We start from the raw sequence: 115343 nt of genomic DNA, 5'->3' as shown, positions 1-115343 counted from the left end.
GAGCGGCTGACGTCGAGGGCGTCGGGTCCGGGGTAGGTGGCGGCGTCGCGGTTGACGAGCGAGGTGCTGATCATGATGCCGTCGCCCGCGTGCATCGTGTGCCCGGCGATCTCGATGTCCTCCGTGGCGACCCGCACGAGGCCGTCGGCGATGGAGAGGAAGCGCAGCAGCTCCTCCACCGCGGCCGGCATGAGGCCGGGGTCGGTGCGCAGGGCGGCGAGCTGCTCGGGGTGTTCGAGGAGCGTGTAGACGCCGAGCGAGATCATGTTGGACGTGGTCTCGTGGCCGGCGATGAGCAGCAGCAGCGCCATCATGACGAGTTCGTCGCGGTCGACCTGGCCGTCGCCGAGGCGGTCCGCGATGAGCTCGTCCAGCAGCCCCTCGCCGGGCTCGGCCTCCTTGCGGGCGACGAGACGGTGGAGGTAGTCGCGCAGGTCGTCGCGCGCGGCGACGGCCTCCGCGGAGGTCGGTGCGCTCAGCAGCCGCCGCGAGCACCCCTCGAAGTAGTCGTGGTCGGCGTAGGGGACGCCCAGCAGGCTGCAGATCACCATGGACGGCACGGGCAGGGAGTACGCGGAGACGAGTTCGGCGCTGTTGCCCTTGGCGAGCATGGTGTCGATGAGGCCGTCGACGATCAGCTGGATGCGGGGCCGGAGGGCGTTGGCGTGCTTGACGGTGAAGCGCGGGATCAGCATGCGGCGCTGGCGGGCGTGTTCGGGGTCGTCCACGCCGAGCAGGGGGACCACCACGGAGGCCTGGTCCTCGGCGCGCGGGGCGAAGACGGGAAAGGCCGGATTCCGGCGGTCGGACGAGACGCGGGGGTCCGTGAGCAGGGAGCGGGCCTCGGTGTGGCCCGTCACGAGCCACACCACGCGTCCGTCGTACAGCGTGACGTGCGTCAGCGGGCCGCGGGCGGCCAGGTCCTGGTAGCCCGCGGGCGGCTGGTAGGGGCAGGTGCGGTCGCTGGGGAAGGAGGGAGCCGAGGTACTGGTGGACTGGGTCCCGGTGTCGGTCATATGTGTCCTTCCAGGCGTTCGGACTGTTGTCCTCTACATCCGGTTCACCCAGTCCAAGCCCGTTTCACCCTGCGGGCTACGAGCATTCCGGCCATATTCCGCACAACGCACGACACCCGCCGCAACCGGTCCGCGGCCGCCCCTTTGCCGCGCCCCCTTCCTCCCCCGGCTCACCCCTCGCGGAACACGTCCAGCAGGCGAGTGAAGCTGTCACCCCCGTAACCGCGCTCCATGCCGCGCCGGAAGACCTCCAGGACCGCGGCGGGCAGGGTGGTGCCGACCCCCGAGCCCTCGGCCGTGTGGAGGACGTGGTCGACGCTCGCGACGCCCATGGCGAGCTTGTCGACGTCGCCCTCGTGGTTGCCGGCGTCGATGCGCGGCGCGTAGAACGCGAGGAAGTTCGGCAGCGAGGCCATGGTGGACTGCGCGTACGGCAGGAACTCCTGCGCCGTGATGCCGTTCGCCGCGGTGACGGCGGTGGCGTGGAGGTAACTGAGCATCGCGGTCCAGAACATGTCCATCTGGATCTGGTAGTAGAGCGCGGCCAGACCGGGGTCGGTGCCGCGGTAGTCGGCGCCGGTGAGCACCTTCAGCGCGGCCTCGTGGGCCTCGAAGACCTCCTTGGGGCCGCTGTAGAAGGTGGACGACTCGGGGGAGCCGATCCCGGAGGGCGGCGTCTGCACCCCACCGGTGAGGTGCTCGGCCCCGTGCCCGGCGGCCCAGGCGGCGGCCTCGCGCGCCCGCTCCGGGGTGTCCGAGCTCAGGTTCACCAGGACCCGGCCGCGCAGGGCGCCCGCGGCGGGCTCCAGGATCGCGTACACCGCGTCGTAGTCGGTCAGGCTCAGGATCACCAGCTCGTTCGCGGCCAGCGCCTCCTCGGCGGTCTCCGCGCGGTGCGCGCCCCGCGCGACGAGGGCGGCGGCCCTGGCCGCGGTGCGGTTCCAGACCGTCACCTCGTAGCCGGCGTCGAGGTACGCCCCCGCCATGGCCTGCCCCATGGGGCCGAGGCCGATGACGGTCACTGCTGCCTTGTTCGCGGAAACCATGAATCCACACCCCTCTAGAACGAACGCTCTATCTAGCGATGACCACAACGTAGCACGCTTCTAGAACGAACGCTCTACCTATATTCTCGGGAAGGTGAAGACGACCTCGGAGCAGCACGACGGACCGGCCGCGGGCCCGGGCGGAAGCCTCGGCACGCGCGAGCGGATCGTCCGCGCCACCGCACGACTGATGCAGCGTCAGGGTTACGAGGGGACGGGGATCAAGCAGATCTCCAAGGAGGCGGAGGCGACGCTCGGGTCGGTCTACCACTTCTTCCCGAGCGGCAAGCAGGAGCTGGCCACCGAGGCGATCCGGCACGGCGACCGGGAGTTCGCCGAGATGCTGGGCCGGGCGCTGGAGGGCCGGCCGGACCCGGCCGAGGCGGTGCTCGCCGTCGCGCAGGACGTCGCCGCCGAACTCCGCGCTTCCGACTGGCTGGACGGCTGTCCCGTCACGGCCACGTCCCTGGGGACCGCCGCCCACGCCCCCGACATCCAGCGGGCGGCGGCGGAGGCGTTCGAGCGCTGGCGGGGCCTCGTGCGCGACAAGCTCCTCGCCTGCGGCTTCGGCGCGCAGGACGCCCGGGAGCTCGCGCACACGGTGATCAACACGCTGGAGGGCGCCGAGCTCACGGCCCAGGTCGCCCGGGACGAGGAGCCCCTGCTGATCGCGGGGCGCCATCTGGCGCGCCTGATCGACTCCTACCGCTGAGCCCGGCGCGGGGCGGGCCCGGCGGCACGCTCCGTCAGCGGCCCGCCTCCCCGGGCGCGTTCAGCACGGTGCCCGCGAGCGCGCGCCGGGCACCCTCGACGATCTCCTTGCCGGTGGGCGCCGCCGCGGGGTCGATGAGCCACTGCGTCAGCAGCCCTATGAACAGGGCGTGGTAGAAGGCGCCCACCGTACGGGTCGCCTCCGGACCGACCTCGCTGTCGTCGACGCCCTCGAAGAGCGCCACCATGCCCTCGCGCCCACCGGGCTGCACCGCGGCGAACTTCTCCCTGAGCTCGGGGTTCTTCACCAGCTGGCCGATGATCTCCAGCTGCGCCGACCAGAACGCGCGGTCGTTCGCGAAGCCCGCGGTCACCCGGTCCAGCGTGGCGGCGAGGCGCTCCTCGCGCGGAGCGTCCGGATCCACGGCGGAGGCGATGACGGGCGCCGCCCCGTCGGCCCAGTCCACGGTCAGCTGGATGAACGCCTCCATCATCAGCGCTTCCTTCGAACCGTAGTGGTAGCCGATGGAGGCGAGGTTGGCCCCCGAGGCGGCCACGATGTCGCGCGCCGTGGTGCGCGTCCAGCCCTTGTCGAGCAGGCAGCGCTTGGCGCCTTCGAGCAGATCTTCGCGATGTCCCATGACGGCAGCGTAGCCCGCAGCCATACGCATGTCCTAGACGGGCGTCTCATACACACGTCCCACAAAAATGCACCACGTTCGCCCTCGCGACCGCCCTCGCGACCGCCCTACATCACCTTTCATACGAGCGTTCTATACGGTCGTCATAGACAAGCGTTTAAGACGTACGTATAGTCCTGCTCATGACGACCCCTCCGGCGACTCCGCCCGCCACCCGCAACCTCGCAGGACGCAAGGAATGGACGGCCTTCGTCGTCCTCCTGCTGCCCCTCCTCCTGGTCTCGATGGACGTCTCCGTCCTCTTCTTCGCCATGCCGGCCATCAGCCGGGACCTGGAGCCGACCGGCACCCAGCAGCTGTGGATCTTCGACAGCTACGCCTTCGCCCTCGCCGGACTGCTGATCACGATGGGGTCGCTGGGTGACCGGATCGGCCGCCGCAAGCTGCTGCTGGCCGGGGCGCTCGCCTTCGGCGCCGCGTCGGTCGCCGCCGCGTACGCGCAGAGCGCGGAGATGCTGATAGCCGCGCGCGCCGTGCTGGGGCTGGGCGGGGCCACCCTGATGCCCTCGACCATGGCGCTGGTGCGCAACCTGTTCCACGACGAGCGGCAGCGCAGCAAGGCCGTCGGCATCTGGTCCGGGGCGATGGCGGGCGGCATCGCGCTCGGCTCGGTCCTCGGCGGGCTGCTGCTGGACCACTTCTGGTGGGGCTCGGCGTTCCTCGTCAACGTGCCCGCGATGGTGCTGCTGCTGGTGCTCGTGCCGCTGCTCGTCCCGGAGTTCAAGGACCCCGCCCCGGGCCGCTTCGACTTCCTGAGCGTGCCGCTGTCCACGGGTTCCGTCGTCCCGGTCATCTACGGGATCAAGGAGATCGCGGCCGGCGGGTTCTCGCTCGCCCCCGCCTCGTGCGTGGCCGCGGGCCTGCTCCTCGGCGTGGCGTTCGTCCGGCGCCAGCGCAGCCGCGGCGACGCGATGATCAGCCGTGAGCTGTTCCGGCACCGCGTCTTCGGGGCGGGCGTCGGCATCAACACCCTCGCCACGTTCGGCATGATGGGCTCCGCCTACTTCAGCACGCAGTACCTGCAGTCCGTGCTCGGCAAGGGCCCGCTGGAGGCGGCGCTGTGGGGTGCGATCCCCTCGGTCGCGGTCGGCTGCGCAGCGCCGCTCGCCGCCGCGGCCGGGCAGAAGTTCCCCAAGGCCCGCGTCATGGCCACCGGTTTCGTCGTCGCGGCCGCCGGCTACGGGCTGCTCACCTGCGCCGGCACCCGCTCCCTGGCCCTGACGCTGACCGGGTCGGCGGTCATCGCGTGCGGCATCGTCGCGGTCATGGCCCTGGTCTCCGACATGGCGCTCGGCGCCACCCCGCCCGAGAAGGCCGGCACCGCGGCCTCCGTGCTGGAGACCGGCCAGGAGCTCGGCGGTGCGCTGGGCATGGCGCTGTTCGGCAGCGTGGGCGTCGCCGTCTACCGCCGCGACATGACCGGTGAGCTCCCCGCCGGCCTGCCGCACGGGGCGCTGGACGCGGCCCGCGAGACGCTCGGCGGCGCGGCGGCGGTCGCGGCGCAGCTGCCGGGCCGGGCGGGCGAGTACGTCCTCACCGCGTCCCGTGAGGCCTTCACGCACGGCATGAACGTCGCTGCGGTCGGCGGGGCGGTCGCGCTGCTGCTGTCCGCGCTGGTCACGGTGACGGCGCTGCGGCGGCGATGACGGCAGCCTTCTTGCCGCCGCAGCGGCGAGCAGCCGGGGCGGCGGAGACCGGCGGTGCCGAACGGCCTCAGGGAGGCACGGCACCGCCGGCCGGCGTCGTCGTGGTCATTCGCCGTCGCGGCGGAAAGAACCTGCGGGGAGTGCCCCTATGCGTTGCCCGTTCGCTGTTCCACGTACATGGACAGGCCGTCCAGGAGGCGGGCCAGACCGAAGTCGAAGGCCGCGTCGAGACCGGCGGCATCGGGCCCCTCCGCCAGGCCGGCCGCCATGCCGCGCACGTAGCCGGTGACCGCCGCCACGGTGCCGGCCACTGCGGCGGGCTCCAGGCCCCGGCGGAGCGCCGGGGCCATGGCCCATTCCATGAGGCCGGCGGCGGCCGCGGGAAGCCCGGCCGCGGGCAGCCAGGGGTGGCGCCGGCAGAGGGCCCACTGGTGCCGGGCCGCCGCCTCCAGGCGGCCGCGCCACCCGGCCGGGGCGCGGCCGGAGAGGCCGCGCTCGGCGAAGGCGGCGTCCGCCATCAGAGCGACGAGGTCGCTCTTGCCCGGCACGTACCGGTACAACGCCATCGGGGGCACGCCGAGTTCGGCGGCGAGGGCACGCATGGACAGGGCCGCCGCCCCGTGGACGTCCGCCAGCGCGACGGCGGTCCGCACGATGTGGTCACGGGTGAGCGTCCGCAGCGCACCGTTCGGGCGGTGGGGCGGCGGCCCCGTGGCGGCCCCGACGACGGTGCCGACACCCGGCACGGCCCGCACGAGGCCCTCCGCGCGGAGCACCGACAGCACCTTGCCGGCCGTGGCCGTCGCGATGCCCCACTCCTGTGAGATCTGCCGGACGGAGGGGACCTTCTCGCCCGTACGGATCTCTCCGGAGGCGATGCGGGCGCGGAGTTCGGCGGCGATCCGTAGGTACGGGGCGGGCGCCGGAGCCGCGGGCTGTTCCAGTACACCCATAGCCGGAAGGTTAGGAGAGCCACCGGGCGCGGCGGAAGCGCATGAGGCCCGGCACGAGGCCCCGCATGAGGCCCGGCACAAGGCCCCGCATGAGGCCCCGCATGAGGCCCGGACACCCCTGGACAGGGCAGCCGGGCCTCGGTCGCGTCAGTCCGTCAGGTTCACCGCGCGCGCCGACGTCGCGCCGATCTCCTCGGAGATCTCCGCCAGCACGGGCGGGGTGACCGACTCGTCGACCGTGAGGGCGACGAGCGCCTCGCCGCCCTCCGTGGCGCGGGAGACCTGCATGCCGGCGATGTTGATGCCGGCCTCGCCGAGGATGCGGCCCAGGGTGCCGACGACGCCGGGGCGGTCGGCGTAGCGGAAGAACGCCATGTGGTCGGCGAGCGCGAGGTCCACGTCGTGGTCGCCCACCGCGACGATCTTCTGCTGGTTCTTCGGGCCGGCCAGCGTGCCCGAGATGGAGACCTCGTCGCCCCCGGCGAGCGTGCCGCGCACGGTGACCACATTGCGGTGCTCGGTCGACTCGGAGCTCGTGGTCAGCCGCACCTCGACGCCGCGCTCCTGCGCGAACAGCGGGGCGTTGACGTAGGAGACCGTCTCGTCGACGACGTCCTCGAAGACGCCCTTGAGGGCGGACAGCTCCAGGACCTTGACGTCGTACTGGGTGAGCTCGCCGTAGACCTCGACGTCGAGCCGGACGGCGACCTCGCCGGCCAGGGCCGTGAAGATCCGGCCGAGCTTCTCGGCCAGCGGCAGGGCCGGCTTGACGTCCTCGGCGATGACGCCGCCCTGGACGTTGACCGCGTCCGGCACGAGCTCGCCGGCGAGGGCGAGCCGCACGGAGCGGGCGACGGCGATGCCGGCCTTCTCCTGGGCCTCGCCCGTGGAGGCGCCGAGGTGGGGGGTGGCCACCACGTTGTCGAACTCGAAGAGCGGCGAGTCGGTGCAGGGCTCGGACGCGTACACGTCCAGGCCGGCGCCCGCGACACGCCCCTCCTTGAGGGCCGAGGCCAGCGCCGTCTCGTCCACGATGCCGCCGCGCGCGGCGTTGACGATGCGGACGCCGGGCTTGACCTTGTGGAGGGCCTCGTCGCCGATGAGGCCGAGCGTCTCGGGCGTCTTGGGCAGGTGCACGGTGATGAAGTCCGCGACCTCCAGCAGCTCGTCGAGCGTGAGGAGCTTGACGCCCATCTGGGCGGCGCGCGCGGGCTGGACGTACGGGTCGTAGGCGACGACCTTCATCCCGAAGGCGGACATCCGCTGGGCGACGAGCACGCCGATCCGGCCGAGGCCGACGACGCCGAGGGTCTTCTCGGAGAGCTCGACGCCGGTGTACTTGGAGCGCTTCCACTCGCCGTTCTTCAGCGCGGAGTTGGCCTGCGGGATGTTGCGCGCGGTGGCGATGAGCAGGCCGCAGGCGAGCTCGGCGGCGGTGACGATGTTGGAGGTCGGGGCGTTGACGACCATCACGCCGGCCTTGGTGGCGGCGGAGACGTCCACATTGTCCAGGCCGACGCCGGCGCGGGCGACGACGCGCAGCTTCCCGGCGGCGGCGATGGCCTCGGCGTCGACCTTGGTGGCGCTGCGGACCAGGACGGCGTCGACGTCGGCGATGGCGGGCAGGAGCTCCGCGCGGTCGGCGCCGTTGCAGTGGCGGATCTCGAAGTCGGGGCCGAGGGCGTCGACGGTGGCCGGGGAGAGCTCCTCGGCGATCAGGACGACGGGCTTGCGGGGCGAAGCAGTGCTCACGGGTTCCTCACTGGTCCTTGGCGGACGGCCGTCCCGACGGCCGAAGGCGGTGAAGGGGGCAGGCAGCCGCGTGGAAGACGCACGACGCTGTGAGCCTGGTACGCGCTTGTTGGTGTGCAGTGTATCGGCGCTCGTCGCGGGCTCGCGCGAGCTTGGCCCGCAATCGCCGGGACGGGGGACGAACCGCCCGTGCCGGGCGGGCCGGTTGCCCGGCCCGCCCGGCAGTCAGGGCGATGGAGTCGTTTACTCCTTGTCGTCCACCCAGCTCATCAGCTTGCGCAGCTTCTTGCCCGTGGTCTCCAGCAGGTGGTCCTCGTCGGCCTTCTTGTACTCGTTGTACTTGGGCAGGCCGGCCTGGTACTCCTTCATCCAGTTGTTGGCGAAGGTGCCGTCCTGGATCTCGCCGAGGACCTTCTTCATCTCGGCCTTGGTGCCCTCGTTGACGATGCGCGGGCCGGTGACGTAGTCGCCCCACTCGGCGGTCTCGGAGACCGACCAGCGCATCTTCTCCAGGCCGCCCTCGTACATCAGGTCGACGATGAGCTTGAGCTCGTGGAGGCACTCGAAGTACGCGATCTCCGGCTGGTAGCCGGCCTCGACCAGCGTCTCGAAGCCGGCCTTCACCAGCGCCGAGGCGCCGCCGCACAGGACGGCCTGCTCGCCGAAGAGGTCGGTCTCGGTCTCCTCGGTGAAGGTGGTCTTGATGACGCCGGCGCGGGTGCCGCCGATGGCCTTGGCGTAGGAGAGCGCGAGCGGGAAGGCGTTGCCGGAGGCGTCCTGCTCGACGGCCGCGATGCACGGGACGCCGCGGCCCTCCTCGTACTGGCGGCGCACGAGGTGGCCCGGGCCCTTGGGGGCGACCATGCAGACGTCGACGCCGGCCGGGGGCTTGATGAAGCCGAAGCGGATGTTGAAGCCGTGGCCGAAGAAGAGGGCGTCGCCGTCCTTGAGGTGGTCCTTGACGGACTCCTCGTAGACCTTGGCCTGGATCGGGTCCGGGACGAGGATCATGATGACGTCGGCCTCGGCCGCCGCCTCGGCGGGGGTGACGACGCGCAGGCCCTGCTCCTCGGCCTTCTGCTTGGACTTGGAGCCCTCGTGCAGGCCCACGCGGACGTCGACGCCCGAGTCGCGCAGGGACAGCGCGTGGGCGTGGCCCTGGCTGCCGTAGCCGAGGACCGCGACCTTGCGGCCCTGGATGATGGACAGGTCGGCGTCGTTGTCGTAGAAGAGCTCGGCAGCCACGTTGGGTTATCTCCTTGTTTCCGGTTGTCCGGTGGTGCGTCCCACCGTATGACGGGCGGGCGGGGGAAAGATTTCAGGTCTCGGTATACGGATGAACTGATTCCGGCCGGATCCTGCCGGTCTGGCCGATCGGGACGGAAAGGGCGGCCGGGCGGCCGGTCAGACGGCCGGTCAGGCCGAGCGGTCCAGCGCGCGCAGGCTGCGGTCCGTGATGGACCGGGCGCCGCGCCCTATGGCGATCGTCCCGGACTGCACCAGCTCCTTGATGCCGAACGGCTCCAGCATCTTGAGCATGGCGCCGAGCTTGTCGCTGCCGCCGGTGGCCTCGATGGTGACGGCCTCCGGGGAGACGTCGACGGTCTTGGCGCGGAACAGCTGGACGATCTCGACGATCTGGGAGCGGGTCTCGTTGTCGGCGCGGACCTTCACCAGGACGAGCTCGCGGTGGATCGCCTGGCTGTCCTCCAGCTCGACGATCTTCAGCACGTTGACGAGCTTGTTCAGCTGCTTGGTGACCTGCTCCAGCGGCAGCGACTCGACGTTGACGACGATGGTGATGCGGGAGATGTCGGGGTGTTCGGTGACGCCGACGGCGAGGGAGTCGATGTTGAAGCCGCGGCGAGCGAACAGGGCGGCGATCCGGGTGAGGATGCCGGGGGTGTTCTCCACCAGGACGGAGAGGGTGTGCTTGGTCATCTGCTCGTTCTCTCTCTTCTCGCGGTCCCTCAGTCGTCCTCGCTGTCGCCGAAGTCCGGGCGGACTCCGCGCGCGGCGAGGATCTCGTCGTTGGAGGTGCCGGCGGCGACCATCGGCCAGACCATGGCGTCCTGGTGGACGATGAAGTCGACCACGACCGGCCGGTCGTTGATGGCGTTGGCCTGCTGGATGACGGCGTCCAGGTCCTCCGGGCGCTCGCAGCGCAGGCCGACGCAGCCCATGGCCTCGGAGAGCTTGACGAAGTCCGGGACGCGGGTGCCGGCGAAGGGCTTGGTGCCGGACCCCGCGGCGGAGCCGCTGTCCAACTCTGCCGGGCCCGAGTGGAGCACGGTGTTGGAGTAGCGCTGGTTGTAGAACAGGGTCTGCCACTGGCGGACCATGCCCAGGGCGCCGTTGTTGATGATGGCGATCTTGACGGGGATGTTGTTCAGGGCGCAGGTGACCAGTTCCTGATTGGTCATCTGGAAGCAGCCGTCGCCGTCGATGGCCCAGACGGTGCGGTCGGGCAGGCCGGCCTTGGCGCCCATCGCGGCGGGCACCGCGTAGCCCATCGTCCCGGCGCCGCCGGAGTTGAGCCAGGTGGCGGGCTGCTCGTAGCCGATGAAGTGCGCGGCCCACATCTGGTGCTGGCCGACGCCGGCGGCGTAGATCGTGTCCTTCGGGGCGAGCTGCCCGATGCGCTGGATGACCTGCTGGGGGGCGAGGCTGCCGTCGGCGGGCTGGTCGAAGCCGAGCGGGTAGGTGTCGCGCCAGCGGTCGAGGTCCTGCCACCAGGCGGCGTAGCGCTCGCGGGCGGCGTCGCCGCTGCGGCCCTCGGCGAGCTCGGACTGGAGGGCGACGATCAGGTCGGCGATGACCTCGCGGGCGTCGCCGACGATCGGCACGTCGGCCACGCGGTTCTTGCCGATCTCGGCGGGGTCGATGTCGGCGTGGACGACCTTGGCGTACGGGGCGAAGGAGTCCAGCTTGCCGGTGACGCGGTCGTCGAAGCGGGCGCCGAGGGCGATGATCAGGTCGGACTTCTGCAGGGCGGTGACGGCGGCGACCGAGCCGTGCATGCCGGGCATGCCCAGGTGCTGGGGGTGGCTGTCGGGGAAGGCGCCCAGGGCCATCAGGGTGGTGGTGACGGGGGCGCCGGTCAGCTCGGCGAGGACCTTCAGCTCGGCGGTGGCGCGGGCCTTGAGGACGCCGCCGCCGACGTAGAGCACGGGGCGGGCGGCCTGGCTGATCAGCTTGGCGGCCTCGCGGATCTGCTTGGAGTGCGGCTTGGTCACCGGGCGGTAGCCGGGCAGGTCGGTGTGCGGCGGCCAGCTGAAGGTGGTCTGCGCCTGCAGGGCGTCCTTGGCGATGTCCACGAGGACCGGGCCGGGGCGGCCGGTGGAGGCGACGTGGAAGGCCTCGGCGATGGTGCGGGGGATCTCGGCGGGGTCGGTGACCAGCCAGTTGTGCTTGGTGATCGGCATGGTGATGCCGCAGATGTCCGCCTCCTGGAAGGCGTCCGTGCCGATCGACTTGGAGGCGACCTGGCCGGTGATGGCGACCAGCGGGACGGAGTCCATGTGGGCGTCGGCGATGGGGGTGACGAGGTTGGTGGCGCCGGGGCCGGAGGTGGCCATGCAGACCCCGACCTTGCCGGTGGCCTGGGCGTATCCGGTCGCGGCGTGGCCCGCGCCCTGCTCGTGGCGGACCAGGACGTGGCGGACCTTCGAGGAGTCCATCATCGGGTCGTAGGCGGGGAGGATCGCCCCGCCCGGGATCCCGAACACGATCTCGGCCCCGACCTCCTCCAGCGAGCGGATGAGGGACTGCGCGCCCGTGACGTGCTCGACGGTGGCGGGCTGCTGCGCCGCGCTACGGGCCCGCGGCTGCGGATGGTGGGCTCCGGTGGCCTGCTCGGTCATCGACATTCTCTTCTCGAAGGATTCGACGGGGTGCGATGCGAAGGGTTCGACGGGGGTGCGATGGGGATTCGACGGGGATCCGTCCGGCTTCGATCTGCTTCGATCGACGGTTCGACGGGTGGAGCGGAGGATGGTTTGGGTAGGTCTGTCACGTTCTAGTGCAACAAAAAACCCCTCGTGCCGTGAGGCAAGCGAGGGGAGCGCGCCGGTGTGGTCAGCAGGGCTTGGGTGAGGGCCTGCTTCAGCCGACGCGCTGTCCAAGTACGAGAATTCGGGTGCGCATGGGACCGACCCTCCACCCGCCACCAGCGAAGTGTCAAGTGGGTGGGACAGGCGTCTCATTATTTGAGCGCAATGGAGCATGGGCCAGCGATCCGGCGCCCCCCGCGGACCCCGATCGCGTACCGGACGGTACTGCCCCTGCGGGCAGGGCGCCGCCTCCGACCCACGCATTCGCGCCATCCACGGACGCGCTCGGTACGGGATAGGCCCCGAGGTCGAGCGCGTGCCGCAGCCGGTGCTCGTCGAGCGGGCCCGCGAAGGCGGCGCCCAGTGCGTGGGTGCAGCCCATGGCGCGCAGGGCGAGCGCCTGCTCGGGGACGTCGACGCCGTCGGCCACGGACTGCATGCCCAGGTCGGTGGCGATCCTCAGCAGCCCGGCGGTGATCTTGTGCAGCCGGGCGGACTCCACGACCCCGTCGACCAGCCCCCGGTCGAGCTTGAGGGTGTCGATGGGCAGCCGGCGCAGGGCGCTGATCGCGGCGTAGCCGCTGCCGAAGCCGTCGAGGGCGATCCGCACGCCCATCCGGCGGAGGGCGGCGAGCCGCCGCTCCAGCTCGTCGAGCGGCACCCGGGGGTCGCTCCCGGACAGCTCCAGGACGAGCGCCCCGGAGGGCAGCCCGTGCCGGATCAGGAGCCCCTCCAGGTTCTTGGCGGGCAGTGACCGGTCCATCAGCCGGGCGGCGGACAGCCGGACGTACACCGGGACGGCGTGGCCCGCGCGGCAGCGCTGGGCGGCCTGCTCGACGGCCTTCTCCACCGTCCAGCGGCCGAGCTCGGCGATGCGGGCGGCCTCGTCCCCCCGGTCGTTCTCGGCCACGCGGAGATACTCCGCAGGAGTGAACAGTATTCCCTGGGCGGAGCGCCAGCGGGGCTGTGCGGCGACCGCGGTGACCACACCCGTGCCCAGGTCCACGACGGGCTGGTGGAGCAGGGCGAACTCGCCCTCGTGCAGGGCGGTGCGCAGCCGGGTGGCGAGCTCGGCGCGGCGGACCACGTCGGCCTGCATCTGCGGTGCGTAGAGCTCGACGCGGCCCTTGCCGGCCTGCTTGGCGCGGTACATCGCGAGGTCGGCGTTGCGCATCAGCTCGCCGGGGGTGATGCCGGGCTCGGCGAAGGCCACGCCGATGCTGGCGGCGACGCGGACCTCGGTGCCTCCTTCCACGCGGTAGGGCTGGGAGAGGGTGACCCGCAGCCGGTCGGCGATCTCGTGGATGCGGTACTCGCGGGCGGCGGGGTCGCGGGTGCCGTCACCGATGATGAGCGCCGCGAACTCGTCGCCTCCGAAGCGGGCCGTGGAGTCCCCCGCGCGGACGGAGTCCTGGAGGCGACGGGCCGCCTGGACGAGCAGCTCGTCGCCGGCTTGGTGGCCGACGCTGTCGTTCACCGCCTTGAAGCCGTCGAGGTCGATGAAGAGCACGGCGGTGCCCGCGTCGGTCGCTCTGCGGCCGGTGAGGGCCTGCTGGACGCGCTTGGTGAACAGGGCGCGGTTGGGCAGGTCGGTGAGCGGGTCGTGCTCGGCGGTGTGCTGGAGCTGGGCCTGGAGGCGGACGCGCTCGGTGACGTCGCGGCTGTTGAAGATCAGGCCGCCGTGGTGGCGGTTGACGGTGGACTCCACGTTGAGCCACTCGCCGCCGCCCGAGCGGAAGCGGCACTCGATGCGGGTCGTGGGCTCCTCGGCGGGTGGTGCGGCGAGGAAGCGGCGCACCTCGTGGACGACTCTGCCGAGGTCCTCCGGGTGGATGAGCGAGGCCAGTTCGGAGCCGACGAGGTCCTCGGCCTCGCGGCCGTAGACCCCGGCGGCGGCCGGGCTGACGTAGCGCAGTATGCCCGTGGGTGCGGCGATCATGATGACGTCGCTGGAGCCCTGGACGAGGGAGCGGAAGTGGTTCTCCTTCTGGGCCAGTTCCTGGGTGAGGGAGATGTTGTCCAGCAGCATGATGCCCTGGCGGATGACCAGGGCCAGGACGACCGCGCAGCCGGTGAACAGGACGACTTTGTCGACCTGGTGGCCGTCCAGGACGTTGTAGAGGATGCCCAGGGTGCACACGGCCGCGGCCAGGTACGGCGTCAGGGCCGCGAGCGAGCCGGCGATGGGGCGGCTGGGGTGGTGCGGGTGCCGGGCCGAGCGGGCCGGGGCGTCGTCGCCCTCCTCGCGGGCGACCCAGGGGGCGTACGCCATGAGCATGTAGCCCGCGAACCAGCCGGCGTCGAGGATCTGGCCCGAGCGGTAGTGCGAGCGCAGCAGCGGTGAGGTGAACAGGGCGTCGCACAGGACCGTCAGGGCGAGGGCCGCGATGGCGGTGTTGATGGCCGAGCGGTTGGCCGTCGAGCGCCGGAAGTGCAGCGCCAGCACCATGGACACCAGGGCGATGTCCAGCAGCGGATAGGCCAGGGAGAGCGCGGCGTGGGCGACGCTCTCGCCCTCGAAGTGGGCGGTGTGCGCGAGCGCCAGGCTCCAGGAGAGCGTGAGCAGCGAGCCGCCGGTGAGCCAGGCGTCGAGGGCCAGGCACACCCAGCCGGCCCGGGTGACGGGACGGCGGGCGAGGACCAGGAGGCCGATGATGGCCGGCGGCGCGAAGAGCAGGAAGCAGAAGTCGGCGATGGACGGCGTCGGCACGCGGGCGTCGAGGACGACCTCGTACCAGCCCCAGACAACGTTGCCGAGGCCTGCCATGGCGGAGGACGCCGCGAAGAGGAACCACGCGAGGCGGAACCGCGTGCGGTGCGTGCGCCCGTACCAGAAGCAGGAGACGGCGGCGAGCACGGCGGCCCCGCCGAGGCCGAAGTCGCCCATGGCGGAGGCGAGCTCGCTCGATCCCCAGCCGAAGGCCGCGCCCGTGGCGTAGCCGCCGCAGACGAGGGCCAGCAGGAGCTGGGAGACCGGGCCCGTGCCGCCGGACGGGCGGGGCAGGGCCGCTCCTGGGGCGCTCACCGCGCCGCCGTCCGCAGCAGCGGGAGCCATGGGAGCCGCAGGAGCGGGGTCGCCACGCAGTGCGGGCGTGGTGCACGGTGCAGGGCACGGTGCGGTCGTGGTCGGTGCGTGAGCCGCGTCGGGTTGATCGTCCATTGGCCGTGCATCGCCCGTCGCCCCCCTCGAGTTCCGGTCCTCGCTGCGGCCGTTCCCGTGCACGCCGCAGCCCCCGTCCGGACGATACACCAGACTCGTCACTCAGGGACATAGCTCATATACATAGCGTAATCAGCCACGGGGTTATGGACACTGAGTGCAGTCGAACGGTACCTCTACGTGGTAACTAGCGGGCGGCGACTACGACATTTTGCAGTGGCGCGTCCAGTGCGAATCTGGCCAGCTGATCACGGAGCAGCCGCGCGGCGCGCGGCATGAAGGCCGAGGAGGGTCCACCCACATGGGGGGTGATGAGCACCCCCGGAGCGCTCCACAGCGGGTGGCCCGGCGGCAGCGGTTCGGGGTCCGTGACGTCCAGGGCGGCACGCAGCCGACCTGCGTCCAGTTCGGCCAGGAGGGCCTTGGTGTCGACGACGGGGCCGCGCGCGACGTTCACCAGCAGCGCGCCGTCCTTCATCCTGGCCAGGAAACCGGCGTTGACGAGTCCGCGGGTCTCCTCGGTCAGCGGCGTGGCGAGCACCACGACGTCGGCGCCGGGGAGCAAGCCGGGCAGGGCGGTGATCGGGTGCACGGGACCGCGCGCGCTGTCCCGCGCGGAGCGCGCGACGCGTGTGACCCGCGCGCACTCGAAGGGCGCGAGCCGGTCCTCGATGGCGCTGCCGATCGAACCGTAACCCACAATGAGCACCGACTTGTCGGCCAGCGCCGGGCGGAATCCCTGCCGCCACTCCCCCGCGTCCTGCGCGCGCACGAAGCCGGGGATGTCGCGCAGCGAGGCGAGCGTGAGGGCCAGGGCCAGTTCGGCGGTGCTCGCGTCGTGCAGCCCGCGGGCGTTGCACAGCACGGCGCCCTTCGGCAGGTGCTCCACGGCGGGCAGCAGGTGGTCCACGCCCGCGGTGAGCGCCTGCACGACCCGTACGCGCGTCATGGCGGCCAGCGGGCGCAGGCACGGCTCGGGGTCGGTGACGTACGGGACCGCGTAGAAGTCGCAGCGGGCGGGGTCGGTCGGGTACTCCGGGCCCCCGTCCCAGAAGGCGTAGTCGAGGCTCTCCGGCAGCCCCTCGATCCGCTCGGGCGGGAAGGGCAGCCAGACCAGAGGACGGACGGAACCGCTGTCACCTGCGCTGTCATCTGCATTCATGCCTGGAGGCTATGCGATCGGCCCCGAACGGCAGAGGTTAGCTTTGGGGGCGAGGAACGGGAGGGGTACGGCCGGTGGAGCGCAGGAATATCGGTGCGACGGCGCTCGAAGCGGGCGCGATCGGCCTGGGGTGCATGCCCATGCACTGGGGATACACCGCCTCCCAGCAGAGCGGGGAGACCGCGCTGCGCACGGTGCACGCGGCGCTCGACGCAGGAACGACTCTGCTGGACACCGCCGACATGTACGGACCGTTCACCAACGAGTTGCTGGTGGGGCGGGTGCTGCGGGAGAGGCGCTCCGAGGCGTTCGTGTCGACCAAGTGCGGGCTGCTGGTGGGCGACAGCCACGTCGTCGCCAACGGCCGTCCGGGGTACGTGAAGCGCGCGTGCGACGCCTCCCTGCGGCGGCTGCAGACCGATGTGATCGACGTGTACCAGCTGCACCGGCCGGACCCCGAGGTGCCGGTGGAGGAGACCTGGGGGGCGATGGCGGAGCTGGTCTCCGCGGGCAAGGTGCGGGCGCTCGGCTGGTGCGCGATCGGCGCCCGGGTGCGCCGCAGGTCGCGCGCCGGGCTGTACGACGCGACGATACGGCAGCTCGAACGGGTGCAGCAGGTGTTCCCGGTGAGCTGCGTGCAGGCGGAGTTGTCGGTGTGGTCCAGGGAAGCGCTCGACGCCCTGGTGCCCTGGTGCGCCTCCCGGGGGGTCGGCCTGCTGGCCGCCATGCCGCTGGGGAACGGTTTCCTCAGCGGCACGCTGACGCCCGGGCAGGGCTTCGAGCCGCAGGACCTGCGGGCGCGCCACCCGCGCTTCACCGCCGAGATGATGGCCGCCAACCAGCCGATCGTGGCGGGGCTGCGGCGGGTCGCGCTGCGCCACGACGCGACGGCCGCGCAGGTCGCGCTGGCGTGGGTGCTGGCCCAGGGCCGGCACGTCATACCCGTGCCGGGCACGAAGAAGCCGGTGTGGGCCGTGCAGAACGCCGCGGCGGCCCGACTGCGGCTCTCCGCCGAGGACTTCGCGGAGATAGCCGCGCTGCCCCGGGCGATGGGGTCCTGGGACTGACGCGCGCCGATCCGGAGGGCTCCTGCGCACGTACGGGCCGCACCCGCCGGGCATTCCGCCGGGCTCTCGCCGCGGTGGCCGCTCGCCGTTGCGGCGGGCGGTTTCCGCCCGGGCCCGGGCACCCGGTCGACGGCCGTCGTGGCCGGCGCCTTCCCGCCGCCGCGACGGCGAGTGGCCCGGGCGCGGCCGGCCGGCCGCGCCCGCCCACGCCACCGAACCGGCGGAGAACCGTCCGCGCCCTGTGACACAGTTCCCGTTGAACACCACGCGCCCCGGCGAGAGGATCCGCACCGTGCGACGACGTCCCCGTGCCCGTACCGGCGCCGCCGCGCTGGCCGCCGCCGCACTCCTGGCGCTCGCCGGCTGTTCGAGCGAGGACGGTTTCCCGGGTGAGGGTCCGCGGCAGGGCGCGTCGGCCAAGTCGCCCGGCACGGGGGCCTCTTCGAGCGCGCCGCCGGCCTCCCCGGCGCCGGCCACCGGCTCGGTCAAGGTCGTCCGGACGCTCACCACGAAGCTCGGCACGCCGTGGGGCGTCGCCGCGCTGCCCGGCGGTGACCTCCTGGCCGGCTCCCGCGACACGGGGAAGATCGTCCGGGTGGCGGCCAAGGACGGCGCGCAGACCGAGGTCGGCGAGGTGCCCGGCGTCGTCAAGGGCGGCGAGGGCGGCCTGCTGGGCCTCGCGGTCTCGCCGGACTTCGCCACCGACCGCCTGGTGTACGCGTACTTCACGACCGACTCGGACAACCGCATCGCCCGCCTGCGCTACGACGAGGGCAAGCCGGCGGGGCAGCGGCTGGGGGCGCCCGACACGGTGCTCCGCGGCATCCCCAAGGGCACGGTCCACGACGGCGGGCGCATCGCCTTCGGCCCGGACCGCATGCTCTACGCCGGCACGGGCGAGGCCGGGCAGCGCGACCCCGCCCAGGACCGGAAGTCGCTCGGCGGGAAGATCCTGCGCATGACGCCGGACGGCCGCCCCGCGTACGGCAACCCCGAGGGGGACTCGGTGGTCTACTCCTCCGGCCACCGCAACGTGCAGGGCCTGGCGTGGGACGCGGCCGGGCGCCTGTGGGCGTCGGAGTTCGGCCAGGACACCTGGGACGAGCTCAACCTGATCCGGCCGGGCGGCAACTACGGCTGGCCCGCCGTCGAGGGAAAGGCGGGCCGGTCCGGCTACACCGACCCCGTCGAGCAGTGGAAGACCTCCGACGCCTCCCCCAGCGGCCTCGCGTACGCCAAGGGGTCGCTGTGGATGGCGGGGCTGCGCGGCGAGCGCCTGTGGCGGATCCCGCTGGACGGCACGAAGCCGGTGGCCGCCCCGCAGGCGTTCCTGCAGGGCGAGTACGGGCGGCTGCGCACGGTGCTCGCCACGGACGACGGCGGCCTCTGGGTGACGACGAGCAACACCGACGGGCGCGGGAAGCCGGGCGCGGAGGACGACCGCATCCTGCGCCTGGAAGTGAGCTGACGCGCTCCGCCCCCGATTCCCGTGGACCGTACATCCGTCCGCCTATGCTGGACGGACGGAACGGCGACGGGAGTCGGGATGTTCAACGTGTTCGAGGAAGTGTTCGCACCGGGCCGGAAGCACGCGCACGACGAGGAGAAGCGCCTCGAACTCACCCGTGAGGACACCGGGGACGCCGATCCCGCCCGCGGCCCGGTCGACCTCGACTCGGGCCGCGTGGTCATACGCCTGCCGCAGCAAGGCTCCGCTCAGGACTGACCCCGGAGGCCTCCGGCTCCGCCGCCACGGGCTCGGGCGGCTCCACCGGCTCGGGCGGCTCGATGCTGATCCGGGGCAGGCGGCGGTCCAGCCAGGCGGGCAGCCACCAGTTGGCGCCGCCGAGCATGTGCATCAGGGCCGGCACCAGCAGCGTGCGCAGCACGAAGGCGTCGAGGGCGACGGCCGTGGCGAGGCCGATGCCGAACATCGAGATGACGCGGTCGCCGCTGAGCACGAAGGCCAGGAAGACCGAGATCATGATCACCGCCGCGGAGTTGATGACGCGGCTGGTCTCGGCGAGCCCGACCCGCACCGCGCGCCGGTTGTCGCGCGTGGCCAGCCACTCCTCGTACATCCGGCTGACCAGGAAGACCTGGTAGTCCATGGACAGCCCGAAGAGGACGGAGACCATGACGACGGGCAGGAAGGGTTCTATCGGGCCCGCGCCGCCGAGGCCGAGGAGTTCGCTGCCCCGGCCCCACTGGAAGATCGCGACGACGACGCCGAAGGACGACGCGACGGCGGCGATGTTCATGACCGCGGCCTTGAGGGGGATGCCGATGCTGCGGAAGGCCAGCAGGAGCAGCACGCAGCCCAGGCCGACGACGGTGCCGACGAAGAGCGGCAGCTTGCCGAGGATGATCCCGGCGAAGTCGTCGTAGCTGGCGGTCATGCCGCCCACGTGGACGTCCACACCGGTGCCGGCGGTCGCCTTCGGCAGCACGGTGCCGCGCAGCCGGTCCACCAGGTCGCTGGTGTCGCGCGACTGCGGGGACGTGGTGGGGACGACGCTGATGACGCCCGTGTCGCCGCTGGCGTTCACCTCGGCGGGCGAGGCGGCGGCGACGCCCTCGGTGTGCCGCAGGGCCTCCGGGAGCTTGGTGAAGGCGAGCCGGTCGGCGGCGCTGTCCAGGTCGGCCACGAGCGTCAGGGGACCGTTGACGCCGGGGCCGAAGCCGCGGCCGAGCATGTCGTACGCCTGCCGCGTCGTGGACGAGGCCGGGCCGGTGCCCTGGTCGGAGGTGCCGAGGTGGAGGGAGAGCGTGGGCAGCGCGAGCACGAGCATGACGGCGGCCGCCAGGGTGCCCAGCAGCTTGGGGTGGCGCTCGACGAAGGCGGACCAGCGGGCGGCCGCGCCGGTGGGCGGCTCGCCGGGGCGGGGGCCGCCGGCGGCGAGGCGGCGGCGCTCGCGGCGGCCGAGGGCGCGGTGGCCGATGACGCCGAGGAGCGCGGGCAGCAGGGTGACGGACGCGGCGACGGTGAGGACGACGGTGAGCGAGGCCGCGATGGCGACGCCGTTGAGGAAGCTCAGCCGCAGGATGAGCATGCCGAGCAGCGCGACGCACACGGTGCCGCCCGCGAAGACGACGGCGCGGCCGGTGGTGGCCACGGCCCGTTCGGCCGCGACGGCCACGGGCAGGCCGGCCCGCAGGCCCTTGCGGTGCCGGGTGACGATGAACAGGGCGTAGTCGATGCCCACGCCGAGGCCGATGAGGGTGCCGAGCATGGGCGCGAAGTCGGCGACGTTCATGACGTGGCCGAGCAGCTGGGTGCCCATGGAGGCGGTGCCGACGCCCACGAGGGCGGTGGCGATCGGCAGCAGGCTCGCGGCGAGCGAGCCGAAGACGACGAAGAGCACGACGGCGGCCACGGCGATGCCGATGATCTCGCTGAGGTGCCCGCCCTTGCTCTCCGCGCCGGCGATGCCCGTGCCGCCGAGGGCGACCTGGAGGTTGCCGTCCGCCGCGGGCCGCGCGGTGTCGACGACCTGCTTGGCGAGGTCCTTGCCGGGGGTGCCGCCGGTGAAGGTGAGGGAGGCGTACGCGGTGTGCCCGTCGCCGCTGATCCGGGCGGCGCCGTCGGCGCCGCTGTACGGGCCGCTGACGGCCTCGACGCCGGGGAGGGCGGCCACCTCGTGCAGGACCTCGGTCATGCGCTGCTCGACGGCGGCGGCGCGCACGGTGCCGCGGTCGGTGTGCCAGACGATGGTGTCGTCGCCGCCCTGGCCGGGGAAGCCGGCGTCGAGCAGGGCGCTCGCGCGGGCGGCCTCGGTGCCGGGCACGGCGTAGTCGTTCGAGTACGCCGGGCCGCTGAGCAGGGCGGCGGCCGCGGTGCCCGCGAGGGCGACGAGCCACAGCACGATGACGGCGGAGCGGCGGCGCAGGCACCACCGGGCGAGTGAGGTCATACGGGCTGCTTCCCGGGTATCGCGTCGAGCTCGCCGGGATGCTGACCCGTGCTGTTCCGAGCGCTGGAGCTGGTGGGCTCGGGGCCCCGGGATGCACCGGGTGCAGACGGTGCGGAGGGGCCCCTTGCCGACCCACTGTGACAGCCGGAAAAGATCCTTTGTCCGCTTTGTGGCCCACCCCACACGGGGGCGCACGGGGCCGCTCAGCCCAGGGACTGCCAGCTGTGGGCGACGTCCACGACGATGCGGTTGCGCTCCTGGAAGACGCGGAAGGGCAGGCGCGCGCGGACGCCGACGCCGACGAGGGTCTCGCCCTCGAAGCTGCTGGCGAAGCGGGTGTCCTGGAACGTCCTGAAGCCGGTGAGGTCGACACCGGTCAGCGGCTGCCCGGCGCGGCCGGGGTAGCGCGCGTCGCCGGTGTTCGGGTCGTAGCTGGGGGCGGACACGCGGACGGCCAGGACCGCTCCGCCGCCGACCGGGATCACATCGCCCGAGCCGTCCTGGCGCAGCTGGTCCACGTACTCCACGCGGTAGCCGATGCGGTGGTCGCCGATGCCCTGGACGTCGAGGACCAGGCGGTCGAAGCACTCGTGCTTGCCGGCCCTGATGTCCAGGAGCGGCTTGTACGCCGTGGTCGTGGCCGTTTTGGCCAGGCTCCCCCAGCCCGCCTCGCACTTCGCCGCGGCGGCCGGCGGCGCCCCGTCCGTCGCCGCGCCGGCCGGGACCGTCGTCACCAGCAGGCCGGCGCCCGCCAGGGTCACCGCCGCCAGCGCTCTGCTCAGCCGTCTCATGTGCCAACCCCCATGCCTCGGTGGCGGGCACACGGTGGGCCCGCCCGCATGCGGGATCATGCCGGACGGGGGCCGCGAAGGCCATAGAGGGCAAGGAACCAGCCATTCCCTGCCCAATTCCGGACAGACAATGGCCGCCCCTCCGAAAAGGGGCGGCCATGAATCGTCAGGCACGAAGCGGAAGGTCAGCCCTCGACGCCGAGGCGCTCCAGGATGAGCTCCCGGACCCGGGCCGCGTCGGCCTGGCCGCGCGTGGCCTTCATGACCGCGCCGACCAGGGCGCCCGCCGCGGCGACCTTGCCGCCGCGGATCTTGTCCGCGATGGCCGCGTTGGCCGCGATGGCCTCGTCCACGGCGGCACCCAGGGCGCTGTCGTCGGAGACGACCTTCAGGCCGCGCTTCTCGACGACCTCGTCCGGGCCGCCCTCGCCCGCGAGCACGCCCTCGATGACCTGGCGGGCCAGCTTGTCGTTGAGCGAGCCCTCGGCGACGAGCGCCGCCACCCGGGCGACCTGCGCCGGGGTGATCGGCAGCGCCGCGAGGTCCGTGCCGGACTCGTTGGCGCTGCGGGCCAGCTCGCCCATCCACCACTTGCGGGCGGCGGCGGAGTCGGCACCGGCCTCGACGGTGGCGGTGATCAGGTCGACCGCGCCCGCGTTGAGGATCGACTGCATGTCGTGCTCGGTGACGCCCCACTCCTCGCGGAGCCGGTTGCGGCGCACGCGCGGCAGCTCGGGCAGGGTCCCCCGCAGCTCCTCGACCCACTCGCGGGAGGGGGCCACCGGCACCAGGTCCGGCTCGGGGAAGTAGCGGTAGTCCTCGGCCTCTTCCTTGATGCGGCCGGACGTCGTCGACCCGTCCTCCTCGTGGAAGTGGCGGGTCTCCTGCACGATCGTGCCGCCGGCCGAGAGGACGGAGGCGTGCCGCTGGACCTCGAAGCGCACCGCGCGCTCGACGGAGCGCAGCGAGTTGACGTTCTTGGTCTCGGAGCGGGTGCCGAACTTCTCGGTGCCGTTCGGGCGCAGCGACAGGTTCACGTCGCAGCGCATCTGGCCCATCTCCATCCGGGCCTCGGAGACGCCCAGCGCCTTGATGAGCTCGCGGAGCTCGGCGACGTACGCCTTGGCGACCTCGGGGGCCCGCTCGCCCGCGCCCTCGATCGGCTTGGTGACGATCTCGATGAGCGGGATGCCGGCGCGGTTGTAGTCCAGCAGGGAGTGCTGGGCGCCGTGGATGCGGCCGGTGGCGCCGCCCACGTGCGTGGACTTGCCGGTGTCCTCCTCCATGTGGGCGCGCTCGATCTCCACGCGGAAGACCTCGCCGTCCTCCAGCTGCACGTCGAGGTAGCCGTTGAAGGCGATCGGCTCGTCGTACTGGGAGGTCTGGAAGTTCTTCGGCATGTCCGGATAGAAGTAGTTCTTCCGGGCGAAGCGGCACCACTCGGCGATCTCGCAGTTCAGCGCGAGACCGATCTTGATGGCGGACTCGACGCCGATGGCGTTGACCACGGGCAGGGCGCCGGGCATGCCGAGGCAGACCGGGCAGGTCTGGGTGTTGGGGTCCGCGCCCAGCTCCGTGGAGCAGCCGCAGAACATCTTCGTCTTGGTGCCGAGCTCGACATGGACCTCCAGGCCCATGACGGGGTCGTAGGAAGCCAGCGCGTCCTCGTACGACACCAGTTCAGTGACGGTCACGGAAAACTAACCTCTCAGGTCCTGGCTCAGTCCGCGAGGACGTCGTCGCTGTTCATCCGGCGCAGCTCGCGCACCAGCAGCGCGACGCCGGTGGCGATGGCGGCGGCGGAGACGATGGCGTCGACCAGCTGGAGCGTGTCCTGCTCGCCGCGCGCCTTCTTCGCCTGCTTGATCACGCTGACCGCGCCGAAGAGCGTGGTGCCGATCGACAGGTACGTGCCGGGCTTGGACTTCTTGAAGCCCTTGGCCTTCTTCAGGGCGCTCGGCTTGCTCACTTCCGTACTCACTGGGCCTCCTCGTTCGCTTCTCCGCCCACGCGGCGCAGAGGTGCGGCTTTCGCGGTCGTCCGCGGCCCGGTGGCCGCGTGTGCGTCGCTCACAGTGCCGGCGCCTCCTCGAGCAGGTGGTGGCCCCAGCGGGCGGTGAACGCGGCCTCGACCGCGGCACCGACCTTGTAGAGCCGGTCGTCCTTCAGGGCGGGAGCGATGATCTGCAGACCGACCGGCAGGTTGTCCTCGGGCGCGAGACCGCACGGCAGCGACATGGCCGCGTTGCCCGCCAGGTTGGTCGGGATGGTGCACAGGTCCGCGAGGTACATCGCCATCGGGTCGTCGGCGCGCTCGCCGATCGCGAAGGCGGTGGTCGGGGTGGTCGGCGAGACGATCACGTCGACCTGCTCGAACGCCTTCTCGAAGTCGCGCGTGATGAGCGTGCGGACCTTCTGCGCCGAGCCGTAGTAGGCGTCGTAGTAGCCCGAGCTCAGGGCGTACGTGCCGAGCATGACGCGGCGCTTGACCTCGGGGCCGAAGCCGGCCTCGCGGGTGAGGGCGGTGACGTCCTCGGCCGAGCGGGTGCCGTCGTCGCCGGTCCGCAGGCCGTAGCGCAGGCCGTCGAAGCGGGCCAGGTTCGAGGAGCACTCGGACGGCGCGATCAGGTAGTACGCGGCCAGGGCCAGGTCGAAGGACGGGCAGTCCAGCTCGACGATCTCGGCGCCCAGCTCCTTCAGCAGCTCCACCGACTCGTCGAAGCGCTGCAGGACGCCGGCCTGGTAGCCCTCGCCGCGGAACTGCTTGACGACGCCGACGCGCATGCCGGCGACGGAGCCGTTGCGGGCCGCCTCGACGACCGGCGGGACAGGGGCGTCGATGGACGTGGAGTCCATCGGGTCGTGGCCGGCGATGACCTCGTGCAGCAGGGCCGCGTCCAGGACCGTGCGGGCGCAGGGGCCGCCCTGGTCGAGGGAGGAGGAGAACGCCACCATGCCGTAGCGCGAGACCGCGCCGTAGGTGGGCTTGACGCCGACCGTGCCGGTGACGGCGGCGGGCTGGCGGATCGAGCCGCCGGTGTCCGTGCCGATCGCGAGCGGGGCCTCGTACGCGGCGAGGGCCGCGCTGGAGCCGCCGCCGGAGCCGCCGGGGATCTTGGTGAGGTCCCAGGGGTTGCCGGTCGGGCCGTAGGCGCTGTTCTCCGTGGAGGAGCCCATCGCGAACTCGTCCATGTTGGTCTTGCCGAGGATGACGACGTCCGCGTCCTTCAGGCGCTTGGTGAGCGTCGCGTCGTACGGCGGGATCCAGCCCTCGAGGATCTTCGAGCCGACGGTGGTCGGGATCCCCTTGGTGGTGAAGATGTCCTTCAGCGCGAGGGGGACGCCGGCCAGCGGGCCGAGCTTCTCGCCGCGCTCGCGCTTGGCGTCGACCTCGCGGGCCTGGGCGAGGGCGCCCTCGCGGTCCACGTGGAGGAAGGCGTGCACCTTCTCGTCCACGGCCTCGATGCGGGCCAGGTGGGCCTCGGTGACCTGGACGGCGGTGAGCTCGCCGGAGGCGATCTTCTCCGCGATCTCGGCGGCGGTGAGCTTGATGATGTCCGTCATAGCGGTTTAGTCCTCCCCCAGGATCTGCGGCACCTTGAAACGCTGCTGCTCCTGGGCGGGGGCGCCGGAGAGCGCCTCCTGCGGGGTCAGCGACGGACGGACCTCGTCCGGGCGCATGACGTTGGTCAGCGGCAGCGGGTGGGACGTCGGGGGGACGTCCTGCTCGGCGACCTCGGAGACGCGGGCGACCGCGCCGATGATGTCGTCGAGCTGGCCGGCGAAGTGCTCGAGCTCTTCGTCCTTGAGCTCCAGACGTGCCAGCCGGGCGAGGTGGGCTACCTCCTCGCGCGTGATGCCAGGCATGCGGCGATCCTCAGGGTTTGTGACGGATTCTGGGCGTGTTGTGCGCCCAATCCTATGGCTCCGGGAGCCGTGCCTGCTAAACGCTTTCCGCGTGGCTGCGACCCGGGGCGCTCCGGCACCGCCGGGCCCCGGACGGGGGCTCACCGCGGTGACGGCGGGAGCGGGCGTCCGGGGCGTCCGGGCGGCCCACGGGCGGAGGGGTCCGGCACCGCCGGGATCGCCGTGGCGGCGGGACGTGCCCGGCGCTGCTGCCTGCCCTACGGGCTGGGTCGTCCGGCACCGCCGGATTCCCCGGTGGGGGTTGATCACCGTCGCGGCGGAGGAGAGTGCGGGCGCCCTGCCCAGCCCGTACGGGCTCGGCCGGGGGGTTCTTCCGCCGCGGCGGCGCGCAAGCCCCGCCGGGTGACCGGCGGTGCCGGGCGCCTGCTTCCGCCGCGGCGGTGGGCCGCCCCCCCCCGGGGGCCCCGCGGGGGCGGGGCGGCCGGCAGGGCGCCGTGGCCCCGGCCGCCCCCCCGGGGGGGGCGGGGCGCGGGCTGCGGCGGGGGGGGTGGCCCGCCCCCACCGGGGGACCCGGCGGTGCCGGGCCGGCCGTCAGTCCTACGTGACCGCGTCCTCCTCCGCGGGGGCGGACGCCGCCGCGGCCACGCGGTCGGCCTCCCGGTGCCAGCCGGACTCATTGCGGAGGCGGAGCCAGGCCGTCGTCTCGTCCGGCGGCATGGCCGCGGCGACGAGCCAGCCCTGGACCGCGTCGCAGCCCAGGTCCCGCAGCCGCTCCCAGGTCTCGTCGTCCTCGACGCCCTCGGCGACGACGAGCAGGCCCAGGGAGTGCGCGAGGTCGAGCGTGCAGCGGACGATCTCCGCGTCCTCGTTGTCGATGGCGAGCCGGGCCACGAACGACCGGTCGATCTTCAGTTCGCTCACCGGGAGCCGGCGGAGGTGGACCAGCGACGAATAGCCCGTGCCGAAGTCGTCCAGGGACATCTTCACGCCGTGCCCGGTGAGCCCCGCGAGCGTGTCCGCCGCCCGCTGCGGGTCCTCCAGCAGGACGTGCTCGGTTATCTCCAGCTGCAGCGCCCCCGCAGGGACCCCGTGCCGGGCGAGCCGCGCCGCGACCGAGCCCGCGAACCCGGGAGTGTGAACGTCGCGCGGCGAGACGTTGACGGCGACGGGCACTTCCAGGCCCATGGCCCGCCACTTGGCGACCTGCCCGAGGGCCGTCTCCAGCACGTACTCGGTCAGCCTGGGCATCAGCCCCGACGACTCGGCGATCGCGATGAACTCGTCCGGGGAGACCCTGCCCCGCTCGGGGTGGACCCAGCGCACCAGCGCCTCCAGGCCCTCGACGTGCCCGTCGAAGCCGACCTTGGGCTGGTAGTGCAGTTCGACGTCGCCCGCGTCGAGCGCGCGCCGCAGGTCGCCGAGGAGCCCGAGCCGGTCGGGGGTGTTGCCGTCGCGCCGGGCCTCGTAGACCTCGACGCCGCTGCGGTCGCGCTTGGCCTGGTACATGGCGACGTCGGCGCGGCGCAGCAGCCCCTCGGCGTCGAGGGCGTGGTCGGGGTAGACGGCGACGCCGGCGCTGGCCTCCAGGACGAGGGTGAGCCCGTCGAGGTCGAGGGGGGAGCCGAGCGCGGCCACCAGTGAACGGGCCACGCGCTGGGCGCCGGTGAGGGAGTCCGCGGTGGGCAGCAGCACCGCGAACTCGTCGCCGCCGAGGCGCGCCGCCTCCGCGTCCCGCGGCAGGGCGAGGCGCAGCCGCTCCGCTATCTGCAGCAGCAGCCGGTCCCCGGCGAGGTGGCCGAGGGTGTCGTTGACGGAGCGGAAGCGGTCGAGGTCGATGAGGACGAGCGCGGAACGGGTGCCGGCGCGCTCGGCCTCGTCGAGGGCGCTCCAGGTGCGCTCCAGGAGCCACTGGCGGTTGGGCAGTCCGGTGAGCGGGTCGCGCAGTTGCTCCTCGGCGCGGGCGCGGGCGATCCACAGGGTGGAGTCGAGGGCGATGAGGGGGACGGCGAACAGCGGCAGCAGCAGCGGCGCGTGGTCGGCGACGACGGCGATCAGCGGGGCGATGCCGAGGAGGGCGCCGCCGACGAGGGCCTGCCGGACGAGGGCGGTGCGGGCGATGGTGCTGAGGCCGGCGCGGGGCGCCATGGAGTACCAGAGCAGGGCGCGGGTGACGGCGAGGTAGAGGAAGGCGGCGAGGGCCACTTTGGGGATGGCGGTGAGCGGCCACTCGTCGGGCATCCAGGGGTTCTCGACGGTGGAGACGACGCCGCACACGGCGAGGGCGAGGCCGGCGGCGCCGATGCCGAGGATGTCAACGGCACCGTGGAGTAAGGCCTGGCGCCAGCGGTGGCGGCGGGCGGTGGCGACGAGCAGGACGACGGCGATGCTGATGAGGACGGCGGGCAGCCAGCCGTAGAGCAGCAGGACGGCGAGGGTGAGGGCGGCTCCGGAGCCCGTGCCGCCCCACCAGCGGTCGCGTCCGAGGGCGACGAGGTGGGCGACGATGAGGCCGGTGAGGACGGCCAGGGAAGCGCCGACGGCGTGTCCGGGGAAGACGGAGTGGCCCGCGCCGATCACCCGGAAGACACCGGCGGCGAGCGCGACCGCCGCCACGGTGACGCAGACCGTCGGCAGCGCGGGCGGAGGAACCCGGCGCAGCCGGGATGCCGGTTCGGCGCTGTCGGTGGGTTTCATGCCCGTCCCTCTCACAGCCGGCGGTGCCCGCGCCACGGCAGGCGCACATCTCAACAGTAGGCCGCAGAAGGCTACGGCGGGCAGCGATCGGCAGCGGTTGTCCGATGGGGATCCGGCCTCTTGTAGCCATCTGGTATGCGCTGTAGGGGTAATGCCCACTGACTATGCGGGCATTACTCCGCTGGGGTGGCGACCGGTGTGCGGACCTGCCTTCCGGTGGCGGTGCCGCTCCGCGTGGGGCGGGTGGCGACGGGGGTGACGAAGGGGGTACGGAGGGGGTGCGAAGGGGCTACCCGCACCCCCCGTCCGCTACTCCTCGCCGTGGGCGCTCTCATCCCCGCCCGCGCCCCCGGCCGCTTCCGCGCCCTCTTGCGGAACGGCCGCTTCGCGTGCGGCGCCGGGCCCTTCGGCGAGGAGCACGGCGAAGCCGTCCTCCTCCAGGACGGGCACCTTCAGCTGCATGGCCTTGTCGAACTTGGAGCCGGGGTTGTCGCCGACGACGACGAAGTCCGTCTTCTTCGACACCGAGCCGGTGACCTTGGCGCCCCGGCTCTGCAGGGCTTCCTTGGCGCCGTCGCGGGTGTACGAGGAGAGGGTGCCCGTGACGACGACGGTGAGTCCGGCGAGGGGGCGCGGGCCCTCGTCCTCGGCGGCCTCCTCCTCCATGCGGACGCCGGCGGCCCGCCACTTCTCGATGATCTCGCGGCGCCAGTCCTCGGCGAACCACTCCTTGACGGCGGCGGCGACGATCGCGCCGACGCCGTCGACCGCGGCCAGCTCCTCCTCGCTCGCCTCCGCGATGCGGTCGATCGAGCGGAACTCGCGGGCGAGGGCGACCGAGGCGACGGGCCCCACGTGCCGGATCGACAGCCCGGTGAGGATGCGGGCCAGCGGCCGCTGCTTGGCGGCCTCGATGTTGGCCAGCATGGCGAGGGCGTTCTTCTTCGGCTCGCCCTTCTGGTTGGCGAAGAAGGTGACGACCTTCGGCTCGCCGGTCTCCGGGTCGCGCTTGGGCAGGCCGGAGTCGGGGTCCACCACGTAGGACTTGATGGGCAGGAGCTGTTCGATGGTCATGCCGAACAGGTCGCCCTCGTTCTTCAGGGGCGGCTCGGCGGGCTCCAGGGGCTGGGTGAGCGCGGTGGCGGCGACGTAGCCGAGGTTCTCGATGTCGAGGCTCTTGCGGCCGGCGAGGTAGAACAGGCGCTCGCGGATCTGGGCGGGGCAGGAGCGGGCGTTGGGGCAGCGGAGGTCGATGTCGCCCTCCTTCATGGGTCGCAGCTCCGTGCGGCACTCGGGGCACTCGGCGGGCATCACGAACTCGCGCTCCGTGCCGTCCCGGAGGTCCACCACGGGGCCGAGGATCTCGGGGATGACGTCGCCGGCCTTGCGGAGCACGACGGTGTCGCCGATGAGGACGCCCTTGGCCTTGACGACGTCCTGGTTGTGCAGGGTGGCGAACTCGACCTCGGAGCCCGCGACGGTGACCGGCTCGACCACGGCGTACGGCGTGACCCGGCCCGTCCGGCCGACGCCCACGCGGATGTCGACCAGCTTGGTGTTGACCTCTTCCGGGGCGTACTTCCAGGCGATGGCCCAGCGGGGAGCGCGGGAGGTGGAGCCGAGGCGGCCCTGCAGGGGGATCTCGTCGAGCTTGACGACGACGCCGTCGATCTCGTGCTCCATGGAGTGGCGCACGGCGGGCTCGCCGTAGTGGGCGATGAACTTCCGTACGCCCGCGAGGTCGGCGACGACCGAGGCGTGCGCCGCCGTCGGCAGGCCCCACTCGCGCAGCAGTTCGTACGCCTGGGACTGGCGGTCGATGTCGAAGCCCTCGCGCGCGCCGACGCCGTGGACGACCATGTGCAGCGGCCGGGTGGCGGTGACGCGCGGGTCCTTCTGGCGCAGCGACCCGGCGGCGGCGTTGCGCGGGTTGGCGAAGGGGGGCTTGCCGGCTTCCACCAGGCCGGCGTTGAGCTCCTCGAACTTCTCCATGGGGAAGTAGACCTCGCCGCGGACCTCGACGAGGGCCGGGATGCGGTCGCCCTGGAGGCGGTCGGGGATCTCGGCGATGGTGCGGACGTTGGGCGTGATGTCCTCGCCGGTGCGGCCGTCGCCGCGGGTGGCGGCGCGGGTGAGGCGGCCGTGCTCGTAGGTGAGGTTGACGGCGAGGCCGTCGACCTTGAGCTCGCACAGGAAGTGGTACGGGGTGCCGCCGCCGATGTCCTTGGCGATGCGCTCGGCCCAGGCGGCGAGCTCCTCGTCGTCGAAGGCGTTGTCGAGGGAGAGCATGCGCTCGCGGTGCTCGACGGCCGTGAACTCGGTCTCGTAGGCCCCGGCGACCTTCTGCGTGGGCGATTCGGGCGTGCGCAGCTCCGGGTGCTGCTCCTCCAGGGCCTCCAGCGAGCGCAGCAGCTTGTCGAACTCGGCGTCGCTGATGACGGGGGCGTCCTTGACGTAATACCGGAAGCGGTGCTCCTCGACCTGCTCGGCCAGCAGCGCGTGCTTCTCCCGTGCCGGTGCGGGCACGGAGGAGCCCGCCGCGAGCTCTTCGCCCCGCTCTCCGCCCTGCCGTCCGCCCTGCTGTTCGACAGCCACCGTCTCGTCCTCCCGTTGATCCATGAGCGCCGTCACTCAGGGTTGTCTGCGAGTGATTTCGCCGCCCGGACGCAGTGCGCGAGGGCCGTGCGGGCATATGCGGGCGAAGCGCCCGCGAGCCCGCACGAGGGAGTGACGACCACGGACTCCGCGAGGGTCCCCGGTGCCAGCCCCAGCCTGCGCCACAGCGTCCTGACACCCATGACGCTACCGGCAGGGTCTGACAACGGGCCGTCCGTGCCGGGCACCACGCCCACGAACAGCGCCGTCCCCGCCTCGACCGCCTCTCCCACCGCTTCTTCCTCACGCTCGGTGAGGAGCGAGAAATCGAACGAGATGCCCTGGACGCCGGCCCGGCGCAGCAGCGCGAAGGGCACGCCGGGGGCGCACGCGTGCACGACGGGCGCCTGGCCGGTGGCCTCGCGGGCGACCGTCACGAGGTCGCGCAGGGCGCCCTCGACGACGGCCCGGTCGACGGCCCGGTAGGTGCGGTACCCGCTGGCGGTGCGGACCCGCCCGGTGAGGACGGAGGTCAGGGAGGGCTCGTCCAGCTGGAGCACGATCCGGGCGCCGGGCACCCGCCGCCGCACGTCGGCGAGGTGGCCCCGCAGGCCCTCGGCGAGGGACGCCGTGAGGTCGCGGCAGGCGCCGGCGTCGCCGAGCGCGGCCTCGCCGCCGCGCAGTTCCAGGGCCGCCGCGAGGGTCCAGGGGCCGACGGCCGAGACCTTGAGCGCGCCCTCGTAGCCCTGGGTGTACTCCTCCAGCGCGTCGAGGTCCTCGCCCAGCCACGAGCGGGCGCGCTTGGTGTCGCGCCCGGGGCGGTCGCTGATGCGCCATCCGCTGGGCTCGACGTGCGCGTAGACGTCGACCAGGAGGCCGGTGGTGCGGCCGATCATGTCGGCGCCCGGGCCGCGGGCGGGCAGCTCCGGCAGGTACGGCAGGGTCTCCAGGGACCCGGTGACGGTCTTCGCGGCCTCGCGGGCGTCGCCCCCGGGCATCGACCCGACGCCGGTGGCCGCCCCGGCGCCCCAGCTCTTCCCCGCTGCCGGCGGACGGCCGCCGGGCCCCTGCTCGTTGTTGCTCTTGTCGCTCACGCAGGAAGCCTACGGGGCGCGCGGCGGCCTCTGCGCAGGCCGAGCCGGGCGGCGGGAGGGGGTGAGCGCGGGAAGCCCCGGGGCGGCCGGCCCCGGGGCTCTCGTCGTCAGCGGCCGGGCCGGACCGACAGGTCGTTGATCTCCGCGTCGCGCGGGAGGTCGATCGCGAGCAGGATCGTCGTCGCGACCGACTCGGGGTCGATCCACTGCGACGGGTCGTACGGCTTGCCCTCCTGCTGGTGCACCTTCGCCTGCATCGGGGTCGCGGTGCGGCCCGGGTAGACGCTGGTGACGCGCACGCCGGCCGCGTGCTCCTCGGCGCGCAGCGAGTCCGCGAGCGCCTTCAGGCCGTGCTTGCTCGCGGCGTACGCGCTCCACGTGGCGTGGGCGTTCAGCCCGGCGCCGGAGTTGACGAAGAGGACGTGCCCCTTCGTCACGCGCAGCTGCGGCAGGAACAGCCGGGTCAGCTCCGCCGGGGAGACCAGGTTGGCGGCGAGCGTGCCGTTCCACGTCTTCGGCGTCAGCTCGCCGACGGCGCCGAGTTCGACGACGCCCGCGATGTGCAGGAGCGTGTCGACGCGGTCCGGCAGCGGCTGCTTGTCGAGGGCCCAGGAGAGCCGGTCCGGGTTGGACAGGTCGGCCACGAGCGTGTGGGCGCCGGGGAACTCCGCCGCCAGCTCCCTGGCCCGGCCCGCGTCGCGCGCGAAGAGGTGGACCTCGTCGCCCCGGTCGAGGAGCCGGCGTGCGACCGCCGCCCCGATGCCGGAGCCGGCCCCGGTGATCAGATGTGTTGCCATGGGAGCCAGCTTGCCCTACGGCGGGGGCCGGCGCGCAGCCGTGGGGCTAGCGCAGGCCCGCGGACTCCTCCAGGTACGCCATCGCGCCCAGCCCGTCCTCCGCGAAGAAGACGAGGGCGGTCAGCGGCAGGGGCAGGAAGCCCTCGGCCTCCATGCGCTGGAACTGCGCCTTGAGGCCGTCGTAGAAGCCGGCCGTGTTGAGCAGGACGACGGGCTTGTCGTGGATGCCGTGCTTCTTCAGCTCCAGGATCTCCGTCGCCTCGTCCAGCGTGCCGGTGCCGCCCACCATGATGACGACGGCGTCGGCGCGCGAGCAACTGCGCCTTGCGCTCGGCGAGGTCGCGGGTGACGACCATCTCGTCGGCGTTCGCGCGCGCCCGCGCGGCGAGGAACTCGACCGACACGCCGACCAGTCGGCCGCCGCTCTCCTGCACGCCGTCGGCCATGACCTTCATCAGACCGGACTCGGATCCGCCCCACACGAGCGTGTGCCCGCCGCGGCCGATGAGTTCGGCGAACTCGCGGGCGGGGGCGGTGTAGCGGGCGTCGAGGTCGGCGGCGGAGCAGAAGACGGCGATGTTCATGAACGCCACCGTACGTGCCGTCCGTACGGGGTCGTACGGACGGGACCCCTGTGGGCTGTTTTCGGACCCTTTCCTGTCCCTGTTACGGCCCCGTTCGGTTGCGGGTTCGTCACAGGGAGCGGCCTGGTTTGGCGCCTTGTAAGTGCGCTGTTAGCGTGACGTGCACTCGTCAGCCGGGCGTCAACAGGGCGCTGTTTCCAGCCAACTCCTCGGGGGATTTTCCAGTGAAGCTTCGTCATGTCCGCGCGGCCGCCGTCTTCGGGATCGCCGTCGTCGCCCTGACCGGAGCCCGCGGGCACCACGGCGGCGGCTGCAGCAGCGGCAGCTCCAGCCACCACAGCAGCAGCTCCACCTCGGGCGGCACCACGACGACGGGCGGCACCACCGGCAGCACGACCGGCGGCTCCACGAGCACGGACGGCGGCCTCACCACGGGCGGCACCACCACCGGCGGCTCCTCCACCAGCGGGCTCACCTCGGGCGGCACGACCACCGGCGGCAGCAGCGGGAGCGCCTCGCGCGACCTGAAGATCGTCAGCTGTGACTACAGCGACGCCCGCGGCATCACCGCGAAGATCAGCGTCACCAACCCCAGCCTCACGGACAACTACACCTACACGTTCTCCGTGAAGTTCACCGACTCCACCGGCATGGTCATCGGCACCCGCAACCGCACCATCCCCTTCGTCGGCCCCGGCAAGACCGACACGCAGGACGTCTCCCAGGTGTACGTGCCGAAGGCGGGCACCAGCGTCAGCGGCAAGTGCGAGGTCAACAACGTGACCCGCACCAAGTCGTAACGGGGCGCGCCGCCCGGACGGGCCGTGCGGGTCAGGCGCTCTGCGCCGCCCGCGCGGCCCGCGCGCGTTCGGTCGTGGCGATCGTCGCCGAACCGACCACGCGCGTGCCGTCGTACAGCACGATCGCCTGGCCCGGGGCCACGCCGCGGACCGGCTCCGCGAAGGACACGTGCAGCTCGCCGTCCACGAGCTCCGCCGTCACCTCGGTCTCACCGCCGTGGGCGCGCAGCTGGGCGGTGTACGTGCCGGGGCCCTGCGGGGCCGCGCCGCACCAGCGGGGGCGGATGGCGGTCAGGGCGGTGACGTCCAGCGCCTCCACCGGGCCCACCGTCACCGTGTTGTTCACCGGCGAGATGTCCAGGACGTAGCGCGGCTTGCCGTCCGGGGCCGGGTGACCGATCCGCAGGCCCTTGCGCTGGCCGATCGTGAAGCCGTACGCGCCCTCGTGCGTGCCCACCTTCGCGCCGGACTCGTCGACGATGTCGCCCTCGGCCCTGCCGAGGCGCTTCGCGAGGAAGCCGCGGGTGTCGCCGTCGGCGATGAAGCAGATGTCGTGGCTGTCCGGCTTCTTCGCCACGGCCAGGCCGCGGCGCTCCGCCTCCGCGCGGATCTCGTCCTTCGTGGTGACCGTGTCGCCGAGGGGGAACATCGCGTGGGCGAGCTGCCGGTCGTCCAGCACGCCGAGGACGTAGGACTGGTCCTTGGCCATGTCGCTGGCGCGGTGCAGCTCGCGCGTGCCGTCCTCGTTGAGGACGACGGTCGCGTAGTGGCCCGTGCACACCGCGTCGAAGCCGAGCGCGAGCGCCTTGTCCAGCAGCGCCGCGAACTTGATCTTCTCGTTGCAGCGGAGGCAGGGGTTGGGCGTGCGCCCGGCCTCGTACTCGGCGACGAAGTCCTCGACGACGTCCTCGCGGAAGCGTTCCGCCAGGTCCCAGCAGTAGAACGGGATGCCGATCACGTCCGCGGCGCGGCGGGCGTCGCGGGAGTCCTCGATCGTGCAGCAGCCGCGGGCGCCCGTCCGGAACGACTGCGGGTTCGCGGACAGCGCGAGGTGCACGCCGGTCACGTCGTGCCCGGCCTCGGCGGCGCGGGCCGCGGCGACGGCGGAGTCGACACCGCCGGACATGGCGGCGAGCACGCGGAGCCCCTTGCGGGGGGCCTTGGGATCGGGGGCACCGGGGAAGTCAGTCATAACCCCTCCAGGGTACGGGGGCGACTCGCGTCGCGGCGCGCGGGTTTTCCCGGGGCCCGGCCCCGGGTGCCGGCGGGCCCCGGGGCGCGGCCGAGCCGGAAGACCTTCGCCGGGCCCGGCGCTTCCCCACCGCGGCGGTGGCCGGAGCGGTGCCGGTCGGCATGAGGCTGTTCGGCACCGCCGGTCAGCGTCGTCCCGGCTGCTCACCGCTGCGGCGGAAAGAATGCGCCGGCCCGGCGCCCCACCTCCCGCCGCTGCGGAAGGCGGCCTCGCCAGGCCCGGTGCTCCCCCTCCGCCGCCGCGGCGCGCCCCCCGCCGGGGTGCCCGGCCCGTCCCGAGGTTCGTCCGGCTCCGGAACCGCTCGCCGGCCCGGATGCGTTTCGGGGAGAGAGGGGAACACGCACAGCAGGGGGGCACACGTGGACGGGGAGCGCATCACGCGGCGGGGGGTGATCGTCGGTGCCGGCGCCGGCCTCGTCGCCGCGGCCACCGGCGCGTACGCCGGCCGGGACGAGATCGAGCGCTGGTGGTGGCGGGTCTCCGGGCGGGAGAGGCCCCGTACGGACGGCGCGCTCGACCACGCCGGCGCCGAGTGGGTCGCCGCGTCGTCGGCGAACTGGCGGCGCGCGTCGCGGCCGGACGACTACGGCGTCGACCGCATCGTCATCCACGTCGTCCAGGGCAGCTACGGCGACGCCCTCCGCGTCTTCCGCGATCCCCTGCACGAGGCCGCCGCGCACTACGTCGTGCGCAAGGACGGGCACATCGCGCAGACCGTCCGCGAGCTGGACGTGGCCTTCCACTCCGGGAACCGCCGGTTCAACGAGCGCAGCGTCGGCATCGAGCACGAGGGCTACGTGGACCGCCCCGAGGGTTTCACGGACGCCATGTACACCGCCTCGGCCCGGCTCGCGGCGGACATCTGCGCCCGTTACCGGATCCCCGTGGACCGCACCCGCATCGTCGCCCACTCCGAGGTGCCGGGGACGGACCACACCGATCCCGGCCCCCACTGGGACTGGGACCGGTACCTCCGGCTGGTGAGGGAAGCCGCTAGCTGAGGCCCGCCGTGCGGGCCCGTTCCACCACGGGGCCGATGGCCTCGACGACGGCGGTCACGTCCGCCGCCGTGGAGGTGTGCCCCAGGGAGAAGCGGAGCGTGCCGCGGGCCAGGTCCGCGTCGGTGCCCGTGGCGAGGACGACGTGGCTCGGCTGGGCCACGCCCGCGGTGCAGGCGGAGCCCGTGGAGCACTCGATGCCCCGGGCGTCGAGGAGGAGGAGCAGGGAGTCGCCCTCGCAGCCGGGGAAGGAGAAGTGGGCGTTGGCGGGCAGGCGGCCGGCCGGGTCGGGGTCGCCGCCGAGGACGGCGTCGGGGACGGCGGCGCGCACCCCGGCGATCAGTTCGTCGCGCAGGGCGCCGACCTCGCGGGCGAAGTCCGCGCGCCGCGCGGCGGCGAGCTCGCCGGCGACGGCGAAGGCGGCGACCGCGGGCACGTCGAGCGTGCCGGAGCGCACGTGGCGCTCCTGACCGCCGCCGTGGAGCAGCGGCACGGGCGCGTACTGGCGGCCGAGGAGGAGCGCGCCGATGCCGTACGGCCCGCCGATCTTGTGCCCGCTGACCGTCATGGCGGCGAGCCCGGAGCCGGCGAAGCCGATGTCCAGCTGGCCGAAGGCCTGGACGGCGTCGGCGTGCAGGGGCACGCCGAACCCGGCGGCCACGTCCGCCAGTTCGCGGATCGGCATGATCGTGCCGATCTCGTTGTTGGCCCACATCACCGTGGCCAGGGCGACGTCCCCGGGCTCACGGGCTATGGCCTCGCGCAGCGCGTCGGGGTGGACCCGCCCGTGGGCGTCGACCGGGAGGTACTCGACGGTCGCGCCCTCGTGCGTGGCGAGCCAGTCGACGGCGTCGAGCACGGCGTGGTGCTCGACGGGGCTGGTGAGGACGCGCGTACGGGCGGGGTCGGCGGCGCGGCGGGCCCAGTACAGCCCCTTGACGGCGAGGTTGTCGGCTTCGGTGCCGCCCGCGGTGAACACGACTTCGCTGGGGCGGGCGCCGAGCGCCGCGGCGAGGGACTCGCGCGCCTCCTCGACGGTGCGGCGCGCCCGCCGCCCGGCGGCGTGCAGCGAGGAGGCGTTTCCGGTGAGGGCGAGCTGGGCGGTCATCGCCTGCACCGCCTCCGGAAGCATCGGGGTGGTGGCGGCGTGGTCGAGGTAGGCCATGGTGGGCACGATTCTACGAGGCCGGGTCCGGAACAGTACCGGGCGTTCCGGCCGGGGGCCGTGCGTAGCGTTCCGCGGTCGCCGCGGCCACCTCCGCGAGGTCCGCGCGGACGGCCTCCGGGGAGAGGACCTCGACGTCGGGGCCGAAGGACAGCAGGACGCGGGCGGCGCGGGGGTCGTCGAGCCGGAGTTCGACGGTGGCGGGGTCGCCGGCGGAGGGCGGGGCGGCGACGGCGGAGCCGAGGAAGCGCAGGAACAGGTCGAGCCGGGAGCGCCGCACGGTCGCCGTCACGCGCACGTCCGCGGGCCGCTGTTCGACCTCGCGCCGGAGGACCTCCCAGGCGTCGGCGAGCTCGACGCCGGCCCGGCGCCGCACGGCGTCCGCGGTGACGGTCACGGCGGCCGTGCGGTCGGCGCGGAAGAGCTGCGGGCGGGTCCGCCGGTCGGCGACGAGGTACCAGACGCCGGCCTTGGCGACGAGGCCGTAGGGGTCGACGGTGTACGTGCGGGTGCGCTCCTGGCCGCCGTGCCGGTAGCGCAGGCGCAGCCGCCGGTCGGCGAAGACGGCGGTCTGCAGTGCGCCGATGTCGACGGCGGGGGCCGGGGCGGGGCCGCCCAGCCAGCGGACGGGGTCGACGAGGATGCGGCGGCTGGTGGCCTCGGCGGCGGGGCGGTGCGGGGCGGGCAGGGCGGCCATGACCTTGCGCAGGGCGGAGCCGAGGGCGCCGTCGAGGCCGAGGTCGGCGTGCGCGCTCCGGGTGGCGAGGACGAAGAGGGCGCGGGCCTCGTCGGCGGTGAGGCCGGTGACGTCCGTGCGGTAGCCGGGCAGCAGCGCGATGCCGCCGTGCCGGCCGCGCTCGGCGTAGACGGGCACGCCGGCGGCGGACAGGGATTCGACGTCGCGGTAGACGGTGCGGACGGACACCTCCAGGCGGTCGGCCAGTTCGCGGGCGGGCACGCGGCCGCGGGTCTGGAGGAGCAGGAGCGTCGACAGCAGGCGGTCGGATTTCACCGCTCAAGGATCACCCGCGGAGCCCGGCGGAAAACCTGACGGTGGTTGTCAGGTTATGACGGGATGCTCTGCGTGTTTCTCCCGGAACGGATCTCTTCTTGCGAATGGAGTCGCCATGACCGGCACGCCCGCCCTCTCCGACCCCCGCCCCCTGGTGGAGCGCGCGGTCGCCCAGATCGCGGCCCTGATCGAGGCCGTGCCCGCGGAGCGGCTCGGGGACCCGACGCCGTGCGCGGAGTTCGACGTACGGGCCCTGCTGGGGCACCTCGTGGCCGGCGCGCACGACGCCGCGCAGCTCGGTGAGACGGGCACGGTGAAGAGGAGCGGCCCGCCCGCGGACGTCGCGGACGACGGCTGGGGCCGGGCCTACGGAGCGGCGCTGGCCCGGCTGAGGGCGGCCTGGGCGGACGACGCGGCGCTGGAGCGCCCGGTGAGCGTGGAGTGGGGGACGTTCCCGGGGGCCGTGTACCTGGCGTCGGGCGTGGTGCTGGAGAGCGTGACGCACGCCTGGGACCTGTCGCATGCGCTGGGGCACCCGCTCCCCCTGGACCAGGAGCTGGCCGGACTGGTGCTGGACCCGGCCCAGCGGTTCCTGCCGGCGGACCGGCGGGGCGAGGAGGTGCCGTTCGGGCCGGTGCGGCCCGCGCCCGAGGGCGCGGACGCGTACGCGCGGCTGGCGGCGTGGCTGGGCCGCGAGGTCGCGTAGCCCGCGCGGCCCGCGACGGCGGGAGGCCCGGGGCCGCAGGCGGCGCCCCGGCAGCCCGCGGCTGCGCGCCGTCCGGGCGCGGCCCGCGCCATCCCGGCGGAGCCGGAGCCCGGGCGTCCCGTGGGCCGGCCGCCGCTCGGCCTCAGCGCCGCGGGGCGGCCGCCAGCTGCCGGGACTGGGCCACGAGCCGGTCCTCGCTGTCCCAGACCTCGGCGTCCTCCTCCAGGAAGCCGCCCGCGAGGTTGCGCGTGGTGATGGCGATGCGGACGGGGCCGGGGGCGGGGCGGCAGCGGATGTGGGCGGTCAGCTCGATGGTGGGCACCCAGCCGGTCAGGCCCATCTCGAACGTCGTGGGCGGCAGGGCGTCGACGGCGAGCAGCAGGGCGAGCGGGTCCATGGGGCGGCCGTCGGCGAGCCCGAACCAGCCGCGCATCTCGCCGCGGCCGCTGGGCGCGCCGGCCGCCCAGCCGGCGGTCGCGGGGTCGAGGCGGATGTCGAGGCGGCGGGCGATCTCGGAGAGCGGGTGGGAGCCGTCGTCGTGCTCCTTGCCGAGGCAGTGCTCGTACGGGGGGATGGCGGGCGGCTTGGCCGTGGTGCGGACGTCGTCGCTGAGGGCGCCGAGGTCGCCGTAGGTGGCGAGGACGCGGATCCGCTCGATCTCGCCGCCGTCCTCGTCGTACTGCAGGAGGGAGGCCTGGCCGGTGGAGAGGGCGCGGCCGGTGCGCACGGTCTGCGTGCGGACGACGGCGGGGCCGGGCCGGCTGACCGAGAGGTAGTGCGCGGTGACGGTGAACGGGTCGGGGTGGGGCAGCTCCGCGTCGAGGGCCCGGCCGGCGAGGGCCAGGAGGAAGCCGCCGTTGACCGCACCGCCGATGGTCCACCCGGCGGGGAGGGTGGCGTCGTGCACGCCGGGGCCGCGGGGGGTCAGCGCGGTGTCGCGGTCGAATTCGCTGTCACCGATGGTTGCCTGTGCCATGCCGGTCACGCTACACCCGGGAGTTACTCATCGGTAGGTTCTGGATGAAGGAGCAACGAACCCCAGCGATCGGCCACCGGAACGCGCGGCCTCACGCCTCTTCGGTGGCCGCGCTCCGCCGGTGCCACGCCCGCGGCGCCCGCCAGTGGAAGCGCATCGCGAGCAGCCGCAGCACGAACGCCGTCACCACGGGCACCACGTACGCCGGGCCCTCCAGCGCGCCGAAGCGGAGCAGCAGGGCGGCCAGCGCGGCGCCGACCATGGCCGGCACGGCGTACAGGTCGCGGTCCCAGCGCAGCAGCGAGGGCACCTCGTGGGCGAGGATGTCGCGCAGCACGCCGCCGCCGACCGCGGTGGCCAGCCCGAGCGTGGCGGCGAAGACGAGGCCGAGCCCGTGCCCGTACGCCTTGACCGTGCCGGTGACGCAGAACAGCCCGAGGCCCGCGGCGTCGCAGACCCCCACCGCCTTGGTGATCCGCTCGACCTCCGGGTGGAGGAAGAAGACGATGACCGTGGCGAGCAGCGGGGTGAGGAAGTAGCCGAGGTCGGTGAAGGCGGCGGGCGGTACGGCGCCGATGATCACGTCCCGGATCAGCCCGCCGCCCAGTGCCGTGACCTCCGCCAGGACCGCCATGCCGAAGACGTCGAAGTTCTTCCGCACGGCGAGCAGGGCGCCGGAGAGCGCGAAGACGAAGATCCCGGCGATGTCCAGCGAATGCTGGACGGAGGGGCTGAACAGGTCGGTGAGCACGAGACATTGTCACTCAGCCCGGAGGCTGATATGGACGATCACCCTCCGCTCGTTCCCGCAGCGGCCGCCTCCGGGGCGTTCTCCGGGTGGTGGCAGGCCACCTGGTGGCCCGGTTCGAGCGCCAGCAGCGGCGGCTCCTGCGTCCTGCACACGTCCGTCGCCTTCCAGCACCGGGTGTGGAAGCGGCAGCCGGAGGGCGGCGAGATCGGCGAGGGCACGTCCCCCTTGAGCAGGATGCGCTCCCGCTTGGTGCGCCGCTTCGGGTCGGGCACCGGCACCGCGGACAGCAGCGCCTTGGTGTACGGGTGCATCGGCTTCGTGTAGAGCGAGGTGCGGTCGGTGAGCTCCACGAGCTTGCCGAGGTACATGACGGCGATGCGGTCCGAGACGTGGCGGATGACCGACAGGTCGTGCGCGATGATCACGTACGTGAGCCCGAGCTCGCCTTGGAGGTCGTCCAGCAGGTTGACCACCTGGGCCTGGATGGAGACGTCCAGCGCCGAGACCGGCTCGTCCGCGACGACGAGCTTCGGCTTGAGCGCGAGCGCCCGCGCGATGCCGATGCGCTGCCGCTGCCCGCCGGAGAACTCGTGCGGGTAGCGGTTGTAGTGCTCCGGGTTGAGCCCCACCAGCTCCAGCAGCCGCTGCACCTCCTTCTTCACCCCGCCCTCGGGCGCGATGCCCTGCAGCCTGAAGGGCGCGCCGACGATGGTGCCGACGGTGTGCCGGGGGTTCAGCGAGGAGTACGGGTCCTGGAAGATCATCTGGATGTCGCGGCGCAGCGGGCGCATCCCGGCCACGCCCAGGTGGCTGATGTCCTTGCCCTGGAACGCGACCCGGCCGCCCGTGGGCTCCAGCAGCCGGGTGATCAGCCGGCCCATGGTGGACTTGCCGCAGCCGGACTCCCCCACCACGCCCAGGGTCTCCCCCGTGCGGACGTCGAAGGTGAGCCCGTCCACGGCCTGCACGGCGCCGACCTGCCGACGCAGCAGCCCCTTGGTGATCGGGAAGTGCTTGACCAGGCCCTCGACCGTGAGGAGGGCCTCGGGCCCGTCGGACGGCGCCTGCTGCCCGGGAATCTTCATCGCGTGGTCCTCGTGGTCCTCGTGGTCCTTCACAGCTTCGGCGCGATCTCTTCGGTCCAGATGCGGGTCCGTTCCTCCTCGGCCATGTGGCAGGCGGACCAGTGCCGGCCGCCTCCCGGGACGCCGTCGCCGCCGGTGACCAGGCGCAGTTCGGGCCGCTCCGTGCGGGTGATCCCGTCCGCGGGCACGTCGGCGTACGGGCAGCGCGGGTTGAAGGCGCAGCCGGAGGGGATGTTGATGAGGCTGGGCGGGGAGCCCTTGACCGGGATCAGCCGGTCGGTCTGCTCGCGGTCGATGCGCGGCATGGAGCCGAGCAGGCCCCAGGTGTAGGGGTGCCGGGGCTCGGAGAAGACCTTCTCCGCGGGCCCGCGCTCCACGCAGCGGCCGCCGTACATGACGAGGATGTCGTCGGCCAGCTCGGCGACGACGCCGAGGTCGTGGGTGATGACGATGACGGCCGAGCCGAACTCCTTCTGCAGGTCGCGGATGAGGTCGAGGATCTGCGCCTGGACGGTCACGTCCAGGGCGGTGGTCGGCTCGTCCGCGATGAGCAGCTCGGGGTTGTTGACCAGCGCCATGGCGATCATGGCGCGCTGGCGCATGCCGCCGGAGAACTGGTGGGGGTAGTCGTCGACGCGGCGGTCGGGCTGCGGGATGCCGACGCGGTCCAGCAGCTCGACGGCCCGCTTGCGGGCGGTCTTCTTGTCCGCGTCGGCGTGGTGCACCCGGTACGCCTCGGTGATCTGGTGGCCGATCGTGAAGTACGGGTGCATGGCGGACAGCGGGTCCTGGAAGATCATCGCCATCTCGCGGCCGCGCAGCCGCCGCACCTCGTCGGGGTCGGCGCTCATCAGCTCCTTGCCGTCGAGCCAGACCTCGCCGGAGATCCGGGCCTTGCCGCGCCCGTACTGGCCGACGGTGTGCAGGCCCATGATGCCGAGCGAGGTGACCGACTTGCCCGAGCCGGACTCGCCGACGATGCCGAGCGTCCGGCCCTTCTCCAGCTGGAAGGAGAGCCCGTCGACGGACTTGACGAGGCCGTCGTCGGTGGGGAAGTGGATGCGCAGGTCCCGCACGTCGAGGAAGGCGGTGGGGGTGTCCCCCGGGCCGGGGACGGGGGCGGTGGTCACGAGAGCCTCACTCGGGGGTCGATCACGGCGTACAGGAGGTCCACGACCAGGTTGGCGAAGACGACGGCGGAGGCGGTGATGAGCGTGACGCCGAGGATCATCGGCAGGTCGCGTTCGTTGATGGCCGCCACCGCGGCCTGGCCGAGGCCGGGCAGGCTGAACGCCGTCTCGGTGAGGATCGCGCCGCCGACCAGCGCCCCGAGGTCCATGCCGAGCACGGTGAGGATCGGGGTCATGGTGGAGCGCATCGCGTGCTTGCCGATGACGACGGGCTCGGCGAGCCCCTTGGCGCGGGCGGTGCGGATGTAGTCCTCGCCGAGCACCTCCAGCATGGTGGCGCGGGTGAGCCGCGCGTACATCGCCGCGTAGAGGAAGGCCAGGGTGACCCAGGGCAGGATCAGGCCGCCGAACCAGCTCCCCGGGTCGTCCGCGAAGGACGTGTACTCGCCGCCGACCCAGCCGAGCTTGTACTTGAAGACCGCGAGCGAGAGCAGGGCGGTGAAGTAGATCGGCAGGGAGACGCCGCCGAGCGCCACGGTCATGGCGGTGCGGTCCCAGACGGTGCCGCGCTTGAGGGCGGAGACGACGCCGGTCAGGACGCCGCCGGTGACCCACAGCACGCAGGCGCCGCCGGCCAGGGAGAGGGTGACGGGCAGCCGGCTCGTCAGCTCGGGCCAGATGGGGCTCTCGTGCTTGAACGAGTAGCCGAAGCAGGGCGCCGGGCAGTGGACGGTGTCGTTCGCGCTGGCGTAGTCCCGGCCGGCGAAGATCCCGCTGACGAAGTTCCAGAACTGCTCCAGGATCGGCTTGCCGAGTCCCAGCTTCTCGCGGACGCCCTCGATGGCCGCCGGATCGGCCTGTTTGCCGATGTACATCAGCGCGGGGTCGGCCCCGGTGAACTTCGGGATCGCGAAGAAGATGCCGAAGGTCACGAGGATGACCACGAGCAGCATCACGATGACGGCGAACAGCCGCCTGACGATGTAAGCGAACACTGCGGTCGGCCCGGCGGCGGCCCGGAGGCGCCCCCCTGGGGAAGAGGGGGGCGTCCCCGGCCGTCGCGCTCGGCCCTCACCTGCCCTTCGGACCTAGCGGCGGGTGCGCCGGCGGAGCGGACGGGATGTCACGGCCGTGACGGGCGCGATCACTTGACGACGCCCAGCGAGGCGTAGTCGTAGCGGCCGTTGTAGGCGTCGGCCGTGTAGACGTTGGTCAGCCGGGAGCTGCGCCAGATGATGTTCTTCTCGTAGGTGAAGGGCAGGTACCAGGCGCCCTCCATGACCTTCTTGTTGGCCTCCTGGTAGATCTTCCCGGCCTTCTCCACGTCGGTCTCCGCGATGGCCTCGTCGAAGGTCTTGTTGATCGCGGGGTCGTTGAGCTCGGGGTAGTTCTGGTTGCCGCTCTCCTGGACGAAGCGGCCGTCGGCGATCGGCTGGAGGAAGCCCTGGCCGCTGGGGAAGTCGGAGCCCCAGCCCATGATGATGATGCCGTAGCCCTTGGCCTTGACGTTCGAGGGCGAGCCGATGATGCCGGTGGACTGCGCGCCGTCGTACTTGTCGATCTGCGCGTCGATGCCGATGGCCTTCAGGGACGCCTGGAGCGACTCGGCGGTGGCGACCTCCTGCATCTTGTTGTTGCGCACGGCGATCGTCGTCTTGAAGCCCTCGGGCTTGCCGCAGGCCTTCAGCTCCTCCTTGGCCTTGGCCACGTCGGGCTTGCCCTGCTTCATGTTGTACGGGTCGTAGCCGGGGTCGAAGCCCTTGACGGCCGGCGGCAGCATGCTGATGCCGATGTCGCCGCCCGCCTGGGGGCCGCCGCGCGCGGTCTGCAGCGAGGTGTGGTCGGCGCCGTAGATGACGGCCTTGCGGCAGTGCTCGTTGTCGAACGGGGCGACGGTCTTGGGGAAGGCCGCGTAGCGGATGAAGCCGGTCTGCGGGTTGTCGACGTTGCCCTTCTTCTCCTTGAGGGCCTTCTGCCGGCCCGCCGAGCCCATGCCGGTGGCGTTGATGTCGAGGTCGTAGTCGCCCTTGATCAGCCGGTTGTCCATGTCGTCGGCGTTGGTGATCAGCGTGACCGAGATCTTGTCCGGCAGGGCCTTGCGGACCTGGTCGGAGTCCTTGTTCCACTTGTCGTTGCGGACCAGTTCCAGGCCCTTGTTCGGGCTGTACGCGACCCACTTGTACGGCCCGTTGGAGAACGGCTTCTGGCCGTACCGCTCGGCGGTGTCCTTGTCCGGGCGGACCGGGGCCGCGGCGGGCATCGCGATCATCTGCAGGAAGTCGCCGTTGGGCTTGGGCAGTTTGAAGACGATCGTCTTCTCGTCCGGCGTCTCGATCGCCTTCAGCCCCAGCTTGTCCTTGCTCTCGTCCTTGTACGGGCCCTTGTACGTCTTCTCGGGGTCCAGGACCTGCATCAGCCAGGTGGGCCCGCCGGAGATCTTGTCGGTGGCCCAGGTGCGCTCGATGCCGTACTTGATCTGCTGGGCGGTGACGGGCTGCCCGTCCTCCCAGGTCACACCGGGCCGCAGGGTGAAGGTGTAGGTCTTCTTGTCCTCCGAGACCTTGCCGGTGTCGGTGGCCAGGTCCGGGACCAGGGTGGTGCTCCCGCCGCCCGCGGCCGGCTTCGGGGTGATCAGCGTGCGCGCGTAGTAGCGGGCGAAGTCCCACATGAATCCGTAGTAACCGCGCTGCGGGTCCCAGGAGTCGGCGTCCTGCGTGCCGATGAACTTCAGCTCGCCGCCCTTCTTCTCGGAGGCGCCCGCGACCTTGTCGACCGCGGCGTTGAAGCCCGCGCCCTTGCCGTCCCCGCTCTCCTTGCCGCTGCCGCCACCGCCGCCGCAGGCGGCCGTCGTGGCCAGGGCCGCGACCACGAGGGCCGCCCCGGCGGCGGACCTCCGCCTCGAATTCCGCTGTGTTCTCAAGGTGTCGCGACCTCCGTGATCGTCGCCGCCCGGGAACGGGCCGGCGGGTTTGCGGACGTGAGCCTCCTGACGGACCGACAGGGGCGGTGGGACACGAGCAGGACGGCGGGTGCGGGCCCCCGGCGCGCGCTAGCGCGACCCCTTGGGGTCCAAGGCGTCCCGGACACCGTCGCCGAAGAGGTTGAACGCGAGGACGGTGAGGAAGATGGCCAGACCCGGGATGATCATGAAGATCGGGTCCGCCTCGTAGTGGTCGACGGCCCTGGCGAGCATCTCGCCCCACGATGCCGTCGGGGGCTTGACTCCGGTACCGAGGAAGCTGAGGGCGGCCTCGGTGAGGACGTTGGTGGGGATCATCAGCGTGGTGTACACGGTGATCGGCGCGACCAGGTTGGGCAGCAGCTCGCGGAAGAGGATGTAGCCGCGGCCCGCGCCCAGGCTGCGCGCGGCCTCGACGTACTCCCGCTCCCTGAGCGAGAGGGTCTGGCCGCGCACGATGCGCCCGATGTAGGGCCAGCCGAAGAAGCCGATGACGGCGATCAGCACGCCCATGCGCACGCCCGAACCGGTCAGCCCCCACAGGGAGTCGGGGACCACGGACACCAGCGCGATGATGAACAGCAGCTGGGGGAAGGCCAGCAGGAGGTCCATGACCCGGCTGATCACGGCGTCGATCCAGCCGCCGAAGAAACCGGCGACGATGCCGAAGACGGTGCCGAGGAAGACCGCGACGACGGCGGACAGGAAGGCCACGAGGAGCGAGACCCGGGCCCCGTAGACGATGCGGCTGAAGACGTCGCGCCCGTTCACGGGCTCGACCCCGAAGAGGAAGTCCGAGCTGACGCCGCCCCAGGAGCCCTTGGGCGTGCTGAAGAGGGGGTCGATCTGGTCCTCGTGGAACTCGTTGGGCGGGTGGCCCAGGGCGCCCACGATCAGCGGGGCGAAGACCGCCACGAGGATGAGCAGCACCACGACGGTGCCGCCGGCCAGGGCGAACTTGTCGCGCTTCAGCCGGATCCAGGCGATCCGCCAGGGGGACCGGCCCTCGATCGCCGTGGCCGGCACGTCGGCGGCGACGTCGACGGCAGCGGTCTGCGCCGCGTCCGTGTCGTGCAGTGGTGCCGTCATCGTCTGGTGGACCCCCCTCGGCCGGCACTCGCCGGCCCAACGCCGCCGCGCATGCGGCTGATTCACATCACTGGTGCGAATGGTGCGATGGTGCGAGAAGTTGCGGGACGTGCACGCGGAGCAGGTCGTACGCAGGACCCGGAGTCCTTGTGGCGGGAGTCTTCAACGGCCCCGCGATCACCCGCCAGACCTGGTCGGCAAAGGATGCGCAACCGTGATGTGTGCAGGGGAGTTCCGTTATACGGACAACCGTGATCGGCCTACGGGGCGCCGGGCGGGCGGCGGAGCCCCGCCGGGCACCCGTCAGTAGGCCCCGGTCTGCGGAGGGTACCCGTAACCGGAAGGAGCGGCGGGCGCGCCGTGGGCGTCGCGGTCGTAGAACGGGCGGGCGTTGGCGCGCATCCACATCGCGACGGGGTCGTGCTCGTCCGACATCGCGACCGTGGACACCGGCAGGCCGTCCGGCACCGCGCCGATCGACTGCTGCATCATCAGCCGCACGGACTCCACCGACCCCGGCGAGGTGTCGTAGAGGTCCAGGCCGATGGCCAGGTACGCGCTGCCGAGGGCGGGCTGCACCCAGGCGCGGCGCAGCGAGCGCACCGCGGGGGTGCGGTGGGCGTTCTGCCCGAGGAGGGCGTAGAACTGCGGGATCTCCACGCCGGGCTCGCTCAGCCGCAGCGGCCCGGCCGGCAGCCGGTCCAGGCCGCCGGCGATGCGGCGCAGGTCGAGCCACGGGATGCCGACGCCGCCGCCGGGCGCGTGCGGATTGAGCCACAGGCCCCAGCGGCCGGGGGAGAGCGCCTCGGCGACGGCGCGGCCGGAGATCACCTCGTGGGCGCGGTTCCAGCCGCTGGCGGCGAGCTCCTGGGCCGACGTCACGCACGGGGCGTAGCCGAGGCCTTCGACCTCCATGTTGCCGTACTGGGCGTCGGGCGAACCGGCCTGGCCGTGCCAGAGCAGCATCCAGACCCGGCCCTCGGCCAGCGAGCGCAGCAGTGCCTCGTACGCGTCGTACCGGCCGGGCGCCACTTGGCGCAGCATCTGCTCCACGCCGCTCTCCGCGCCCGCGCTCACCTGGGTCCGCCTCTTCTCTCGGCCTTGACTGCTGCTGCGACCCGGGGAGCGCCGGCGCGCCCCCGTGGTCGTCCGACCAGCTTACGAGCCCGCCGCGGCGGACAGGGGAGGAGTCACAGGTCGCGGTCGTAGAACGGGCGGACCCGGTCCCGCATCCAGTCGCCGACCGGGTCCCGTGCCACGTCCAGGAAGACCAGCTGGACGGGCCAGGGCACGGGCACGGAGCCGAGGGCGCGGCCGAGGGCGTCGTGCGCCGCGGTGCGGCTCTCCGGATCCGGCAGGTCCAGCTCGACGCCGACGAACAGCGCGGGGGCGGCGCCCTCGATGCTGGCGAGGGCGCGGCGGGCCGTCCGGACGGTGCGGGCGGCGGTGAACTCGAGGCCCGCGGCGGCCAGGAAGGCCGTCGGCTCGTCCTGCCAGTCGGGCTCGAAGAGCCGCACCCGGCCGCCGGTGGCGTCGCCGTCGAGGACGGTGCGGCCGGCCCGGCACAGCTCGGCGACGGCGGGCGGGGGCAGCGGGGCGCCCACGGAGCCCTCGGGGTTGACGACGATGCCCACCTGCGGGGGCAGGCCGCGGGCGAACTCGACGGCCGGGGCGACCGCGTACGGCATGCGCTCGCCCGCGACGCGCAGGAGCTCGCCCTCGGAGCTGAAGACGGGCACGAAGGCCGCGCCGTCGAGCTCCAGCGTGGGCACGTCGAGGTCGGGGCTGTCCTGGCCGCCGCCGGCCGGAAGCGGAATCCAGACGTGGCTGCGGCCGAGCGCCTCCACGATGCGGGGGCCCGCGCCGGGCACGCCCACGGAGGCGGCGAGCACCTCTTCGAGCTCGTTGGCGGGCCAGCCGGGCGCGCCGGCTGCGGGCGTGCCACTGCCGGCGGGGGCCGGGGCCCGGCCGCCGTGCTGCCCGGGGATGCTCATCTCGTCCAACTCGTCCAACGCCGTCCAACCACCGTCTCGACAAGGCCGCACCCGCACCCTAACGGCTGAACCCCCGGCCGCTCCCGCCGGCTGCCGAAATCGCCCGTGATGTCCCAGGTCAGGGCGGCCCGGACGGGCGGTCACCCACTCTTGTCACGGCACTGACCGTGGCCACCGGGTTGCGCAGGGCCACCACGCGTCCCACGGTGATCGGGAAGCCCCCACGACAGCCGAAGGGACCTCCAGCATGCGTGTCAACAAGTTCGCCGCATCGGCGATAGCCGTCGCCGCCTGCGGTTCCGTCGCCGTGGCCGTCGCGGGCCCCTCCCTCGCCGCCGTGAACGCCCCGGACCCCGACATGTCCGTGGTCGTGACCCCGTCCCGGGCGCCGAAGGCGGCGGTCCAGCAGCAGCTCGACGCCGTCGGGCAGCTGGGGGAGGCGCTCACCCTGCTCTCCCGGATCGGCAAGGAGGCGCAGTCGAAGACGCCGGACGTGGCCGCGCTCAAGGAGATGCAGCAGCGGCTGCAGGCGGCGACGGGGCGCCTCTCGGACTCCCTGAGGGCCACCCCGCCCGCCAGGGGACGCCCGGCGACGGACCCCGTGGGCGACGTCCACGACCTGCTGAAGAAGCTGGCGGCGGCGGTGCAGAAGCTCGTCGACGCGGTGGAGAAGAAGGACAGGGCGGGCGTCCAGACGGCGATCACGGAGGCCCTGGCCGTCGTGAAGGACCTCCTGTCCAGACTCCCCCTGACGGGCGACGGCATGCCCCTGCCGGTACCGCTGCCGCTGTAGGCGGCGGCCGCCCCGCCCGGGTGCCGGCCCCTACGTGAAGGCGATGTTCCGGAGCGCGTCCACCGCCCCGCGGTCCAGCAGGAGCACCGACGTCACCCCCGCCGGCGGCCGGCCCGCCGTGACCTCGGCGGTCAGCCGGGCCATCGCCCGCCGGTGCCGCCCGAAGGCGTGCGGCGAGACGCCCCGGCCTCGCTCCGCCTGCCCGGCCAGCGCCGTGCCCGGGGGCACGTCGAGGAGCAGGAGGTGGGCCGCCGCGCCCCGGCGGCGGGCGTCGCGCGCGACCCAGCGGCGCACCCACCCCCGCTGCCCGCAGTCGTGCACGACGACGCTCGCACCGGAGCGCAGGGCGCGCCGCAGCGCCGCGTAGTGGGCGAGCCGGGCGAACGGCCGGTACGCGCCGTAGGGGAGCCAGCCGGGCGCGCGCCGCTCCAACCGCTCGCGGGCGTCCTGGGAATCGACGCACCAGACGATCCCGTCCCATGCGTCGAGCGCGGCCACCGCGCGCCGGATGAGCGTCGACTTCCCGCTTCCGGGCAGGCCGGAGACGATCAGCAGGTCGCCCGCGGGGAAGCACAGCTCCCCGCGGCCCGCGCCGCCGCGCAGGTCCAGCACCCCGGCCCGGGGCCGTGCCGCGGGCGGAGGGCCGCCGCTCTCCGCCGCGGCCCCGCCCGCTGTCGGTGCTGTCGGTGCTGTTCCCATCGGTTCTGCCTCTCCCCCGGTCCGGTCACTGCCCGTCACCGGCCCCTACCCACGGAACGTAAAGGCAAGGTAATCGAATTCGAGGGGCGCCAGGCAGTCCGTATCGCGCTCGTACGTGCAATGATGTGCGCGCCAACTGCGTATCCAACTGCATACCGGCCGCTCGAATCCGCGCGGGAGAGTCCCAGGCTGCACGCGACGCCGTGTGCGCTGGGCGCCGAAGGAGCAAGTTCCTCCCTTGAATCTCTCAGGCCCCGTACCGCGCGGACGAGGCAGATCTGAAAAGCGGGCCGCACCGCGTGCGGCTCCACCCAAGGTGCAAGCCGGGCTCCCGCGTGTCGCGGTGGCTTCCGGTGAACCTCTCAGGTTCCGATGACAGATGGGGAGGACGTCCTCACTGCCATGTCCGGGAGCCCACACATGACCGACACTCCTCGCCGCACAGCCCTCGACGCCCTGCATCGCGAGCTCGGCGCGACCATGACCGACTTCGCCGGCTGGGACATGCCGCTGCGCTACGGCAGCGAGCGCGACGAGCACGTCGCGGTCCGCACCCGCGCGGGTCTCTTCGACCTCTCGCACATGGGCGAGATCACCGTGACCGGCCCGCAGGCCGCCGCCCTGCTGGACTACGCCCTGGTGGGCAACATAGGGAGCGTCGCCACCGGCCGCGCCCGCTACACGATGATCTGCCGCGAGGACGGCGGCATCCTCGACGACCTGATCGTCTACCGCCTCGCCGACACCGAGTACATGGTCGTGGCCAACGCCTCCAACGCGCAGACCGTGCTCGACGCGCTGACCGAGCGCGCCGCCGGCTTCGACGCGGAGGTCCGCGACGACCGCGACGCGTACGCCCTGCTCGCCGTCCAGGGCCCCGCGTCCCCGGGCATCCTGAAGTCGCTGACCGACGCCGACCTGGACGGCCTGAAGTACTACGCGGGCCTGCCCGGCACCGTCGCGGGCGTGCCGGCCCTCATCGCCCGCACCGGCTACACGGGTGAGGACGGCTTCGAGCTGTTCGTGGCCCCCGGCGACGCCGAGAAGCTGTGGAAGGCCCTCACGGAGGCGGGCGCGGACGCCGGCCTCGTGCCGTGCGGCCTCTCCTGCCGCGACACGCTGCGCCTGGAGGCGGGCATGCCGCTGTACGGGCACGAGCTGACGACCGCGACCACCCCGTTCGACGCGGGCCTGGGGCGGGTCGTGAAGTTCGAGAAGGAGGGCGACTTCGTGGGCCGCGCCGCGCTGCAGGCGGCCGCGGAGCGCGCCGAGGCGCGGCCGCCGCGCAAGCTCGTCGGGCTGATCGCCGAGGGCCGCCGCGTCCCGCGCGCCGGCTTCGCGGTGACGGCCGGCGGCGAGACCGTCGGCGAGGTCACCTCCGGCGCCCCCTCCCCCACGCTCGGCAAGCCGATCGCGATCGCCTACGTGGACGCGGCGCACGCCGCGCCCGGCACGCGGGGCGTGGCCGTGGACATCCGCGGCACCCACGAGCCGTACGAGGTCGTCGCCCTGCCCTTCTACAAGCGGCAGCGCTGATCGCCCGGGGATCTCCCGTAGATCATCCGGACCCCCTCCGTTCTCACCTGTCAAGACCCGTTGCACAAGCACTCACGCGCATCCAGGAGAATCTAGCCATGAGCAACCCCCAGCAGCTGCGCTACAGCAAGGAGCACGAGTGGCTGTCGGCCGCCGACGCGGACGGCGTGGCCACGGTCGGCATCACCGAGTTCGCCGCGAACGCGCTCGGTGACGTCGTCTTCGCCCAGCTCCCGGCCGTCGGTGACACCGTCACCGCGGGCGAGACCTGCGGCGAGCTGGAGTCGACCAAGTCGGTCAGCGACCTGTACTCCCCGGTGACCGGCGAGGTCACCGCGGCCAACCAGGACGTCGTGGACGACCCCTCGCTGGTGAACACCGCCCCGTTCGAGGGCGGCTGGCTGTTCAAGGTGAAGATCACGGACGAGCCGGCGGACCTCCTCTCCGCCGCCGAGTACGACGACTTCGCCGGCTGACCTCGCCCTCACCTCCTCCTCCGCCCAGGAAGTCCAGGAAGAACTCATGTCGCTTCTGAACAGCTCCCTCCATGAGCTCGACCCCGACGTCGCCGCCGCTGTCGACGCCGAACTCCACCGCCAGCAGTCCACCCTCGAAATGATCGCCTCGGAGAACTTCGCTCCGGTCGCGGTCATGGAGGCCCAGGGCTCGGTCCTCACCAACAAGTACGCCGAGGGCTACCCCGGCCGCCGCTACTACGGTGGCTGCGAGCACGTCGATGTCGTCGAGCAGATCGCCATCGACCGGATCAAGGCGCTCTTCGGTGCCGAGCACGCGAACGTCCAGCCGCACTCCGGTGCGCAGGCCAACGCCGCCGCGATGTTCGCGCTGCTCAACCCGGGCGACACCATCCTGGGTCTGAACCTCGCCCACGGCGGGCACCTGACCCACGGCATGAAGATCAACTTCTCCGGCAAGCTCTACAACGTGGTCGCCTACCACGTCGACGAGCAGACCAACCTGGTCGACATGGAGGAGGTCGAGCGCCTCGCCAAGGAGCACCGCCCGAAGCTGATCGTCGCCGGCTGGTCCGCGTACCCGCGCCAGCTGGACTTCGCGGCCTTCCGCCGGATCGCCGACGAGGTCGGCGCGTACCTGATGGTCGACATGGCCCACTTCGCGGGCCTCGTCGCCGCCGGGCTGCACCCCTCCCCGGTGCCGCACGCGCACGTCGTGACCACCACCACGCACAAGACCCTCGGCGGTCCGCGCGGCGGTGTGATCCTCTCCACGGCCGAGCTGGCCAAGAAGATCAACTCTGCCGTCTTCCCCGGTCAGCAGGGTGGTCCGCTGGAGCACGTGATCGCCGCGAAGGCCGTCTCCTTCAAGGTCGCGGCCAGCGAGGAGTTCAAGGAGCGCCAGCAGCGTACGCTGGAGGGCGCGAAGATCCTGGCCGAGCGCCTGGTGCAGCCGGACGTCACCGAGGTGGGCGTCTCCGTCCTCTCCGGCGGTACGGACGTGCACCTGGTGCTGGTGGACCTGCGCAACTCCGAGCTGGACGGCCAGCAGGCCGAGGACCGCCTCCACGAGGTCGGGATCACGGTCAACCGGAACGCCATCCCGAACGACCCGCGGCCCCCGATGGTCACCTCGGGCCTGCGGATCGGCACGCCGGCGCTGGCCACCCGCGGCTTCCAGGCGGAGGACTTCCGTGAGGTTGCCGACATCATCGCCGAGGCGCTGAAGCCGGTCTACGACGCGGAGGCCCTGCGCGGCCGCGTCACGGCCCTGGCGGACAAGCACCCGCTGTACCCCGGCCTGAAGTAACACATCGGCATCCGATTCACCCGCATGTACGGGGCACCGGGCACACTGAAGAGTGAGCGCCCGGTGCCCCGCACCACGCGTCCCCGTACCACCGGGTGCGCCCCGGGGATTCCCACCGGGTGCGCCTCGCGCTCGACCCCCCAGCACCACCCGTACCACCTCCAAGCAGACAGGGAGCAGCCACCGTGGCCATCTCCGTTTTCGATCTCTTCTCGATCGGCATAGGCCCGTCCAGCTCCCACACGGTCGGCCCCATGCGGGCCGCGCTGATGTTCACGCGGCGGCTGAAGAACGAGGGCCTGCTGGCCCACACCACGTCCGTCCGCGCCGAGCTCTTCGGCTCCCTCGGCGCCACCGGCCACGGCCACGGCACGCCGAAGGCCGTCCTGCTGGGCCTGGAGGGCTACTCCCCGCGCACGGTCGACGTCGAGCTGGCGGACGCCGAGGTCGAGCGGATCCGCGCGTCGAAGCGGCTGCGGCTGCTCGGCGCGGAGATCGGCAGCGCCCACGAGATCGACTTCGACGAGTCGACCCAGCTGATCCTGCACCGCCGCCGCTCCCTGCCGTACCACGCCAACGGCATGACCCTCTTCGCCTACGACGAGGCCGGCGCCCCCCTGCTGGAGAAGACCTACTACTCGGTCGGCGGCGGCTTCGTCGTGGACGAGGACGCGGTCGGCGAGGACCGCATCAAGCTCGACGACACCGTGCTGAAGTACCCCTTCCGCACCGGTGACGAGCTGCTGCGCATGTCCCGCGAGTCCGGCCTGTCGATCTCCGCGATGATGATGGAGAACGAGAAGGCCTGGCGCACGGAGACGGAGATCCGCGAGGGCCTCCTGGAGATCTGGCGTGTGATGCAGGCGTGCGTGTCGCGCGGCATGGCCCGCGAGGGCATCCTGCCGGGCGGCCTGAAGGTCCGCCGCCGCGCCGCGAACACCGCCCGCCAGCTGCGCGCCGAGGGCGACCCGCAGGCCCGCGCCATGGAGTGGATCACGATCTACGCCATGGCCGTCAACGAGGAGAACGCCGCGGGCGGGCGCGTCGTGACCGCCCCCACCAACGGCGCCGCGGGCATCATCCCGGCCGTGCTGCACTACTACATGAACTTCGTGCCGGGCGCGGACGAGGACGGCATCGTGCGCTTCCTGCTCGCCGCGGGCGCGATCGGCCTGCTCTTCAAGGAGAACGCCTCGATCTCCGGCGCCGAGGTCGGCTGCCAGGGCGAGGTCGGCTCCGCCTGCTCCATGGCCTCCGGCGGCCTCGCCGAGGTCCTCGGCGGCTCCCCCGAGCAGGTGGAGAACGCCGCCGAGATCGGCATGGAGCACAACCTGGGCCTGACCTGCGACCCGGTCGGCGGCCTGGTCCAGATCCCGTGCATCGAGCGCAACGGCATGGCCGCCGCGAAGGCGGTCACCGCGGCCCGCATGGCCCTGCGCGGCGACGGCCGGCACCACGTCTCCCTCGACAAGGTCATCAAGACCATGAAGGAGACGGGCGCGGACATGAGCGTCAAGTACAAGGAGACGGCGCGCGGCGGGCTCGCCGTGAACATCATCGAGTGCTGACGCGCGTACGGCCGGGCACCGGGGAGCGGTGTCCGGCCGTAGGCCCTACTTCTGCTTCTTCATCTCGTACTCGATGACCTCTTTCTCGGTCGCGGTCTCCGCGGCCGGGGGCGCCTGGATCTTCAGGTCCGCGCCGAAGTCGCTGTACTCGTCGGCCCTGTGGTACTCGCCCTTGGAGCCCTTGCCCGACTCCTCGGTCTTGGCGATCACGCCGTCCTTGTCGACCCAGACACCGATGGTGACCTTCTCCAGGCCCTCCTCCTTGAGGTCCTTCGCGTAATCGTCGCGGTCCTTCTCCTTCATCGCGTCACCCTTGTACGCGGCGAGCTCGGACCGCACGACGGTGCCCTCGAAGTGGGCGGCGCGACGGCCGCCGACCGTCTCGACGCCGGCGTTCCTGACGTCCTTGGCAGTGGCGAGGGCAGTCGTCAGCTGGACGAAGGGCTCCGATGCGTCGCGCCCCTTGGCACCCTCGAGGTTGAGGGTCCACCACTTCTTGCCGGGGACCTTCTCGCCGTTGAGGTACATCTTGTCGCCCACCTTGATGACGTGGGAGATGCCGTCCGGCGTATCGGCGGTCTTCGGGCCCACGTCCTTGCCGTCGGAGGCGTCGGGCTTCACCTGGACGGCGTTCTCGGTGGTGAAATCGCCCTTGTCGTCCTTCCGCACGCCCTTCATGCGGTAGGTGTTCTGCTCGGCCCCCTTGGCCGCAGCCTTCTTCAGCATGGCGGCCGGGTCAGCCGCCCCCAGCGCCTTGTCGGCACCGTTGTCGCTCTTCCCGCTGCTGGAGCCCGCCGCCTTGTCACCGCCGGCGTCGCCGCCCCCGCCCCCGCACGCCGCCAGGCTCAGGGCGAGCGCGATCCCGGTAGCCGCCACGACGCTCTTACGTATCGCCTTCAAGGGTCTTAACTATCCTTTGTCCGCACTTCGTAAAGTTTTGGCGAGGATATCCCGAGTGATCACAGGTCGCGAGCGAAAAATGACCATGACCGGAAACAGCGTGTCAGCCCACCGGCGCTGTCAGTAATCTCAACGCCCTCGTTCCGTTCCATTCCGTTCACCGAATGATCGAGGAGCCCTCGCCATGCGCCACCCCCTCCGCGCCACCGCAGCGATCCTCGGCGCCGTCGCCGCCCTCGGCGTCGCGGCACCCACAGCAGGCGCCGACGCCGCGCCCGCAACCCCGGCGCCCTCCGGTGCCGTGCGCATTCACAACGGCGCGCTCGGCGGCTGCCTGACCGTCGAAGGCTCCGGCTACCGCGACCCGCGCGGCGCGCTGCGGCCGTGGCTGGTGGCCCTGCAGCCGTGCCGGGAGTCCGAGCGGGCCGCCCAGGCCTGGGTCTACAGCCCGGCCACGCGCCAGTTCTCGTCACAGGCCCAGCCGTACCGCTGCATCGGGGCGGGCGACGGCAGACCGGGCGCGCGGCTCGTCACCGTGCCGTGCGACGCGGACGCGGCGGGGCAGCGCTTCCGCACCGAGCGGACCGGCTCGGGCGAGCGGCAGAAGATCGTCGCGGAGGAGAGCGGCCGGATCTGGGAACAGGCCACGCACCGCACCGGCACCTCGCGCGACGCCACGGGCGAGGGGGTGCGGACGGTGCGCGACACGGGCTCCGCGGGGGCGGAGCGGAGCTGGCTCCTGAGCCGCGACTGAGAGGCGCGGGGGGCCGGGTTGTCAGTGGCGGCGGTTACGCTCGCAGGCATGAGTTACGCAGACCTGCGCGAACTCCAGAGCGCGCTCACCACCGCCTCGGACATCGCCTTCTCCCTCGACGCCGCAGCGCCCGCACCCCATGAGGCCGAGCAGTTGGTGGACGCCCTGCGCAGGGCGCTGACCGCCGCGAGCGCCCTGGGCGGCGGGCTGGGGGCCACGGGCTGCTCGGAGCACCCCAAGGGGCCCGTGGATCCCCTGTACGGGGACAAGAGCGACCCCCTGCCGCCGGGCTGGGGCCGGTGCCTGCTGTGCAACGACCGGCGGCGGCGGGCCGGGGCGCAGCGGCGCGGCTGGCGCTGAGCCGGCCGCGACGGCACCGGCCGCCTCCGTGGTCTCCGTACGGGTCGGCCTTTGATGCGGGCCGGCCCTCGGTGCGGGTCAGCCCTTGTTGATGGACGCCCAGAACTCGTCGAAGGACATCAGGCGGTCGCCGTTGGTGTCCTTGGAGTCGATGATCGACTGGGCGACGGTCTCGGTGACGAAGTGGTCGCCGAGCTGCGCCATGGCCTTCTTGTACTCGGCGGCCGTGACGAACCCGTCCCCGTCGATGTCGAACTTGGCGAACGTCTCGCGTGCCTTCTCCATGTCAGCCATAAGAGCCTCCCCTTGGTGTGGTGTTCGGTTGTGCCGGTGTGACCGGCACAGAGTAGCCGCCCCCTCGGGGAAGTCTGATCACGGCCGAGTATCACTCTCTGTGATTTCGCATAAAAATAAGCGTTCCCCATGATCTATTCGTGAAATTCAAGGCGCGTGGTCGAGCTCACCTTTGATTCAAGAGGGAAATAATCCGCGTTGCCCGAATTGAACGGATAGCCGTTTTGGCTGGAACGCACCCCGTCTGCCATAGTCGGAAGCCACGACCCTCATTGACCCGAGCCAGGTCGTCAGCACGCCGCGGAACACACCCCAATTCTCCGCGGCGCACGAAGAGGCCCCCGCCCCGTCGCACGCCGACGGATGGGGGCCTCTTCGTTTGCGGGCGCCGGTCTCGCTCCCCGCAGGGGCGTCAGCGGTCGGCGACGCGCATCTCGAACCACGTGGTCTTGCCGCGCGCCATCAGATCCACTCCCCAGCGGTCGGAGAGCTTGTCGACGAGGAACAGGCCCCGGCCGGTGGTGTCGAGCTCGTGCACGGGCATGAGGCAGGGCAGCCCGCGCGAGGGGTCGCGGACCTCTATGCGCAGCCAGCCCCTCCGGCGCAGCATCCGCAGGCCGAAGTAGCGCGCGCCGGTGTGCCGGACGGCATTGCCGACGAGCTCGGAGACCAGCAGGACGGCGTGCTCGGTGAGTTGGCCCGAGAGGCCCCAGTGGCGCAGCACCACGGTCTGGGTGAGCCGCCGCGCGGCGACGGCGGACTCGGGGCGGGAGGGCAGGCGCACCTCGCCCTGCGTGGGGTTGCCGTACAGATCGAGCGCCCTGAGCGCCAGTTCATCCTCTACGGTCGGCGACCACCGGACAGCGGCCGTGCCTCCCCGCTGCCGTGGCTGCTCCGTTCCCTCCAGGCCCGCCATGCCCCCATCATGGCCGCCGCAAGCACGCCCGGGGCCGGAACACGGGGATTCACCTGACCGGAAGGACAGCCTCCGAAGTCCCGCCACGACATATGCCAAGGGCAGGCGATCTTCCTGGAAACCCCGGCTGACCTGCGGCGACCACAGCCTTGGGAGCGAGTGCCGAAAGCGGCCGGAAGGGCCGGCGCGGGCGGGCGGGCACAGCGCGTAATTCCCCCACAAGAGGCACCCGGGGTGGACACGGGCACGACCGTGCGTCAACGCCGCCGGCAGGGGCAGCCCCTTCCGGGGCCGCCACCAACCGGCCGGAAGTCAGATGAACTTGGCCTTACCCGGCCCGTCCTCGACAAAGCTGCGCATACCGATCTCGCGGTCCTCGGTCGCGAACAGCCCGGCGAACCAGTTCCGTTCGATGGCGAGGCCGGTGTCGATGTCCGTCTCCAGACCGGTGTCCACGGCCTCCTTGGCGGCGCGCAGCGCCAGCGAGGGGCCGGCGGCGAGCCGCGCCGCCCACGCGTGCGCCTGCTCGTACACCTCGGCGGCGGGCACGACCCGGTCGACCAGGCCGAGGGAGAGGGCCTCGTCGGCCTTGACCATGCGGCCGGTGAAGATGAGGTCCTTGGCCTTGGACGGGCCGATCAGGCGGGACAGCCGCTGGGTGCCGCCCGCTCCGGGGATCAGGCCGAGCAGGATCTCGGGCTGGCCGAGCTTGGCGTTGTCGGCGGCGATGCGGAAGTCGGCGCAGAGCGCGAGCTCGCAGCCGCCGCCGAGGGCGTAGCCGGTGACGGCGGCGACGACCGGCTTGGGGATGCGGGCGACGGCGGTGAAGGAGTCCTGGAGCCCGCGGGACCGCGCCACCATGGCGGCGTGGTCCATCTTCTGCATCTCCTTGATGTCCGCGCCGGCCGCGAACACCTTCTCCCCGCCCCACAGGACGACGGCCCGGACGTCGTCGCGGTGGGTGGTCTCCTCGGCGAGCTCGCGCAGGCGGTCCTGAGTGGCGATGTCGAGCGCGTTCATCGGCGGGCGGTCCAGGCGGATGGTGCCCACGCCGTCGGCAACCTCAAGATGCACAGTCATGAGGCCCAGGTTAGTGGCACGGGGGTTCGGGGGTGTCCCCCGAAAAGGCGCCGCACGGCGAGCGGCCCGGTGCACTCGGTCACAAGTGCACCGGGCCGCAGGCACCGGACGAAAAGGTGAAGAAGGGTGAAGAGACGTTTCCGTCGGCTCAGTCGGCCTGCGGGCTGCTCTTGACCCACTCCGACCACGGCATGTTCCAGCCGTTGAGGCCGTTGTCCGGCTTGATCATCTTGTCGTCGGAGTTCTTGACGATCACGACGTCACCGATGAGGGAGTTCTTGAAGAACCAGGCGGCCGGGGTGTTCGGGTCGCCGCCGCCGCGCTCGTCCTCCAGGCCGACGCAGCCGTGGCTGGCGTTCGCCGAGCCGAAGGTGCCCGAGCCGGACCAGTAGTTGCCGTGCAGGAAGGTGCCGGAGGTGGACAGGCGCATCGCGTGCGGCACGTCCGGGATGTCGTACTCGCCCTTGCCGTCACTTCCCGTGAAGCCGACGGTGGCGCCGTTCATGCGCGTCACCTCGTGCTTCTCGCTGATGACCATCTGGCCGTTGTACGTGGGGTTGGCGGGGGCGCCGGCGGAGATCGGGATGGTCTTGAAGACCTTGCCGTCGCGCTCGACCACCATCTGGTGGGACTTGGCGTCGACCGTGCTGACCTGGCTGCGGCCGACGGTGAACTTCAGGGTCTTCGCCTGCGAGCCGTACACGCCCGGGCGGCCCTGGACGCCGTCGAGGTTCAGGTCGACCGTCACCTTGGTGCCGGCCGCCCAGTACTTCTCGGGGCGGAAGTCGAGGCGGTCGTTGCCGAACCAGTGACCCTTGACCTCGACGGCCGGCTCGGTGGTCACCTTGACGGCACGCTCGACGGCCTTGGTGTCGGTGATGCCGCGGCTGAAATTGATCGACACGGGCATGCCCACGCCGACCGTGCTGCCGTCCTCCGGCGTGAAGTAGCCGACGAAGGTGTTCTGCGGCGTGAGCGTCGTGAACGACGCGTGCTTGGCGGACGGACGGCCGTCCTTGTCCTTGGCCAGCGCGTCGACCGTGTACTGCGTGGAGGCGCCGAGGTGCGCCGTGGGCTCCCAGGCCCGTCCGCCGTCGGTGATCCTGCCCTCGACCGTGCGGCCCTTGGCGTCGGCGACCTTGACCGACGTCAGGCTGCCCTTGTCCACGGTCACCTTGAGCTTGCCGGACGTCTCGACGTTCTTCTCTCCGTCGTTCGGCGCGATGGCCACGACGGCCTCCGACGGGCCGTCCGGCACCTTCTTGGCGCCGCCCTTCTTCGCGTCGTCGTCACCGCCGCAGGCGGTGACCAGCAGCATCAGCGCGCCGAGCAGCAGCGCGAACAGCCCCTTGCGGCGGGCTGCGCGCCTGCTCGGTATCAGCTGCACGTTCAAATCGGTTGTCTCCCCTCGCACGGCCCGCGGCCACGCGGCGCCCCCGAAGCGCGGCTCACGCGCTGGCGTTAGATAACCACAGGGCTCCGGCGCCGCAGACCCGTGCAATGTCACCGTTCGGTCCCAAATGGGAACGGTGGTACGAGATATGCGGCGGGGGTGATCCCCGTGGCTGAAGGTGAGCATCATAATCCGGCCACCTGAGTGCTCCGGCCCGGGGTGACGCGGGACGCGACCCTGTGAGCGCGCGCGTGCTTCTGGGCAGAACTGGGGGCAGGACGAGGACCGCCGCCGCCCGGCACGGGACGCCGGGCGCCCGGCGCGCTGCCCGCGAGCCGCCGGAGGCGAAGACGTGTCGAGCGCACCCGAGCAAGAGGCGGAACGGGGAGACGAGTTCGGTGGCGGCCGGGCCCGGGGCCCCGCGACCCGGCCGGGGGCCTGCGGCGCCCCGGTCAACGGCCGGCCCCGCCCGGACGCGGCCCCGCGGCCGCTGCCCGGCCCCGCCGTGTGGCCCGGCAGCCCCGAGCCGCTCGGGGCCCGCTTCAAGCCCGCCGCCGGGGGCGCGCCGGCGGGGACGAACTTCGCCCTGTGGGCCGGCGGGGCGGAGGCCGTCGAGCTGTGCCTGTTCGACGGCGGGCCCGGCCACGGAGGGGAGGCCTCCGCGGACGGCGCGCCGGAGGGCGGGATACGGCTGCCCCTCACGGAGCTGACCCACGAGATATGGCACGGATTCGTGCCCGGCGTCCTGCCCGGCCGCCGCTACGGCTACCGCGTCCACGGCCGCTGGGACCCCTGGACGGGCGCCCGCTGGAACCCCGCCAAGCTGCTCCTGGACCCCTACGCCCGGGCCGTCGACGGCGACTTCTCGCTGCCTCCCGAGGTCTACGGGCACGTGCGGGACTGGCCCCAGCAGCACGTCGCCGACACCGTCCGCGACGAGCGCGACTCGGCCCCGTACGTGCCCAAGGGCGTGGTCGTGGCGGACGGCGACGACTGGGCGGACGACCAGCGCCCCAAGACGCCGTGGCCCGACTCGGTCATCTACGAGCTGCACGTGCGCGGCTTCACCAAGCTCCACCCGGGGGTCCCCGAGGAGCTGCGCGGCACGTACGCCGGGCTCGGGCACCCGGCGGCCGTGGAGCACCTGGTGCGGCTCGGGGTGACGGCCGTGGAACTGCTGCCGGTGCACCAGTTCGCGCACGAGGACCACCTGCTGCGGCGCGGGCTGCGCAACTACTGGGGCTACAACTCCATCGGCTACTTCGCGCCGCACGCCGGCTACGCGGCGACCGGGACGGACGGCCGGCAGGTGGGCGAGTTCAAGCGCATGGTGCGGGCCCTGCACGCGGCCGGCATCGAGGTCATCCTGGACGTGGTCTACAACCACACCGCCGAGGGCGGCGAGCTGGGCCCCACGCTCTCCCTGAAGGGCATCGACAACCGCCGCTACTACCGGCTCCAGGCCGACCGCCGCCGCTACGCGGACTACACCGGCTGCGGCAACACCCTGCACGTCGTCCAGCCGAACGTCCTGCGGCTGATCACCGACTCCCTGCGCTACTGGGTGACGGAGATGGGCGTCGACGGCTTCCGCTTCGACCTGGCGGCGGCCCTCGCCCGCTCCATGCACGACGTCGACATGCTCTCGCCGTTCCTGGCCGTCATCGCCCAGGACCCGGTCCTGCGCCGGGTCAAGCTGATAGCCGAGCCGTGGGACGTGGGCTCGGGCGGCTACCAGGTCGGCTCCTTCCCGCCGCTGTGGACCGAGTGGAACGACCGCTACCGCGACGCCGTCCGGGACTACTGGCGCGGCGCCCTGCCCGACGTGCGCGACCTCGGCTACCGGCTCTCCGGCTCCAGCGACCTCTACGCCTGGGGCGGCCGGCGCCCGTACGCCTCCGTCAACTTCGTCACGGCCCACGACGGCTTCACGCTGCGCGACCTGGTGAGCTACGAGCACAAGCACAACGAGGCCAACGGCGAGGGCAACCGCGACGGCACCGACGGCAACCGGTCCTGGAACTGCGGCGCGGAGGGCCCCACGGACGACCCGGCGGTGCCGGCCCTGCGGCGGCGGCAGCTGCGGAACCTGCTGACCACGCTGCTGCTGTCCACCGGGGTGCCGATGCTGGTCGCGGGCGACGAGATGGGCCGCACCCAGGGCGGCAACAACAACGCCTACTGCCAGGACAACGAGACCAGCTGGATCGACTGGTCGCTGCTGTCGGACCCCGGCTGGCGCGCGCTCGCCGACCTGTGCGGCCGGCTCCTCGCGCTGCGCCGCGCGCACCCCGTGCTGCGCAGCCGCGCCTTCTTCTCCGGCCGGCCGCAGAGCGCGGACGGGCTGCGGGACCTCGCCTGGTTCACGGCCGCGGGCACGGAGATGACGGAGGCCGACTGGTACGCGCCGGCGGCGACGCTCGGGATGTACCTGTCGGGGCGCGACATCCCGCAGCGCGGGCCGCAGGGCGAGCCGGTCACGGACGACAGCTTCCTCGCCGTGCTCCACGCGGGGGCGCAGGACGTGGCGTTCACGCTGCCGGGCCCGCCGTGGGCGGACGCCTACGAACTGCTCGTGGACACGGCGCGGGAGGAGCAGGGGGCGGCGCCGGGCGAGCGCCGGGCGGCGGGGACGCGCGTCACGGCGGGGGCGCGTTCGGTGCTCCTGTGGCGGGTGACGACGGGGAGCACCGGGGGAACGGAACCGGGACCGGAACCTCCAATTCCGTTGCCATGATGGGGTCTTAGGCACAAAAACCGAGTGAGTGATGTCAGTGGCGAACCGTACTCTCGCTCCTGATGACAGAAACCCATGAACCCCCCGAACCTCACCGTCCGGACGGAAGCCGGTCCGCCGTGCGCTCGCTGCTGCGCCTGTGGCCCTACGTGCGCCCCGTGCGCGGCAGGCTGGTCACGGCCGCGGCGGTGACGGTCGTCGCGTCGTGCGCCGGCCTCGCGATCCCGCTCGCGCTCAAGTGGATCGTGGACGGCCCGGTCGCCGGCGGCGACCCGTCCGGCGTGTGGCTGGGCGGCGGGCTGGTGCTCCTGCTCGGGCTGCTGGAGGCGTCGCTGTTCGCGGTGCGCCGGTTCCTCACCGCACGCCCGCTGGCACGGGTCGAGGCGGACATGCGGGCGGACCTCTACCGGCACCTGCAGCGGCTGCCGGTCGCCTTCCACGACCGGTGGGCCTCGGGCCAGCTCCTCTCGCGGAGCACCACGGACCTGACGCTGCTGCGCATCTTCCTCGCCTTCCCGCTGACCTTCCTGCTGGTCAACGGAGCGACGATCGTGGCGGGCTTCGTCGTCCTGCTGATACAGCAGTGGATGCTGGGGCTGGTGCTGCTCGCCCCCGTGGTGCCACTGGTGATCATCTGCGCGTATTTCGAGGAGCGCTACTCCCGGGCCGCGCGCACCGCCCAGGACCAGTCCGGCGACCTCGCGACGGTCGTCGAGGAGAGCGTCCTCGGCATCCGCATCATCAAGGGCTTCGGCCGCCACCGCGGCCAGGAGAAGTCCTTCGCCGCGCTCGCCGGCCGGCTGCGCGGCACCGAGCTGCACAAGGCCCACCTGCTGGGGCTGCTCTGGGCGTTCATCATGAGCCTGCCGGAGCTGGCGATCGGGGCGGCGCTGGTGCTCGGCGTGCTGCAGGTCGCCGACGGCGAGCTGTCGGCGGGCACGCTGGTGGCGTTCCTGTCGACGGCCCTGGCGCTGCGCTGGCCGGTGGAGTCGATGGGCTTCCTGATCGCGATCTCCAACGAGGCGGCCACGGCCGCGGACCGCTACTTCGAGGTCATGGACACCCCCGCCCCGCCGCAGGAGGCCGCCTCGCGGGCCGCGAGCCCGCCGCCTCAGCAGACGCGCGAGAGATCCGGCCTGCGCCTGGAGGGCGTCGGCTTCCGCTATCCCGACGCCCCCGCGGACGCCCCGCCCGTCCTGGACGGCGTCGACCTGCACATCCGGGCCGGCGAGACGATGGCCCTCGTCGGCACGACGGGCAGCGGCAAGACGACCCTGACCGCCCTCGTCCCCCGCCTCCACGAGGCGACGTCCGGGCGGATCACCCTGGACGGCCAGGACATCGCCGCCATGCCGCGCGAGCGCCTGCGCGCGCTGGTCTCCGTGGCCTTCGAGGACCCGACCCTGTTCTCCGCGAGCGTCGGGGAGAACGTGCTCATGGGCGCCGAGGGCGGCGGTGAGGCCGAGCTGCGGCGCGCGCTCGGCGTCGCCCAGGCCGGTTTCGTCGACTCCCTCCCGGAGGGCACCCGCACCCAGGTCGGCGAGCAGGGCCTGAGCCTGTCCGGCGGCCAGCGGCAGCGGCTCGCCCTCGCCCGCGCCGTCGCCGGCGACCCGCGCTTCCTCATCCTGGACGACCCGCTCTCCGCGCTCGACGTGCACACCGAGGCGCTCGTGGAGGCGGCCCTGCGCGAGGTGCTGGCCGACACGACCGCCCTCGTCGTCGCCCACCGCCCGTCCACGGTCATGCTCGCCGACCGCGTGGCCCTGCTCTCCGGGGGCCGCATCGCCGCCGTCGGCACCCACCACGAACTGCTGCGCACCAACCGGGAGTACGCCCTGCTCATGGCCGGCGACGAGGACCGGGGCGGCGCGGCGGACGCTCCGTACGCACGGCACGAGGGAGGCAGGCGATGACCACCGCCACCGACCGGACCACCACCGAGCCGGAGCGGACGGCCACCGGGGCCGCCCCCGCGCCGGACGACCCCTTCGACAAGGACGTCCTGCCCGCCCCCAAGGGCGCCTCCCGGGCGCTGCTGCGCTCGCTGCTCGCCCCCAGCCGCGGCCGCCTCCGGCTGAGCGCCCTCGTGCTGCTGCTCCAGCAGGCGGCCGTCCAGGCGGGCCCGCTCCTCGTGGCCGTCGCCATAGACCGGGCCGTGCCGGCCGTCCGCCGGGGCGACTACGGCCCGCTGATCGCCGTCGGCGTCGTGTACGTGGTGAGCGCCCTGGCCGCGGGCCTGCTGCAGTACGCGTTCATCCGGCTCTCGGCGCGCATCGGCCAGGACGTGCTGCTCGACCTGCGCGGCCGCATCTTCCGCCACGCCCGGACGCTCAGCGTCGACTTCCACGAGCGCTACACCTCGGGGCGGCTCATCTCCCGCGCGACCACGGACGTCGAGTCGATCCGGGAGCTCATCAACGACGGCCTCCAGGAGCTCATCGGGGTCTGCCTGGCCGTCGTGTACATCTCGGTCACCCTGCTCTACCTGGACTGGGGCATCGGCGCCGTCGCCGTGCTCTCGTTCGTGCCGCTGCGGCTGCTGATGCGCTCGTACGACCGGCGTGCGCGGTCGGTCTACCGACGGCGGTCCACGGCGATCGCCGCGGTGATCGTGAAGTTCACCGAGACCATGAACGGCATCCGGCCGGTCCAGGCGTTCCGCCGCGAGCGCGCCAACGAGGAGCACTTCGCGGAGCTCAACTCCGAGCACCGGCACGCCAACGTCGGGGCGATGCTGGAGATGGCCCGCTACGTCTTCCTCTCCCGCCTCGTGGCCAACGTGGTGCTGGCCGCGGTCGTGCTGTGGGGCGCGTACCGGGTGGCCGGCGGCGGGCTGGAGCTGGGCGTGCTGGCGGCGGCGGTGCTGTACCTGCGGCGGCTGTACGACCCGATCGACCAGCTGGGGATGTTCCTCAACTCGTACCAGTCGGCGGCGGCCTCGCTCGACAAGATCGCGGGCCTGCTCGCGCAGCGGCCCGGCGTGCCCGAGCCCGCCGAGCCGCGGGCGCTGCCGGAGCGGCGGTCCGGGATGCCCGGCCGCGAGGTCGTCTTCGAGGGGGTGCGCTTCGCCTACCGCACGGGCGGTGAGGTCCTGCCCCGCTTCGACCTGACGCTGCGCGCCGGGCAGACGGTCGCGGTCGTCGGCTCGACGGGCGCCGGCAAGTCCACGCTCGCCAAGCTCCTGGCCCGCTTCTACGACCCCACCGACGGCCGGGTGCTCCTCGACGGCGTGCCGCTGGACACGCTCCCCGGGCCGGAGCTGCGGCGCGGGGTGGTGATGGTGACGCAGGAGGCGTTCCTGTTCTCCGGCACCGTCGCGGAGAACATCGCCATCGGCCGCCCCGGCGCAACGCGGGCGGAGATCGAGCAGGCGGCGAAGGCCATCGGCGCGCACGACTTCATCGCGGCCCTGCCGGAGGGCTACGACACGGACGTGCGCAAGCGCGGCGGACGGATCTCCGCGGGCCAGCGCCAGCTGGTGGCGTTCGCGCGGGCGCTGCTCGCCGACCCCTCGGTGCTCATCCTGGACGAGGCCACGTCCTCGCTGGACATCCCGGGCGAGCAGGCGGTGCAGCGCGCGATGGCCACGGTGCTGCGCGGCCGCACGGCGGTGGTCATCGCGCACCGGCTGTCGACGGTCGAGATCGCGGACCGCGTGCTGGTGATGGCCGGCGGCCGGGTCGTGGAGGACGGCTCCCCGGCGGAGCTGATCGCGGGCACGGGCCGGTTCGCGGATCTGCACCGGGCCTGGCGCGACAGCCTGGCCTGACGGTTTCCCGGGGGTTCCGCCCCCCGGCGGTACGGGCTCGCCTCAGGGCGGGCCCGTACCGCTATGCGGACGTCGGTCTTTCGTCAACGGACGGTTTCCGGCCAACTTGCCTCCGGGCTCCTGACACGTACATGCCCGCGATGGCACTCTTCCCTCCACTGACGCGCGGCTTCCCCACGGCACCGCCGCCGCGCCGGCAGCGGTCCATCGCTCCATCGGCACGTGCATCGCCGGCTGTCCCCCCGAGGCCCCACGCCTCCCGTTCCCGTCCCGCGGCACCGACCGGCAGCACCCGGCGGCCACCGCGCCCGGGAAGCGCAGCGCTCCATCACGCTCCACCGCACCCGCCGCTCCACCGCACCCGCCGGACTCATCGGATTCATCGGCCGGAACCCCGGAGGGGATCCCGACGGGATCCATCGGCCCCAGCTCCACCTGTTCTGTTCTGCCTGATCTGCCTCGCAGAAGGAGTCAGCGTGAGACCCACCCCCCAGACCCGACGCTCCCCCCAGAAGAGAGCCGTCGCCGCCGGCGCGCTGGTCGCCGTCTCGGCGATGCTCGCCGTCGGCACCCAGGCCGGCACCGCCTCGGCCGGCTCGACCGCCCAAGGCGGCGCACCGCGCCAGCTCGTCGCCAAGGCCGACCCCGGCGCCATGCCCGCCAAGCTCACCCCCGCGCAGCGCGCCGAGCTCATACGGCGGGCCGAGGCGGCGAAGGCGGAGACCGCCCGGGCCCTCGGCCTCGGCCCGAACGAGAAGCTGGTCGTCAAGGACGTCGTCAGGGACGTCAACGGCACCGTGCACACCCGCTACGAGCGGACCTACGACGGCCTGCCCGTCCTCGGCGGCGACCTCGTCGTCGACACCGCCAAGGGCGGCGGCCTCAAGAGCGTCGCCAAGGCGACCAAGGCCCGGCTGGCGATCGCGACGACCACGCCCTCGCTGTCCGCCTCCAGCGCCGAGAAGCAGGCCGTGAAGGCCGCCGGGGCGCAGGGCTCGAAGGCCACGAAGGCCGACAAGGCGCCCCGCAAGATCGTGTGGGCGGCGAAGGGCACCCCGGTCCTCGCCTACGAGACCGTCGTGGGCGGCCTCCAGGAGGACGGCACCCCCAACCAGCTGCACGTCATCACGGACGCGCGGACGGGCGAGAAGCTCTTCGAGTTCCAGGGCGTCAAGCAGGGCACCGGCAACAGCCAGTACAGCGGCCGCGTCACCATCGGCACCACGCAGTCGGGCGGCTCGTACCAGATGACCGACTCCGCGCGCGGCGGCCACAAGACGTACAACCTCAACCGCGGCTCCTCCGGCACCGGCACCCTCTTCACCGACGCCGACGACGTATGGGGCAACGGCACCACCGGCGACCCGGCCACCGCCGGCGTGGACGCCCAGTACGGCGCCCAGCTGACGTGGGACTACTACAAGAACGTGCACGGGCGCAGCGGCATCCGCGGTGACGGCGTCGGCGCGTACAGCCGTGTCCACTACGGCAGCAACTACGTCAACGCGTTCTGGTCGGACGACTGCTTCTGCATGACCTACGGCGACGGCTCCGGCAACTCCAAGCCGCTCACGTCGATCGACGTGGCCGCGCACGAGATGACGCACGGCGTCACCTCGGCCACCGCCAACCTCAACTACGCCGGCGAGTCCGGCGGCCTCAACGAGGCCACCTCCGACATCTTCGCCGCCGCGGTCGAGTTCTGGGCCGACAACCCCAACGACCCGGGCGACTACCTCGTCGGCGAGAAGATCAACATCAATGGCAACGGCACCCCGCTGCGCTACATGGACAAGCCCAGCAAGGACGGCCGGTCCAAGGACGCCTGGTACTCGGGCCTCGGCGGCATCGACGTGCACTACTCGTCCGGCCCCGCCAACCACTGGTTCTACCTCGCCTCCGAGGGCAGCGGCGCCAAGGTGATCAACGGCGTCTCGTACGACTCGCCGACCTCCGACGGCCTGCCCGTCACCGGCATCGGCCGCGACAACGCCGCGAAGATCTGGTTCAAGGCGCTCACCGGGCGCATGCAGTCCACCACCGACTACGCCGGGGCGCGCGAGGCGACGCTGTGGGCCGCGGGCGAGCTCTTCGGCGTGGGCAGCGACACGTACAACAACGTGGCCAACGCCTGGGCCGCCATCAACGTCGGCAGCCGGGCCACCCCCGGGACCGGGGTCAGCATCACCGCCCCCGGTGACCAGACGAGCATCGTGAACACCGCCGTATCCCTGCAGATCAAGGCCACCAGCAGCACCTCCGGCTCCTTGAGCTACGCGGCCACCGGTCTGCCCGCCGGGCTGTCGATCAACGCCTCCACCGGCCTGATCTCCGGCACGCCGACCACCACCGGCACCAGCAACGTGACCGTCACGGTCAAGGACTCCGCCGGCAAGTCCGCCAGCGCGTCCTTCAAGTGGACCGTGAACGCCACGGGCGACGGCAGCGTCTTCGAGAGCACCACCCCCGTCGCCGTCCCGGACGCGGGCGACGCCGTGACCTCGCCGATCGTCGTCACGCGCAGCGGCAACGGCTCCTCCGCCCTGAAGGTGGACGTGAACATCACGCACACCTACCGCGGTGACCTCCGCATCGACCTCGTCGCGCCCGACGGCAAGACGTGGCGGCTGAAGGACTCGGACTCCTGGGACTCCGCGGCGGACGTGAAGGAGACCTACACGGTCGACGCGTCCGGGGTCTCCGCGCCCGGCACGTGGAAGCTGCAGGTGCAGGACGTGTACTCGTCCGACACCGGCACGATCAACGGCTGGAAGCTCACCTTCTGAGCTGAGCTTCCGTAGGGACGATCGGTCGGCTGCGGGCCGTGCGCGGCTGGTCGCGCCCGCCCGGCGGAGCCGCAGACGTACACGCCCCGCGCCCCTTAAGGGGCGCGGTACCTGAACCGGGCGCCGTCCGGGGTGAGCACCGACTCCCCCGGGCGGCGCCCCACGCATGTCAGCGCAGCAGCACCCCCGCCGCCTCGCCCGTCGCCTCCGACGGGAGGGTCACCAGGCCCATCTCCGCGCCGCTGGACAGCAGCCGGTGCGCGGGCAGGATGCGGACGGTGTAGCCGAAGGGGCCCGTGCGGTCGAGGGTGAGCGGGCCCTCGTAGAGGCGGCGGCCGTCCAGGGCCGGGCCGCCGGCGGGCTTGAGGGGGAAGACGGCGGTCTGGCTCAGCCGGTCGGTGGGGTCGACGCGCCCCGCGACGGCCTGCACCTCGACGTCCGCCGGGTCCAGCGGGCCGAGCGTGACGCTCACCCGCAGGGAGACCGTGGAGCCGAGGGTCGCCGTGCCGTTGAGGGAGGTGTCCGCGACGGCCTCCACGTGGTCGACGGCCACGCCCGGCCAGCCGGCCCGCACCCGGGCCTTCCAGGCGGCCAGCTCGCTCGCCGCGGCGGGCGTGAGGGCCCGCTGGGCCTCGGCGGCGGGGGCGTAGAGCCGCTCCACGTACTCGCGCACCATGCGCCCGGCGAGGACCTTCGGGCCGAGCGTGGTCAGCGTGCGCCGGACCATCTCGATCCAGCGGCCGGGGAGCCCGCCCTGCGCCCGGTCGTAGAAGCGCGGGGCGACGCGCCGCTCCAGCAGGTCGTAGAGGGCGGCCGCCTCCAGGTCGTCGCGGCGGTTCTCGTCCATGGCCGCGCCGTCGGCGGTGGGGATGGCCCAGCCGAAGTCGGGCTCGTACCACTCGTCCCACCAGCCGTCGAGCACCGAGAGGTTGAGGCAGCCGTTGAGGGCGGCCTTCATCCCCGAGGTGCCGCAGGCCTCCAGCGGCCGCAGCGGGTTGTTGAGCCAGACGTCGCAGCCGGGGTAGAGCCGCTGGGCCATGGCCATGCCGTAGTCGGGCAGGAAGACCAGGCGCCGGCGCACGCGCGGGTCGTCGGCGAAGCGCACGAGCTCCTGCACGAGGCGCTTGCCGCTGTCGTCGGCGGGGTGGGCCTTGCCGGCGACGACGATCTGCACGGGGCGCTCGGGGTGCAGGAGGAGCTCCATGAGGCGGTCGCGGTCGCGGAGCATGAGGGTGAGGCGCTTGTACGAGGGGACGCGGCGGGCGAAGCCGATGGTGAGGACGTCCGGGTCGAGGACGCCGTCGATCCAGCCGAGCTCGGCGGTGCCGGCGCCGCGCTCGCGCCAGGAGGCGCGCAGCCGCTCGCGCACCTCCTCGACCAGCTGTTCGCGCAGGGTGCGGCGCAGCTCCCAGATGTCGGCGTCGGGGATCTCGGCGAGGGCGTCCCAGCGCTGCGGGCCGCCGACGGCCAGGGCGTCCTCGGCGCGGCCGGCGCCGACCCGCCGGGCGCCCAGGCGCAGCACCTCGGGGGCGACCCAGGTGGGTGCGTGGACGCCGTTGGTGACGGAGTCGATGGGCACCTCCTCGGGGTCGAAGCCGGGCCACAGCCCGGCGAACATCTGCCGGCTGACCTGTCCGTGGAGGGTGGAGACGCCGTTGGCGCGCTGGGCCAGGCGCAGGCCCATGACGGCCATGTTGAAGAGGTTGGGCTCGCCGCCGGGGTAGGTCTCCAGGCCCAGTTCGAGGACGCGTTCGACGTCGATGCCGGGGAGTTCGCCAGCGGGGCCGAAGTGGCGGGCGACGAGCTCGCGGTCGAAGCGGTCGATGCCGGCGGGCACGGGGGTGTGGGTGGTGAAGACGGCGCCGGCGCGGGCGTGTTCCAGGGCGGCGTCGAAGTCCAGCCCGGTGGTGACGAGTTCGCGGATGCGTTCCAGGCCGAGGAAGCCGGCGTGGCCCTCGTTGGTGTGGAAGACCTCGGGCTCGGGGTGGCCGGTGAGCCGGCAGTAGGTGCGCACGGCGCGGACGCCGCCGATGCCGAGGAGCATCTCCTGCAGCAGCCGGTGCTCGCCGCCGCCGCCGTAGAGCCGGTCGGTGACCTCGCGCTCGCCGGGGCCGTTCTCCTCGACGTCGGAGTCGAGGAGCAGCAGCGGCACGCGGCCGACGCGGGCCTGCCAGATGTAGGCGCGCAGGGAGCGGCCGCCGGGCAGGGCGAGGGAGATCCGGCTGGCGCTGCCGTCGGGCTCGCGGAGCATGGTGAGGGGCAGCTCGTTGGGGTCGAGCAGGGGGTAGTGCTCCTGCTGCCAGCCCTCGCGGGAGAGGGACTGGCGGAAGTAGCCGTGGCGGTAGAGCAGTCCGACGCCGATGAGGGGGACGCCGAGGTCGCTGGCGGACTTCAGGTGGTCGCCGGCGAGGATGCCGAGGCCGCCGCTGTACTGCGGGAGGGCGGCGGTGATGCCGAACTCGGGTGAGAAGTAGGCGATGGCGGCGGGCAGTCCCTCGGGCTGCTCCTGGTACCAGCGCCGGCCGGTGAGGTAGTCCTGCAGGTCGTCGGCGGCCGCCGCGAGCCGGCGCCGGAAGCGGCGGTCGTCGGCGAGGGCGGCGAGCCGGTCGGCGGGCACGGAGCCCAGCAGCCGCATGGGGTCGCCGGCGGCGGCCCGCCAGCCCTCGGGGTCGACGGCCTGGAAGAGCTCACGGGTCTCGGGGTGCCAGGACCAGCGCAGGTTGCGCGCCAGCTCGCTTAGCGGTCGTAGGGGCTCCGGGAGAACGGGGCGCACGCTGAATCGACGAATGGCCTTCACCCCCACGACGGTAGCGGGGAGGCCGGGGGGCTTCGTGGCGCTTCGCGGCAACTGCCTGCTCCTGGCAGGTGCAGGCGGGAAGTGCGCCCCCTGCTGCGGCGCGCGGGGACGTGGCCGTCCTGCGCAGGCCCGGCTCACCCGCATGGCCGGGAAAGGCGTCCGCATGGTGGACGGCGGGTGGAAGCGGACCGCACGCGTCATTGCGCCGGGTACAGCATCCGTACGAGACGTGAATACGGCGCACGTACAGCAGGAACGGCGGCGGCCGGTTGCCGCTACGGCCTTCGGGGGCCGTGGCGGCGCGCCATTCCCCCGTCTGGCCGCCGGTTACCCGGTTTTCGCGCATTGCACACGATCGGCCCAGCGAGGAGACTTCGTACGGGTGACGGAGTGCCGACCATCCTCCCCAGCCGGTGCCACGGGAACTACGCACCGGTAGGTCCCACGGTGCGGGCATGCCCGCCCGGGACCGGTGGGAAAGCTCAACCGGTATGCAGGCCGTAGCAGTCCGCCGCCGCCCCGAGTACCCGTCCCCGGCTCTTCCGCATTTCTTCCGCACCCACCCGAGTGAACGCGGTCAGGAGCAGTCATGCCCGCACCCAGCCGACGGCCGGCGGAGCAGATAGAAAGAGCAGAACCCGCCAGCACCGCCGCTCCGTTCCCCCGTTTCCGCCCCCTCTTCCTCCTCAGGTGATCCCATGATCGGTCGTATCCCCGTCCTGGACCTCGGGCCGCTCGTGGACTGCGGCCGCCGGCCGGTCAAGGCGGTCGTCGGCGAGACCTTCCAGGTCACCGCCACCGTCTTCCGCGAGGGCCACGACGCGCTCGGCGCCAATGTGGTGCTGCGCGACCCGGCGGGCCGCTGCGGCCCCTGGACCCCCATGCGCGAGCTGGCCCCCGGCACCGACCGCTGGGGCGCGGACGTGACCCCGGACAGCGAGGGCCGCTGGACGTACGCGGTGGAGGCCTGGAGCGATCCGGTGGCGACGTGGCGCCGGACGGCCTCGGTGAAGATCCCGGCCGGCATGGACGTCCAACTCGTGCTGGAGGAGGGCGCGCTGCTGTACGAGCGGGCCGCCGCCGGGGTGCCGAAGAAGGAGGGCCGCGAGGCGGTGCTGACCGCCGTGGACGCGCTGCGCGACCCGGGCCGGCCGGCCACCGCCCGGCTCGCGGCCGCCCTCGCGCCCCCGGTCACACAGGCCCTGGCCGAGCACCCCCTGCGCGAGCTGGTGTCGGCGAGCCGGCCGGTGCCGGTGCTGGTGGAGCGCGAGCGGGCGCTGTTCGGGTCCTGGTACGAGATGTTCCCGCGCTCCGAGGGGGCGACGCCCGCGGAGGGGCGCCGCCCCGCCCGCAGCGGCACGTTCCGGACCGCGGCGCGGCGGCTGCCGGCCGTCGCCGCCATGGGCTTCGACGTCGTCTACCTGCCGCCGGTGCACCCCATCGGCACCGCGTACCGCAAGGGCCCCAACAACGCCCTCACCGCGGGCCCGTACGACGTCGGCAGCCCCTGGGCGATCGGCTCGGCCGACGGCGGGCACGACGCCCTCCACCCGGACCTCGGCACCTTCGAGGACTTCGACCACTTCGTCGCGCGCGCCCGCGAGCTGCGCATGGAGGTGGCCCTCGACTTCGCGCTGCAGTGCTCGCCGGACCACCCGTGGGTGGCCAAGCACCCCGAGTGGTTCCACCACCGCGCCGACGGCACGATCGCCTACGCCGAGAACCCGCCCAAGAAGTACCAGGACATCTACCCCCTGGCCTTCGACGAGGACTTCGACGGGCTGCTCCGCGAGAGCCTGCGCGTGCTGCGGTTCTGGATGGAGCGCGGCGTGCGGATCTTCCGGGTCGACAATCCGCACACCAAGCCGGTGGTCTTCTGGGAGAAGGTGATCGCCGAGATCGGCCGCACCGATCCGGACGTGGTCTTCCTCGCCGAGGCCTTCACCCGGCCGGCGATGATGCGCACGCTCGGCGCGATCGGCTTCCAGCAGTCGTACACCTATTTCACCTGGCGCAACACCAAGCAGGAGCTCACCGACTACCTCACGGAGCTGTCCGGGGAGTCGGCCGCGCTCATGCGCCCCAACCTCTTCGTGAACACCCCGGACATCCTGCACGCCTATCTGCAGCACGGCGGGCGGGCCGCCTTCGAGGCGCGCGCCGTGCTCGCCGCGACGCTCTCCCCCTCCTGGGGCGTCTACGCCGGTTACGAACTGTGCGAGAACACCCCCGTGCACCCCGGGAGCGAGGAATACCTGGACTCGGAGAAATACCAGCTGCGGCCGCGCGACTGGGAGAAGGCCGAACGCGAGGGGCGCAGCCTGGCCCCGCTGATCACCGCGCTCAACCGGCTGCGACGGCGCCAGCCCGCCCTGCGGCAGTTGCGCAACCTGCGTTTCCATCACGCCGACAACGACGCCGTCATCGCCTATTCCAAGCGTGCGGGCAGCTCGTGCGTCCTCACCGTTGTCAACCTCGACCCCCACCACACCCACGAGGCCACGGTCTCGTTGGACATGCCGGAACTCGGCCTCGCATGGCATGAGTCCGTCCCGGTGCGCGACGAGCTCACCGGAGAGACCTATCACTGGGGCAGGGACAACTATGTGCGCCTCGAGCCGGGCCGTTCCCTCGCGCCCGCGCACGTGTTCTCGCTGCGACCGTCCTCACCGATCGGAGGGTCACCCACACCATGATCGTCAATGAGCCCGTCCCCGACACCTTCGAGGACACTCCCGCCAAGGACCTGGATCCCGACTGGTTCAAGCGCGCCGTCTTCTACGAGGTGCTCGTACGGTCCTTCCAGGACAGCGACGGCGACGGCATCGGCGACCTCAAGGGTCTGACGGCCAAGCTGGACTACCTGCAATGGCTGGGCGTCGACTGCCTGTGGCTGCCGCCGTTCTTCCAGTCCCCGCTGCGCGACGGCGGCTACGACGTCTCCGACTACACCGCGGTGCTCCCGGAGTTCGGCGACCTGGCCGACTTCGTGGAGTTCGTGGACGCGGCGCACCAGCGCGGCATGCGCGTCATCATCGATTTTGTCATGAACCATACGAGCGATCAGCACGAGTGGTTCCAGCAGTCGCGCAGCGATCCCGACGGCCCGTACGGCGACTACTACGTCTGGGCGGACGACGACAAGCGCTATCCGGACGCGCGCATCATCTTCGTGGACACGGAGACCTCGAACTGGACCTTCGACCCGGTCCGCAAGCAGTACTACTGGCACCGTTTCTTCTCGCACCAGCCCGATCTCAACTACGAGAATCCGGCGGTGCAGGAGGAGATCCTGGCCGCGCTGCGGTTCTGGCTGGACCTCGGCATCGACGGCTTCCGGCTGGACGCGGTGCCCTATCTCTTCGCCGAGGAGGGCACCAACTGCGAGAACCTGCCGCGGTCGCACCAGTTCCTCAAGCGCGTCCGGGCGGAGATCGACGCCCATTACCCGGACACCGTGCTGCTGGCCGAGGCCAATCAGTGGCCCGAGGACGTCGTCGACTACTTCGGGAACTACGAGTCCGGCGGCGACGAATGCCACATGGCATTCCACTTCCCGGTGATGCCGCGCATCTTCATGGCCGTGCGCCGGGAGTCGCGCTACCCGGTCTCGGAAATCCTGGCCAAGACCCCGGCCATCCCGTCGCGCTGCCAGTGGGGCATCTTCCTGCGCAACCACGACGAGCTGACGCTGGAGATGGTCACCGACGAAGAGCGCGACTACATGTACGCGGAGTACGCCAAGGATCCGCGGATGCGCGCCAACATCGGCATCCGGCGGCGGCTCGCCCCGCTGCTCGACAACGACCGCAACCAGATCGAGCTGTTCACCGCGCTGCTGTTCTCCCTGCCCGGCTCGCCGATCCTCTACTACGGCGACGAGATCGGCATGGGCGACAACATCTGGCTCGGCGACCGCGACGGCGTGCGCACGCCGATGCAGTGGACGCCCGACCGCAACGCGGGCTTCTCCTCCTGCGACCCGGGGCGGCTCTACCTGCCGACCATCATGGACCCGGTCTACGGCTATCAGGTCACCAACGTCGAGGCGGCGATGAGCAGCCCCTCGTCGCTGCTGCACTGGACCCGCCGGATGATCGAGATCCGCAAGCAGAACCCGGCGTTCGGGCTCGGCTCGTACACCGAGCTCACCTCCAGCAACCCGGCCGTGCTCGCGTTCCTGCGCGAAGTGCGGCTGCCGGGGCAGCGGGAGGACGACATCGTGCTGTGCGTGAACAACTTCTCCCGCTTCGCACAGCCGACCGAGCTCGATCTGCGGGCGTTCAGCGGCCGGCATCCCGTCGAGCTGATCGGTGGGGTGCGCTTCCCCGCCATCGGCGAACTGCCCTATCTGCTGACCCTGGCCGGTCACGGCTTCTACTGGTTCCGGCTCCGCCGTGGCGCACCGCCGCCGGCCGGCCACTGAGGGCGCTCCCGTGCGCGCCGGCGCCCGCCGGCCGGCCGCGCACGGGCGGTTTTCCCCCGGCAACCCTGGGAACTCGTACTACTACGCACGAGCCGGGCCGAACGGATCGCTTCCGCTTCGGGGACCGCCGCAGGGGCCGCACCCCGGCCGCCGCGCGCGCCGCTCCAGGGCCGCAGGCGCTGACCGCACCGGACGATCACCCCGCCCGACACCCCGGCCCCGGCCGGGGACCCCAGCACCGCGTACAGGTCAATGCCGCAATCCGGGACCACGATCCGGGACACTTTGCCCCATATGCCATGCCCCGGGGAAAGGACGCGACGCCATGTCGGACGCTGCACCGTCCCGCCGGGGCACCGGACGCCGGGGGGCTTCTGCCGCCCCCGGCCCGCTGCTGTCCTCGGTCCGCGCCGCCCCCGCGGCCCACGCGCCCGAGGCGGAGACCGCCGACGCGGGGCTGCTGGGGTCGCTGGTGCCGCTGCTCTCCGAGTGGCTGCCCCGTCAGCGCTGGTTCGCCGGCAAGGGCCGCCCCATCACCGGCTTCACGCTCGTCGCGGCCACGGAGCTGCTGCCGCACCACGCCGGCGCCACCGCCCCGGGCCTGCTCCACCTGCTCGTGCGGGCCCAGCAGCCCGGGTCGCCCGGGGCCGCCCGGCCCGAAGGCGCCCCGGGGCCCGTCATCCACGCCGGCACCGACGACTGCTACCAACTCCTGCTCGGCGTGCAGGACGTCCTGCCGCCGCACCTGGCGCCCGCTCTCATCGGCCGCCCCGTCGGCGGCCCGCTGCACGGCCGCGCCGTCTACGAGGGCCTGGCCGACCCCCGGCTGGCCACCCTGCTCCTGGAGCGGCTGCGGCTGCCCGGCCGGCTCGGCCCCCTGCGCTTCACGCGCGAGGAGGGCGTCGTCATCGGCGCCGGGCTCGCGCCCCGGCTCATCGGCGCCGAGCAGTCCAACTCCTCCGTCGTCTACGGCGAAACGTACATCCTCAAGCTCTTCCGCCGCGTCTGCCCCGGCACCAACCCCGACCTCGAACTCCCCCGCGCCCTCGCCGGCACCGGCTGCGCCCGGGTGCCCGCGCCCGCCGCCTGGTTCGAGGCCGTCGTGCCCGGCGCGGGCGCCGAGCCCATGACGCTCGGCGTCCTCCAGCCCTACCTGCCCGGCTCCGCCGACGGCTGGCAGCTCGCCCTGAGCGCCCTCGCCGTCCGCGCCGACTTCACCGCCTCCGCCCGCGCCCTCGGCCACGCCACCGCCGAGGTGCACGGGGCGCTCGCCGAGGCGCTGCCCACGGTCGTGCTGCGCCGCCCCCAGCTCGAACACCTCGCCGCCGCCATGACCCGCCGCCTCGACATCGCCGCCGACGCCGTCCCCGCGCTGCGCCCCTACCGGGCCGCGCTGCGCGGCGCCTACGACGACCTGGCCGCGCTCGGCCGGGCCGGGCGCACCTGGCGCGCCCAGCGCATCCACGGCGACCTCCACCTCGGGCAGGCCCTGCGCACGGCCGAGGACGGGCGCTGGGCCCTCATCGACTTCGAGGGCGAGCCCGCCCGCCCGCTGGCCGAGCGCACCCGCCCGCAGCCGACCGCCCGTGACGTCGCCGGGATGCTGCGCTCCTTCGACTACGCGGCGGCGGTCGGCCGGGCGGCCGGCACCAGCTGGTCGGAGCGCGCCCGCGCCGCGTTCTGCGAGGGCTACGGCGCGGTGCACGGCGACCCGCGCGAGGAGCCGCAGCTGCTGCGCGCCCACGAGACGGACAAGGCCGTCTACGAGGTCCTCTACGAGGCCCGCCACCGGCCGGACTGGCTGGTGGTCCCGATGGCGGCCATCCACCGCCTGGCGGAACCGGCCGCCCCTGCCGGGGCGGCCGGGGCGTCCGAGGCGGCCGGGCCGGTGAACGCGGCCCCGCCCGCGCCGGAGGTTTCCGCCGGCACCACCGATCCCGCCCCCGGCGCCACCGGCCGGGAGCTCCCGAGGAGGACCGCACCGTGACCGCTCGCCCGCCGTCCCGCCGAACGCCCCACGACGCCGAAGCCCGCCTTCCCGGTGCCGGGCCGGGCATCCCGGCCACGTTCCTGCCGGGACGGAGCGGGAAGGCGGGCGGGGAGCCCGGAGCCGGGCCCGCGGGGGCAGGGCGCGCGGAACACGTGCCCGGCCGGCGCGGGGTGCGGGCCGCGGCGCCGCTGGGGGCGGAGGACCGGGAGCGGCTGCTGCACGGCGCGCATCACGACCCGCACGGCCTGCTGGGGGCGCACCCGGTGCCCGGCGGCGTGCGCTTCCGCGCCCTGCGCCCCTTCGCACGCTCCGTGGCGGTCAGCGCGAAGGGCCTGCGCGTGGAGCTGTACGACGAGGGGGACGGCTTCTTCGCGGCGGTGCTGCCGCTGAGCGAGCCGCCCGACTACCGCCTGCTGGTGAACTACGAGGGCACGGAGCAGGAGGCCCACGACCCGTACCGCTTCCTGCCCGCGCTCGGCGACCTGGACCTGCACCTCATCCGGGAGGGCCGCCACGAGCAGCTGTGGCGGGCGCTGGGGGCGCAGCCGATGGAGCACGAGGGGGTGGCGGGCACCCGGTTCACGGTGTGGGCGCCGAACGCCCGGGGCGTGCGCGTCGTCGGCGACTTCAACTACTGGGACGGCACGGGCCACCCGATGCGCTCGCTGGGCGCGTCCGGGGTGTGGGAGCTGTTCCTGCCGGGCATCGGCGAGGGGGCGCTGTACAAGTTCGAGATCACGCGCCCGGACGGCTCGCACACGATGCGCGCGGACCCCATGGCGCGGCGCACGGAGGCCCCTCCGGCGAACGCGTCCGTCGTGCACGCCTCGCACCACGTCTGGCAGGACGCGGAGTGGATGGCGGCGCGCCCCGAGCGGCCCGTCCACGAGCACCCCTTCTCGGTCTACGAGGTGCACCTGCCGTCCTGGCGGCCCGGCCTCACGTACCGGCAGCTGGCCGGGCAGCTGCCCGCCTACGTCAAGGACCTCGGCTTCACGCACGTGGAGCTGATGCCGATCGCCGAGCACCCCTTCGGCGGCTCGTGGGGTTATCAGATCACCGGCTTCTACGCCCCCACCGCCCGCCTGGGCACCCCGGACGACTTCAAGTACTTGGTGGACGCGCTGCACGCGGCGGGCATCGGCGTCCTCATGGACTGGGTGCCGGCCCACTTCCCGCGCGACGACTGGGCGCTGGCCGAGTTCGACGGGCGGCCGCTGTACGAGCACGCGGACCCGCTGCGCGCCGCGCACCCCGACTGGGGCACGCTGGAGTTCGACTACGGCCGCACGGAGGTGCGCAACTTCCTGGTGGCCAACGCCGTGTACTGGTGCGAGGAGTTCCACATCGACGGCCTGCGCGTGGACGCCGTCGCCTCCATGCTCTACCTCGACTACTCCCGCGAGGAGGGCCAGTGGACGCCGAACGTCCACGGCGGCCGGGAGAACCTGGACGCGGTGGCGTTCCTGCAGGAGATGAACGCGACCGTCTACCGCCGCTGCCCGGGCGTGGTCACGGTGGCGGAGGAGTCCACCGCCTGGGACGGCGTCACCCGCGCCACGCACCACGTCGGCGCGGGCGGTTTCGGCGGCCTCGGCTTCGGCCTGAAGTGGAACATGGGCTGGATGCACGACTCCCTGGTCTACGTCTCCAAGGAGCCGGTGCACCGCAAGTACCACCACGGCGAGATGACGTTCTCGATGATCTACGCGTACAGCGAGAACTACGTGCTGCCGATCTCGCACGACGAGGTCGTCCACGGCAAGCGGTCGCTGGTCTCGAAGATGCCGGGCGACTGGTGGCAGCAGCGCGCGAACCACCGCGCCTACCTGGGCTTCATGTGGGCGCATCCGGGCAAGCAACTGCTGTTCATGGGGCAGGAGTTCGCGCAGGGAGCCGAGTGGTCCGAGGCGCACGGCCCCGACTGGTGGCTGCTGGACCCCTCGTACTCCGCCGAGGCGGACCACCGCGGCGTCCGCGACCTGGTCCGCGACCTGAACGCGGCCTACCTGTCGACGCCCGCCCTGTGGCAGCGGGACACGGCGCCCGAGGGCTTCGAGTGGGTGGTGAGCGACGCCTCGGAGGACAACGTCTTCGCGTTCCTGCGCTTCGACGCCCAGGGCGCGCCCCTGCTGGCGGTCAGCAACTTCTCCCCCGTGGTGCGGCACGGCTACGCCCTCGGCGTGCCCGGCCGGTTCACGGCGTGGCAGGAGATCCTCAACACGGACGCCGGCCGCTACGGAGGGAGCGGCGTCACCACGCCCGACCCGGTCAAGACGGAGGCCACGCGCCACCACGGGCGGCCGGCGAGCATCACGGTGACGCTGCCGCCGCTGGCGACGGTGTGGTGGCGGGCGGTGTGAGGACGCTCCCGGCGGCATGACGAAGCCCCGGACCCACAGGGGTCCGGGGCTTGCCCCGATTACGGGAAGATGGGGGCACCTCCCAGCGGTGGCTGGGGGAGGGTCAGGGGAGGGAATCCCCGCCGCAACGGCGATCAGCCCCCACCAGGGCATCCGGCGGTGCCGAACCGGCCCCGGACGGAACCCCGCGGCCGGAGGCCGTCAGGCCGCGGCCGTCTCCTTCTCGGCCTCGGCCGCCGCGCCGGCCTCCGGTCCGGTCTTCTCACGGCCGCGGCCCGGCAGCAGGAGGGCGACCAGCACCGTACCGACGCCGAGCACGACCGCGCCGACGACGCTGGTGTGGGCGACGGCGTCCGCGAACGACTTGTGCACGGCCTCGACCACGGACTGCGCCTGCTGAGCGCCCAGGACGGCGGCCTTCTCCGGCCCGACCTTCGGCGCGGCGCCGGCCGCGACCTGCTTGCCGACCTCCTTGGCCACGGCCAGGCCCGCGCCGACCGAGTCCTGCGCGACGGCGAGCGCCTTCTCCGGCAGCTTCGGGCCGCCGGCAGCGGCGGCCTCGGCCGCGGCGTCACCGAGGTTGGACGAGTAGGTCTTGGCGAGCACGGTGCCGAGGACGGCGATGCCCAGGGAGCCGCCCATCTCGATGGAGGTGCTGTTGACGGCGCCGCCGACGCCCAGCTGGTCCTCCGGGAAGGAGCCCATGATGGCGTTGGTGCACGGCGACAGGGACAGGCCGATGGCCAGGCCCAGGATGATCAGCGGCAGGACGAAGTCGTCGTACGTGGAGGACTCGTCGACGCGGGCGAGCAGCGCGATGGCGACGGTGCCGACGGTCATGCCGCACGCCACGGTGACCTTCATGCCCACCTTGGGGGTGAGGATCGCGGTCAGCGCACCGCCCACGAACACCGCGCCGGCCAGCGGCAGCATCCGCACGCCGGTGTCCAGCGGCGAGTAGCCGAGGACGAACTGCAGGTGCTGGGTGAGGTAGTAGAAGGCGCCGAAGACGGCGAGGAAGAACAGCGCGACGGCCATGGTCGAGCCGGCGAACGCGCGCTGGGTGAAGCGGCGGACGTCCAGGACCGGGCGCGGGTGGCGCAGCTCCCAGAGGACGAAGAGGACCAGGCCGACGCCCGCGATGACGGCGGCGGCGATCGCCTTGGCGCCCCAGCCGAAGTGCGGACCCTCGATGATCATGTAGATGAGGGAGCCGACCCAGATGACGGACAGCAGACCGCCGACATAGTCGATCTTGTCGACACCGGTGGCCTTGGACGGCGGCACGAGCGCCAGCGCGCCGATGATGCCGAGGGCGGCGATCGGCACGTTGATGAGGAAGGTGGAGGCCCAGCCGTGGTCCTCCAGCAGCGCACCGGCCACGAGCGGGCCGACGGCGATGGCGAGGCCGGCGGTGGCCGTCCAGATGGTGATGGCCTTGGCGCGCTCCTCGCGCGGGAAGGTCGCGGCGAGCAGCGACAGCGTGGCCGGCATGATCATGGCCGCGCCGACGCCCATGACGGCGCGTGCGGCGATGACGCCGGCCGAGCTGTCGACCAGCGAGCCCGCGACGGAGGCCGCGCCGAAGACGAAGAGGCCGAGCACGAGCGCGCCGCGGCGGCTGTACTTGTCGCCGACGGCGCCGAGGATCAGCATCAGCGCGGCGTACGGGACGGTGTAGCCGTCGATGACCCACTGCAGGTCGGAGCTGCCGAGGCCGAGGTCCTTGACCATGTCGGGGGCGGCGACCGTCAGGGACGTGTTCGCCATGACGATGATCAGCAGGCTGATGCAGAGCACGCCCAGCGCGGCCCAGCGCCTCTTGTACGGACCGTCCATCTCGTCGACCGGTGTCGACATCGCGAGGCCCATCGGCCACTCCTTCCAGACACTTGCACACTGCTGTGCAATTACACAACAGTGTGCAAATTACGGGATGGTGCGGCCGCGTGCAAAATGAGGGGGCGGATTGTCGGCCACGGAAGGCCGCCCGACGGACAGAGAAGAGACCAATGGCCGGCAGAGCGGACGCCAATCGCCGCCGCATCATGGACATCGCGCTCGTGGAGCTGCTGCGCGACGCGGACGCGAGCATGGACCAGATCGCGCGGGCCGCGGGTGTCGTCCGGCGCACGGTCTACGGCCACTTCCCGAGCCGCGAGGCGCTGATGCGCGCCCTCGTCGACGACGCCGCGAGCGCGGTGGAGGTCGCCCAGGCGGAGGCGCTGCGCGACGTCGCCGACCCCGCCGAGGCGCTCGCCCTCTCCATGCTCGCCGCCTGGGAGATCGCCGACGGCTACCGGCTCCTGATCTCCCTGGCCCAGCGCAGCGTCACGGTCGAGGGCATCCACCGCCGCCTGGAGCCGGTGCGCCGCGAGTGCGCGGCGATGCTGCAACGCGGCCTGGACGAGGGCCGCTTCGTCTCGCCGCTGCCCGCGATCGCCCTGGCGTACGTGCGGGAGCAGGTCCTCTTCGGCCTCATGCAGGCCGTCAACGACGGCGTCCTCGCCCCGGCGGACGCCGGCCGCTCGGCCGCCGTGACCGCGCTCACCGCGGCGGGAGTCCCCGCGGTGGAGGCTGAGGAGCTGGTGGCCGGCCTGACAGCAGCGCCATAGAGCCGGGCCATGCCGTGTGCGGCTCCGGCGGCTGCCCGCCACCGCGGGCGCTGTCGCCGCGCTCGCCGTCGCCGTCGTGGCCGGAACCCGGGCTGCCGCTCCCGCCGGGCCGGCGGATGACGGGGCCCTTGCTACGGCTCGGGCCGGTGCTGACGCTCGGGCTCCTGCTGACGCCGGCGCTGGGGCTCTTGCTGCAGCAGGGGCTCGGGCCGGAGCTACGGCTCGGGCCCGGAATGACCACGACGCTACGGCTCGGGCTGGGGCCCGGACCGGGCCGAGAGCTCGCAACTGCGCTGGGGCGGGGGCTGCCGCCGGTGATGGGACCGGGGCCCTCGCCGCTGCGGCCGGGACCGGGGCTGGCGCTCACCCGAGGACCGCTCGCCCCGCCCGAAGGGCCACCGGGGGACGGACTGCCGCCCGCCGCGGGCCCCGAGGAACCCTGCGGCCCCGGCTGCGGGCCCGGGGGCGGATCGTCACCGCCGGCGATCGCCGCCCGCACGGCAGCGATCACGATCACGAGGGCCACCAGCCCGGCGATCCAGAGCAGCCCGCTCCGGAGCGGGTTCCGCCGGGCCGGGTCGCCGCCCTCTCCCCTGCCCGGGCCGGAGGCCTCCACGTAGGCGAGGTTCGCCCTGGTCAGGTCCGCCCCGGCGGTGTCGCCCAGGGCCACCCGCAGCTGCAGCGCGTGCCGCAGCCGGGCGGCGGCCTCCTCGGGCCGGTCCTCGGTGTAGGCCACGGTGCCCAGTTGGTGGGCGAACAGCGCCTCCGAGGCCCGGTCGCCGACCCGCCGGGCCGCGTCCTCGCCCTGCTCCAGGACCTCCTTCCACTGCTGCCAGCGACGTCCGGCGAACAGCGCGGCCTCGGCGATCTTCGCCAGCCGGATCACGGCCCGCCATTCCGCCCGCTCGGCGGCGAACCCGAGCAGCCCGACGACGCCCTCCACGCCTTCCAGCGCGTCCGTGAGCCCGTGCGCTCCTCCGTCGAGGGCGTTGTCCAGCCAGTCGGCGAGCCCGTTGACGGTCGCGCTCAGCGAGACCGCGTCGAGCAGCAGGTCCCGGACGCTGTCCTCCAGGCAGACCGGCAGCCCGAAGCGGTCCTCCTCCGGGCGCTCGACGAGCCCCCGCTCGTGCAGGGACAGCAGGGTCTGCGCCGCGTAGGCGATGTCGCCGGCGGCCGACACCCAGTTCGCCGGGACCAGGGCCCCGGCCACGATCGCCAGCACCGCGAGGGCCTTGCGCTCCCGCCCCGACAGCCGTCCCGCACTCATCCGGTCCAGTTCGCGCACGCCCCGCGCGGCGCGCTCCGCCACGGCTTCGACCGGGTATCCGGCCCGCACCAGCGCCGCGGCCTGCCGGACCGACAGCGGCCGGCCCCGTACGGCCTCCAGCAGCCGCCGCACGACGGGCAGTTCGGCGTCCCGGACGGTGCGGCCCAGCGACCCGGCGAAGAGGTCGAACGCCGCGTCCTGCGGCAGCCCCGGCAGCGGCCGTGACGCCACCGCTCCGCCGCCCAGCACCGGCTGCTCCCCGGCCACGAGCAGGACGCAGCCGGGCAGGGCGTCCGCCAGCCGGCGCGGGACCGGCGAACCGGGCGGCACGTCGTCCAGCACGATCAGCGCCCCGGCGTGCCGGACGAGCTGCCGGCACACCGGCCCGGGGTACTTCACCGGTTCCGGCCCCGCGGACACGTACAACTCGTCCACGAGCAACTGGAGAACGTCCTCCAGCGGACTCCGGCCGACGCGCACGAAGGCGCTGCGTCTCCCGCCCGAGGCGATGTTCCGGAGCAGGCTGCTCTTCCCGAACCCGCAGGGCCCGTGGAACTCCACCGACCGCCCGTCCAGGATCTCCCGCCAGGCGGCGGCCAGCACCTCCTCCCGGCCCAGCAGCACGGGCGCCGGAGCGGTCCACCGGTGCCGCGGCCCGGGATCGCGGAGGAGCAACTGCGAACGCTGGAGCCGGGTGCCGCTGCGGGACGTGAGAATGATGCGGGAACTGCCGTAGAGAACGCTGTACACATATCCCCCTGGGCACGAAGGACGCGCCGTCGAACGGCAGCGTCCGCCTCGCACGGATCCTCGTCCAGCACCTGGTACACCCCATGCACCCGCGCGCCCCCTGGATGCACTGCGCGCCCTCACGGAGCGCGGAGTCGTACACCCGGCGTACCGCGCGGTGGCCGTCTCCGGGCGCCGAGGAGGAGCACTGTCCGGAGCGGGTGTCCGCAGTGCGGCGTAGACAACCGAGTAGCGCTGAGCAGGCCTCCCTCCGGTAAAATGTAGAGGCCTTTAATGGCCCCATATTTCCCTGAATGTCATGATGGCGTACGACGAGCGGAGAGACGGAGAGGCGCCCCGGCGGGATCCGCCGTGGGGCGGGGTGCCGCGATCGGCGAGCCGGCCCGACGGCTTGCTGACGTGTGCCGGGGACGACGGGTCCGCCCGGTGGCGGGACGGTGAGCGGCTGGAGCTCCTGTTCGAGGAGCGGTGCGACCGGCTGCGGGCTCAGGGGTGTGAGGACCGGCTCGCGGTGGACGCCGGCGAGGTCGCGCTGACGTACGCACAGCTGGACGACGGGGCGAATCAGCTCGCCCGCTTCCTGCTCGCGCGGGGCACCCGCCCCGGCGACCGGATAGGACTGCTCCTCGACGACGCGGTGGACGCCTACACCGGCATGCTGGGCGTGCTGAAGGCGCACGCCGTGTACGTGCCGCTGGACGCGGGCTTCCCGGCGGACCGGTTGTCGTACATCGTCTCCGACGCCTCCGTGCGGACGGTCCTCTCGCTCTCCCGTCTCGCCGACCGGGTGGGTCATCTCGCCGCCGGCGCCGAACTGTTGTACCTGGACCGGGTGCGGGCCGAGGTGGCGGCGCAGCCCCGCGGGCGCCCGGGCACCGCCGCCGGCCGGCAGCCCGACGACCTCTGCTACGTCATCTACACCTCGGGCACCACCGGCCGCCCCAAGGGGGTGGCGATCGGGCACCCGGCCATCTGCAACTTCGTCCGCGTGGCGGCGGAGGTCTACGGGATCACCGGCGAGGACCGGGTGTACCAGGGCATGACGCTCGCCTTCGACTTCTCCGTGGAGGAGACGTGGGTGCCGTGGATGGCCGGTGCGACGCTGGTGCCCCGGCCTGCCGGGCCGGGCCTGCTCGGGGCGGAGCTGGACGCGTTCCTGCGGGAGCGGCGGGTCACCGCGCTGTGCTGCGTTCCCACGCTGCTGGCCACGCTGGACGAGGAGCGGTCCGGGCTGCGGTTCCTGCTGGTGTCCGGGGAGTCGTGCCCGCAGGACCTCATCAGCCGCTGGCACCGGCCGGGCCGCCGGTTCCTCAACGTGTACGGCCCGACCGAGGCGACCGTCACCGCGACCTGGACCCTGCTGGACCCGGACCGCCCGGTGACGATCGGCGTCCCGCTGCCGACGTACGCGGTGGTCCTGCTCGATCCCCGGGAGGACGCGGCCCTGCCGCCGGGCGCGATGGGCGAGATCGGCATCGCCGGCATGGGCCTCGCCAGCGGCTACCTCAACCGGCCGGACCTGACCGACCGCGCCTTCGTCCCGGACTTCCTCGGCGTCCCCGGCAATCCGTCCGGCAGGATCTACCGCACCGGGGACCTGGGGCGGGTCAACCCCCGGGGCGAGATCGAGCACCACGGCCGCATCGACACCCAGGTCAAGATCCGCGGCTACCGCGTGGAACTCGCCGAGATCGAATCCGTGCTGCTCCGCGTTCCCGGGATCGCCCAGGCCGTGGTGACGCGGTACGAGCCCGCGCCGGGCGCCGTGGAGCTGTGCGCGTTCTACACCACCCGCGAAGGCGCGGCCGTGGACCCCGAACGCGCCGTCGCCCGGCTGCGGGAGCGGCTGCCCGCCTACATGGTCCCCGCCTATCTCGAACCCGTCGCGTCGATACCGGTGCTGCCCAGCGGCAAGGCGGACCGCAGCCGCCTGCCCGCGCCGAGCGGGCCGCGCCGGCTCGCCGCGCAGCGCGCCTACGCGGCGCCGGAAACCGGCACCGAACGGGCGCTGGCCGAGCTGCTGGCGGGCGTCCTGCAGGTCGAACGGGTCTCCGCGGACAGTCACTTCTTCGAGGAGCTCGGCGCCAACTCGCTGCTGATGGCGCACTTCAACGCGGCCGTCCGCGAACGCCCGGGCCTGCCCGGCGTGTCGATGAAGGACGTCTACCTGCATCCCACCGTCCGCGGCCTCGCCGCCTTCCTGGACCGGACGGCACCGGCCGCACCGGAGCGCGGCGTGCCGGCACAGCGCGCCGCGCCGCCGCCCGCACCGGCGGTGAGCACCGCCCGGTACGCGTGGTGCGCGACGATGCAGCTCCTCGTGTTCCTGGTCTACGTGTCCCTCGGGTCGATGGCGCTGGACGCCGGGACGACCTGGGTGATCGAGGGCAGCGGCTGGCACGTCGTCTACGGGCGCGCGGTCGCCTTCGCCGCCGCCGTGCTGGGCGGGATGGCCCTGGTGCCGATCGCCGCGAAGTGGGCCCTGATCGGCCGGTGGACAGAGCGGCGGATCCCCCTGTGGAGCATGGCCTACGTCCGCTTCTGGTGCGTCAAGACCCTGGTCGTCGCCAACCCGCTCGTCCGGATGTGCGTCGGAACGCCGCTGTACCCGCTGTACCTGCGGGCACTGGGCGCCGAGGTCGGCCCCCGCGTCCTGATCCTGACCACCCATGTGCCGGTGTGCACCGACCTGCTCGCGATCGGCGCCGACAGCGTGATCCGCAAGGACACCTACCTCAACGGCTACCGGGCCCACGACGGGGCCGTCGAGACCGGCCGCATCACCATCGGCGACCGCGCCTTCGTCGGCGAGCACAGCACCCTCGACATCGATGTGCGCCTCGGTGCGGGCGCCCAGCTCGGCCACGCCTCCTCGCTGCACTCCGGCCAGTCCGTACCGGCCGGGCAGTGCCGGCACGGCTCCCCGGCCGTCCCGGCGCCGGCGGACTGCCAGTACCTCACGGTCCCGCCGGCCCGCTGCGGCAACCTGCGCCGCGCCTGCCACAGCGTCTTCCGGCTGCTGATCGCGGTGGCCACCGTCGGGGCGGCCGACGTGGCCGTCGCCGCGCTGCTGGAGTCCAGGCCCTCCCTGCTGGCCCGTGCGGTCACGGGGACGACCGGCCCGGACACCTGGGCGTACTACGCCGGCGGCCTGCAGATCTCGGCGGCCGTGGTGTTCGGCCTCGCGATCGCCGGACCGGTCCTGATCACCGCCCTGTCGCGGACGCTGTGCCGCCTCGTGCGGCCGGGCGCGGTCCATCCGCTGTACGGGGTGCAGTTCGCGCTGCAGCGCGCCGCCGCCCGGCTCACCAACATCACCTTCTACAACGCGCTGTTCGGCGACACGTCGGCCGTCGTGCACTACCTGCGCGCCCTCGGCTACCGCCTGAGGCCGGTCGAGCAGACCGGCTCCAACTTCGGCATGACCCTCAAGCACGAGGTCCCCACGCTCAGCCGCATCGGCACCGGGACCATGGTCTCGGACGGGCTGTCCATGATGAACGCCGAGTTCTCCAGCACGTCCTTCCGCGCCGTCCCCGCCACCATCGGCCGGCGCAACTTCCTGGGCAACGACATCGCCTACCCGCCCGGGGGCCGGACCGGCGACGACTGCCTGCTGGCGACCAAGGTCATGATCCCGGTGAGCGGCCCGCTCAAGGAGGCCACCGGCCTGCTCGGCTCGCCGCCCTTCGAGATCCCCCGCTCGGTCGAACGCGACCAGGACGTCGGCGCCCTGGGCACGGGGCCCGGACGCCGGCGGCGGCTCGCGGCCAAGAACCGCCACAACGCGGTCACCGTCGCCCTGTTCCTGACCGTCCGCTGCCTGTACCTCTTCGGCCTGGTGCTGATCGCCATGCTCCCCCTGGGCGAGGACGCCGCGCTGCACTGGCTGGAGACGGCCTGCTCCATCGTGGCCGGACTCGCCTTCACCGTCGGCTGGTTCGCGCTGGTCGAGCGGGCCGTGGTCGGCCCGCACGGGCTGCGGCCCCGCTTCTGCTCCCTCTACGACAAGGCGTTCTGGAGGCACGAGCGGTACTGGAAGGTGCCCTCCACGGCCTATCACGCCGTCTTCAACGGCACCCCGTTCAAGCCGGCCGTCTGGCGGCTCCTCGGCGTCCGCACGGGCCGCCGGGTCTTCGACGACGGCTGCGGCATCATCGAACGCACCCTCACCCGGGTCGGCGACGACTGCGCCCTCAACGCGGGCAGCACCCTGCAGGCCCACTCCCTGGAGGACGGCGTCTTCAAGTCCCGCCCCATCGCCATCGGCAACGGCTGCACCATCGGCACCGGCGCGTTCGTGCACTACGGCGTCGTCATCGACGACGGCGCCCGCATCGACGCCGACTCCTTCCTGATGAAGGGCGAACACGTACCGGCCCGTACGCGGTGGCGGGGCAACCCCGCGGCGGAACTGGACGCCGGCCGCGGGAACTGAGTCACCCGGCGGGCTCCAGCCGCCACCACTGCCCGGGGCTGTCCCTGTCCTCACCCTGCTGGACGTTGCCCCCGGGCTCCTTCGCATCCCCGGCGACCTCCAGCACGAGGCCGCTGATGTGGGCGACGAGGGTGACGGTGCCCGGGGCGTCGAGGTGCTGCTCGACGAGCCATTCCTGGGCGCCGAAGTTGTTGGCCTTCCACTGCTGGACGTTCGCGCCGTTCTCGGTGCTGGCATTGGCGACGTCGAGCCGCTTGCCGCTGGCGGCGTTCACGAAGTGGTGCAGGCCGCTGCCCTCGTGGACCGGGCTCACGTGCCACAGCTGGGCCTCGCCGCCGCCCTCCGCGCCCTGCTGGACGTTGGCGCCGCTGCCCTTGCGGCCGCCCTCGACCTCCAGCAGCAGACCGCTGCCGGCGTTGCGTACGCGGTACGTGCCTTCCATGCCCGGAACCCCAGCCGTAGTCGATCATGCGTTCGAGATGTGATCGTAATGCGCGCCGGCCGTCCGGCGGCGGGAAAGATATTGAACTTTTTACCTGCGCATGACTATATGTGGGGTCGCTTGCCGATCCAGTTCAGAGGAAAACGTTTCATGCGCCGCACCACCGTCCGCCGTACCGCCGTCGCCGCCACCGCGGTCTCCCTCGCTCTGCTCGTGAGCGCCTGCGGCGGCTCGGGCAAGTCCGAGAAGGACGAGCCCAAGGACAAGGCGTCCTCCAGCGCTCCGGCCGCCCCCTCCGGGAAGGGCGCCTCCCAGGCCGAGCTGGAGAAGCTCGTGCTGACCGACGCCGACGTCCCCGGCCGCAAGGTCACCGAGGCCACTGCGGCGGACCTGGCCACCGCCAAGGGCGTGAGCACCGACAAGGCCGAGTGCAAGCCGCTGGTGGACGCCATGAGCCTGCGCTCCGGCGGTTCGCCCGCGGCGACCGTCATCCGCAAGGTCCTGCCGCCGGCGCCGTCCGCCGCCCCGGGCGCTTCCGACGAGGACAAGATGAAGGCGGGCCTCGGCGCCCTGGGCGGCACGATCACGTCCGACACGCTGGGCTCGTACGGCGACGCCAAGGCGGCCGGTGAGGTGATCGCGGCGCTGAAGAAGTCCGGTGCGGACTGCGCCGGCGGCTTCACCCTCGTCGCCGGCTCCGACAAGACGAAGTTCACGAAGGTCGCGCCCGCCGACCTTTCCACGGGCGACGAGGCGGTCGCCTTCACGCTCGGCATGGACCTGGACGGCAAGGCCGGCACGACCCACCTGGTCGCCGTGCGCAAGGGGGCCACGGTCGCCACGTTCTACGCCCTGAGCCTCACCGGCCAGGCCGAGCAGCCGAAGGCCGTCGTCGACGCGCAGGTCAAGAAGCTCGGCTGAGCCCGGTCGCCGGTGCGGGAGGACGGAAGCGGCCTCACACCTCCTCCCGCATCAGCCGCAGGTAGACCCCCGAGAACAGCGCTCCCACCAGCAGCAGAAGCAGTGCGACGGCCGTCCCGTAGCCGATCAGCGACTTCTGGAACGCCTGGTCGTACATGTACACCGGGAGCGTCGTGCTCCGGTCTCCCGGTCCGCCGCGCGTCATCGCCCAGATCAGGCCGAACACCGACAGCGTCTGCAGGGTGTTGAGCATGAGGTTGGTGGCGATCGAGCGGCGGATCATGGGCAGGGTGACGTGCCACAGGCGGCGCGGCCCGCTCGCGCCGTCCACCTCCGCCGCCTCCGTGATCTCCTGCGGGATCCCGGCGAGCGCCGCGGAGTAGACGAGCATGGAGAAGGCCGTGCCGCGCCACACGTTGGCGAAGGAGACGGCCAGGATCGGCAGGCTGAACAGCCAGTTCCGGCCGGGCAGGTGGAGCCACTCCAGGACGGCGTTCAGCGTGCCGCGCCGGTTGAAGAACGTGTAGAGCAGGAAGCCGGCCACGATCTCCGGCAGCACCCAGGCCCCGATCACGACCGCGCCCGTGAGCGTCCGCACGGGGCGGGAGGCGCGCCGCATGAGGCCGGCGAGGGCCAGGCCGAGGCTGTTCTGGCCGACGAGCGACGACAGCACGGTGAAGACGAGCGTCAGCACCACCGCGTTGCGGAAGCCGTCGTCGGCGAAGGCCCGGCGGAAGTTGGCGAGGCCCACGAACGAGGCGGACGCCTGGCCGGTCAGCCGGGTGTCGGTGAAGGCGATCGCCACGCAGTACGCGACCGGCCCCGCGAGGAAGAGCAGCAGGAGGGCGGTCGCGGGCGCGAGGGGCAGCAGGCGCACGGCCTTCCCCCCGGGCCGCCGCCGGCGCCGGGCCGCGTGCCGGCCGGCCACCGTCACCGCTCCCGCGCCGTCACACCCGACGCCCCGGCCACCGACTTCAGCTCCTCGTCGTAGCGCTTCGCCGCCCGCACCACGCTCGCGTCACCCGTCGTCACCGCCTCCATCGCGTCCCTGATGGCGCTGGAGACCTGCGGGTAGAGCGGCAGCGCCGGCCGGTAGTGGGTGTACGGGACGAGGCCGGTGAAGAAGTCGACGCCGGGCATCGACGACAAGTACGCGCGCGAGGACGCCACGTCGTCCCGTACGGCGATCTGCCCGTCGCTCACCGTCCACCGGGTGGCGTTCTCCGTCGTCTGCAGCGTTTCGATCGCCTGCCACGCCAGAGGGGCCTTCCCGGACCCGGCGGTCACCGACCACGCCCAGCCGCCGGACATGCTGACCGCCCCGGGCGCCGCGCCGTTCTGCGTGGGGAAGGGCACCCGGCCCATCACCGACGTCCACTGCGGCCAGGGCCTCGTGCCGCCCGGCTGCCAGTACTTGCCCATCCAGGAGCCGTCGAGGTCGATCGCGAGCTTGCCGGACGGCAGCCACTCCGTGGCGACGCGGCCGTCGACATTGGGAGCGAGGGCGTCCGCCGGATCGGGGCCGAGCTTCTCCGCGTAGACGGTCCGCACGAACTCCAGCGCATCGCGGAAGCCGCGGCTCGACGTCACCCACTTGCGCGCCGCCGGGTCGTACAGCGGGTCCTTGCCCGTGCCGTACAGCAGCATCTCGAAGCCCTGCATGGCGGCGGCCTCGCCGGGCGCCTTGCCGGTGTAGACGTTGAGCGGTGTGACGCCGGGGACCTTCTTCCTGACCGTGCGGGCGGCGTCCAGGACGTCGTTCCAGGTGCGCGGGTGCCAGTCGGCGGGCAGCCCGGCCCGCGCGAAGACCTCCTTGTTGAACCACAGGGCGCGGGTGTCGGTGCCGTCCGGCACCCCGTACGTCTTCCCGTCCTCGCCCTGCGCCGACGCCTTCGCGGCCGGAGCGAACCGCGCCCAGTCCTTCCAGCCCGCCAGCTCGTCGTCCAGCGGGCGCAAGTAGCCCGCCTTGATGTCGGACTTGATGAGGAAGGTGTCCTCGCGGACGATGTCCGGCGCGGTCTTCGGCGACCGCATCATCTGCTGCAGCTTGGCGTAGTAGTCCGCCTGGGCGGCCTGGATCGGCACCAGTTCCAGCTTCTTGCCCTCGTGCGCGCGCTCGAACTGTCTCTTGATCCCGGCCAGGTAGTCGTCCACGATCCGGTTCTTGTTGTCGGTGTTGCGCTGGTAGGCGATCCGGACGGTGTCGGGATCACCGCCGCCGGAGCCCTCGCCGCAGGCGGTGAGGGAGGCCGCCGCGAGGGCGGCGACGGCGAGCAGAGCGGGCGTGGCAGGGCGCACGACGACCTCCTGGGGGCGGGCCTTGAGCGCCGGGGGCGGCGCTTCGGCGGGCTGCGCCTTCCTGAAGTCGTACGTTCCCGTTCCGTGCGGACCGCACGCGTCGTGCCGCCCGCAGGAGACGGCCCGGGAGCCGGGTCAGGCCCTGCTCTGCCAGTGGTAGCGCAGTTCGGGGCGGCCGATCTGGCCGTAGCGGGGCGTACGGGCCGCGCGTCCCGTCGTCACCAGGTGTTCGAGGTAGCGGCGGGCGGTGATCCGGGAGATGCCGACGGCCGTGGCCGCCGATCCCGAGGACAGGCCTTCGTCACCGGCGCCCCGCAGCGCCTCGGTGATCGACTGGAGGGTGGCCTGGCTCAGCCCCTTGGGGAGGGCGGCCGGCTGGGGTGCGCGCAGGGCGGCGAACGCGCGGTCCACCTCCTCCTGCCCGCTGGCCTCGCCCGCGACCGAGCGGAACTCGGCGTAGCGCGCGAGCCGGTCCCGCAGGGTGGCGAACGTGAAGGGCTTCAGGACGTACTGCACGACGCCCAGCGACACGCCTTCCCGTACGACCGTGAGGTCGCGCGCCGAGGTCACGGCTATGACGTCGGCGGTGTGCCCGGCCGTGCGCAGGGAGCGCAGCAGCTGCAGGCCGTGCCCGTCGGGGAGGAAGAGGTCGAGCAGCAGCAGGTCGACGGGCGTGCGTTTGAGGAAGTGGGAGGCGTCGCCCAGGGAGTGCGCGATCCCGGCCACGGCGAAGCCGGGCACGCGGCCGACGTAGAGGGCGTGCGCGTCGGCGGCGACGGGGTCGTCCTCGACGACGAGGACGCGGATGGGCCGCGGGGCGGTGTCGGGTCTGCTCATGAGGGCGCTCCGGTCCGTACGGCGGGGGTCGGCGGCAGGTCCGCGGGGTGGGTGGCGTGCAGGGGAAGCCGTACGGTGAACTCCGCGCCGCCGCCCGGCGAGCCGGTGACGCAGACCGTACCGCCGTTGCGGCGCACGGCCTGCCGGACGAGCGCGAGGCCGAGCCCGCGGCCGTGGGGCGCGCCGCCGGGCGACTTGGTCGACCAGCCGCGCCGGAACACCTCCTCCATGACCTCGGGCGCCACGCCCGCCCCGGTGTCGGTGACGCGCAGCAGCAGTTCGCCGCGGTCGCCGGGTGCCTCGTCCGTGCGCAGGGTGACGGTGACCTGCGCGTGCCGGACCTCCGCCGCGCTGCGGTTGGCCTCTTCGGCGGCGGCGTCGACGGCGTTGTCGACGAGGTTGCCGAGGATGGTGACGAGGTCGCGGGCGGGCAGGCGGGGCGGCAGCAGGCCGTCGTCCACGTGCGTGTCGGGCGCGAGGACGAGCTCGACGCCGCGCTCGTTGGCCTGGGCGGCCTTGCCGAGCAGCAGGGCCGCGAGGACGGGCTCGGCGACGGCGCCGACCACCTCGTCAGTGAGGGCCTGGGCGAGTTCGAGCTCGGCGGTGACGAACTCGACGGCTTCGTCCGCGCGCCCCAGCTCGATCAGGGAGACCACGGCGTGCAGCCGGTTCGCCGCCTCGTGCGCCTGCGAGCGCAGCGCCTCGGCGAAGCCGCGCACGGAGTCCAGCTCGCCGGAGAGCGCCTGGAGTTCGGTGTGGTCGCGCAGGGTGACGACGGTGCCGTGGCGCTCGCCGCCGGAGACGGGCGAGGTGTTGAGGACGACGATGCGGTCGGCGGTCGCGTGGACCTCGTCGACGCGCGGCTCGGCGGCCAGCAGGGCGTCCGTGAGGGTGGGCGGCAGCCCCAGGGCGTCGACCCGACGGCCCATCACCTCGCCGGTGAGTCCGAGGAGTTCGCGGCCTCCGTCGTTGATGAGGGCGATACGGTGCTGCCCGTCGAGCATCAGCAGGCCCTCGCGGACGGCATGGAGCGTCGCCTCGTGGTAATCGTGCATCCGGCTCAGCTCGGTGGCGTTCATGCCGTGGGTGTGGCGGCGCAGCCGGGCGTTGAGGAGGTACGTGCCCGCGCCGCCGAGGCCGAGCGCGCCGAGGGCGACGAGCAGCAGGCCGAGCAGCTGGCGGCGTATCTCGGCGCTGATCGCGTCGACGGTGATGCCCGCGCTGACGAGGGCGACGGCCCGGTCGCCCTCCATGACGGGCACGACCACGCGGACCGACGGCCCGAGCGTGCCGGTGTACGTCTCGGAGAACGTCTCGCCGCGCAGGGCCGGGCCGGTGTGGCCGAGGTAGCGCTCGCCGATGCGGGCGGGGTCCGGGTGGGTCCAGCGGATGCCGTCCGGGTTCATGATCGTCACGAAGTCGACGCCGGTGTCGTGGCGGACGCGCTCGGCGTACGGCTGGAGGCCGGCGGCCGGGTCGGGCGAGCGGACCGCGTCCCGGACGGAGGAGGAAGCGGCCACGGCGACCGCCGCCGCGGTCACCTCGCGGCGCGCGGCCTCCTCGGCCTGGCCGCGGTCGGCGACGTACGCGAAGGCCGCGCAGCCGGCCACCACGACGGTGACCAGCACGATCTGCATCGCGAAGAGCTGGCCGGCCAGGCTGCGGGGGCGGCGGATGCGGGGTCTGCGCATGGCGGACAGTGTGCACCGGGCCGCGCCCGTGAACGTAATGCACATAAGAGTGACCACGGTCACAGAGCCGTGCATAGTCGCCGGAGCCCCCCTCGTCGGGAGAGCGGGGCGCCCGGAACGCACCTGGAGGCATCCAGGCCTCTCCGGACCCATTCGGACAAACCATCCGTGCCTGTTCAGGCCTGAGCAGGCGCACCCAGCCGTACCCAGAGCCGCGACGACGAGGAGACCCCCGTGACGGCACAGGCAGCACCACCACCGGCCGGGCGGGCGCCCCGGCGGCCGGACCGGACCCACTACCTCTACCTGGCCGTGATCGCGGCCGTCCTCGCCGGCATCGTGGTCGGCCTCGCGGCGCCGGGCGTCGCGGTCGGGCTCAAGCCGCTCGGCACCGGCTTCGTCAACCTGATCAAGATGATGATCTCGCCGGTCATCTTCTGCACGATCGTGCTCGGCATCGGCTCCGTGCGGAAGGCCGCGAAGGTCGGCGCGGTCGGCGGTCTGGCGCTCGGCTACTTCCTGGTCATGTCGACCGTCGCGCTGGCCATCGGCCTCGTCGTGGGCAACATCCTGGAGCCCGGCAGCGGGCTGCACCTGACGGACGCGGTGCGCCACGCGGGGGAGGCGCAGGCGAAGGGCGGCAGCGAGTCCACGACCCAGTTCCTGCTCGGCATCATCCCGACCACGATGGTCTCCGCCTTCACCGGCGGCCAGGTGCTGCAGACCCTGCTGGTCGCCCTGCTCGCGGGCTTCGCGCTGCAGGCGATGGGCACGGCGGGCGAGCCGGTGCTGCGCGGCATCGGGCACGTCCAGAAGCTGGTCTTCCGCATCCTCGCCATGATCATGTGGGCGGCGCCGGTGGGCGCGTTCGGCGCCATGGCGGCGGTCGTCGGAGCGACGGGCACCGACGCCCTGAAGTCCCTCGCCGTCATCATGATCGGCTTCTACGTGACGTGCCTGCTGTTCGTGATCGTGGTCCTGGGCACGCTGCTGCGGCTGGTGGCCGGGGTGAACATCTTCGCGCTGCTGAAGTACCTGGGCCGGGAGTTCCTGCTGATCCTCTCGACGTCGTCGTCGGAGTCCGCCCTGCCGCGGCTGATCGCCAAGATGGAGCACCTGGGGGTCAGCAAGCCGGTCGTCGGCATCACCGTGCCCACCGGCTACTCCTTCAACCTCGACGGCACGGCGATCTACCTGACGATGTCGTCGCTGTTCATCGCGGAGGCGATGGGCGAGCCGCTCGCCCTGGGCCAGCAGATCTCCCTGCTCCTGTTCATGATCGTCGCCTCCAAGGGCGCGGCCGGCGTCACGGGCGCGGGCCTCGCCACGCTCGCGGGCGGCCTGCAGTCCCACCGCCCCGAACTCGTCGACGGCGTCGGCCTGATCGTCGGCATCGACCGCTTCATGAGCGAGGCGCGGGCGCTGACGAACTTCGCGGGCAACGCGGTCGCGACGGTCCTCGTCGGCACGTGGACGAAGGAGATCGACAAGGAGCGGGTGGGCGAAGTCCTCGCCGGCCGGGTGCCGTTCGACGAGACGACGCTGACGGCGGACGAGCACGGGGACGGGGGCGGGAGTGGGAACGGGTCCCTGCCGGAGCCGCCGAAGGAGCGTGCGGGGGTGCCGGCCTGAGGCCGGTGCGGGCGCGGGCCGGGGCCGGGGCCGATCCCGGTCCGTCCGGCGCCCGGCAGCGCGGGGCCGTGCCGAAGCGCGGGGCCGTGCCGAAGCGCGGGGCCGTGCCGGAGCCGTGATGGTGCCTGGAGGCGGCCGCGGCCCTGGGCACGCGTGCGCTCCCTCGCTCCCCCTGCGGAGGCCGGCCCGGCCTGGGGAAGCGGGCCCTGTCCGGGAGAGTCGGCAGGTCCGCCTCCCGGTCGGCCGGTGCGGCCTCACCCGGCGGGCCGGCACCCGGCACCCGCCCCCGGGCAGGCCCCGGCCAGGCCGGGCCCTACGCCGCGGGGTCGATGGCGAGGGCCGCCTTGCACGCCGAGGTGAGGAAGGACTCCGTGCCGAACCCCGCGACCGCGCCGCCCGCGACCGCCCCGGGGCCCGTCTCCGACAGGAACAGGGCAACCGCCGCGCCGGCCAGGGCCCCCACGCCCTTGCCGGTGGTGTCGCAAGCGCCGTTCTTGACCTTGTCGTAGAGGTTCGGCGCCCGGTTCTCCTCGGCCGGCTCCTGGATGACCCACACGTGCCGCTGCACGGCGGGCGGCGGGGCCTCGGCGGTCAGCGACGCCCGGGTCCTGGGGCCCGCGATCCCGTCGGCGGCGAGTCCGTGGGCCCGCTGGTAGTCCTCGATCGCCGCCTTGGTCTTCGGGCCGACGATGCCGTCGACGACCAGGCCCGCACCGTGGTCGTTCAGCTGCTTCTGCAGGACGGCCGCGCAGACCCCGGCCGACCCGTACGCGAGGTCGGGGCACTGGACGTCCGCCCCCGGCACCGTCCCGGCCCCCGCCGGCTGCTCCGCGCGGGCCGTGGCCGTGCCGCCCAGGGCGATCCCGCCCGCCAGCAGGGCAGCGGCGGCCGTTCGTATCAGCTTGCGCATGCGCATGGTCGCACCCCCGTACGGCGGTCGTGAGCCCCCGACGGGCTGTTCGTACGCCGCCACGCGCTATGCCTACCCGCCTCGCGCACCGGGCAGCGCCCCGGCGCGAACCCCTCTGAGCAGCCCGGACCCCCGCGTCCCGGAGGCCCCTCCTTGTCAGGTCGCAGGCCTCTGTCAGGCTGCAGGGCATGGAGCCGACACTGCAGCTGACGATCGACTGCGCGGACCCGCGCAGGATGGTGGACTTCTGGACGCAGGCGCTGGGGTACGTCCCCGAGCCCCCGCCGGAAGGCCACGCCACATGGCGGGACTACTGGTCGGCCACGGGCGTGCCGGACGCCGAACTGCCGGACGGCGCCGGGGAGACCCCGGAGTCCATCGTCGACCCCGCGGGGCGCGGACCGCGCGTGTGGTTCCAGCAGGTCCCCGAGCCGAAGACCACCAAGAACCGCGTCCACCTCGACCTCAAGGTGGGCGGCGGACGCGGGGTCCCGCTGGAGACCCGTACGGTACGGGTCACGGTGGCGGTCGACCGGCTGACGGCGGCAGGAGCGACGGTGATCCGGGTGATGGACGAGCCGGGCATGGACTACTACGGGGTCGTCCTCCAGGACCCGGAGGGCAACGAATTCTGCGTCGCGTGAGCGGTGCGCGAAACGCCGTCGCGGCGTGGCATGCTCGCAGCATGATCACACCGCCCGACGGCTTGCCCGTCTACCGCGTCCTGACCGGCCCGGACGACGCCGCGTTCTGCCACCGCGTGAGCGAGATGCTGGCCTTGGGCTACCGGCTCCACGGGGGCCCTTCGGTGACGTTCGACGGGGAACGGGTCATCGTCGCCCAGGCCGTCGTCTGGGGCGAGCAGCCGTAGCGGTACGCCCGGACGGCGCGGCACGGCACGGCGGGAAAATCCCGGTCATCAGGGGTCGGCGGGGCCCCTGCGGGAATCCACGAGATGAGGGGCCCGTGCCCCGCCCCTCGCCGCGCGGTCCCGCACTCCCCCGCCCCGCCCGGAGGTGCCATGCGCCCGCTCCTCGCCCGCCGCACCCGCCGCCGGCTGGCCGCCGACGCCGCGCTGCTCGTCGTCCTCGCGGCCTTCTCCGTGCCGCTCGTCTGGCTGCTGCTCGCGTCGGTGGACGAGGGGGCAGGCCTCGCCGTGCGGGTGCCGGAGAGGGCGACGACGGCGAACTTCTCCGCGGTGCTGACGGACGAGATCACCTTCACGCCCATGCTCAACAGCCTGCTGCTCTGCGGGGCCGCGACGGCCGTGACGATCGTCTGCGCGGCGCTCGCGGCGTACCCGCTGTCGCGGTTCCGGTCCCGGCTGAACCGGCCGTACCTGCTGGGGGTGCTGTTCACGACCTGTCTGCCCGTGACGGCGATCATGGTGCCGGTCTACGGGCTCTTCGTACGCGTCGACCTCGTCGACACCCTGTACGGCACGGCCCTCTTCATGGCCGCCGCCCAACTCCCCTTCGCCATCTGGCTCATGAAGAACTTCATGGACGACATCCCCGCCGTGCTGGAGGAGGCGGCCTGGACGGACGGCGCGAGCCGGATGCAGGCGCTGGTGCGGGTGATCCTGCCGCTGATGGGGCCGGGCGTCGGGGTCGTCGCGATCTACTGCTTCGCCCTGTCGTGGGGCAACTTCTTCGTCCCGTTCATGCTGCTGCTCTCCCCCGAGCAGCTGCCGGCGTCCGTCAGCATCTTCACGTTCTTCGGCAACTTCGGGCAGGTGGCGTACGGGCAGCTCGCGGCGTTCTCGATCCTGTATTCGACGCCGGTGGTCCTGCTGTACGCCCTGATCACCCGCCGCCTCGGCGGCGGCTTCACCCTCGGCGCCGCCGTCAAGGGCTGACCGCCGGATTCCTGCGGCGGGCCGTTGCCTCCGAGAACCCCGGCCGTCCGCACCCACCTCCCCCGGAGGTGGATCTCATAGTGCGTGAGCACGCCGGGAGTGCATAGCATGTACATGACGCGCGTGACGCGGTCAAGAGGAGAACTCGCCACACCCGGGCCACCGTTCCGCCGGGTCGGGCATTTCCGTGAGAAGGAAGAACAAATGTATCGCCGCTCAAAGATCCTCTACGGGATGTTGGCCACCGCACTGGGAATTGCGCTCACCGCCTGCGGCGGCAACAAAGCCGGCAGGGAAGACGGTAAGGAATCACGCGCTTCCGAGGAGAGTGCGGCGAAGAGCGAGAGCGGCAAGGAGAGTCCGGCCCCGAAGGTGGAGTGGACTCCCGCGCTGGCGATGGGCCAGCCGGCTCCTGGTCTGCACGAGCCCGGAAATTCCGGTGGCGGGAAGTTCCAGGTAGCGGCCACGAAGATCGTCAAGGGAACCCAGAAGCAGCTGAAGGAGGGCCACTACATTGAGGCCGATCGAACCCTGGAGGGCGGCACCCCGTACTTCGTGTACGTGACATATACGCTGAAGGAAGGCAAGCCGAGCGTAGTCAATTCCGACCTCAACGCCGGTGCCGTGATCCTCGACGAGAACGGCGAAAAGGCAGCGGAGCGGCCCGTCGTTCACTCGGGCTACGGCGAGGGGGGCTGCCCGGTGGGGGAGATCTACATGGGCTGGGACATCGGCGAGGCGCGCACTCAGTGCTCGATCTACATCGCGAAAAGCGGCTCGAAGCAGCCTGCCCGGCTCGCCTGGAGCGCGACCGCGACGACCGCCGACGAGTACAAGAAGGGCGCCTCTTGGGTGTGGGTCACCCAGTGACCGGGCGCACGGCGAACTCGCCTTGATACGAGCCGGACAGCCGGGCTCAGGACGTCAGGGTCGTGTGACAAGATCGAGCACCATCACGTCATGGAGCACGGCACCATCCCACGGCCGCGCCTCGCCGACCTTCCGGTACCCCCATGACCGGTAGGCAGCCTGCGCCGGAGCGGCATCGCGCCGGACGTTGAGGAGCACGCGTTCCGCCCGGGTGTCTTCGAGGACGGCGTCATGCAGTCGCCGGGCGATGCCCTGCCCCCGCCAAGGGGCACGTACGGCAAGCTCCATCAGCCCGAAGGTCCGGCGCCCGTCTTCGCGGCGCGTTTCCTCCGGAACGGGTACGAGCAGCTGATCCCACCAGCGTGTCCGTGCGCTGAGCGGATAGCCGAAGGCCAGACCCACGGGGCCCCCGGATTCCGTCCGTGCGAGTGCGCCCCGGAAGCCGGGCTTGCGCGTCTGGGAACGGAAACGACGGAAGCCCGCTGCGACGTCACCCTCGGTCTCGTTGTACGGCGGCTCGGCGAAGACCGAGGCGTAGACGAGGCGGAACGCGTCCTCGGCCCGTGCCGCTGCCGGCCCGTCGAGGGGTTCGACAGCGATTCCGTGCTCCTTCATTCGGGGTCCCCTCGGACGACCTCGTGAATGCGTGCCACACAGTCACGCGTCGCCTTGCTGTCGAGGCGTGCGGCAGTCCGCCCGAACGAGAGGACCTTGCTCGCCAGCGGTGGCGAGGAGATGCCAACGCAGGCATCGAGGACGCGGCTCATTTCTGCGCACGCCTCGTCCGCCTCCCCGGCTTCGAGCAGCACGACGGCGAGCTTCACACGGTCGGCGGCGGCGTGGACGAGTAGTTTCGCCGCCCGGGCTTGGCAGCCCTCCGGCTCCGTCAGGGCAGTCAGCGCCCTTCACGCACCGCGGTCACGAACGAAGACCACGCTTCCGGGTCGAATGTCAGCACCGGGCCGCCGGGTATCTTCGAGTCCCGTACGGGCACGATGCCGTGGGCGGTGGCGAGGGCGGGGGCCCATTCCACGCAGCCGCCGCCGTCACCGTTGCTGTAGCTGGACTTCACCCACTCCGGTCGGGAGAGGCCGTGGGGAACGCTCATGAAGGTGCCTCCAGTAAGGCTCGGATGAAGGCCGCCGACTCACTTGGCGACAAGGCATAGGCCCTCAGCAGATCGTAGGACCGGCGGCGGGCACGGATGGTCTGCGGGTCTTCGATCAGCTCGCCGGTGGCGATGCTCTCCACGTAGGCAAAGTTCGAGTCATCGTCCAACGTCATCAGCCTCAGCGTGCCGCCCAACAGGGCATGTTCCCCGTGTTCGAACGGCAGAACCTGGACGGTTGTCGTCGGGGTGTCCACGAGGTCTATCAGAGCGGCAAGTTGGGCCCGCATTACAGCAGGCCCGCCAATGGGCCGCCGAATCACCGCCTCATCCACCACCATCGAAAGATCCGGCGGCGACTCCGCCCTCAGTAGCGCCTGACGGCTCAGCCGCGCCGCCACCATCTCCTCGATCTCGTCCGGTACGGCCTTCGGGTTACTGACGCGGAACAGTGCTCGCGCATAATCCTCCGTCTGCACCAAGCCCGGCACGAGATGCCCGGCGTACTCGTCGATCACCCGAGCCCGCGCTTCAAGCTCCATACGTCGGCGGTACTTGTCCGGGTGGATCTCATGCCGAGCAATCGCATACAGCCTCGCGAAGTGCTCACCCGTGCCGAAGACCTCGTCCAGCCTCCCTGGCAGGTCCGGCGGCGGTACGTGTTCGGCCGTCTCGATGCGGGCCAGGTGGCTGCGGCTGTAGCAGACGACCTCGGCGAGTTTCTCCAGCGTCATGCCCGCCGCTTCCCGCCGGTGTCTGAGGTCGGCGCCGAAGAGATGGCGGGCGGACCGGTCCGGTGTCAGCTTCCGTGGTGGGCGCGCCATCCCGGCAACTCCTTTTCTCGGGTACCCGGTTGGGAATTGAACCTCTGGCCGAGCGTACGTACGGCCCGCGACGCTGGACTCGCACACAGGAAACGCCCCCACCAAGGGGTGAATGTGACGGAGGCAAGTCGCGTGAGCGGACAACAGCAGGTAGAGCACGCAGAGCCCGGCGCCGCGCCGGAAGGAACATCCCCGGGGCGCCCCGACCTGTCGAACTGGTGCCTGCGGTGCTCCACGCTGCGAGTCCGGTTCTACGGCGCCGCGCGGCTGGGGCGCGTCCAGGACGCCGTGGAGCTGGAGGCCGAGTTCGAGCGGCACCGGCAGGGGGTGCACTCGTGATCGCCGCGACCCGCACCACGGCCGGCCGCCTCACGTTCCGGGGGCGGTGCGCTCACGCCGCCGGCTGGAGCCGCTCGCCCGGCGTCGAACGGTGCCCCGCGTGCGGCACCGAGCGCCACACCGCCTACGCACCACTGCGGATGCCGCTGCCCGATAGGGCACCCGGTCCTGCGTGGGGCTGGGGCTGTCCCCGGCTCGGCGCGCCCGGAGCGCGATCGTCGCCCAGCCCGTAGAAGGCTTGGCACCGCACAGTCCTATCCGTCTCCGAATGGAAAGGCACGCGATGTTCAGTTACGCCGAACGGTTCCCCACCGGGACACCGCTCCCCGGATATTCGCGGTGCGCATCGACTCCGGACTGCTCGACTGGCGCACCGACTACGGCACCCACACGTACTCCCCCGTGACCCCGCCGCCGGACGTCAAGCGCGCGCTCTTCTCCTACCTCCGGCACTTCGAGCTCGTCTTCGGCGCATTCGACTTCGCCCTCGCCCGCTCCGGCGAGTGGACATTCATCGAATGCAACCCCTCCGGGCAATGGGCATGGATGGAACCCCCCACGGGCCTACCCATGACCGCCGCCCTCGCTGACCTTCTGGAACGAGGCACTCATGGCACCTGACGTCGACTCCACCGCAACCAGGCTGCGGCACCAGCTCACAGCCCGCCTCGCCGACGACGGTTGGCTGCGCTCCCCGGCATGGCGCGCCGCCGTCGAATCCGTCCCCCGCCATGAGTTCGTACGCCGCTTCTACCGTGAGACCGATGCCCCCGGGCTGACCACCTGGGCGCCGGTCACCCCTGAGCTGTCGGGCGTCAAGGAGTGGCTGCAGCGGGCGTACGCCGACGAAACCCTCGTCACCCAGTTCGGCGGCCGAGAGATCGACTGGAACGACCCGAAGCCGATCAGCGGCGCGCACCCGACGTCGTCCTCGACCCTGCCGGCCCTCGTCGTGCGCATGCTGGAAGAACTCCAGGTACACGACGGCATGAAGGTCTTGGAGATCGGCACCGGCACCGGCTACTCGACCGCCCTCATGTGCCATCGCCTCGCCCCCGGCCGGGTCACCTCCATCGAGACCGACCCCGACGTCGCCGCCCGCGCCCGCGACGCACTCAACCGCTGCGGATACGCCCCGCGCCTCGTCGTCGGCGACGGCCTCGCCGGAGACCCCGAAGGCGCTCCCTACGACCGGACGATCGCCACCTGCGGCGTCCGCCACGTCCCCTGCGCGTGGGTGCGGCAGACCCGCCCCGGCGGGCTCATCCTCGCCACTCTCCGCGGCTGGATGCGCTCCCTCGGTCTCGTCCGTCTCACCGTCGGCCACGACGAACGCGCTGAGGGCCGGTTCATCGCCGGCGACCCGAGTTTCATGATCGCCCGCCAGCAGGACGCGCCCGAAAGCCTCGGCGTGATCCCCGCGCCGGACGACGGGATCTCGCGCAGCACCCCGTACGGGCCCGACGTGCTGACCTCGGCCGGCAGTGGGTTCGTGGCCCAGCTCGCCATGCCGGGCGCCCGCTTCTTCTCCATGCCGGCCGACGACGGCACGCCGTGCACGTACGTGCTGAACGCCACGGACGAGTCGTTCGCCGTCCTCACGCGCAAGACGCCCAAGAACAACGAGGAAAACGAGGAATGGGAGGAATGGAACGTTCGCCAGGGTGGCCCGGTCGCCCTGTGGGACGTCGTCGAGAACGCGCTCGGCGCCTGGCGCGCCGCTGGTTCCCCGATGCCGACGGAGTTCGGGATCACCGTCACGGCAGAGGATCAGCGGGTGTGGCTCGGGTCGCCGGACGGTCCGAACTGGCGCCTGCCTGTCCCGGCGGAGGCCGGAGGCGGCCCCGAGTAGCCCGGCCACCCGGAGAACGCACGCGAAGACCCCGCCGTCCGTCCGCGAGACGGCGGGGCGCCCCCGCGACGGGACCGGCCCTGGATGTCCCCCGTGAACCCAGGGCCCGACCCGCTCTCCCCCCGGGCGGGGCCCTGTCCCGAAACAGCTGTGGGGACCGGCCCTCGCCTTGACTGCGGACAGGGGCAACGGTACTAACGGGGCCATCCACCGGCTACTCGCCGAACGCGGCTCCTGTCCCCGATACGCGGACATCCGAGGGAAGCCTGATGACCGAACCACGGGTGGGCCCCGAGGCCCCCGGCAACATGCGCACGCTCGTACTCAGCAACGACCTCGAAGAGACCAGGGAGATCATCAGCTCTGCCTACAGTCCCTATCAACTCAGCGTGCTCGGCGACCCGAAGGAGTTCTCCGCGTGGTACGCGGAGGGCGGCTTCCCGGGGATCACGGTGTCGGGGCTGCAGTACGGGGCGGAGACGCTCGTCGCGCCGCAGCCGCTCGACTCGTACCTGCTGGTGTGCCAGCTGGTGCGGGGCAGGGTGCGGGTGATGTCGCCCGGGCGGGAGGAGCGGGTCGTCGGGCCGGGGCAGACGTACGTGCTCGATCCGTACCGCTCCTTCCAGGTGCACTGGTCGCCCGGTGCCCGCATGACGACGCTCCGGCTCGACCGGGAGACCGTGGAGCGCGCGGCGGCGGACGCGCTGGGCGTCGAGGGGCCGTTACGGGCCCGCTTCTCGCTCAACGGGACCGTCTCCGCCGCCGCTGCCCGCAGCTGGGCCGGGATCTCGGCCGCCGTGCACCGGGAGGTGCTCGGCGAGGGCGTGGCGCGCAGCAGCCCCCTCGTGGCCGGGCACCTGACGCAGTCGACGGCGGCGATCCTCATGCAGAGCCACGAGCTGATCACCCAGGGCGTGGACGCGCAGCGTCCGGGCGAGGTCGCGCACCCCGCCGTGCGGCGGGCGATGGCGCTGGCCGAGGAGCGCGCGGACCAGCCCCTGACGCTGGCCGATCTCGCGGCGGCGGCCCGGGTGAGCCCGCGCGCGCTGCAGGAGGCGTTCCGCCGGCACGTGGACACCACGCCGCTGGGCTATCTGCGGGAGGTCCGGCTGGGCCGGGCGCACCAGGAGCTGGCGGCGGCCCGCGGGGACGGCGACGTCACCGTGGCCGAGGTCGCCTACCGCTGGGGTTTCAACAACCTCGGCCGCTTCTCCGGGTACTACCAGCGGCGTTTCGGGCGTCCGCCGTCGCGCACGCTGCGTTCGTAGAGGCCGCGGGGCCGTTGGCGGCTCGCGGTCATCGGTCATAGGCGGCTCGTGGCCATAGGCGCAGGCGTCTCGTCGCCTCCGTCTCGTGCACCGGCAGCCCGCATCGCGCGTGCCGCGCCCTGCGTCCCGCGCCCCACGCCCCGCATCCTGCCGACGTCTCTTCCGCGGCAGCAGCCTGTAGCGCCGCCCCGGCGCCCCATGCGGTCCTACGCGCCCCATGCGATCCCACGCATCCCATGCGATCCCATGCGTCCTCAGGACGACGGGGTCCGTCTGAGGGACTACGCCGTCCCCGCACCGGCCTGGCCTTGGGACGGACGGATGTCCGGCCGTACGGCTGACGCCCCGGCGCGGGCCGCGCACGAGGATGGGAGGAGTCGATTCCGGCCATTGAGCGCATGCCGCCGAGCACGCCGCAGCCGGTCGCTCCCCCTCGTTCCCCCTCGCCTCCCGGAGGAGACCCGTGCCCCACGCGGCCGCCTTTCCCACACCCCCCGGTGCCCACGCCCCCGCAGGCGCCGCAGGCGTTCGCGGCATCGCCGTCGCCGCCCGCGCCACCGGCCTGAGCAAGGTCTACGGACAGGGCGACACCCGTGTGACGGCGCTGGACTCGGTCTCCGTGGAGTTCCGCCGCGCCGAGTTCACCGCGATCATGGGCCCTTCCGGCTCCGGCAAGTCCACGCTGATGCACTGCATGGCGGGCCTGGACACGATCTCCTCCGGCTCGACCCGGATCGGTGACACCGAGCTGGGCACGCTGAACGACAGGAGCCTCACGCGGCTCCGCCGGGACAAGATCGGCTTCGTCTTCCAGGCGTTCAACCTGCTGCCGACCCTCACCGCGCTGGAGAACATCACCCTCCCCATGGACATCGCGGGCCGCAAGCCGGACCCGGGGTGGCTGAACATGGTGGTGAGCACGGTGGGCCTCTCCGGCCGCCTCTCGCACCGGCCGAGTCAGCTCTCGGGCGGCCAGCAGCAGCGCGTGGCGGTGGCCCGCGCGCTCACCGCCAAGCCCGAGATCATCTTCGCGGACGAGCCGACCGGCAACCTCGACTCCCGCTCCGGCGCCGAACTCCTGGGCTTCCTGCGCGAGTCGGTGCAGGCCCTGCAGCAGACGATCGTCATGGTCACGCACGACCCCGTCGCCGCCTCCTACGCGGACCGCGTCGTGTTCCTCGCCGACGGCCGGATCGTCGACGAGATGCGCGAGCCCACGGCGGACGCGGTCCTCGACCGCATGCGCCTCCTTCCCGGGGGGGAACCCCCGGACCCCCGCCTTTGACGCCAAGGGCCGTACGAGCTGACGGCCGCCGGACACGACGACCTCCAGGACTCCGGGCACGACGACCTCCAGGACTGACGCCACCACCATGTTCCGTACCGCCCTGCGCAACCTCCTCGCGCACAAAACCAGGCTGATGATGACCGCCCTCGCGGTCCTCCTCGGCACCGCCTTCGTCTCCGGCACCCTGATCTTCAGCGACTCCGTCGGCAGCGCCTTCCGCAACAAGATGTCCAGGAGCCTGGACGACGTCGCCGTCTCCGTGACCGAGGGCGGCGGCCGGCCCGGCACCGGCAAGGACAAGCCGGAAAGGCTCGGCGACCGCGCCGTCGAGACCGTGCGCGCCCTGCCCGGCGTGGCCTCCGTACGCCCCTCCGTCGAGGGCGTCGCCATGATCGCCGACAAGCACAACAACCCCACCGGCGGCGACTGGGGCAGCGCCGGCGTCAACTACGCGCCCGGCAAGGACGGCAAGGACAGCCGCTACCCGCTGGTCAAGGGCCGTGCGCCCGCCGGCGAGGGCGAGGTCGCGCTGGACGAGCGGACGGCGGAGAAGACGGGCGCCGAGATCGGCGGCACCGTCCGCATGGCCGTCGACGGCCCCGTCCTGAAGAAGAAGCTCGTCGGCATCGTCCGGACGGACAACCCGCGCGTGAGCGCCGGCGGCAGCATCGCCGTCTTCGACACCGCGACGGCGCAGAAGCTCTTCGGCAAGCCGGGCGAGTTCAGCGAGCTCGTGGTGTCCGCGACGCCCGGCACCGACAAGGACAAGCTGACCGCGGAGGTCCGCAAGGCGCTGCCGGAGAGCTTCGAGGCGCGGAGCGGCGCCGCGCTGGCGGCCGAGCAGTCCAAGATGATCGACGAGCAGACCCGGTCGATCCGCACCACCTTCCTGGTCTTCGCCGGCATCTCCCTCTTCGTCGGCGTCTTCATCATCGCCAACACCTTCACCATGCTCATCGCCCAGCGCACCCGTGAGATCGCGCTGCTGCGGGCCGTGGGCGCCTCGCGCCGCCAGGTGGTGCGCTCGGTGCTCGTCGAGGCCGGGCTGCTGGGCCTGATCGCCTCCGCGCTGGGTCTGGGGCTGGGCCTCGGGGTCGCCGTCCTGCTGCCGGAGCTCCTCAACGCCAACGGGGCGCACCTGCCCGACGGGCCGCTCGTGATCGAGGCTCCGGCCGTGCTGAGCGCCCTCGCGGTCGGCGTCGTCGTGACCGTGCTCGCCGCCTGGCTGCCCTCCCGCAAGGCCGCGCGGATCGCCCCGGTCGAGGCGCTGTCCTCCGGGGAAGCGCCCCCGGCGCCGCGCGGCCTGGTCGTGCGCAACTCCATCGGCGCCGCGCTCACGGCGCTGGGCGTGGCCGCCCTGCTCTACACGACCACCTTCCGCGACCGCAGCGGCCTGACCTACGCCATGGCCGGCTCGGCCCTCACGCTCACGGGCGTCATCGTGCTGGCCCCGCTGCTCTCACGGCCGTTCGTCCGGCTCTTCGGCAGGCTCGCCGCCCGCTTCTCCGGCGTCAGCGGCAAGCTCGCCAAGGAGAACGCCCTGCGCAATCCGCGCCGTACGGCCGCCACCGCGTCCGCGCTGATGATCGGCCTCACGCTGATCACCGGCCTGACGGTGGGCGCGGTCTCGGCGAACGAGGGCGTGGGCCGGATGGGCAAGAAGGACCTGACCGCCGACTACCAGGTCAAGTCCTCCAGCTACCTGGGCCTCGCGCCGGAGATCGGCAAGGAGCTCGCCGCCCAGCCCGGCATCGCCGCGGCCGTCCCGCTGCGGACGTCCGGCTTCCAGTCGGACGGGCAGCCGTCCCTGGCCGTCGCCACCGACCTGTCGTCGATCACCAAGGTGACCTACCTGCGCGTCACGTCCGGCTCGCTCGCCGACGTGCGCGGCACCGGGGCCGTCGCCGTGTCCGAGTCGTACGCGAAGAAGCGGGGCCTCGCGGCCGGCTCCACGCTGCCCATGGAGTTCTACGACGGCAAGCGGGCCGCGCCCAAGGTCGTGGCCGTCCACGCCGACAACGACGTGCTCGGCGACGTCCTCGTCGCGCCCGCCCTCGTCGACCCGCACAGGGAGAAGGTGCGCGACGACTCGGTGCTGGTGAAGGCGGAGCGCGGCGAGGCCGCCGGCCTGCGCGAGAAGATCAAGGACGCGTTCGGCGGCAACCCGCTCATCAAGGTCGAGTCCCCCGAGGACCTGCGCCGCGCCGAGTCCGGGAACATCGACCCGATCCTCAACCTCGCCTACGGCCTGCTCGGCATGGCCGTCGTCATCGCGGTCCTCGGCGTCGTCAACACGCTCGCCATGTCCGTCTTCGAGCGGACCCGCGAGATCGGGATGCTGCGCGCGATCGGTCTGGCCCGCCGCGAGGTCAAGCGGATGGTCCGGCTGGAGTCCGTGATGATCGCGATGTTCGGCGCGGTGCTGGGCGTCGGGACCGGCGTCTTCCTCGCCTGGTCCGGGGGCCACCTGCTGCGGTCGTCCTTCCCGCAGTACGAGATGGTCGTGCCGTGGGCGCGGATCGGGGTCTTCCTGCTGCTGGCCCTGGCGGTCGGCGTGCTGGCCGCGGTCTGGCCGGCCCGCAGGGCGGCGAAGCTCAACATGCTGGAGTCGATCGGGGCGCAGTAGGGCGCATCGGGCCGCCCGGCGACCTCGCGAAAGCACCCGGCCCCGCGGCCCGGTCCCCCGCCTCACCGAACGAGGAAAGCCCCTGACGGCCTCCGACCGGGCCGACAGGGGTTCACCCGTACGACGCATGTTCCGGAAACAGCCCACAGAGCGTATACACGGACGTAAACTCGCTTCATGTCCGACGCCATGATCCGGGTCCCCGCCGAGGTGCGGGACCGCCTAGCCGTCATCGCCGAGTCGCGCGGCATCTCCATCCGCTCCCTGGTGCAGGAGTTCGCGGAGTCCACGCTCACCGCCGAGGAGCGCCGCGAGCGCGCGGAAGCAGCACGTGCTTACCTGGCCGAGCACTTCGGCGTCGAGGTGACGGACGAGGAGAGCACAGCAATGGGCCGCAAGGTCCGTGAGGCCTTCACCCGGGAGCAGCGGGACGCCGCTGCATGATCGACCGGTACCACCTCGTTCTGGACGCCCCTACGCTGGTCGCGCTGTCCGGCAACCGACAGGTTTCCGCACTGATCCATCACGCGTATTCCGAACCGGAGACGCGCCTGTGGGCACCGGTCCTGTCCGTCCTGGAGGCGGACCTGGAGCACCCCGGAATCGCCGGGCACATCGGTCAGCTCGACGTCATCCACACGGTCGACTTCGACTACCCGGCCCTGCTGACGGTCGCGCGGCTGCGCAGGGACGGCGTACCGCCGGGGATCGGGGCCGCCGCCCACGCCGTACGCCACCTGCCCGAGTGGGACGCGGAGGCGCTGATCGCCACGGTCGATCCGAAGCCGTACGCCCCGCTCGGGCTGCCCTTCCTCGATCTCAACCGCTGACAGTTCCCGCACTCCCGAGGGACGTCGTGGAGCTGCTTGGCAACCGCCCCTGACACACGGTGAGCGGGGCGAGGCCTCCTTCGCAGGGCCTCACCCTCGCGCGTGAGCGGCGGCAGCCGCGTACGCCGCCGCCGGCCGGGCTGTCAGTAGCCGACGGTGAAGCGCCGCCGCCGGTGCGCCGGGTTCTCGATCTCGTCGAGCATGGCGACCGCGTAGTCCTCGGCCGAGATGCGGGACGTGCCGTCGGCCCCGGCGAGCAGGTCGTCGCCCCCGAGGCGGAAGGTGCCGGTGCGCTCGCCGGGCAGGAAGAGCGCGGAGGGGCTCAGGAACGTCCAGTCCACGTCCTCCGGGAGGGCGCGCAGCGCGTCGAGGAGTCCGACGTGGGCGGAGGCCTCGGGCTTCCACTCCTCGCGGAAGCCGGGCTGATCGATGACGCGCTCGCCGTTCGGCAGGCGCAGGCTGCCGGCGCCGCCGACGAACAGCAGGCGGCGGCCCGCGGCCCGGGCCACCAGCGCGGGGAGCAGCGGCAGGGCGACGCGGGCGGGGAGCGCGCTGACGACGGCGTCCGCGCCGTCGAGCGGCAGGTCCGGGCCGGCCGCGTCGGCGGTCACCCGGTGCAGGCCGTCCCGGGCGGGGGCCTGCGCGTCGTGGTGACGGGCGACGGCGGTGACGGCGTGGCCGCGGCTGACCGCTTCGTCGGTGATACGGCTGCCGGCCATGCCGGTGGCGCCGAGGACCGTGATCTCAAGGGGGGCGTTCATACGGTTCTTCTCCGAGAAGTGCGACGGATCGGTCAGAGCTGGATGTCGAAGGTGACCTTCGCCCGCTCCACGGTCTCCTGCAGGACGCGCACCTGACCGCGGGCGTTCTTGTACTTGCCGGTGCCGCCGGTGACGGCGAACTGCTCGTCGAAGACGGGGCCCTTGGCGTTCAGGCGGGCCGTGCCGGACGTGGTGATCTTGTTGCCGTCGCCCAGGTCGTAGACGAAGGTCAGCATCTCCGCCGTGCGCGGCTTCGCATCGGTGGAGATGCCCTGGAAGCTGCTGGTGCCGATGGTGCGGCCGTCGGCACCGACGAGGTCGCCGGTGCCGATCAGCTGGTCGCCGAGGGCCGAGTCGGACGGGGCGACGTCGACGAAGTTGACCGACGTGCCCTTCTCGACGGCCTCGAAGGTGACCGTGCGCGGGCCGGCCGTGGAGGCGGTGGCGGCACCGGCGGTGGCGGGGCTCATGGCGAGGGCGGCACCGACGACACCGGCGGCGGCGACGGTGAGGCCGAGGGCGGGCAGGGTGCGCTTGCGCATGGACGTACTCCAGCCTGTTACGGGTCCGTGGCAGGGGAAATATCTGCTGCAGCAGACAATATGTCTGCTGCAGCAGATACTGCAAGGAAAGGTTCTGCCGCTACGGGCGATCGTCTGGGACCCTGGTCGGGTGGAGGAGCACATGCTGCATGACGACGACGTGACGCTGTACGGACTGTTCGTGGAGGCCTTCAGCCGCCTGAAGCCACTGGTCCACGAGGGCCTGGGGGTCCCGGACACCTGGTTCGAGGTCCTGCTGCGGCTCGGCCGCACGCCCGGTCACGCCCTGCGGATGAGCGACCTGGCGACCGCGGTGGCCTTCAGCTCCGGCGGCTTCACCCGGCTCGCGGACCGGATGGAGGAGGCGGGCCTGATCCGCCGCGAACCGGACCCGGCCGACCGGCGCGCCGCGCTCGCCGTCCTCACCGAGGCGGGCGAGCAGGCCCTGGACCGCGCCCTGCAGCAGCACCTCGCGCACCTGCGCACGCACGTCAGCGCCCGCCTCACCCCCACGGACCGCCACGCCCTGGAACGCATCCTGCGGACGCTCCGCGAAGCGGGCTAGACCGGCCCTCACACATGCCGCCGGACCCTCGCCGTCGCGGGCGCGCCCCCTTCGCGGCGGCCTTCCCCGGGAGACCCGGGAGGACCCCGGGCCTGACCGCACGGAGGCAGGGCCAGGCGCCGCCGGGCGCACAGCGCTCAGGGGGCTCCGCCGAGCAGCCGACGAACCCGCAGACCGGTGGCACCGCCATGCCGCCGACTCCGGCGGCCACGCCCCCTCCGTCGAGGAGGGCCGGGGGCGCAGGGGCAGGGGTCCGGGACGCTGACGTGTATGTGCGGGCCCGACGCGGGGCAACGCGACGGCGCGGGGGCCCGTAAACATACGGGCCCGGACCCCTGCCCCGGCGC

The 115343-nt window shown here is 72.7% G+C and carries 94 protein-coding genes, 1 pseudogene and 1 riboswitch (1 of these 96 running past the window's edge); of the genes and pseudogenes, 41 read left to right on the top strand and 54 right to left on the bottom strand.

Annotated elements, in window-relative coordinates:
- Positions 1–1016: the 5' portion of a cytochrome P450 gene (locus ACOTKD_RS25400; RefSeq protein ID WP_424891320.1), read on the bottom strand. Its footprint begins 199 nt before the window's first position; only the first 1016 of its 1215 coding nucleotides appear in the window; its start codon is at positions 1014–1016; the stop codon falls past the left edge of the window.
- A gap of 170 nt (positions 1017–1186) precedes the next feature.
- Complete coding sequence (locus ACOTKD_RS25395; RefSeq protein ID WP_424891319.1) at positions 1187–2062, bottom strand: NAD(P)-dependent oxidoreductase; 876 nt, start codon at positions 2060–2062, stop codon at positions 1187–1189.
- 94 nt (positions 2063–2156) lie between these two features.
- Between ACOTKD_RS25395 and ACOTKD_RS25390 the strand changes: the two genes are divergently transcribed.
- The gene (locus ACOTKD_RS25390; protein WP_424891318.1) at positions 2157–2774 is read left to right on the top strand and encodes a TetR/AcrR family transcriptional regulator; all 618 of its coding nucleotides are present in this window, start codon (positions 2157–2159) and stop codon (positions 2772–2774) included.
- Between the two features lie 34 nt (positions 2775–2808).
- On the opposite strand, the gene ACOTKD_RS25385 is transcribed toward ACOTKD_RS25390, so the two are convergent.
- Positions 2809–3414, bottom strand: a complete 606-nt coding sequence (locus ACOTKD_RS25385) for a TetR/AcrR family transcriptional regulator (protein WP_424891317.1) — start codon at positions 3412–3414, stop codon at positions 2809–2811.
- 182 nt (positions 3415–3596) lie between these two features.
- Between ACOTKD_RS25385 and ACOTKD_RS25380 the strand changes: the two genes are divergently transcribed.
- Entirely contained in the window at positions 3597–5120 is a 1524-nt protein-coding gene (locus ACOTKD_RS25380) for an MFS transporter (RefSeq protein ID WP_424891316.1), read from the top strand.
- Positions 5121–5266: 146 nt separating this feature from the next.
- Here the strand turns inward: ACOTKD_RS25380 and ACOTKD_RS25375 are convergent, their stop codons facing one another.
- From ACOTKD_RS25375 to ACOTKD_RS25345, 7 genes are all read right to left on the bottom strand, one after another.
- Entirely contained in the window at positions 5267–6073 is an 807-nt protein-coding gene (locus ACOTKD_RS25375) for a GntR family transcriptional regulator (RefSeq protein WP_424891315.1), read from the bottom strand.
- Positions 6074–6220: 147 nt separating this feature from the next.
- Positions 6221–7825, bottom strand: a complete 1605-nt coding sequence (gene serA / locus ACOTKD_RS25370) for a phosphoglycerate dehydrogenase (protein WP_424891314.1) — start codon at positions 7823–7825, stop codon at positions 6221–6223.
- Positions 7826–8068: 243 nt separating this feature from the next.
- Complete coding sequence (ilvC, locus tag ACOTKD_RS25365) at positions 8069–9070, bottom strand: ketol-acid reductoisomerase (RefSeq protein ID WP_424891313.1); 1002 nt, start codon at positions 9068–9070, stop codon at positions 8069–8071.
- A gap of 171 nt (positions 9071–9241) precedes the next feature.
- Positions 9242–9766, bottom strand: coding sequence for an acetolactate synthase small subunit (gene ilvN / locus ACOTKD_RS25360; protein WP_030368133.1), 525 nt, complete (start codon positions 9764–9766; stop codon positions 9242–9244).
- 29 nt (positions 9767–9795) lie between these two features.
- Positions 9796–11688 (bottom strand): acetolactate synthase large subunit, encoded by a 1893-nt coding sequence (locus tag ACOTKD_RS25355; protein ID WP_424891312.1) that lies wholly within the window; start codon positions 11686–11688, stop codon positions 9796–9798.
- A 316-nt stretch (positions 11689–12004) separates the two neighbouring features.
- The gene (locus tag ACOTKD_RS25350; RefSeq protein ID WP_424891311.1) at positions 12005–14932 is read right to left on the bottom strand and encodes a putative bifunctional diguanylate cyclase/phosphodiesterase; all 2928 of its coding nucleotides are present in this window, start codon (positions 14930–14932) and stop codon (positions 12005–12007) included.
- Positions 14933–15224: 292 nt separating this feature from the next.
- Complete coding sequence (locus tag ACOTKD_RS25345) at positions 15225–16199, bottom strand: 2-hydroxyacid dehydrogenase (RefSeq protein WP_424891310.1); 975 nt, start codon at positions 16197–16199, stop codon at positions 15225–15227.
- Positions 16200–16273: 74 nt separating this feature from the next.
- Here ACOTKD_RS25345 and ACOTKD_RS25340 point away from each other — a divergent pair, with 74 nt between their 5' ends.
- From ACOTKD_RS25340 to ACOTKD_RS25330, 3 genes are all read left to right on the top strand, one after another.
- The gene (locus tag ACOTKD_RS25340; RefSeq protein WP_424891309.1) at positions 16274–17266 is read left to right on the top strand and encodes an aldo/keto reductase; all 993 of its coding nucleotides are present in this window, start codon (positions 16274–16276) and stop codon (positions 17264–17266) included.
- A 292-nt stretch (positions 17267–17558) separates the two neighbouring features.
- Positions 17559–18734, top strand: a complete 1176-nt coding sequence (locus ACOTKD_RS25335) for a PQQ-dependent sugar dehydrogenase (RefSeq protein ID WP_424891308.1) — start codon at positions 17559–17561, stop codon at positions 18732–18734.
- Positions 18735–18812: 78 nt separating this feature from the next.
- Complete coding sequence (locus ACOTKD_RS25330) at positions 18813–18992, top strand: DUF6191 domain-containing protein (RefSeq protein WP_424891307.1); 180 nt, start codon at positions 18813–18815, stop codon at positions 18990–18992.
- On the opposite strand, the gene ACOTKD_RS25325 is transcribed toward ACOTKD_RS25330, so the two are convergent.
- The 11 genes and pseudogenes from ACOTKD_RS25325 to ACOTKD_RS25275 form a co-directional block, all read right to left on the bottom strand.
- Entirely contained in the window at positions 18955–21180 is a 2226-nt protein-coding gene (locus ACOTKD_RS25325) for an MMPL family transporter (protein WP_424891306.1), read from the bottom strand. The two genes, ACOTKD_RS25330 and ACOTKD_RS25325, sit on opposite strands and share 38 nt — an antisense overlap.
- 203 nt (positions 21181–21383) lie before the next feature.
- Entirely contained in the window at positions 21384–21971 is a 588-nt protein-coding gene (locus ACOTKD_RS25320; protein WP_424891305.1) for an AMIN-like domain-containing (lipo)protein, read from the bottom strand.
- A gap of 185 nt (positions 21972–22156) precedes the next feature.
- Entirely contained in the window at positions 22157–23665 is a 1509-nt protein-coding gene (gene gatB / locus ACOTKD_RS25315) for an Asp-tRNA(Asn)/Glu-tRNA(Gln) amidotransferase subunit GatB (RefSeq protein ID WP_424891304.1), read from the bottom strand.
- Between the two features lie 26 nt (positions 23666–23691).
- Positions 23692–23952 carry a hypothetical protein gene (locus ACOTKD_RS25310; protein ID WP_245684571.1) on the bottom strand — a complete coding sequence of 87 codons (261 nt, stop codon included), beginning with the start codon at positions 23950–23952 and terminating at the stop codon, positions 23692–23694.
- Between the two features lie 88 nt (positions 23953–24040).
- Positions 24041–25534 (bottom strand): Asp-tRNA(Asn)/Glu-tRNA(Gln) amidotransferase subunit GatA, encoded by a 1494-nt coding sequence (gene gatA / locus ACOTKD_RS25305; RefSeq protein WP_424891303.1) that lies wholly within the window; start codon positions 25532–25534, stop codon positions 24041–24043.
- Between the two features lie 6 nt (positions 25535–25540).
- Positions 25541–25837: an Asp-tRNA(Asn)/Glu-tRNA(Gln) amidotransferase subunit GatC gene (gene gatC, locus ACOTKD_RS25300; protein ID WP_030368121.1), complete on the bottom strand. Its 297-nt coding sequence runs from the start codon at positions 25835–25837 to the stop codon at positions 25541–25543.
- Positions 25838–26434: 597 nt separating this feature from the next.
- The gene (locus ACOTKD_RS25295) at positions 26435–28531 is read right to left on the bottom strand and encodes a putative bifunctional diguanylate cyclase/phosphodiesterase (RefSeq protein ID WP_424891302.1); all 2097 of its coding nucleotides are present in this window, start codon (positions 28529–28531) and stop codon (positions 26435–26437) included.
- 309 nt (positions 28532–28840) lie between these two features.
- A complete protein-coding gene (gene ligA, locus ACOTKD_RS25290; RefSeq protein WP_424891301.1) occupies positions 28841–31126 on the bottom strand; it encodes an NAD-dependent DNA ligase LigA in 2286 nt (761 codons plus the stop codon).
- 32 nt (positions 31127–31158) lie between these two features.
- Positions 31159–32220, bottom strand: a complete 1062-nt coding sequence (locus ACOTKD_RS25285; protein WP_424891300.1) for a methionine synthase — start codon at positions 32218–32220, stop codon at positions 31159–31161.
- Positions 32221–32327: 107 nt separating this feature from the next.
- On the bottom strand, positions 32328–33017 hold the full coding sequence (locus ACOTKD_RS25280; RefSeq protein WP_424891299.1) for an SDR family oxidoreductase: 690 nt from the start codon (positions 33015–33017) through the stop codon (positions 32328–32330).
- Positions 33018–33063: 46 nt separating this feature from the next.
- Positions 33064–33601 (bottom strand): annotated as a pseudogene (locus ACOTKD_RS25275) (TIGR00730 family Rossman fold protein).
- Positions 33602–33825: 224 nt separating this feature from the next.
- On the opposite strand from ACOTKD_RS25275, the gene ACOTKD_RS25270 reads away from it, so the two are divergent.
- Positions 33826–34401 carry a hypothetical protein gene (locus ACOTKD_RS25270; RefSeq protein WP_424891298.1) on the top strand — a complete coding sequence of 192 codons (576 nt, stop codon included), beginning with the start codon at positions 33826–33828 and terminating at the stop codon, positions 34399–34401.
- A gap of 31 nt (positions 34402–34432) precedes the next feature.
- Here the strand turns inward: ACOTKD_RS25270 and mnmA are convergent, their stop codons facing one another.
- On the bottom strand, positions 34433–35593 hold the full coding sequence (gene mnmA, locus ACOTKD_RS25265; protein WP_424891297.1) for a tRNA 2-thiouridine(34) synthase MnmA: 1161 nt from the start codon (positions 35591–35593) through the stop codon (positions 34433–34435).
- 419 nt (positions 35594–36012) lie between these two features.
- Between mnmA and ACOTKD_RS25260 the strand changes: the two genes are divergently transcribed.
- A complete protein-coding gene (locus ACOTKD_RS25260) occupies positions 36013–36654 on the top strand; it encodes an N-acetylmuramoyl-L-alanine amidase (RefSeq protein ID WP_424891296.1) in 642 nt (213 codons plus the stop codon).
- Here ACOTKD_RS25260 and ACOTKD_RS25255 read toward each other — a convergent pair.
- Together ACOTKD_RS25255 and ACOTKD_RS25250 are read right to left on the bottom strand one after the other, a co-directional pair.
- A complete protein-coding gene (locus ACOTKD_RS25255) occupies positions 36647–37816 on the bottom strand; it encodes a cysteine desulfurase family protein (protein WP_424891295.1) in 1170 nt (389 codons plus the stop codon). The two genes, ACOTKD_RS25260 and ACOTKD_RS25255, sit on opposite strands and share 8 nt — an antisense overlap.
- A gap of 13 nt (positions 37817–37829) precedes the next feature.
- The gene (locus ACOTKD_RS25250; protein WP_424891294.1) at positions 37830–38828 is read right to left on the bottom strand and encodes a helix-turn-helix transcriptional regulator; all 999 of its coding nucleotides are present in this window, start codon (positions 38826–38828) and stop codon (positions 37830–37832) included.
- A 115-nt stretch (positions 38829–38943) separates the two neighbouring features.
- Here ACOTKD_RS25250 and ACOTKD_RS25245 point away from each other — a divergent pair, with 115 nt between their 5' ends.
- Positions 38944–39534: a TIGR03086 family metal-binding protein gene (locus ACOTKD_RS25245; RefSeq protein ID WP_424891293.1), complete on the top strand. Its 591-nt coding sequence runs from the start codon at positions 38944–38946 to the stop codon at positions 39532–39534.
- 142 nt (positions 39535–39676) lie between these two features.
- Here ACOTKD_RS25245 and ACOTKD_RS25240 read toward each other — a convergent pair whose 3' ends face one another.
- The 9 genes from ACOTKD_RS25240 to ACOTKD_RS25200 all read right to left on the bottom strand — a co-directional run bounded on the left by ACOTKD_RS25240 (position 39677) and on the right by ACOTKD_RS25200 (position 49518).
- Positions 39677–40510 carry a thioesterase family protein gene (locus ACOTKD_RS25240; RefSeq protein ID WP_424891292.1) on the bottom strand — a complete coding sequence of 278 codons (834 nt, stop codon included), beginning with the start codon at positions 40508–40510 and terminating at the stop codon, positions 39677–39679.
- Between the two features lie 91 nt (positions 40511–40601).
- A complete protein-coding gene (locus ACOTKD_RS25235; RefSeq protein ID WP_424891291.1) occupies positions 40602–41261 on the bottom strand; it encodes a trimeric intracellular cation channel family protein in 660 nt (219 codons plus the stop codon).
- Between the two features lie 38 nt (positions 41262–41299).
- A complete protein-coding gene (locus tag ACOTKD_RS25230; protein ID WP_424891353.1) occupies positions 41300–42346 on the bottom strand; it encodes an ABC transporter ATP-binding protein in 1047 nt (348 codons plus the stop codon).
- A 29-nt stretch (positions 42347–42375) separates the two neighbouring features.
- Positions 42376–43476 carry an ABC transporter ATP-binding protein gene (locus ACOTKD_RS25225; protein ID WP_424891290.1) on the bottom strand — a complete coding sequence of 367 codons (1101 nt, stop codon included), beginning with the start codon at positions 43474–43476 and terminating at the stop codon, positions 42376–42378.
- Complete coding sequence (locus ACOTKD_RS25220) at positions 43473–44471, bottom strand: ABC transporter permease (protein ID WP_424891289.1); 999 nt, start codon at positions 44469–44471, stop codon at positions 43473–43475. Before ACOTKD_RS25220 ends, ACOTKD_RS25225 begins: the two co-directional genes overlap by 4 nt.
- A gap of 149 nt (positions 44472–44620) precedes the next feature.
- Positions 44621–46396, bottom strand: a complete 1776-nt coding sequence (locus ACOTKD_RS25215) for an ABC transporter substrate-binding protein (protein ID WP_424891288.1) — start codon at positions 46394–46396, stop codon at positions 44621–44623.
- Between the two features lie 129 nt (positions 46397–46525).
- Positions 46526–47524 carry an ABC transporter permease gene (locus ACOTKD_RS25210; RefSeq protein WP_424891287.1) on the bottom strand — a complete coding sequence of 333 codons (999 nt, stop codon included), beginning with the start codon at positions 47522–47524 and terminating at the stop codon, positions 46526–46528.
- 303 nt (positions 47525–47827) lie between these two features.
- Positions 47828–48568 carry an enhanced serine sensitivity protein SseB C-terminal domain-containing protein gene (locus ACOTKD_RS25205; RefSeq protein ID WP_424891352.1) on the bottom strand — a complete coding sequence of 247 codons (741 nt, stop codon included), beginning with the start codon at positions 48566–48568 and terminating at the stop codon, positions 47828–47830.
- 146 nt (positions 48569–48714) lie between these two features.
- On the bottom strand, positions 48715–49518 hold the full coding sequence (locus ACOTKD_RS25200; RefSeq protein WP_424891351.1) for an enhanced serine sensitivity protein SseB: 804 nt from the start codon (positions 49516–49518) through the stop codon (positions 48715–48717).
- A gap of 247 nt (positions 49519–49765) precedes the next feature.
- Between ACOTKD_RS25200 and ACOTKD_RS25195 the strand changes: the two genes are divergently transcribed.
- The gene (locus tag ACOTKD_RS25195; protein WP_424891286.1) at positions 49766–50311 is read left to right on the top strand and encodes a hypothetical protein; all 546 of its coding nucleotides are present in this window, start codon (positions 49766–49768) and stop codon (positions 50309–50311) included.
- A gap of 30 nt (positions 50312–50341) precedes the next feature.
- Here the strand turns inward: ACOTKD_RS25195 and ACOTKD_RS25190 are convergent, their stop codons facing one another.
- Positions 50342–51010 carry an AAA family ATPase gene (locus tag ACOTKD_RS25190; protein WP_424891285.1) on the bottom strand — a complete coding sequence of 223 codons (669 nt, stop codon included), beginning with the start codon at positions 51008–51010 and terminating at the stop codon, positions 50342–50344.
- 164 nt (positions 51011–51174) lie between these two features.
- Positions 51175–51282, top strand: a riboswitch (glycine riboswitch).
- A gap of 148 nt (positions 51283–51430) precedes the next feature.
- On the opposite strand from ACOTKD_RS25190, the gene gcvT reads away from it, so the two are divergent.
- The 4 genes from gcvT to ACOTKD_RS25170 all read left to right on the top strand — a co-directional run bounded on the left by gcvT (position 51431) and on the right by ACOTKD_RS25170 (position 55899).
- Positions 51431–52546, top strand: coding sequence for a glycine cleavage system aminomethyltransferase GcvT (gene gcvT / locus ACOTKD_RS25185; protein ID WP_424891284.1), 1116 nt, complete (start codon positions 51431–51433; stop codon positions 52544–52546).
- 98 nt (positions 52547–52644) lie between these two features.
- Complete coding sequence (gene gcvH, locus ACOTKD_RS25180) at positions 52645–53022, top strand: glycine cleavage system protein GcvH (protein ID WP_106682154.1); 378 nt, start codon at positions 52645–52647, stop codon at positions 53020–53022.
- Between the two features lie 46 nt (positions 53023–53068).
- Positions 53069–54331, top strand: a complete 1263-nt coding sequence (glyA, locus tag ACOTKD_RS25175; RefSeq protein ID WP_424891283.1) for a serine hydroxymethyltransferase — start codon at positions 53069–53071, stop codon at positions 54329–54331.
- A 185-nt stretch (positions 54332–54516) separates the two neighbouring features.
- Positions 54517–55899: an L-serine ammonia-lyase gene (locus ACOTKD_RS25170; protein WP_424891282.1), complete on the top strand. Its 1383-nt coding sequence runs from the start codon at positions 54517–54519 to the stop codon at positions 55897–55899.
- A 45-nt stretch (positions 55900–55944) separates the two neighbouring features.
- Here the strand turns inward: ACOTKD_RS25170 and ACOTKD_RS25165 are convergent, their stop codons facing one another.
- On the bottom strand, positions 55945–56799 hold the full coding sequence (locus ACOTKD_RS25165; RefSeq protein ID WP_424891281.1) for a hypothetical protein: 855 nt from the start codon (positions 56797–56799) through the stop codon (positions 55945–55947).
- Between the two features lie 184 nt (positions 56800–56983).
- Here ACOTKD_RS25165 and ACOTKD_RS25160 point away from each other — a divergent pair, with 184 nt between their 5' ends.
- Together ACOTKD_RS25160 and ACOTKD_RS25155 are read left to right on the top strand one after the other, a co-directional pair.
- The gene (locus ACOTKD_RS25160) at positions 56984–57553 is read left to right on the top strand and encodes a ricin-type beta-trefoil lectin domain protein (protein WP_424891280.1); all 570 of its coding nucleotides are present in this window, start codon (positions 56984–56986) and stop codon (positions 57551–57553) included.
- 48 nt (positions 57554–57601) lie between these two features.
- Positions 57602–57913, top strand: coding sequence for a hypothetical protein (locus tag ACOTKD_RS25155; protein WP_030368092.1), 312 nt, complete (start codon positions 57602–57604; stop codon positions 57911–57913).
- Positions 57914–57991: 78 nt separating this feature from the next.
- Here the strand turns inward: ACOTKD_RS25155 and ACOTKD_RS25150 are convergent, their stop codons facing one another.
- From ACOTKD_RS25150 to ACOTKD_RS25135, 4 genes are all read right to left on the bottom strand, one after another.
- Positions 57992–58207, bottom strand: coding sequence for an EF-hand domain-containing protein (locus ACOTKD_RS25150; protein ID WP_424891279.1), 216 nt, complete (start codon positions 58205–58207; stop codon positions 57992–57994).
- Between the two features lie 412 nt (positions 58208–58619).
- The gene (locus tag ACOTKD_RS25145; protein ID WP_424891350.1) at positions 58620–59192 is read right to left on the bottom strand and encodes an ATP-binding protein; all 573 of its coding nucleotides are present in this window, start codon (positions 59190–59192) and stop codon (positions 58620–58622) included.
- Between the two features lie 243 nt (positions 59193–59435).
- Positions 59436–60203 carry an enoyl-CoA hydratase/isomerase family protein gene (locus tag ACOTKD_RS25140; RefSeq protein WP_424891278.1) on the bottom strand — a complete coding sequence of 256 codons (768 nt, stop codon included), beginning with the start codon at positions 60201–60203 and terminating at the stop codon, positions 59436–59438.
- A 148-nt stretch (positions 60204–60351) separates the two neighbouring features.
- On the bottom strand, positions 60352–61521 hold the full coding sequence (locus ACOTKD_RS25135; RefSeq protein WP_424891349.1) for a L,D-transpeptidase: 1170 nt from the start codon (positions 61519–61521) through the stop codon (positions 60352–60354).
- Positions 61522–61948: 427 nt separating this feature from the next.
- Between ACOTKD_RS25135 and glgX the strand changes: the two genes are divergently transcribed.
- From glgX to ACOTKD_RS25115, 4 genes are all read left to right on the top strand, one after another.
- Positions 61949–64333 (top strand): glycogen debranching protein GlgX, encoded by a 2385-nt coding sequence (gene glgX / locus ACOTKD_RS25130; protein WP_424891277.1) that lies wholly within the window; start codon positions 61949–61951, stop codon positions 64331–64333.
- A 62-nt stretch (positions 64334–64395) separates the two neighbouring features.
- Positions 64396–66246 carry an ABC transporter ATP-binding protein gene (locus ACOTKD_RS25125; RefSeq protein ID WP_424891276.1) on the top strand — a complete coding sequence of 617 codons (1851 nt, stop codon included), beginning with the start codon at positions 64396–64398 and terminating at the stop codon, positions 66244–66246.
- Positions 66243–68102, top strand: coding sequence for an ABC transporter ATP-binding protein (locus ACOTKD_RS25120; RefSeq protein ID WP_424891275.1), 1860 nt, complete (start codon positions 66243–66245; stop codon positions 68100–68102). The genes ACOTKD_RS25125 and ACOTKD_RS25120 overlap by 4 nt, the downstream gene beginning before the upstream one ends.
- Before the next feature lie 554 nt (positions 68103–68656).
- Positions 68657–70888 (top strand): M4 family metallopeptidase, encoded by a 2232-nt coding sequence (locus ACOTKD_RS25115; RefSeq protein ID WP_424891348.1) that lies wholly within the window; start codon positions 68657–68659, stop codon positions 70886–70888.
- 169 nt (positions 70889–71057) lie between these two features.
- Here the strand turns inward: ACOTKD_RS25115 and glgP are convergent, their stop codons facing one another.
- Positions 71058–73685: an alpha-glucan family phosphorylase gene (gene glgP, locus ACOTKD_RS25110; protein WP_424891274.1), complete on the bottom strand. Its 2628-nt coding sequence runs from the start codon at positions 73683–73685 to the stop codon at positions 71058–71060.
- A gap of 698 nt (positions 73686–74383) precedes the next feature.
- On the opposite strand from glgP, the gene ACOTKD_RS25105 reads away from it, so the two are divergent.
- The 4 genes from ACOTKD_RS25105 to glgB all read left to right on the top strand — a co-directional run bounded on the left by ACOTKD_RS25105 (position 74384) and on the right by glgB (position 82464).
- Positions 74384–76381, top strand: coding sequence for a maltotransferase domain-containing protein (locus tag ACOTKD_RS25105; RefSeq protein WP_424891273.1), 1998 nt, complete (start codon positions 74384–74386; stop codon positions 76379–76381).
- Complete coding sequence (gene treS, locus ACOTKD_RS25100; RefSeq protein ID WP_424891272.1) at positions 76378–78111, top strand: maltose alpha-D-glucosyltransferase; 1734 nt, start codon at positions 76378–76380, stop codon at positions 78109–78111. The genes ACOTKD_RS25105 and treS overlap by 4 nt, the downstream gene beginning before the upstream one ends.
- Before the next feature lie 325 nt (positions 78112–78436).
- Positions 78437–80098: a maltokinase N-terminal cap-like domain-containing protein gene (locus ACOTKD_RS25095; protein WP_424891271.1), complete on the top strand. Its 1662-nt coding sequence runs from the start codon at positions 78437–78439 to the stop codon at positions 80096–80098.
- Between the two features lie 155 nt (positions 80099–80253).
- On the top strand, positions 80254–82464 hold the full coding sequence (gene glgB, locus ACOTKD_RS25090; RefSeq protein ID WP_424891347.1) for a 1,4-alpha-glucan branching enzyme: 2211 nt from the start codon (positions 80254–80256) through the stop codon (positions 82462–82464).
- Positions 82465–82665: 201 nt separating this feature from the next.
- On the opposite strand, the gene ACOTKD_RS25085 is transcribed toward glgB, so the two are convergent.
- A complete protein-coding gene (locus tag ACOTKD_RS25085) occupies positions 82666–84336 on the bottom strand; it encodes an MFS transporter (protein ID WP_424891270.1) in 1671 nt (556 codons plus the stop codon).
- Between the two features lie 140 nt (positions 84337–84476).
- On the opposite strand from ACOTKD_RS25085, the gene ACOTKD_RS25080 reads away from it, so the two are divergent.
- Positions 84477–85079 carry a TetR/AcrR family transcriptional regulator gene (locus tag ACOTKD_RS25080; RefSeq protein ID WP_424891269.1) on the top strand — a complete coding sequence of 201 codons (603 nt, stop codon included), beginning with the start codon at positions 84477–84479 and terminating at the stop codon, positions 85077–85079.
- Here ACOTKD_RS25080 and ACOTKD_RS25075 read toward each other — a convergent pair.
- Positions 85012–87096 carry a hypothetical protein gene (locus tag ACOTKD_RS25075; RefSeq protein ID WP_424891268.1) on the bottom strand — a complete coding sequence of 695 codons (2085 nt, stop codon included), beginning with the start codon at positions 87094–87096 and terminating at the stop codon, positions 85012–85014. The genes ACOTKD_RS25080 and ACOTKD_RS25075 overlap by 68 nt on opposite strands.
- Positions 87097–87394: 298 nt before the next feature.
- Between ACOTKD_RS25075 and ACOTKD_RS25070 the strand changes: the two genes are divergently transcribed.
- Positions 87395–91534, top strand: a complete 4140-nt coding sequence (locus ACOTKD_RS25070; protein ID WP_424891267.1) for a Pls/PosA family non-ribosomal peptide synthetase — start codon at positions 87395–87397, stop codon at positions 91532–91534.
- A 1-nt stretch (position 91535) separates the two neighbouring features.
- Here ACOTKD_RS25070 and ACOTKD_RS25065 read toward each other — a convergent pair whose 3' ends face one another.
- Entirely contained in the window at positions 91536–91976 is a 441-nt protein-coding gene (locus ACOTKD_RS25065) for an RICIN domain-containing protein (RefSeq protein WP_424891266.1), read from the bottom strand.
- A 150-nt stretch (positions 91977–92126) separates the two neighbouring features.
- Here ACOTKD_RS25065 and ACOTKD_RS25060 point away from each other — a divergent pair, with 150 nt between their 5' ends.
- Positions 92127–92897: a hypothetical protein gene (locus tag ACOTKD_RS25060; protein WP_424891265.1), complete on the top strand. Its 771-nt coding sequence runs from the start codon at positions 92127–92129 to the stop codon at positions 92895–92897.
- 34 nt (positions 92898–92931) lie between these two features.
- On the opposite strand, the gene ACOTKD_RS25055 is transcribed toward ACOTKD_RS25060, so the two are convergent.
- From ACOTKD_RS25055 to ACOTKD_RS25040, 4 genes are all read right to left on the bottom strand, one after another.
- Positions 92932–93774, bottom strand: a complete 843-nt coding sequence (locus ACOTKD_RS25055; protein WP_424891264.1) for a carbohydrate ABC transporter permease — start codon at positions 93772–93774, stop codon at positions 92932–92934.
- A gap of 53 nt (positions 93775–93827) precedes the next feature.
- Positions 93828–95195: an extracellular solute-binding protein gene (locus ACOTKD_RS25050; protein WP_424891263.1), complete on the bottom strand. Its 1368-nt coding sequence runs from the start codon at positions 95193–95195 to the stop codon at positions 93828–93830.
- A 135-nt stretch (positions 95196–95330) separates the two neighbouring features.
- The gene (locus ACOTKD_RS25045; protein WP_424891262.1) at positions 95331–96032 is read right to left on the bottom strand and encodes a response regulator; all 702 of its coding nucleotides are present in this window, start codon (positions 96030–96032) and stop codon (positions 95331–95333) included.
- Positions 96029–97723, bottom strand: a complete 1695-nt coding sequence (locus ACOTKD_RS25040) for a sensor histidine kinase (RefSeq protein WP_424891261.1) — start codon at positions 97721–97723, stop codon at positions 96029–96031. Before ACOTKD_RS25040 ends, ACOTKD_RS25045 begins: the two co-directional genes overlap by 4 nt.
- 234 nt (positions 97724–97957) lie before the next feature.
- Between ACOTKD_RS25040 and ACOTKD_RS25035 the strand changes: the two genes are divergently transcribed.
- Complete coding sequence (locus ACOTKD_RS25035; RefSeq protein ID WP_424891260.1) at positions 97958–99355, top strand: cation:dicarboxylate symporter family transporter; 1398 nt, start codon at positions 97958–97960, stop codon at positions 99353–99355.
- Positions 99356–99668: 313 nt separating this feature from the next.
- On the opposite strand, the gene ACOTKD_RS25030 is transcribed toward ACOTKD_RS25035, so the two are convergent.
- Complete coding sequence (locus ACOTKD_RS25030; protein WP_424891259.1) at positions 99669–100271, bottom strand: peptidoglycan-binding domain-containing protein; 603 nt, start codon at positions 100269–100271, stop codon at positions 99669–99671.
- A gap of 182 nt (positions 100272–100453) precedes the next feature.
- Here ACOTKD_RS25030 and ACOTKD_RS25025 point away from each other — a divergent pair, with 182 nt between their 5' ends.
- The 4 genes from ACOTKD_RS25025 to ACOTKD_RS25010 all read left to right on the top strand — a co-directional run bounded on the left by ACOTKD_RS25025 (position 100454) and on the right by ACOTKD_RS25010 (position 102993).
- Positions 100454–100909 carry a VOC family protein gene (locus tag ACOTKD_RS25025; RefSeq protein ID WP_424891258.1) on the top strand — a complete coding sequence of 152 codons (456 nt, stop codon included), beginning with the start codon at positions 100454–100456 and terminating at the stop codon, positions 100907–100909.
- A 41-nt stretch (positions 100910–100950) separates the two neighbouring features.
- Positions 100951–101136 carry a DUF1737 domain-containing protein gene (locus ACOTKD_RS25020; protein WP_424891257.1) on the top strand — a complete coding sequence of 62 codons (186 nt, stop codon included), beginning with the start codon at positions 100951–100953 and terminating at the stop codon, positions 101134–101136.
- A 150-nt stretch (positions 101137–101286) separates the two neighbouring features.
- Entirely contained in the window at positions 101287–102123 is an 837-nt protein-coding gene (locus ACOTKD_RS25015; RefSeq protein WP_424891256.1) for a carbohydrate ABC transporter permease, read from the top strand.
- A gap of 108 nt (positions 102124–102231) precedes the next feature.
- Positions 102232–102993: a hypothetical protein gene (locus ACOTKD_RS25010; protein WP_424891255.1), complete on the top strand. Its 762-nt coding sequence runs from the start codon at positions 102232–102234 to the stop codon at positions 102991–102993.
- A gap of 54 nt (positions 102994–103047) precedes the next feature.
- On the opposite strand, the gene ACOTKD_RS25005 is transcribed toward ACOTKD_RS25010, so the two are convergent.
- The 4 genes from ACOTKD_RS25005 to ACOTKD_RS24990 all read right to left on the bottom strand — a co-directional run bounded on the left by ACOTKD_RS25005 (position 103048) and on the right by ACOTKD_RS24990 (position 104925).
- Entirely contained in the window at positions 103048–103608 is a 561-nt protein-coding gene (locus ACOTKD_RS25005; protein ID WP_424891254.1) for a GNAT family N-acetyltransferase, read from the bottom strand.
- Entirely contained in the window at positions 103605–103802 is a 198-nt protein-coding gene (locus ACOTKD_RS25000) for a hypothetical protein (protein ID WP_424891253.1), read from the bottom strand. Before ACOTKD_RS25000 ends, ACOTKD_RS25005 begins: the two co-directional genes overlap by 4 nt.
- A gap of 86 nt (positions 103803–103888) precedes the next feature.
- Positions 103889–104101 carry a DUF397 domain-containing protein gene (locus ACOTKD_RS24995; protein ID WP_424891252.1) on the bottom strand — a complete coding sequence of 71 codons (213 nt, stop codon included), beginning with the start codon at positions 104099–104101 and terminating at the stop codon, positions 103889–103891.
- A complete protein-coding gene (locus ACOTKD_RS24990; RefSeq protein ID WP_424891251.1) occupies positions 104098–104925 on the bottom strand; it encodes a helix-turn-helix domain-containing protein in 828 nt (275 codons plus the stop codon). Before ACOTKD_RS24990 ends, ACOTKD_RS24995 begins: the two co-directional genes overlap by 4 nt.
- A gap of 132 nt (positions 104926–105057) precedes the next feature.
- Here ACOTKD_RS24990 and ACOTKD_RS24985 point away from each other — a divergent pair, with 132 nt between their 5' ends.
- The 9 genes from ACOTKD_RS24985 to ACOTKD_RS24945 all read left to right on the top strand — a co-directional run bounded on the left by ACOTKD_RS24985 (position 105058) and on the right by ACOTKD_RS24945 (position 113128).
- Entirely contained in the window at positions 105058–105264 is a 207-nt protein-coding gene (locus ACOTKD_RS24985) for a hypothetical protein (RefSeq protein ID WP_424891250.1), read from the top strand.
- On the top strand, positions 105261–105497 hold the full coding sequence (locus tag ACOTKD_RS24980) for a DUF6255 family natural product biosynthesis protein (RefSeq protein ID WP_424891249.1): 237 nt from the start codon (positions 105261–105263) through the stop codon (positions 105495–105497). The genes ACOTKD_RS24985 and ACOTKD_RS24980 overlap by 4 nt, the downstream gene beginning before the upstream one ends.
- 106 nt (positions 105498–105603) lie before the next feature.
- Positions 105604–105885, top strand: coding sequence for a hypothetical protein (locus ACOTKD_RS24975; RefSeq protein ID WP_424891248.1), 282 nt, complete (start codon positions 105604–105606; stop codon positions 105883–105885).
- Positions 105875–107116: an ATP-grasp peptide maturase system methyltransferase gene (gene tgmC, locus ACOTKD_RS24970; protein ID WP_424891247.1), complete on the top strand. Its 1242-nt coding sequence runs from the start codon at positions 105875–105877 to the stop codon at positions 107114–107116. The genes ACOTKD_RS24975 and tgmC overlap by 11 nt, the downstream gene beginning before the upstream one ends.
- Before the next feature lie 269 nt (positions 107117–107385).
- Entirely contained in the window at positions 107386–108384 is a 999-nt protein-coding gene (locus ACOTKD_RS24965; protein WP_424891246.1) for an AraC family transcriptional regulator, read from the top strand.
- A gap of 463 nt (positions 108385–108847) precedes the next feature.
- Positions 108848–109669 (top strand): ABC transporter ATP-binding protein, encoded by an 822-nt coding sequence (locus ACOTKD_RS24960; protein ID WP_424891245.1) that lies wholly within the window; start codon positions 108848–108850, stop codon positions 109667–109669.
- An 88-nt stretch (positions 109670–109757) separates the two neighbouring features.
- Entirely contained in the window at positions 109758–112298 is a 2541-nt protein-coding gene (locus ACOTKD_RS24955; protein WP_424891244.1) for an ABC transporter permease, read from the top strand.
- A 177-nt stretch (positions 112299–112475) separates the two neighbouring features.
- Positions 112476–112742, top strand: a complete 267-nt coding sequence (locus ACOTKD_RS24950; RefSeq protein ID WP_424891243.1) for a hypothetical protein — start codon at positions 112476–112478, stop codon at positions 112740–112742.
- On the top strand, positions 112739–113128 hold the full coding sequence (locus ACOTKD_RS24945; RefSeq protein WP_424891242.1) for a hypothetical protein: 390 nt from the start codon (positions 112739–112741) through the stop codon (positions 113126–113128). The genes ACOTKD_RS24950 and ACOTKD_RS24945 overlap by 4 nt, the downstream gene beginning before the upstream one ends.
- A gap of 143 nt (positions 113129–113271) precedes the next feature.
- On the opposite strand, the gene ACOTKD_RS24940 is transcribed toward ACOTKD_RS24945, so the two are convergent.
- The gene (locus tag ACOTKD_RS24940) at positions 113272–113889 is read right to left on the bottom strand and encodes an NAD(P)-dependent oxidoreductase (RefSeq protein WP_424891241.1); all 618 of its coding nucleotides are present in this window, start codon (positions 113887–113889) and stop codon (positions 113272–113274) included.
- A 32-nt stretch (positions 113890–113921) separates the two neighbouring features.
- Positions 113922–114431 (bottom strand): allene oxide cyclase barrel-like domain-containing protein, encoded by a 510-nt coding sequence (locus ACOTKD_RS24935; RefSeq protein ID WP_424891240.1) that lies wholly within the window; start codon positions 114429–114431, stop codon positions 113922–113924.
- A gap of 142 nt (positions 114432–114573) precedes the next feature.
- Here ACOTKD_RS24935 and ACOTKD_RS24930 point away from each other — a divergent pair, with 142 nt between their 5' ends.
- Positions 114574–114996, top strand: coding sequence for a MarR family winged helix-turn-helix transcriptional regulator (locus ACOTKD_RS24930; protein WP_424891239.1), 423 nt, complete (start codon positions 114574–114576; stop codon positions 114994–114996).
- Positions 114997–115343 lie beyond the last annotated feature (347 nt).

Source organism: Streptomyces sp. XH2, assembly GCF_049725035.1.
Lineage (GTDB): Bacteria > Actinomycetota > Actinomycetes > Streptomycetales > Streptomycetaceae > Streptomyces > Streptomyces roseoverticillatus.
The sequence above is the reverse complement of the archived record's forward strand: the minus strand, read 5'-3'. Positions and strand labels throughout refer to the sequence as shown.

Coding starts and splice junctions, on each gene's coding strand:
- ACOTKD_RS25355 (WP_424891312.1), bottom strand. CDS start 11,688: ATGACCGAGCAGGCCACCGGAGCCCACCATCCGCAGCCGCGGGCCCGT.
- ilvN (WP_030368133.1), bottom strand. CDS start 9,766: ATGACCAAGCACACCCTCTCCGTCCTGGTGGAGAACACCCCCGGCATC.
- ACOTKD_RS24955 (WP_424891244.1), top strand. CDS start 109,758: ATGTTCCGTACCGCCCTGCGCAACCTCCTCGCGCACAAAACCAGGCTG.
- ACOTKD_RS25200 (WP_424891351.1), bottom strand. CDS start 49,518: ATGAGCATCCCCGGGCAGCACGGCGGCCGGGCCCCGGCCCCCGCCGGC.
- ACOTKD_RS25245 (WP_424891293.1), top strand. CDS start 38,944: ATGACCGGCACGCCCGCCCTCTCCGACCCCCGCCCCCTGGTGGAGCGC.
- mnmA (WP_424891297.1), bottom strand. CDS start 35,593: ATGACTGACTTCCCCGGTGCCCCCGATCCCAAGGCCCCCCGCAAGGGG.
- ACOTKD_RS25115 (WP_424891348.1), top strand. CDS start 68,657: ATGCTCGCCGTCGGCACCCAGGCCGGCACCGCCTCGGCCGGCTCGACC.
- ACOTKD_RS24965 (WP_424891246.1), top strand. CDS start 107,386: ATGACCGAACCACGGGTGGGCCCCGAGGCCCCCGGCAACATGCGCACG.
- tgmC (WP_424891247.1), top strand. CDS start 105,875: ATGGCACCTGACGTCGACTCCACCGCAACCAGGCTGCGGCACCAGCTC.
- gcvH (WP_106682154.1), top strand. CDS start 52,645: ATGAGCAACCCCCAGCAGCTGCGCTACAGCAAGGAGCACGAGTGGCTG.
- ACOTKD_RS25395 (WP_424891319.1), bottom strand. CDS start 2,062: ATGGTTTCCGCGAACAAGGCAGCAGTGACCGTCATCGGCCTCGGCCCC.
- ACOTKD_RS25120 (WP_424891275.1), top strand. CDS start 66,243: ATGACCACCGCCACCGACCGGACCACCACCGAGCCGGAGCGGACGGCC.
- ACOTKD_RS24990 (WP_424891251.1), bottom strand. CDS start 104,925: ATGGCGCGCCCACCACGGAAGCTGACACCGGACCGGTCCGCCCGCCAT.
- ACOTKD_RS25160 (WP_424891280.1), top strand. CDS start 56,984: ATGCGCCACCCCCTCCGCGCCACCGCAGCGATCCTCGGCGCCGTCGCC.
- ACOTKD_RS25025 (WP_424891258.1), top strand. CDS start 100,454: ATGGAGCCGACACTGCAGCTGACGATCGACTGCGCGGACCCGCGCAGG.
- ACOTKD_RS25060 (WP_424891265.1), top strand. CDS start 92,127: ATGCGCCGCACCACCGTCCGCCGTACCGCCGTCGCCGCCACCGCGGTC.
- ACOTKD_RS25205 (WP_424891352.1), bottom strand. CDS start 48,568: ATGCTGCGCCAAGTGGCGCCCGGCCGGTACGACGCGTACGAGGCACTG.
- ACOTKD_RS25085 (WP_424891270.1), bottom strand. CDS start 84,336: ATGGGCCTCGCGATGTCGACACCGGTCGACGAGATGGACGGTCCGTAC.
- ACOTKD_RS25065 (WP_424891266.1), bottom strand. CDS start 91,976: ATGGAAGGCACGTACCGCGTACGCAACGCCGGCAGCGGTCTGCTGCTG.
- ACOTKD_RS24950 (WP_424891243.1), top strand. CDS start 112,476: ATGTCCGACGCCATGATCCGGGTCCCCGCCGAGGTGCGGGACCGCCTA.
- ACOTKD_RS25350 (WP_424891311.1), bottom strand. CDS start 14,932: ATGGCTCCCGCTGCTGCGGACGGCGGCGCGGTGAGCGCCCCAGGAGCG.
- ACOTKD_RS25095 (WP_424891271.1), top strand. CDS start 78,437: ATGTCGGACGCTGCACCGTCCCGCCGGGGCACCGGACGCCGGGGGGCT.
- ACOTKD_RS25325 (WP_424891306.1), bottom strand. CDS start 21,180: ATGACCTCACTCGCCCGGTGGTGCCTGCGCCGCCGCTCCGCCGTCATC.
- ACOTKD_RS24945 (WP_424891242.1), top strand. CDS start 112,739: ATGATCGACCGGTACCACCTCGTTCTGGACGCCCCTACGCTGGTCGCG.
- ACOTKD_RS25375 (WP_424891315.1), bottom strand. CDS start 6,073: ATGGGTGTACTGGAACAGCCCGCGGCTCCGGCGCCCGCCCCGTACCTA.
- ACOTKD_RS25320 (WP_424891305.1), bottom strand. CDS start 21,971: ATGAGACGGCTGAGCAGAGCGCTGGCGGCGGTGACCCTGGCGGGCGCC.
- ACOTKD_RS25140 (WP_424891278.1), bottom strand. CDS start 60,203: ATGACTGTGCATCTTGAGGTTGCCGACGGCGTGGGCACCATCCGCCTG.
- ACOTKD_RS24935 (WP_424891240.1), bottom strand. CDS start 114,431: ATGCGCAAGCGCACCCTGCCCGCCCTCGGCCTCACCGTCGCCGCCGCC.
- ACOTKD_RS25385 (WP_424891317.1), bottom strand. CDS start 3,414: ATGGGACATCGCGAAGATCTGCTCGAAGGCGCCAAGCGCTGCCTGCTC.
- ACOTKD_RS25020 (WP_424891257.1), top strand. CDS start 100,951: ATGATCACACCGCCCGACGGCTTGCCCGTCTACCGCGTCCTGACCGGC.
- ACOTKD_RS25330 (WP_424891307.1), top strand. CDS start 18,813: ATGTTCAACGTGTTCGAGGAAGTGTTCGCACCGGGCCGGAAGCACGCG.
- ACOTKD_RS25150 (WP_424891279.1), bottom strand. CDS start 58,207: ATGGCTGACATGGAGAAGGCACGCGAGACGTTCGCCAAGTTCGACATC.
- gcvT (WP_424891284.1), top strand. CDS start 51,431: ATGACCGACACTCCTCGCCGCACAGCCCTCGACGCCCTGCATCGCGAG.
- ACOTKD_RS24930 (WP_424891239.1), top strand. CDS start 114,574: ATGCTGCATGACGACGACGTGACGCTGTACGGACTGTTCGTGGAGGCC.
- ACOTKD_RS25040 (WP_424891261.1), bottom strand. CDS start 97,723: ATGCGCAGACCCCGCATCCGCCGCCCCCGCAGCCTGGCCGGCCAGCTC.
- ACOTKD_RS25105 (WP_424891273.1), top strand. CDS start 74,384: ATGATCGGTCGTATCCCCGTCCTGGACCTCGGGCCGCTCGTGGACTGC.
- ACOTKD_RS25010 (WP_424891255.1), top strand. CDS start 102,232: ATGTACATGACGCGCGTGACGCGGTCAAGAGGAGAACTCGCCACACCC.
- ACOTKD_RS24940 (WP_424891241.1), bottom strand. CDS start 113,889: ATGAACGCCCCCCTTGAGATCACGGTCCTCGGCGCCACCGGCATGGCC.
- ACOTKD_RS25030 (WP_424891259.1), bottom strand. CDS start 100,271: ATGCGCATGCGCAAGCTGATACGAACGGCCGCCGCTGCCCTGCTGGCG.
- ACOTKD_RS25255 (WP_424891295.1), bottom strand. CDS start 37,816: ATGGCCTACCTCGACCACGCCGCCACCACCCCGATGCTTCCGGAGGCG.
- ACOTKD_RS25230 (WP_424891353.1), bottom strand. CDS start 42,346: ATGAAGATTCCCGGGCAGCAGGCGCCGTCCGACGGGCCCGAGGCCCTC.
- ACOTKD_RS25240 (WP_424891292.1), bottom strand. CDS start 40,510: ATGGCACAGGCAACCATCGGTGACAGCGAATTCGACCGCGACACCGCG.
- ACOTKD_RS25380 (WP_424891316.1), top strand. CDS start 3,597: ATGACGACCCCTCCGGCGACTCCGCCCGCCACCCGCAACCTCGCAGGA.
- ACOTKD_RS25280 (WP_424891299.1), bottom strand. CDS start 33,017: ATGGCAACACATCTGATCACCGGGGCCGGCTCCGGCATCGGGGCGGCG.
- ACOTKD_RS25195 (WP_424891286.1), top strand. CDS start 49,766: ATGCGTGTCAACAAGTTCGCCGCATCGGCGATAGCCGTCGCCGCCTGC.
- ACOTKD_RS25295 (WP_424891302.1), bottom strand. CDS start 28,531: ATGAAACCCACCGACAGCGCCGAACCGGCATCCCGGCTGCGCCGGGTT.
- ACOTKD_RS25190 (WP_424891285.1), bottom strand. CDS start 51,010: ATGGGAACAGCACCGACAGCACCGACAGCGGGCGGGGCCGCGGCGGAG.
- ACOTKD_RS25345 (WP_424891310.1), bottom strand. CDS start 16,199: ATGAATGCAGATGACAGCGCAGGTGACAGCGGTTCCGTCCGTCCTCTG.
- treS (WP_424891272.1), top strand. CDS start 76,378: ATGATCGTCAATGAGCCCGTCCCCGACACCTTCGAGGACACTCCCGCC.
- ACOTKD_RS25015 (WP_424891256.1), top strand. CDS start 101,287: ATGCGCCCGCTCCTCGCCCGCCGCACCCGCCGCCGGCTGGCCGCCGAC.
- gatA (WP_424891303.1), bottom strand. CDS start 25,534: ATGACGGACATCATCAAGCTCACCGCCGCCGAGATCGCGGAGAAGATC.
- ACOTKD_RS25155 (WP_030368092.1), top strand. CDS start 57,602: ATGAGTTACGCAGACCTGCGCGAACTCCAGAGCGCGCTCACCACCGCC.
- ACOTKD_RS25045 (WP_424891262.1), bottom strand. CDS start 96,032: ATGAGCAGACCCGACACCGCCCCGCGGCCCATCCGCGTCCTCGTCGTC.
- ACOTKD_RS25070 (WP_424891267.1), top strand. CDS start 87,395: ATGATGGCGTACGACGAGCGGAGAGACGGAGAGGCGCCCCGGCGGGAT.
- ACOTKD_RS25135 (WP_424891349.1), bottom strand. CDS start 61,521: ATGCTGCTGGTCACCGCCTGCGGCGGTGACGACGACGCGAAGAAGGGC.
- glyA (WP_424891283.1), top strand. CDS start 53,069: ATGTCGCTTCTGAACAGCTCCCTCCATGAGCTCGACCCCGACGTCGCC.
- ACOTKD_RS24995 (WP_424891252.1), bottom strand. CDS start 104,101: ATGAGCGTTCCCCACGGCCTCTCCCGACCGGAGTGGGTGAAGTCCAGC.
- ACOTKD_RS25005 (WP_424891254.1), bottom strand. CDS start 103,608: ATGAAGGAGCACGGAATCGCTGTCGAACCCCTCGACGGGCCGGCAGCG.
- ACOTKD_RS25210 (WP_424891287.1), bottom strand. CDS start 47,524: ATGACGGCACCACTGCACGACACGGACGCGGCGCAGACCGCTGCCGTC.
- ACOTKD_RS25125 (WP_424891276.1), top strand. CDS start 64,396: ATGACAGAAACCCATGAACCCCCCGAACCTCACCGTCCGGACGGAAGC.
- ACOTKD_RS25080 (WP_424891269.1), top strand. CDS start 84,477: ATGGCCGGCAGAGCGGACGCCAATCGCCGCCGCATCATGGACATCGCG.
- gatC (WP_030368121.1), bottom strand. CDS start 25,837: ATGCCTGGCATCACGCGCGAGGAGGTAGCCCACCTCGCCCGGCTGGCA.